Origin of the sequence: Pseudidiomarina aestuarii (assembly GCF_048263735.1) — a bacterium.
GTDB lineage: Bacteria > Pseudomonadota > Gammaproteobacteria > Enterobacterales > Alteromonadaceae > Pseudidiomarina > Pseudidiomarina aestuarii_B.
Map to the genome: position 1 here is coordinate 461,009 of NZ_JBLXDX010000001.1, position 115,343 is coordinate 576,351.

Sequence of the window (115,343 nt, forward strand, 5' to 3'; positions counted from 1 at the left end):
GATGGTGTTGTCGCGGCCGAGGAAATCTTTATAAGGTTCGGCATAAGCCGTCATCACTTCATCAGCGAGTATCCCTGCTTCCCATGCGTCGTGGGCTTTGGTATGCGAACGGTGTGCTAAGGCATCTTGATCAGCGCGGCTAATGCCATGAGATTTCGCCATTTGCTCCGCGGTTTGTCCCATGGTCAGCCCAGTGCTGTATTCAGCAATAGCGGGTGGAACCGGCATTAAGTCCTTAAACCGCAGGCGTTTCAAAATCGCTAAGCGTTGCCCTAAAGAACGCGCTTTGTTCAAGTCAACCAGCGCATGCGCTAGGGTTCGTGACACACCAATCGGCAACACCGACGACGAATCGGCTCCGCCAGCAATACCGACCTCAATAGTGCCCGAGACCATACTTTCGATAATATTGGCGGTAGCTTGGAAACTGGTTGCACAAGCTCGGGACACGCTGTAAGCATCAGTGCTCACAGGTAAACTAGTGCCGAGAACAATTTCTCGAGCAATATTCGGTGCTGAGGGCATTTGTACCACTTGTCCGAACACCAATTGCTCCACTTCTCGCGGATCCAAGCTAAATCGATTCAATAGCTCTTGCACAACAAGCTTGCCAAGGTCGAGTGCTGGAACGCCATGAAAATAAGTTGCCTGTTTTGCAAACGGAGTTCGCAATCCGGCGACAATAGCGATACGCTCACCCGCTGGTGTGGTTAATTGCTGACGTGCTGACATTCAATTGTCCTCATCCAAAAAAGAAGTGGGCCATCAATCTGGTCTGACCTCATAGCTAGTTACAAATTTTAACGGGTTACTGGCGAGAATTAAACCGTTGTTTTAGGTAAAGTGCCTAAGTAGAGTATACACCGCTTTTTTGAGTTCATCCGATGTACATAGAGGACCACCATGGCCGCTGAACAGTTTCAAGCGCTTCGTACTTACTTGAATAGTCAGGTACTGGGCCAAGCCGAATTTACCGAAAGTCTGCTAATTGCTGTGCTTGCCGACGGACACCTATTGGTTGAGGGTCCTCCCGGACTCGCCAAAACTCGTGCCGTCAACGCATTGGCACAAGGTATTGAAGGCAGCTTTCATCGGGTCCAGTTCACGCCCGACCTACTCCCTGCCGATTTAACCGGTACGGATATTTTCCGGCCAGAGCAAGGTACCTTTGAATTTCAGCAGGGCCCACTGTTTCATCATGTTATTTTGGCAGATGAAATTAACCGCGCCCCTGCAAAAGTGCAGTCGGCGTTGTTAGAGGCTATGGCGGAACGGCAAATTACCGTCGGCCAGAAGTCCTATCCATTACCAGAACTTTTTATGGTACTCGCTACTCAAAACCCATTAGAGCAAGAAGGTACGTATCCGCTCCCGGAAGCGCAGCTCGACCGTTTCTTGATGCACATTAATATCGATTATCCCAATGCGGCAACTGAGCTGGATATTCTGCGTCTGACACGTGGTGAAGAATTGCATGGTTCCGAAGCAATGCTACAACCGCTCAAGCAAGCTGACCTGTTTGCTGCGCGCAAAGCAGTGCTCGAAATCTACATGGATGAAGCGGTCGAAAACTATTTGGTACAACTGGTCATCGCGACGCGAACTGCAGCAGCTTATAGCGACGACTTGGGCCGTTGGTTGAGTTATGGCGCTAGTCCACGCGCAACGATTGCCTTGGACCGATGTGCGCGAGCTCGAGCCTGGTTGGATGGTCGCGATTTTGTGACCCCAGAAGATATTCAAGCGGTATTCCCGAATGTACTGCGCCACCGAATTATTTTGAGTTATCAAGCCGAGGCTGATGGTATTACCGCAGACGCAGTACTCCAGAACATTTTGAGTCTCGTTCCCGCACCTTAGCGTTATCATGGCAGTGACTATGCAGACAAGCAGTACGCATTGGTTAGACGTAATGCACTCGAATGGCATCCGTGTCACGAGTGCTGAGCTTATGTATTACCGCAATAAGGTAGCGGCCTTTCAGCGCCATCAGCGTCTGCAACCACCCAAATCACAAACTGGCGCCATCCTCAGCAAGCACAAAGGTCGAGGCATGGAGTTTGATGAAGTACGGCATTACCAAGCCGGCGACGATGTGCGTTCAATCGACTGGCGAGTAACAGCACGAACTGGCACGCCCCATACCAAACTGTATCGAGAAGAACGTGAGCGCCCAGTCATGGTGATTGTCGACTTAGGCCCTACTTTACAATTTGGCACGCAATTACTCGTTAAATCGGTACAGGCATGCCACTTAGCTGCAGCCTTAGGTTGGCTCGCTATCAGTCGCAATGACCGCATTGGTGGCTTGATTAGTTCCGGCCAAGACCACCGTGAGGTGCGGCCGCAAGGGCGGCAGCATGGCATGATGCGACTGGTGCAAGCATTAGTCGAACAGCAACATCGCAGTAATGACTCGCCTACGCAGGCAACGCAAACGTTGGACGATCTCATTCAGCGCACGCAGCAAGTGGCGCGCCCCGGAACTATTGTGCATTGCATCAGCGACTGGCTCACTGCCAGTAATGATACTTTCGATCGTTTATTAGCGATTCGTCGTCACTGCCAATTGCATGCCTATCAATTAACCGACCCTTTTGAGTTGGACATGCCACTTCCTGCGGCGTCCAATCCATTGGCGATTACCGATGGGCAGCAGTCACCATTGGTGATGGATACCCAACAGCGCAACGCTTACTTAGAAGCCATGCAGACGAAACAAGCGGAACTGCAGCAACATTTTCAGCAGTTGGGAGTCAGACCACAACGCGTCGATGCCGGTCAAGCGCTGGAGCAACAATGGGCTGAGGTGATGCGATGATGTTACTGGATACTCCTGCGGCCAACGAAGCGCTCGCTGATATGAATGATATTGTCAGTGCGCCGGCGGCATCCTGGTGGCCTTTAGCACCCGGTTGGTATGTGGTGGGTGCACTCACGCTTATTCTGCTCATCATTTCCGTTTGGCTACTGATTCGCCGTTGGCGCCAACGACGTATGCAGCAGCTTGCGCTCAAAGAGCTCGCGCAACAAACCGCAACCGACCCGGCTACAGTCACTGCACTTTTGAAGCAAGCCCTATTGGCTTATTACCCGCGCGAGCGAGTAGCCAGTTTGCAAGGAGCAGTTTGGTGGCAGTTCCTGCAGCAACAATTACCTGCGCGCGCAGCGCAACGTTGGCAGGCAGTCATTGATGAGCTCGAACGCACTCAATACTCTGGTGATACCGCAACCGATCTAGTCGTTGAATACCAACGTTACGCGCAATTTTGGTTGCAGCGCGCCTTGCCTCCAACAGGAGGAAAGTCATGATTGAATTTGCATGGCCTTGGCTTGGCCTCATCTGGCCCCTGCCAGCTCTGTTGTGGTGGTTACTACCAAAATTTCGGCAGCCCACGTCGGTCTTACGCGTGTCCTATGTTCCTGCCGCAGATGGAACTATGCAGCGCACTCAAACTTCACGCTGGGCTTTATTCATAGCCGCGCTGATCTGGACCGCTCTTGTTGCGGCTGCCGCGCAACCACGCTGGCTCGGTGAGCCCGTTGCCGCGCGTAACGAAGCTCGTGAAATGATGCTGGCAGTCGATCTCTCCGGCAGTATGGAAATTGCCGACATGGAAATCGAAGGCCAACAGGTTGATCGTTTAACCATGGTGAAGAGCGTTTTAACGGACTTCATTAGCCGCCGTGTCGGGGATCGTCTCGGTCTCATCTTATTCGCTGATACTGCTTATGTGCAGGCTCCGATGACCTACGATCGTCGCACGGTTGAGCAGTTGCTCGATGAAGCTGTGCTGCGACTCATTGGTGAGCGCACTGCCATTGGTGACGCGGTTGCTCTTGCGGTGAAGCGTTTTGCCGATGACGAAGAGTCGAACAAAATTCTCATTCTTTTAACGGACGGTCAAAATACAGCCGGCAATGTTTCACCTGAACAAGCCCTACAACTTGCCCAATTTCATGATGTCAAAATTTATGCCATTGGTGTAGGTGCGGAAGAAGTCATCGTCGAAGGATTTTTCGGACAACGACGCGTCAATCCAAGTCGAGACTTAGATGAAGACATGCTGCGCAGTTTTGCGGATGCCACTGGTGGTGAGTACTTCCGCGCCCGCAGTACCGCTGAACTCGAGGAAATTTATACGTTGCTGGATCAATATGAACCCGTTGCCGGTGATGAGCAGCTCAGACGGCCTCAACGTGCCCTCTTTCATTGGCCATTGGCGCTCGCTTGGTTGCTCACGTTTGCATGGATGATTTTGCGCCTCCCACAGTGGCAACGCCGCACAGAATCGGAGGAGCAACATGGCTGAGTTTCATTTCCTTCGCCCCTGGTGGCTGCTCGCGATACTGCCGGTGTTAGTCGTCGGTTGGCAGTTACTTCGCCAACAACGGCAACAAAGCGGTTGGCAACATGTTGTAGCACCCCATTTGCTGGCATGGTTAAGTCCACCGCAGCACGAACGTCAGCGGCATTGGCCGCTCCGGTTGCTGGTTCTGAGCACACTGATTGGCTCGTTGGCCCTTGCTGGTCCTACGTGGCAGCGGCTCCCACAACCGGTCTATCAACTCGAAGCCGGTCAAGTGGTCATCATGGATATGTCGATGTCGATGCGCAGCACCGATATTGCGCCCAACCGACTCACACAACAGCGCTTTAAGGCCATCGACTTAGTCAAGTCACACTTAGACGGTGAAGTGGGTCTCATTGCTTACGCGGGTGATGCATTTGTGGTCAGCCCACTGACTGCTGATGCCAATAACCTGACGAATTTAATTCGCGCGTTGAGTCCTGAAATCATGCCAGAGCAAGGCAGTAATCCATTGGCAGCACTCCAACTCGCCGATCGTTTATTAACGGAAGCTGGCTACGCCAACGGTGATATTTATTGGCTGACCGATGGCATCCAGTCACGCGACCAGCAAAGTATCATTCAGTTTTTACGAAATCGTAGCCATCGCGTATCCATTCTCGGGGTGGGAACAGAAGAAGGTGCCCCTATTCAACGTTCCGATGGCAGCCTAATGCGTGATCGCAATGGCCAAGTAGTTGTGCCAACACTTATTCCTGCTCAACTCGAACGATTCAGTTCGCTTACACAAGGTCGGTTTGCGGTGATTCGAAATGATCAAGCTGACCTCACCTATCTCACCGATTTAGCGCCCATCGAACGGTCTGGAAGCGAAACCGAAGATCAAGCCGGTGATCAATGGCGTGATCAAGGACCTTGGTTAGTGTTGATTCTTATAGGTGCAGCCTTATTCGCCGCTCGCCGAGGCATGTTGCCCAAAGTGCTGCCGGTACTTATTTGCCTGTGCTTGATCAACCCGGTCTATGCTCAAGAGGCTGAGGCGACGTCAACGCCAGAAAGCACGGGATTGGCTTGGCATGAGCAACTCTTTGCAACCCCCTATCAACAAGCGGATAAAGCACTACAACAAGGTGAATTTGAGCGTGCGCAGGCCATCAGTGAAGACAGTTGGCAACGCGGTGAAGCGAGTTATCGAGCAGGAAACTACGCGACTGCGTTAACCGATTTCTCGCAACGGACAGATGCGACAGGTTTCTACAATCAAGGCAATGCATTAATGCAATTGCAACGTTATGGCGAAGCCGCGGGCGCCTACCAAGCAGCTCTGCAACAACAACCTGATTGGGACGCTGCACAAGAGAATTACGAGTTAGCCAAAAAGCTTGCAGAACAGCAAGAGGAACAGCAGTCACAACAAAGCGACCAACAGCAGCAATCTGAGCAAGCTGAAGGTGAGCAACAAGACAGTGACCAGCAGCAACAGCAGCAATCGGAACAAAATTCTGACGAGTCTGAAAGTGACGAGTCGCAACAAGAGCAGCCTGAACCTCAAGAACAAGAGGCACAGGCTGATGATATGGAAGCTGAGGCCGAACCTCGTGAAGCATTGCCGCAAGGTGACTTAACTGAAGAACAGCGGCAACAGATGGAACAATGGTTGAATCGAATTCAAGACGACCCCGCAGTATTACTGCGAAATAAAATGCGGCTCGAAGCTCAGCGCCGCGAACAGAATCGATTACCCAGAGGAGTAGAACAAGAGTGGTAACGCACATGACCGCGCAACAAATAGATGTAGAGGCAGCTTTGCCAAGCAAGCTTGCAGCGATGCTCTTCTGCCTAACCGTGTTAGTGCTGGGTACCCTGCTGCCCGCGCATGCTGAACCGACTACGGTTATTGCGAGTGTTGATAAAAACCCGGTCGTTGCCGGCGACAGCTTTATCCTCACCGTCACCGTTGACGATGATGTACCTACCTCAAGTTTCGATGCGGCAACGCAGCTACCCGACAGTTTCACTGTCTTGAATACGCGCACCGCTCGACGCACGTCCATGATTAACAATAGTTTTAGTCGCCAAACCACTTTTACGGTAAGCGTCCGCGCTCCAACTACCGCAGGTGAAGTGACGATTCCTGCGCTGACTATCGAGTCTGTCCAGTCAGAACCGATTGCATTGCGTGTGCTGGAAGCTGGCAGCGATGCCGGAGCTGAAGAACGTCTCGCCTTTATTCGCACCAGTGTGAGTGCCGAGGAAATTTATGTTCAACAGCAAGTGACGATTATTGCGCGCTTGTACTTAGCTGCTAATCTGCAGAGCGGTAATATCATTCCACCACGGTTGACCGATGCGGATGTGGTTCAAATTGGCAAAGATGAAGAAACCTATGAAGTGATTGATGGTATTCGTTATCAGGTCTTTCAACGCACCTATGTCGTCACACCGCAGCGTTCAGGCGAACAAACCATTCGTGGTCCGGTCTTTGAAGGACAAATCAGTACCGAAAGTGGTAATTCTATCTTTTCGGCATTCTCCTCAACCCAACCCGTCACGACCGCAGCCCAAGATATTCCATTGCGTGTTCGGCCTGCGCCGAATGATTGGCAGGGAGAATGGTTCCCCGCGGAATTGGCTACCCTGAGTCTCGAATACATCAGCGACGGTGAAGATCTTCCAAGCGAGTTAACCATAGGTCAGCCTATTACCCTGCAATATCGCCTCACGGCTATTGGTGTCAAGCCAGAGCAGTTGCCAGCTCTTGTGCTACCGCAGCTGTCGGGAGCTAATTCCTATCCAGAGCAACCTGAATTGGGAAGCGCTGTGCGCAATGGCAATGTCATTGCGCAGAAGACCGTATCGGTAACGTTAATTCCACGTGAAGTCGGTGAGCTAACTATTCCAGCAATCGTGGTTCCTTGGTTTAACACATCCACAGGGCAGCGTCAGGAAGCGCGAACCGACTCGCTAAGCTTCACCATTGTCGCTGGCTCAGGCTTGCAACCGGATATTCCGCAGCAACAACCGGTCACACCGGAAACCACAGCGTCTACCCCCGAGAATAAGTCAGCTCCTACAACGAGCACCGGTAGTACAGATCTGGCGCAGGAGACTTCAAACGAGTCACAGCCTTGGCTCTGGATAGCACTGACTAGTGGCTTTGCTGCGTTATGGTTACTGACCCTGTTTGGCTTTTGGTACCGCGGTCGTCAGCGTAATACTGTCGACACGAGCTCACCATCGACACCGAGCAATCAGTATTGGAAGCAAATTCAGCATGCTTGTACTCAAAATGATGGCGCCGCAGCTATCCAAGCGCTCCAGCAGTGGGCGCGACATGACTTAAAACTTGCTGATGCATCGTTGTTGGGACTGAAGAAGCACCTCAATAGCTCCCCAGTAACGGCGCAAATCGACTTTCTCCTGGCTTCTCGCTTCGGCTCATCTCCTAGCCCTTGGCAGGAAGGGAAAGGTCTGTGGCGTGCGTTACAGGGCGCCGTCCGTGACCAACATAAGAAGAGCAAACCAACGGTTACACTACCCCCCTTATTTCCAACGAAGTAAACGAACACAAAAAAGCCCGCTCATGATAAAGCGGGCTTTTTATTGGATTCGATGGAATACGACTTAGTTACTCCGCACCATCTCAATTTCAGCCTCAGCCCGCAATCCTTCTATAAAGGCCATATAGAGCTGTTGACTATTACTCGTTTCCAGTTGCTCTTGCAGACTAGTCGCCAGTTCAGCATCAGGTTCCCCTGCCATCACTTGGCTTAATTGCACCACAGCAACGTTACCGTTGTTTAATGTCGCTGTCGTCACCGCAGTTGTACCTTCAGCCGGTGCTGCCATGTTAAACAAAGCCTGCACGATAGCGCGAGGATGCTCATCGGTGCGACGATCAACAGCGTCAAGAACGGTCAGCTCGACACTCGCTTCACCCGCTCGAAGTTGCTCTGCGATGGCTTCTGCTTGTTCCGTAGCGGCTGCTTGAGCGCGCTCACGGCGCAATTGTGTGGTAACCGTGTCACGTACTTCATCAAGTGCACGAGTAGATGCTGGACGGTGTTCAAGTACACGAACAACAACCGACTCCGTATCACTGGTCTCGATCAAATCGCTATTCAAACCTTCCGCAATAAAGTCGTTATCAAATACTTGCTGCAATACAGCAGGATGATTGAGCGCTGACGGTGCGGTATCGCGATTAAACCAATCCGAGGTACGCACAGTCAGTTGCGTGCCCTCTACCGCCGGTTGCAATGTATCTGGCATTTCGAACGAAGCTTCGGCAACGCCTTGCTGCAACTCATAGTAACGTTGTTTGACCCGCTCTTCGCGTAGATCATTAACGATTTCATCACGAACTTCTTCAAATGGTGTTACAGAGCCTTCCTCACGGTCGGTCAGCTTAATAATATGAAAACCAAAAGATGTTTCCACAACATCGCTCACATCGCCAACATTTTCTAGGGCAAACGCAGCAGCTTCAAAATCTGGGTCCATGGTACCTGCTTCAATAAAGTCGAGGTCACCACCTTGCTCTCCAGAAAAGACATCGTCCGAGTTTGCTTTCGCCACTTCGGCAAAATCAGCACCATTGTTAATTTCAGCGAGCAAAGCTTCGGCTTCAGCACGGGCATCAGCATTGCCATCCTCAGCTTCAATCAGGATGTGTGAAAAACGTGCGCGTGAAGCAGTTTCGTACTGTGAGCGATTACTTTCGTACCATTCGCGTACAAGGTTCTCATCGATTTCAATCGCTTCAGCAATAGCGCCCGCTTCCAGCGCCACAAACTCCACGCGAACTTGCTCAGGAACCGCAAAACGATCACGATTTTGCTGATACCAAGTCTCAATAGCAGCATCGGTGATTTCGACTGTTTCCAGGTAATCAGCCAACGCGATTTCGCGATAACCACCGCTGCGTGATTGATTGACCAGAGCTTGTACTTGCTGCACTTCATCGGCCAGTACGAAATCCGTTTCTAAAATGGACTCCAGTAACTGAGTCCGCGCCATATCGCTACGCATCAACTCTGCGAAGCCATCGACGGAAAAACCATTTTGTGCCAGTACCATGCGATAGGTTTGGTTATCAAATTGCCCGGCCACTTGGAAAGCTGGAAACTCACGAATCGCGGTTTTAACTTGCTCATTCGACACTCGTAAGCCGCGGTCTTGAGCATACTGCTCAACCAATTTCTGGTCGATTAGACGGTCCAGAACCTGTTGACGAAGACGCTGATTAAACGCAGGGTCGGCGGATAGTGTTGCATAAAAATCGCCTAATTGTTGTTGCTGGCGATTCCGTTCATTTTCCACTTCACGGTCGAATTGTGCTTGCGCGATTTCCTCACCGTTGACAATGGCAACAGCAGGGTCAGGTTGATTGGTGACATAGCTACCAATTCCAAACAACGCAAAGGTCAAAGCCAAGAAAACCAAGATGGCTTTCACGATGAAACTTTGAGACCTCTCTCGAATACTGTCCAACATGTTCTGTTATACCTCGATTTAACTCTACAATTGCGCGGTATTATACCTGCTTGTGCGCTAAAAAAATAACCCGAAGCGAGGCTTCGGGTTATTTTCAACATTCGCTGGCGGAGCGGACGGGACTCGAACCCGCGACCCCCGGCGTGACAGGCCGGTATTCTAACCAGCTGAACTACCGCTCCGCAGGTATTAGTTTACTGAGTCTTTCAGTGCTTTACCGGCTTTGAAAGAAGGTACTTTTGCAGCTGCGATTTGAATAGTCTGACCGGTTTGTGGGTTACGACCAGTGCGAGCAGCACGCTCACGAACGCTGAAAGTACCGAAACCAACTAGAGCTACTTGCTCACCCTTTTTCAAAGCGTCTGTTACTGCTTCGATGAAAGAGTCTAAAGCACGTCCAGCAGCAGCTTTAGAAATCTCTGCTCCCTCTGCAATTTTGTCAACTAACTGAGACTTGTTCACAGTATCATCCCCTTAGATTGTTATTATCAGATTTTGCATGGTTCCATTTGCATATGAATGGCCCAGCGAAGGTTATAACAAGCTTGAACAAACCGTTCAAGCGTTGGCAACAGGTAAGTAGACTACTTAACTCAAACCAGTCACACAAGTGTGGTGGCAGACGAATTCCAATGTTGTTCTGACCAATCACTCTTGCCTTAGGCTACCACAAGAATTTCTATTGAGAACCCTTTTTCACAATTTTTTTGACGAAAGAATGCGGTCTGTAGGCTGATTACGGCCTCGCAGCCCGCATTTTATCGTTTTAAGGTGCTTTTACGACCGCTTCTGGGGTCCGTTCGAGTGCAACTTTCAGCACTTCGTCTATCCATTGTACTGGCTGAATCTTCAAATCACCCTTCACATTGTCACTAATTTCCTTGAGATCACGCTCGTTATCTTTCGGAATTAGCACATGCTTAATACCACCGCGGTGGGCCGCCAGCAGCTTCTCTTTCAGTCCGCCGATAGCCAGCACTTCACCACGCAAGGTGATTTCACCGGTCATGGCGACATCTGCACGAACCGGTATCTGCGTCAACGAGGACACCAAAGAGGTCACCATAGCGATACCTGCACTCGGACCATCCTTCGGTGTAGCTCCCTCAGGAACATGCACGTGGATGTCACGTTTCTCATGGAAATCGTCCGGAATACCCAGCTTATCGGCGCGACTCCGCACGACCGTTAACGCCGTTTGAATCGACTCTTGCATGACATCGCCCAACGAGCCCGTTGAGGTGATTTTGCCTTTACCCGCAACGTTGGTTGCCTCAATGGTGAGTAAGTCACCCCCCACTTCAGTCCAGGCCAATCCGGTCACTTGTCCAACTTGGTTGTTGTCCTCAGCCTTACCGAAATCAAAGCGTTGCACGCCAAGGAAATCACTCAGATTGTCACCGTTGATTTCCACATGCTTCACACGCTTATCAAGAACGATCTTCTTCACTGCCTTGCGACAGAGACGAGAAATTTCACGTTCAAGGTTACGTACCCCAGCTTCGCGCGTGTAATACCGAATAATTCCAGTAATCGCGTCATCCTTTACATTGATTTCTTTGGCCTTCAAACCATTGCGTTCGATCTGCTTGGGCAGCAAGTGGCGCTTCGCGATATTTAACTTCTCGTCCTCGGTATAACCTGACAACCGAATCACTTCCATCCTATCCAGCAACGGTGCCGGAATATTCATACTGTTGGAGGTCGCGACAAACATGACATCTGACAAGTCGTAATCCACTTCCAGATAATGGTCGTTAAAGTTGATGTTCTGCTCTGGGTCTAATACTTCGAGCAGTGCTGACGCTGGATCGCCACGCATATCGGACGCCATCTTATCGATTTCATCGAGTAAGAAGAGCGGATTACGAACCCCAACCTTCGCCATTTTCTGAATCAATTTACCTGGCATCGAACCTATATAAGTACGACGGTGACCACGAATCTCAGCTTCATCACGAACGCCACCGAGTGCCATCCGGATATACTTGCGGCCCGTCGCCTTCGCTATCGATTGACCCAATGAGGTTTTACCGACACCGGGAGGCCCCACTAGGCACAGAATAGCGCCACGAACTTTGCTAGTCCGCTGCTGCACAGCAAGATACTCGAGGATGCGTTCTTTGACTTTCTCGAGACCGTAATGATCCGCATCGAGGATTTTTTCTGCGCCGGCCAAATCTTTCTTAATACGCGAGCGCTTTTTCCACGGCACCGACACCATCCAGTCGATATAACCGCGAACCACTGTTGCCTCAGCCGACATCGGCGACATCATTTTTAACTTCTGCAGTTCCGCACGAGTTTTCATCTCGGCTTCTTCTGGCATTTTGGCGTCTTCAATCTTCTGTTGCAGCGCTTCAAATTCGTCAGGACCGTCTTCCATTTCGCCCAGTTCTTTTTGAATGGCTTTCATTTGCTCATTCAAATAGTACTCGCGCTGACTTTTCTCCATCTGCTTCTTGACGCGTGTACGAATGCGCTTCTCAACTTGCAACAGATCAATCTCGCCTTCCATCAACGCCATCAAGAACTCAAGACGCTCACGTACATCGGTAATTTCCAGCACTCGTTGCTTGTCATTCAGCTTCAATGGCATGTGTGCTGCCATGGTATCGGCGAGGCGATCTGCAGCTTCAATCCCAGATAGTGAGGTGAGCACTTCTGGTGGAATTTTTTTGTTCAGTTTGACATAGCCTTCAAACTGGTTGATTGCCGAGCGAATCATCACCTCTTCTTCTTTCTCGTCCATGCGCTCGGAATCGAGATAATGGACCAGTGCTTGGAAGTAATCGGGAGACGGCTCGAAGTTATCAATGGCTGCGCGCTGCACACCCTCCACCAACACTTTCACCGTGCCATCAGGCAATTTCAACAGCTGTAAAATAGTCGCAATGGTGCCGATGGTGTGGATGTCGTCCGCTTCTGGTTCATCCACAGTGGCGTCTTTCTGGGCAGCTAAAAATATTTGCTTGTCCGCATCCATGGCTGCCTCTAAGCAGCGAATCGATTTCTCACGACCAACAAATAACGGAATAACCATATGCGGATAGACGACAACGTCTCGCAATGGCAATACGGGAATACTCAGGCGTTCAACCCGCTCTTCGCTCATAAACTTCTCCAGGTGGTAACTCTGTGTATGCTTTCTTATCTTACTCTTTAATATGTGGTCCTCCAGTTAAAGTTCAATGTTTTGCACAAAAAAAGGGCCTTATTGGCCCTTTTTGCATGATTTTTGTGCTAACTGAAGGTGTTATTCACCTGCGGCTTGCTTATCTTTACCTTGATTTTGATAAATCAGGATTGGATCAGACTCACCCTTAATGACGGATTCATCGATCACTACCTTGCTAATATTTTTCAGCGAAGGTAATTCGTACATAGTATCCAACAATACCGCTTCCACGATAGAGCGAAGTCCACGTGCACCGGTTTTCCGTTGCATGGCTTTGCGAGCAATAGCGCGCAAGGCATCTTCTCGGAACTCCAATTCCACGTCTTCCATTTCAAACAACGCATTGTACTGCTTGGTTAATGCGTTTTTGGGCTCTCGTAGAATTTGCACTAACGCGTCTTCATCCAGCTCGGTCAGTGTCGCAAGTACCGGCAAACGACCGATAAATTCTGGAATCAAACCGTACTTCACCAAATCTTCAGGTTCGACTTTCGCTAAGGTTGCGCCTTCTCCATCGGATTTCTTGCTTTTCACTTGTGCACCGAAGCCAATGCCAGTGCCAACGCTGATACGCTGTTCGATAACTTTATCGAGCCCAGCGAAAGCACCACCGCAAATAAACAAGATTTTCGAGGTGTCGACCTGCACAAACTCTTGCTGCGGATGCTTACGACCACCTTGTGGTGGTACTGCAGCTACCGTGCCTTCAATCAGTTTCAGTAGTGCCTGTTGCACCCCTTCACCCGATACGTCACGAGTAATTGAAGGGTTGTCTGACTTACGTGAAATCTTGTCAATTTCATCAATGTAGACAATGCCGCGTTGTGCCTTTTCGACGTCATAGTCACACTTCTGCAGCAGCTTTTGGATGATATTTTCAACGTCTTCACCCACATAGCCTGCTTCAGTCAATGTGGTCGCATCTGCCATGGTGAACGGCACATCGAGAAAACGCGCAAGCGTTTCTGCTAGGTATGTTTTACCAGAGCCGGTTGGACCAATCAGCAAAATGTTACTCTTGCCTAACTCGACATTCTCTTTACCTTTACTACTGTTATTGTGGAGCCGCTTGTAATGGTTGTACACGGCGACCGCCAGTACCTTTTTCGCCAAATCTTGACCGATCACATATTCGTCTAAGTGTTCCCGAATTTCCTTAGGCACCGGTAATTGGTCACTTGGGGCTTGTGGCGCAATATTCTGAATTTCTTCATGCAAAATATCGTTACACAGCTCGACACACTCATCACAAATAAATACGGACGGCCCAGCAATCAGTTTACGAACTTCATGCTGACTCTTGCCACAAAAGGTACAGAATAATGGCTTATCGCCATCGCCTTTGGTTGTGTCCGTCATTCGATTTAGTTTCCTTCTCGCTTAGTCAGAATGCCATCAACTACGCCGTAATCGACCGCCTCTTGTGCACCCATGAAATAATCACGGTCAGTATCCTTCGCTACTTGCTCATAATCTTTGCCGGTATTTTCGGCAAGCATACGGTTCAGCTTTTCTTTGATATCTAAAATTTGTCGCGCATGAATTTCAAAGTCAGATGCTTGACCTTGGAAGCCGCCGAGCGGTTGATGAATCATCACCCGCGAATTCGGCAAACAATAGCGTTTACCTTTCTGGCCACCCGCCAACAGGAACGCGCCCATACTAGCCGCTTGCCCCATACAGACCGTGCTTACATCTGGCTTAATGAACTTCATCGTATCATAAATCGCCATACCTGCGGTGACTACGCCACCAGGCGAGTTGATATACAAATAGATATCTTTATCGGGATTGTCAGACTCAAGGAATAATAACTGAGCCACAATCAAATTGGCCATATGCTCTTCCACTTGGCCACAACAAAAAATGACACGCTCTTTGAGCAAGCGCGAGTAGATGTCGTACGAACGCTCTCCCTTTGAAGTTTGTTCGACCACCATAGGGACCAAAGCGGCCATTGGTGCAGACGTCAACTCTGACATAATTACAACTCCTGAAATAAAAAATGGCTCGTATAAGATATACGAGCCATTAAACCAAGTTGATCTAGAGCCCGTCAATGTTCTTCGACGGTTCTCGTAAACTTACTTTTGCTTAGGATTCATCAATTCGTCAAATGTTGCTTTCTTCGCCTTCACTTTCGCTTGGCTCAAAACAAATTCAATCGCCTGGTCTTCCAAGGCAACATTGCGAACTTGTTGCATCAATTCTTCGTTGCCTTTGTAGTAAGCAACCACTTCCGCTGGGTCTTCGTAGGCAGAAGCGTTGGTTTCGATAATCTCATCGACCTTCGCAGAATCAACTTTCATCTCGTTACTACGAATCACTTCGCCAAGTAACAAACCAACCTTCACGCGCTCTTTAGCTTGTTCTTCAAACAAGTTTGCAGGCAATTCAGGTAAGTTCGCTTGTTGACCGCCAAAACGCTGCATAGCTTGACGACGCAAGTTGTCAATTTCTTGGTCTACCATTGCTTTCGGAGTATCTACTTCATTCGCTTCAACTAAGCCCTTGAGCACTTGCTCTTTGACTTTGCTACGAACAGTCGTTTTCAACTCACGTTCCATATTCTTGCGAACTTCAGCTTTCAAAGCCTCAATACCGCCTTCTTTCACGCCAAATAGCGCGACGAATTCGTCATTGATTTCTGGTAGCTCACGCTCTTCAACTTTCTTCGCTGTGATTACAAACGACGCAGCTTTCCCTTTCAGGTTTTCAGCGTGGTAATCTTCAGGGAACGTGACTTCGATAGTTTTCTCTTCACCAGTTTTCATGCCCACGATTTGGTCTTCAAAACCTGGGATCATGCGATTTTCACCGAGTTCGAGTGCGAAGTCAGAGGCTTTGCCGCCGTCGAATTCTTCACCATCAATAGAGCCGACGAAATCAATCGTGATACGGTCTTTCTTCTTCGATTTCTTCTTTACTTCTTTCCAGCCAGCGTGTTGCTGACGCAAAGTTTCAAGCATGTTGTCGACGTCTTTCTCAGTCACTTCAACAGTCGGCTTCTCGATGGTGATTTTTTCTAACGCACCAACTTTCACCTCTGGGTATACTTCGAAAGTCGCAACGAACTCCAGGTCTTTACCTGCTTCATTTACTTTTGGTTCGATCGCAGGGTTACCGACTGGGTTCAATTTTTCTTGCATGACCGCTTCGTAGTACTTGGTGTACATCATGTTCGATGCGGCACGTGCATGCGCTTCTTTGCCAAACAGCTTCTGTAACACGTTTGGTGGCACTTTGCCTTTGCGGAAGCCATTGATACGACGGTTGCGATACTCTTCTTTGAGCAAACGCGTGACTTCTTTCTCAATTGCTTCGGCCGGCACTACGATAGTCGCACGGCGCTCTAATCCTTGGGTTGTCTCTACAGAAACCTGCATTGCTTTGTTACCTCGGCTTCACTTGTGGCCTGAGCCCACTACCATTCGGGGGCCCTTCAAAATGACGCAGCATTATAACGAAGCGACTGGGGGGAGTCGAGTATAAATTACACCGTGATGAGCGCGGAACAATCGCGTCCATGATGTTTGGCTTGATAGACAGCTTGGTCAACAATTCGTAATAAGCTATCGACATCGTCTTCCGTGCTAGGAATTAAACTGGCAATACCGATACTTACCGTCACCGGACGTTCAATTTCGCCGGCATCTTTGAGGGTACGAACACATTCTAAGATTTTCTTCGCGCGCTCCTGAGCTTCGCTCGGCACACACTGCGGCGACACCACAAAAAACTCGTCACCACCGTAGCGCGCAACCACTTCGCCGCTACGCTTAAAAACTTGACGAAACACCTTCGCGACAGCCTTCAACGCTTGATCGCCGGCAACATGGCCACTGACATCGTTAAACGACTTAAAGTGATCGACATCAATCATAAAAACCGTCAAGCGCTGCGCATTGCGCCGTGCCCGCTGCAATTCGTGCTGGAGAGATTCATCCAACCCGCGCCGATTCACTAAGCCAGTCAAACCATCCTCGCGCGCTAGCTGCGCCAAGCGTTGATTAGCGAGCCGTAACTCGGCTTCGGTTTTACGCAGTTTGGTCTCAGAGCGTTGGCGAGCAATGGTATTGGCAATTAAGTCCGCCACTAACCGCATTTGCCGCACATCAATGTCAGTCCAATGCACTTGTCGATTGACCAGGTCACAGCCAACGAAACCAAGCAATTGCCCTTCCAAAAACATTCCGACAGCCATCATCGAACGAATGTGTTCACGCGCTAGTTCTTCTTGAAAGCCAACAGCAGCAGGCGGCAGATCCGATAGCGTGCTCACGACCACTTGGCCTTGCTGCAACATCTGGTCAAAAAACCACGGCATGGCATCACGCGGGACATCTTGCAATTCGTCGATGTGTGCACTGATGTCGGAATTCACCCATTCGTGCGTATTCGACATCGTGCTGTAATCGTCATTGAAGAGGAACACATAACAACGATCTTTGCGGTCACCATGCCCCAAAGCCGCCAAAGCTTGCGAAATATGTTGTTCAGTTTTCTCGAACGGACAGTTGATCAGTTGGGCACTGATTTCAGAAATCAAAAGACCGAACGATTCATTCGAATCGCTCGGTCTGATTTGATTTTTCGGCGTGGTTTGACTACCCACGGAGTCCTGTTTACACGGCATCGACACTGATATTTACACGCTTTATAGTTATAGGGATACGCTCATAAATTAGCCGAAGTATACCGACCCCTGAATTACATTGTAAATATTTTATTGCTAATTGATGCGTCGTTTATCAATCTCAAAAGCCCGCTGCACCGGTTAGCGCACCGAGTGCTGTGGCAGCTGGACTATTACTATTCGCTGAATAAACCACGCTGCATTGCGCTGTGCCTTGACCACACACTTGTCCGCGAATATTAGACCCAGTCGAAACCCCATCGTAAACGCGCATATCGTCCAGTGTTGAAGCTAACTCACTAATATAACTCTCCATCGTTATACGAGTTCCAGACACACTAATGCGCTCAACGTTCTCGTATGGACTGGATTCAGATTGCAGCGCAGTTAATGTCTGTTCTTGAATTGCTTCCGATTCAACTAACGCAGCCAAGCGTTCACGGCTCTCTTTATAGTTGAATCGACTTAATCTATTAAACAAGATCACTGCACGATCCACATCAGCAGGAACACCAACTCCTGATGCAAGGAGTTGTGCTAACAGATACTGCGAAGGTTGGTGATTTTGCTTTGCTGCTCGTTCTAGCCAATCAACAACCTCTTGGTTTTCGCCGCCCTCAAGGTTGAGTTTGCGTACTGCTTGTTCGTACAGCGCAGACGGATGATCTTGACGCAATGCTCGTTGAAAGGCGTATTCTGCTTCTACTAAGTCGACCTCAACACTAATGCCCTTTTTCAACCAATTGGAATAGATATACCAAGCCCGCGGGTCATTATTACGCAATGCTCGCTTGAGATGCTGCCGCGCAAGGTCAAGGTTTTGTTCAATACCCTCACCATTGGCATATGCCAAAGCAACAATCACTTGCGCATCCGGACTGCCATTGAGAGAAAACTTAACGAGACGTTTCATATCCTCGCTACATTGCGCCGAACTACATTCAGTCTCAGCCCATTCATTTGTGTTCAGCACTTCTTGAGCAAATACGTTGGTGCTGAAGCTAATAACCAGTGCTAGCAACAGAGAAGTGCCGCAAGTTAGAAAGGTTTGAGTTTTCATCATCAATCGCTCTTTTTGTTGGATTCATAAAAACTATTGACAATTTTATAAACTAAATCAAGTTTTAAATCATTTTATAACAAAAAGTCGACTTCTCAGCCGACTTTTTCATTAACACTTGATTAAAAGGAATTATTACAGCGAAGGAGATGCTTTTCCTAACAGGGCTCCTAGCGCTGTCGTGCCAGCATTCCCACGGTCACCAGCGGTATAGATCACGTTACATTTTGAGACGCCTTGACCACAGACTTGCCCACGAATGTTTGTGCCTGTCGAGCTACCGTCGTAAAGATTCACACCACTTAACACATCAACCAATTCGCTCACGTATTCCTCTGTGGTGATTCGGGCTCCAGAAACCTCAATGACCTCAACATCATTTTCGTAACCAGATTTCGCATACAGATCGACTTCGATCATGGCTTCGGTATTTTGATTGGTCTCAAGGTCAGCCATGACTGCGTCATAGCGCAGACTGCTCTCGCGATAGTTCCAACGTTTGAGTTCAGCAAATAGCTTCGCAGCGCCAACCAAATCTTCTGCGGTACCTACCCCACCAGCTTTTAATTGCGCCAGCAAATATTTGGCCGGTAAATCATGACGCTGTGCGGCTCGCTCTAGCATCTCAACCGCTTTGCTATTATCGCCACCATCAAAATTGAGCTCACGAACGGCAAGTTCGTACAATGCTTGCGGCGAACCTCGACGCGCTGCGCGCTGCAATGCGTACTCGGCTTCAACTCGATCTTCTTCAAAGCCGCCAGCGCCTTGGCGCAACCACTGAGAGTAAATATACCAAGCTCGTGAGTCTTTCTGTTGTAGAGCGCGCTTCAAGAATTGTCGAGCTCGGTCCGGGTTGGTTGGTAGACCATCACCCGTTGCATAGGCAACGGCAGCGATGACTTGTGCGTCGCTACTGCCATTGAGGGCAAATTCCACCAACTCTTGCATATCTTCACTACAGGTTGCTGACGTGCAGTCGGACTCGACCACTTCAAAGGTTGGGATCTCGTCCTCTTCAAGGAGTTCAGGCGATGTCTTAATTTTTAAATATTGAGAGCCCCAATTGCTTGGCTGGAACTGCCCTGTTGGTGCTGTTATTTGACCTGGATTCACAGTTTCTTGAGCCAACGCCACAGGACTCGCAGCCAGACTAAAGAAACTAGCAAGCAATATAGGTTTGAGGGTCAACGTACGCATAACAAACTCCGGCGATTTACAGATGTGTAAATAACTATCGGTTAGTTTGTTAAAAAGATCAACAACTGCTGAAGAAATGGTCGGCGAGACTGGATTCGAACCAGCGACCCCTTGTACCCAAAACAAGTGCGCTACCAAGCTGCGCTACTCGCCGACAATCAATATGTGGGAAATTACTCGAGAAAAATGGGGTGGCTGATGGGGCTCGAACCCACGACCACCGGAATCACAATCCGGGGCTCTACCAACTGAGCTACAGCCACCACAACTTCGTGGTGAAGTTATTGCTATCAGACACTGCTCAACAGAACCTGATAATGCCAGGGCAAACATGGCGCACCCGGCAGGATTCGAACCTGCGACCCACGGCTTAGAAGGCCGTTGCTCTATCCAACTGAGCTACGGGCGCATAGCTACGCTCGAAAATGGTCGGCGAGACTGGATTCGAACCAGCGACCCCTTGTACCCAAAACAAGTGCGCTACCAAGCTGCGCTACTCGCCGACAATTCCGATAAACCCGTGCAGGACGCGGCCTGACAACGGGGGCGAATATTACCTGTCTCGCCCCACAGCGTCAAACATTTTTTTGTCGATAACGGCCAACTGCTGCTTTTTAAATCAATAAGGTGAACATGTCGAAAATCGCGACGCGAAGGTAGCATGGATTACGACTACACCAACTCGCAAAAACGTGCGAAAATATGCAGCCATCGAGAACGGTTCACTAGCCCGTTAGCCTATTTATTTGCACCTTAAAAGGAAAGTACGTTTATGACCGCTCAACGCATCGATGGCAAAGCTGTAGCCGCACAAGTTCGCACTCAAGTCAGAGAACGTGTTGCAGCTCGTCGACAAGCGGGACTGCGCGCGCCAGGTCTGGCGGTGGTTCTGGTCGGGTCTGATCCGGCTTCCCAAGTCTACGTGGGCAGTAAGCGTCGAGCTTGTGACGAAGTTGGTTTCGTGTCCAAAGCATTTGATTTGCCTGCCACAAGTACGCAAGCCGAACTTGAACAGCTGATCGACCAACTGAATGCGGATCCGGAAGTTGATGGTATCTTGGTGCAATTACCGCTCCCCCAAGGACTCGATGCACAGGCACTACTCGAGCGCATTCACCCTTTCAAAGATGTCGATGGCTTTCATCCATTCAATATGGGCCGTCTTGCCCAACGCAATCCAGCTCTGCGTCCGTGCACACCACGTGGGGTGATCACGCTGCTCGATTCTATTCAGCTTGATTTACATGGCAAAAACGCTGTGGTGGTCGGTGCGTCCAATATTGTCGGCCGGCCCATGGCATTGGAGTTACTGCTTGCTGGTGCAACGACTACTATTTGTCATCGATTCACAACGGACTTGCAAGCACACATTGAGCGCGCTGACGTACTCGTGGTAGCCGTCGGTAAGCCAAACTTTATCCCCGGCACGTGGGTTAAACCCGGTGCAGTCGTCATTGATGTCGGTATTAATCGGCTTGCTGATGGTACGCTCGTCGGTGACATTGAATTTGAACCCGCAGCCAGCCGCGCCTCATACATCACGCCCGTTCCTGGCGGCGTTGGGCCTATGACTGTGGCAACCTTGTTGCAAAACACGCTGCAAGCCTGTGATACTTGGCATGCACCTGCGCCGACCTCAGAATAAATCGCCCACCGGCGGTCCAACCAAGTCGCTCAGCATCGGTCCTCGGATACGATGGGTCAGTACCCAATAAGGCGTATCCGTAATCGCGGTTCGAGTACGACAAAATTGCTGAGCCGCACTGAACTGCCATTCTGACCAAACCGCGAGAACTTGCGCCGCCAGCGGCACTTGTAACGGAAAACACCACCACACTTCAATTTCAAGTTGTTGAGCGGCAAGCCAGTCTTGCTGTTCAGCTTGCTCGATGATCTGCGCGCGAGCGTTCAAATGATCGTTCGGAATGACCCAGCGCCATTCACCATGAATTTGACGTTGCTCACCAAATTGTTTGAACTGTGCCGGCGTTGCGTGTCGAATCTCAATTCGTCCAGCCACTTTCGCATGCAACTGCTGTTGAGCCGCAGCGACTAAATGTGCCTTCTGAAAATCTGCAGGTTTCAGTGATTTGTTCTCATCAAATTCCACATTAGCCAATGCTGTTGGATCAATGGTTGCCATCGCAGCAGCGAGAGTGCGCTCAATCGCCTGGCGCTCACCTTGATGCAAAATGCCAGCCCTTAACGCATAACTCGAACCCACAGCTAACGTTTGCCCAGCCCAAAATAGCCAAACTATTTGCACCCATAAACAGGCAAATAGGACTATCAGGGGCAACGCTAACAAGCTCTCTACCATCACCATGCCAGTCTGTCGGCCCAGTTGCATGGAGTTGATGAGCATCAACGACAACCGCCGCTCGCCACACACTGATCCCACAGTTGCTGTAATTGTTGTAATTGATTTCGCAGGGTGTAATAGCTGCCATCTAGGGTATTAAATGTCTGCGTACTAATGTGATCAGCGGTGAGCCAAGTACCAGTGAGGTTACGCACTACCAAACTGTCGGCTTGCAACTGGTCGACAGTGACATCAGTCGCCTCTATGATGCCAACGTGACGGATATCGTGTGCTGCAAAATCGAGATCCGTTTCAAGTTGATTGAGTACCGGAGCATCCACTCTCGGAACACGGTGTAAATAGCGCGCTGCATGAATGTCTGAAATCGGCTGCCAAATCATCAGGCTAACCGTGTGATGTTGCACCACAGACGGCGCCAGTTGAGTCTTTAACCATTGCGCTTCACTAACTGATGGTGCCTGAATTTGTAAAGTAAGCAGACGGCCACTGACGTTATTGGTTGAGTTGAAGGACCATGTACGTCCCCAAGGCGATTGAATCGTAGCGAGGTAGCCGTTGTCCTGTAACTGTTCGACTGAAGCAGGAGCTGCGCCTGTGTGATGCCAGTATTGGCGAGTCGCTTCCATCAATACTTCGGTATCCGCTATCCATTTGGCTTGCCCGCCTTGATCGGTTGGCGCTCGAGATAGCAATTGGCCGAACAGCAACAATGCTGAGCCAATCAACGCCAACGCAATAATCAATTCAAATAGAATATAGCCACCTCTAATTTTCATCATCGGCACCCTGCAAGATTTCCATCGCCCGGCTTTGCCGCACTAATCGTTGTTGCCACGCAACAACAACTGGACTGCCTTGCGCTTGGTTCATTGGCCGCTGCTCGACAAAATGATAATGCCACTGCAACGCTAATAGCATTGTGGTTGCAAACAAGCTCAGCACCGCAACAGCAATGAGCAACTCTGCGATAAGAAAGCCAAATTGCCGCGCTGAGCTTTTCATGATTTAACCTTGAAAGCGCAATGTGAGGGTTCCCGAGTCATACACAGCACTCAGTGCATGTTCATCAAAATCCCTTGCGACACGGGCTCCTTCGGCCTCTTGTCCGATGCCAGTCATTGCAATCACATAGCGAGATGGATCGGAACTGTCCGCCGTCACCGTAATATTTCCGCCCCACGGATTGAGGCCGACGCCATCGAGCCAATTTTCTGGGACGGCGGCGATACCTGACATGGACTCCAAAGTAATCCCTGTATACAAACCACTACTAGGTCGCCAGATCTGAGTGCCAAGTTGAATGGTCACAATCTGACTTTTTGCTTCATTAATTCGCGAATTACCTACGGCCCAATCCCGCGCAACCAATGAACCTATGGTTGCTAACGCAATAATGGATAGCACCGTTAAAACCTCTATAAACGTAAATCCCTTTTGCTTGTTCATCAAACACTCCTTGTTGTTTATCTGTCTGACTTTTCGATACTTTCATGACAGCGATTGTTGGGTAGTCACCATTAACATGGCTCCCATGCCACCCACCACGAGAACCAACAACACAAAAATCAATCCGTAACAGCAACTCAGCATCAACATCCGCAATCGCGTCAACGCCTGGATGGCATCATGAGTCGCGTAATCCGCCACCCGCTGCAATGTCGACAGTTCGTTATGACGACCACCATTACTGAGTCGAAATAACATCCGTGGTGACAACAGCTGCACATCGAACAAGTTGCCTAACCGTCGCTCTCCAGCCGCAAGCCGTTGCCGCATCAATGTCACTGCCTCGCATAGCGGGTGCTTCGGTACAGACTGCATCGCCCGCAAAGCTCGGTCCAAATTACCTCCAGCGCGCATTAACACACTCACGGTTTGCAATAGCAGCACCGCCTGAAAGTAGCGTTGAATCGCAAACGCGCCGACGCGTACCAGAGGCTGAGTCATAGTGTTCCGAAGTGAAATCCGTGATGGCAACCCCCAAGCAAACACCATCAATGCAATGAGTATCACCGTCAGCAGAATTAACCAGCCACCTTCGCTCAATTCAACCAACCACAGACTTAACAGTGGCCATTGCACATCCGGCACCGAACTCGCCAACTTAATGACCACATGCTGGCCGATGAACTTCACCGCGATCATCGCGACAACAACCATCACAGCCGGATAAGCCAGCGGTTTCCAAAAAGCTTGCTGTGCCGTTCTTCGCTGCAGCTCAAATCGTTTCAACTGTGTGATCAAGTTTTCAAGCACCCCGCTGCGCTCACCGACTGCAACCAACATGCACAGATCGGAATCGAAGTGAGACTGCATAGCAATAACCAAGGGTTGCCCTTGATTCAGCGCAGCGAGAAATTCACTCGCTACTTGTCGTTCCTGCCGAAGACGCTGCTGTGCCGCATTTTCAGCGATTTCCCTAACAATCTGGAGCGGACTCAAGCCATCGCTCAGTCCAACCGCAAAATCTTCTAGAAACGCAAGTTGCCGCTCGCGAGTTAAACGCATGATGTCTCCTCAGCGGACCGTTGATGCGATGCTAAGAGCGGTTTGGTTGAGGCGAGCGATGGCCATCCTCGAGTCACTAGAATCCGTTGGCATTCTGCTAAATTTTCATTACGAATAGCGGCGCGAAGAAAGTCATCCAGACTCAATAACTCCCCGCGCCAACGCCTGCCCGTTACTCCTGAACCAAGGCAACGTGTGCAAGTGATGTCCGATTTTTCTGCAGCTTCAGTCACTCTGCAGGAATTGCACGGAATGGGCTCCAAACGCTGAGCTAAAATCCCTTGCAAGACACCCGGTTGCGCGAGCATCGCACCGGACAATCCCAAATCCAGAAGTCGTTGTATGACCCCAAGACAATCGTGTGCATGCACCGTCGCTGACACTAAGTGACCGGTCAAAGCCGCGGTATAAGCAGCTTTAGCTGTTGCACTATCACGGATTTCACTAATCGAGATAACATCTGGGTCCTCTCGGAGTGCTACCTTAACCATGTTGGCAAAATTTAAATCTGGATGATCAGCGAGCACCGGCTTTTGTTCGATCCGCGGTTGAATAATCTCAATCGGGTCCTCTAATGAAATGACTTTATGAGCTGCAGGAATCACTAAATTCATTGCCGCCAAAGTCGTCGACTTCCCTTGCCCAGTTGGCCCAGCAATGAGTATCAAACCGTGCCCACTTCGAATCATCGCAGTCAGGCTGTCGACCATATCAACAGGCATGCCAAGTTCAGTCAGACTCAACATCGTTTGCTGTTCGTATTGCAAGCGCATCGTGACCGCAAACCCAGAGCGTGTGGGGGACTTCTGCACACGCAGTCGCAGCTGCTTGGGTTGGTCATCGTGTACCACGGTTAAACTGATGCTGGCACTTGATAGACGCTGCTCGTCAAAGAGTTCATGAAAATCATCTGAACGTGTGTTCAACGCCGCAGCAATTGCGGCCGCTAGCACTTCTCGACCACGCTCCACTCGGCTGACCAATCGCCCGTGTACACGAAACGCTAGAGTGGCCACGCTAGGCTGAAAAACTAAATGGATATCGGAAGCCCGTAACTGGATGGCCTGGACCACGAGGTCTTCAAGTGCTTGCTGCGCACGTGTCTGATCTAAGATGACCGCAGATTCTGATTGCTGCTTAAGCTTTCTGAGGTCATCCGCATCATGTAGCAAGTTTCGGATCACATGCTCCGTTTCGACCGAACGGTGTCGAAATCCGGCTTCTTGAAGCTCCATCAAGCACATCAAATTAACTAAGGTTTGTGGCTGGCTACCCCAAGCCGAGTTAGTGCTGATTAACCACCCCTCCTGAGTACACAATGCAAAGGCTGGTCGTTCTTGCTCTGCTAACGCCAAACAATAATCAAGCAGTTTCACATTCACTTGATGCGCCGCAAAGCCACCCTTGTCAGTTGCTTTCATGAGGCAACTCCAACTGATAGGTCGCTGTGCCGATAGAGACATTGACACGATTGTCATCGCGCTTGGCGAGCAGCCCCGAACTATTAGCAATACCATCCCAAACACGGACCACGCGTTCATTGACGCGCAAGAGATAGCGTAACTTCCCATGACGTTCGGTCCAGCCAATCAATGCGACCTGAGTCGTTTCTGGTTCTACAGCAGTTGTTTGCTCTGCTGACGAGGAGGGTTGTTGTAACTGACGTATCGCAGACTCTGCCTGTGCGACTTGTAGTTCATAGTGGAGTTGTTTCGCCCGAGAAGCGGCAGAACGCTCTTGTAACTCCTGCGTTCGCAGTTGCTTCAGAAGATCGGTTCCCGTTTCAACTTGCTGTGCATGCGCTGTTGTATGGCAGAGACATCCAGTGCCAACTAGAATTAGATATACGTAAACTCGCCAGGTGATGCTCATCATTCCGCCTCCTGCAGATGTCTCGGTAGCCAATAAAAACGCAATCTCATCGTCAGCTCCTGTCGCGCTTCGAACCAACGATACTCGAGTAATCGGCCTGGCAATGTCTGCAACGCTTGTCCAAACGTCCGATCTAAACCTGCCGCACTGGGTAACCATTCCAGTTTATATTCATGCCATTGCAGGGTATCCGCTGCTGGCGCACTCACTCGGTGCCATTGAATGTGTTCAGCCCACTCATTCAGGAGGGCTTCAAGGGCTTGACTGGCTTGCTGTTGATCACTAACGAGTTGTTGTGGCGTCATCATCGCTAAGTGCTCGAACCGTGTTCCTAAGCGAGTATTGGTACCATCGCCGCTAACCACCAGTTGTGTTTGCTGTTCCAGCTCGGACAGCGATCCATAGGTTTGCCGCATCACTATCGTCCAAGTTCCAGCGGCTAGGGTCGCCTCTTGAAATTGCCAACCTGCGATCAGATTCGCTTGATCCTGATAATTCAGCAGTTGCGAAAGGTCAGCGAGCGGAATCCCCTCAACCTCAAACAGCTGGGACTGAATGCGCGGTGCACTGATTTGAGGTTCCGGCCAGAACCACCACGACGTCCCAGCGGCAAGACCGATAACAACCACTAAACTCAACCCGAGTCTTCTTCGCCGTTGCCAAGGCAATGGCTCACTGAACGGACGCATCAATGCGCTGGTTACTGCCAATTTTCCTGAAGGTTTATTCAACCACTGAGCAGAACACGCAAAGTCTCTGACAAAATCACTGAGCGACGGAGCTGAGGGCACATCCAGTAACACATGTGCGTCACTGAACTCCCACTCGTCGGTCCATTCACGCAACCGTTCGCGAATCCAACCTAACTCCGTTTGCTGCTGACTTAGGGAAATACTCACGACGAGTTGATGCTGATACCAAATGACCACATGAATCTGGTGGGAATGTTCAGTAATGGCAATGACATGAGCACATTGGGGGTAGTGTAAGCGCAATTCATGGGCGTAATCATAGAGTCGTTGATGTGCACCCACTCGACTGCAACTAAGCCAATAGTAAGCGCCACTGCGAACCACCGAATAGTGTGTAAATTCCCATTGTTGAGCGCTTCGTAACATGGTTACGACTTCACGTCGCGAGGCACAACATTGACGCCAACAATTGGCTCTGGATTCTCTCGCAGCTGGAGTCATGGGTTCGCTCGCTCAACAATGCGTGGCGTCAGCAACACCAAAGTTTCTGAATGTCGTTGCTGCTGCGCGTGACCGCCACCGAGTAATGCACTCAGCCAACTCTTTTGTTCAAGCCACTGCTCTCGTTCATTTCGCAGCCCACTCAGCAATAACGTCTGGCCATTACGAATCAGCGCTTTCATAAAGAACTTTTTGCGCTTGGTATGGGGTGTTTGAATCAACTGCTGCCCGGAACGAACCTCATCAATGCGCTCCAAATCGGACAATTCAGTCGACAATTGCAGAATCACTTCATCGTCACCGATACTCGGCAATACATAGAGCTCAAAGCCAGTGGTCACCACGCCGGGTTCAAGTAACTCGGTAGTCCCCACATTTGCGGTTGCGGTGGAGCCTGCTGCAGCTAGATAAGTGGCATTGTCTTCAAGTAAGATTTTGGCGATCTGATTGTTCAATGACACCACCCGTGGGTGGTTATTCATACGCACCAAACCCTGCTGTTCCAGGGCCTCCAGAAACACCTTCGAGCCTGCTGCGCGCCCCTGTTGTTGTTGCCACGACAATTGCGCACCGTCTGCACCACCAATACCGCTGATTGCCGCAGAAGTAAGTCCCAACACGCCCTCCCCACCCGCGGTTTGCAATAGCGCTTGCCAGTCCACCGAGAATTGCTCTTCATCCGTGAAGGTCACATCCAAAATTTGGACCTCAATAGCGACTTGTCGGGTGAGTCGCTCATTTTGCTGCTCCAAGTAACGTTCGATCGAAGCGACATGATGTGGATAATCTCGGACCAGCACCGATGTCGAGCTTTGATTGATCGATAACTGCCCAGCTTCGGACAGCAGCAGTCGCAATGCACGGTCTAAGTCGGTCCAGACCGACAGTGCAGAGCTACTGAAATTGAGAAATTGTTCATTGGTCGAATTCAACGATTGCGCTTGTGAGTTGAGGGTACGTTGTGATGCGCCGCCTTGCTGTCCCTTATTGCCAAGGAAGAAATTGGTATCCCCCGTGAGAAAGGCAACATCAAATTCAGCAACCCGAAACTCACTGATCGCAATACCATCATCATCGATCTCTATGTGCCAACCGGTCGCGCGTTCGAGCGCTTGAATAAATGCACCGACAGTCCGCGTCGTTGGCGTCGACACCAAGGCATCCGCCAAACGTGGTGTAAGGAATTGATAGGAAAGCGCAACAGGTGTCATGACTTCGGCTAGGGCGACTTGCGCTGGCACATCATGAAAATTGCTGGACTGCGGCTGGCTAAACCAGCTCGGTTGGTCATCACGAACTGCCGCTAGGGGTGGCACATAAAACTGCTCAGACTCGGTGATTCGACTCGTCTCTACCGATGTCGAATCCCCACTTTGTTGTAACTGTTCCAGTTGCGCGAGCATGGCCTGATGCCGACGCTCATTGACGCGTTCGTTGCTATCACCGACCTGCGGAACAGCGCACCCAACCAGCAGACCACTGAATAAAGCGAGTGTATATCTCATAGCGCAGCACGCTGTGACTGCTGATAATCGATCACAGCGGTATGGTTTGCGTGCAGAGTAACCCGCAGTTGATAGGGTTCGAGCATTTGCTGCAATAGTTGTCGCCAGGATGTGCCACGCAGCAGATAGACAGTTGGCCACAAGTGATGCGTCGACGCTCGCCACTCAATCGCTTGCACGCCAAATTGCTCGCGCAAAAGTAAATCCAATTGCGGTTTTAACAGGCCATCGTGAAGCTGTAATGAGACATCGGTGTCTGCTGACGATGGGAGTGTCAGGGTTTGCTCAGTCACCGGCGACAAGTGAAGGTCAGCACTAATATCGAAATCAGCGCATTCTGTCGCTTGAGTGGACAATGGCATCCCTAAAACGAGGGCGCCACTACAGAAAAAAACACGAATGAAAGCCATCTCACACCTCCTTGTTGTTTTTAAACGTCACCGTCCTTGGCAACGAGTATTCACTGTAGTTGACCTAACAGTGAGCAACAAGCAGGCGTTCGCGCATCGTGTTGTAGTTTATTTCGTACCTTTCTTCTTGGTCCATTTAGCCGCTGACTTCTTGGTCTTTTTAGCGGCCGTTTTGGCGGCTTTTTTCACAGACCATTCGCCGTCCTTGTAAAAAGCTTGCCAGCCCGTTTGCTTGCCATCTTCCTCGGTCACTACATACTGCTCTTTGGTTTTACGACTGTAGCGAACGATAGCATCATGACCTTGATCATCTTGCGCTGGCGCAGCTGCCAAATAATGAAACTTCTCAGGAATTCGGTCTTTAAATTGCTGCAACTCTTTGACCTTTACAGCTCGCGTTTCGCGTGACCGCGGGAAAGTGTTGGCACTCATAAAGATACCGGACGCACCATCGCGCAGCACAAAATAGGCATCGCCACTTTCACAAGGTAGCTCTGGGAATGGCACTGGATCTTCTTTCGGTGGCGCCGGCTGACCGTTTCGCAACAACTTCCGCGTGTTTTTACACTCGCTGTTAGTACAGTCAAAGTACTTGCCAAAGCGACCCGTTTTCAACTGCATGTCGCTGCCACAACGGTCACACTCGAGCACCGGTCCATCATAACCTTTGATGCGGAATTCACCCTGCTCCACTAACTGTCCAGAACACTGCGGGTTATTACCACACACATGCAGTTTGCGACCTTGGTCAATCAGGTAACTGTCCATGGCGGTACCGCATTCTGGGCAACGCTTTTTCGCACGCAGCGCGTTCGTTTCAGCTTCGTCGTCATCGGTAACGCGAATGGCTTCTTCACCGGGTAATAAATTTAACGTTTGCGTACACCGCTCTTTGGGCGGCAACTCATAGCCGGAACAGCCTAGAAAAACTCCCGTTGATGCCGTCCGAATACCCATTTTACGACCACATTGTGGACAGTCGATATCGGTGAGCACCATTTGATTAGCGCGCATACCACCCTCTTCCGGAGGTAACTCTGCATCGGCTAACTTTTTACTAAATTCTGCGTAAAAGGCGTCCAGCGTCTCTTTCCAATTCCGTTTGCCCTCGGCAATATCATCCAACGCCTGTTCCATTTCGGCGGTGAAGTTGTAATTCAGTAGTCGCGAGAAATTTTCGACGAGGCGATCATTCACAATTTCGCCCATCTTCTCAGCATAAAAGCGGCGATTCTCTACCCGCACGTAACCACGGTCTTGAATGGTTGAAATAATCGAGGCGTAAGTCGATGGGCGACCAATACCGCGCTTCTCCAATTCTTTAACCAGTGACGCTTCGCTAAAACGTGCAGGCGGTTTGGTGAAGTGCTGCTGCGGATCCAAGGCCTGCAATGCCAAGGTTTCCCCTTTTTTAATGTCGGGCAAGCTCTTGTCTTCGTCGTTCTTAGAACCTGCTGGCGGTTGGACTTTGGTCCAGCCGGCGAAGCGCAAGACGCGACCGCGTGCTTTCAATTCGTATTCGCCTGCTGTGACAGTCAGTGTCGTCGCATCGTAGCGGGCTGGCGTCATCTGGCAGGCCACAAATTGGCGCCAAATCAGTTCATACAGGCGCTGTGCGTCACGCTCCATATCTTTCAAATGCTCAGATTTGACGGACACGGATGACGGCCGAATCGCCTCGTGCGCCTCTTGCGCATTCTGTTTCGAACCATAAAAATTCGGCTTTTCTGGCAAATAATCTTTGCCAAACTGTTTTTCAATAAAGCCACGAACGCTCTGCACAGCCTCTTGGCTCAGGTTGGTCGAGTCGGTACGCATATAGGTAATGTGACCAGCTTCATACAACCGTTGCGCCAACATCATGGTCTTCTTCACACCATAACCCAATCGGGTACTCGCTGCTTGTTGCAGGGTCGAAGTAATAAACGGAGCCGATGGACGGCTGCTGGTTGGTTTATCTTCACGATCGGTAACAATGTAGCGGGCATCCTTTAATGCGGCCACTGCGGCGTCGGCAGCGGCCTTGTCGCCTGCTTTAAATGCCTTATCTCGGAACTTCTGTACCTGCATGCGCAAATCGTGCTCACGCTGGCTTTGTAAATCTGCGTAAATATCCCAAAATTCCTCGGGAACGAACGCTTTGATTTCGCGTTCACGCTCCACCACTAAGCGCACCGCAACCGACTGCACGCGACCGGCTGATAATCCACGCGCGATTTTTTTCCACAACAAAGGCGAGACCATAAAGCCCACTACACGATCGAGGAACCGACGAGTTTGTTGCGCGTTCACGCGATGCGTATTCAATGCCGATGGGTGCGAGAAGGCCTCTTGAATGGCTTTCTTAGTAATTTCGTTAAAGACCACGCGCTGAAAACGTTGGTCATCACCACCGATGAGTTCGCGTAGATGCCAAGCAATGGCTTCTCCTTCGCGATCCAAATCCGTTGCTAGGTAGATGGTGTCGGCTTTACTGGCCAATTTCTGTAATTCTGCAACGACTTTTTCTTTACCCGGTAAAACCTCATACTGAGCTTGCCAACCATTATTCGGGTCGACGCCCATGCGGGCTACCAGCTTTTCAAAATCACGGCGCTTTTTATAGGCTTCTTTCTTTTCCGGCGACATCGCTCGCACTTCAGCCGCGGATTTTGCTTTGACTGAATCAGTGGTTCGGGTCGGCAAATCACGGACATGCCCAACACTCGACTTCACTACGAAATCGTTTCCTAAATATTTATTAATTGTCTTCGCCTTTGCCGGCGACTCGACAATAACCAGCGCTTTAGCCATGCGACTCTCTATGTATCAAATGATGTGGTTTACTTGCGGGTTCTTTTTTTAGATATATCTGTTCTCTAGTCACTTCACAACCATGCAGATCAAATTTCATAAAAATTCTGCATCCAGTCATATCCATGCACATGGTGCGGAAAGCCAAGTCTTTCAAGACCTCCCGCCCCTTACACCCAGCCAAAAGTGTGCGTATAATAGCCTTAAATTGAAACAGCACAATGCCTAATTGGCAACGGAGACATTGATGAGTTCACGTCACGTAGAAGTAAATTTTGACGGTTTAGTGGGTCCTACCCATAACTATGCTGGGCTTTCTTATGGCAACGTCGCCTCTCTTAGTAACGCCAAAGCGACATCAAGTCCTCGTTCCGCTGCCAAGCAAGGTCTTGCGAAAATGAAAGCGTTGCATGACTTAGGAATGGTGCAAGGTGTGCTTGCCCCACAAGAGCGTCCTGATACCCATGCACTGCGTCGACTTGGTTTCACCGGCAATGATGGTGAAGTGCTGGCTAAAGCAGCGCAGCAGGCTCCAGAAATTTTTCAGGCGGTGTGCTCCGCATCGAGCATGTGGACCGCGAATGCCGCAACCGTCTCGCCGGGTGCAGATACTGCCAACGGCAAAGTACACTTTACCCCGGCCAATTTAACCAATAAATTTCACCGTTCGCTCGAGCCACAAACCAGCGGGCGTATTTTACAATCCATGTTCGCGAACCCGCGTTATTTTGAGCATCATACGCATTTACCTGATAACGAACATTTCGGTGACGAAGGTGCGGCTAACCATACCCGTTTGTGCAGTAGCTACGACAAAGCCGGTGTAGAGATTTTTACTTTCGGTCGGTACGCATTCGATTCGAGCAAACCAGCGCCAACGCGCTATCCAGCTCGACAAACCTATGAAGCGTCGCAAGCGATTGCGCGCTTACACGGACTCAGTGATGAGACCACCGTCTACATTCAGCAAAATCCAGCGGTGATCGATCAAGGTGTATTCCACAATGACGTGATTGCGGTCGGCAACCAGAATGTGCTGTTTTATCATGAGCAAGCATTCCTCGATACCGAGAACAAGCTTCATGAAATTCAGCAAAAATTCGGTTCCGATCCAGTCTATTTCATCGAAGTGAAGACGTCTGAAGTGTCAGTGGAAGACGCCGTTCAAACCTATCTATTTAACACGCAGCTGATTACTTTACCGTCCGGTAAGATGGCGATTATTGCACCGACTGAATGTCAAGAAAACGACCGCGTCGCCGGTTATCTTGCCCAGTTAGTGACCCGTGACACGCCCATCCAGCAAGTGCATTACATGGACGTCAAACAAAGTATGCGCAATGGTGGTGGCCCTGCCTGCTTGCGCTTGCGTGTGGCTCTGAATGACACTGAGTTGGCAGCAGTAAATCCAGCAGTCATCCTGACGGATACGCTGTTCAATCGGCTCAATCAATGGGTTGATAAACACTATCGGGATGACTTGGCGGTGGCAGATCTAGCGGATCCAAATCTACTGGAAGAATCACGCACTGCGCTGGACGAGTTGACTCAAATCCTCAAACTAGGCTCGGTGTATCCTTTCCAACTGTAAATCGGTAAATAGTGAACAGTGAAAAGGTAATAGACAATTCACTGTTCACTATCTCGCTAACTATTCACCATTCACTATCTTATTAACTATTCACTTTTCACTGTTCACTAGCTCTTAGCACTAGTCGTCGTCTTCGTTGTGCAGCTCTAGGTTGGCATCTTCGCCCTGATCTGAGCCATTCCGAGCGATGTCGTTACGAGCAGCATCCAGTCGGTCGAGATACGACTGATTGATATCACCGGTAATATATTCGCCACTAAAGACGGATGTTTCGAATCTTGTGACCGTAGGATTTTCTTGTTGAACGGCGCTAATCAAGTCATCGAGATCTTGGTAAATTAATCCATCGGCTTTGATCAAATCATTAATTTCTGACGCTTCACGGCCATGACCAATCAATTCATTCGCGCTCGGCATGTCAATGCCATAGACGTTCGGGAAGCGGATTTCAGGTGCAGCTGAGGCGAAATAGACTTTCTTGGCACCGGCTTCGCGTGCCATTTCAATAATTTGTTCTGAGGTGGTGCCGCGTACAATCGAGTCATCGACTAGGAGTACATTTTTACCTTTAAATTCGGCACCGATGGCATTCAGTTTACGTCGCACCGATTTACGCCGCTGGGTTTGTCCCGGCATGATGAATGTCCGGCCAATATAGCGGTTTTTCACAAACCCCTGACGATACGGCAAGCCCAGTACATTCGCCATTTCCAATGCGATATCACAGCTCGTCTCTGGAATTGGAATCACCACATCAATATCTAAGTGACTGTAGTCTCGCTTGATCTTCTCACCGAGCTTCTGTCCCATATTCACGCGCGAGGCATAGACCGAAATCTTGTCGATCGTCGAATCTGGGCGGGCGAAGTAAACATACTCAAAAATACACGGAACGTGTTGCGGATTGTCAGCACACTGACGCGAAAATAATTCACCGTTGTCAGAAATATAAATGGCCTCACCAGGTTCCACATCACGCACGAAGGTAAAGCCAGTGCCATCAATCGCAACACTCTCTGACGCGACTATCCACTCATTCCCCTGCGCGGTTTCGCGCTTACCCAATGCCAACGGACGAATCCCCCACGGGTCTCGAAAAGCAACGACGCCATGACCAATAATCATGGCAACGACGGCATAGGCGCCGCGGATCTGTCGGTGGACACGTGACACGGTTGCAAAGACGTCATCAGCGGTCAATTGCAAACTGTGCTGCTGATACAGCTCATGAGCAAAAATATTGAGTAGAACTTCTGAATCCGAAGTGGTGTTGATATGCCGACGAGCTTTGGCAAACAACTGATCTTGCAGCTCTTGTGCATTGGTGAGATTACCGTTGTGCGCCATGGCAATACCAAATGGCGAATTCACATAGAACGGTTGTGCCTCAGCAGAGCTGGAACTACCAGCCGTTGGGTAGCGAACATGCCCGATACCCACTCGACCTTGCAAACGGTGCATGTGGCGTGTGTGGAAAACGTCACGAACCAAACCATTCGCTTTGCGCAAACGCAACGTGTCTTGGTCTACGGTCATGATTCCCGCCGCGTCTTGGCCGCGATGCTGGAGCATGGTTAAAGCGTCGTATAACGCTTGATTGACTGGGTCTTTACCAACTATGCCTACAATGCCACACATGCCAACACAACCTCATTACACTTGTTTGGGAAGAAAACTGGACGATTGTTCAAGGTATTCAAAAAACCATTGAATAAAGATCCCAAAATGCGGGATCAACACCGAATTCTGCCACCAGGTACTGCTGGCAAAACCAGTAAAGGAATCAAGGAAAAATAACAGCGCACTGACTATCAACACACCGCGCAGCGCACCAAACACCGCACCAAGCACGCGATCAGTTCCAGTCAGACCGGTCGACTCGACGAGTTTACTCACCAAGAAGTTGACAATAGAACCGACAATGAGGGTTGCGACAAATAACGCGAGTATAGCTGCACCATTGCGCACGAGTTCATCTTCAATGCCGGTGAAGTAAACGGCTAAATCGAGATAATACCAACTGGCAATGAAAAAGGCTGCTATCCAGATAGCGAGAGACAGAGCTTCACGAACAAACCCGCGAAACAGGCTGATCAACGTTGACAGTGCGATGACTGCAATGATGGCAAAATCTATCCAGACCATAGGGAAGCATTCCTGAGGCTGTTATGAAAACGCGCGCAGTGTACCAGAAAATTGGTCGCATTACGCTCCCTTTTTAAGCGCTTTACATCAATCCTACTCAGCGCCCAAATATGTCTCCAACTAAGGCTGATAACGAATAACCTTACCAGAGAGATTTGTGAGTTCACGCAGTTCATCCAGCTGGTCAGTGAGTTCATTTTTGGCAAGACCAGGTCCGACTAGAAGCTTGTGCATGGCTCTGCCATTACTTTGATAGGGCTCAATGTACGCGGGATAACCGCGTTCTTGCAGCAATTGGACTGTGCGCTGGGCTGACTCTTGATTGCCGAGTACAGCGAGTTGAATAATCCAACCACCGTCCTGTAGATCGGCATCGGTCGGCGGCGTTGGTTTGGCTTGCGCCGTTGAATCCGGATTCAATGAGGGTTCTTGCTCACCCAGCTCAACCGTTTCAACTGTTGGAATTTCAGTAAATGTTTCGTCTTCAACAGGCTCTGCTTGGCTTGGGATCTCAGCAACGGGCTGTTGCTCAACATCCACCTCAGGTTGCAGGGGCATGGCTACAAAAGCCTCGCGATCCTCTACCGGTTTGCCATCGAGCAGCTCCGGCAGAATAATCACTGCGAGGGCCAGTAAAATAATACTGCCAACAATCCGATTTTGCAGGGGTGAAGACATGCTTACTCCGAAGTCGAAATACTAGCGACAGTGTAAAACGACCCGCACACCAATACCAGAGGTTGCTGCGATGAATGCTCGAGAGCCGCTGCGCAGGCCGCTTGGTGTGCCGCCTCAACCGAGGAAAATAGGTCAAACTCGTGAGCAGTTGGTGGTAAAGCGGCGGCTATTTCACGCGCACTGGCACCACGCGGTGGCCCCAAGTCAGCGCAAAACCAACGCGATACCACCGGTGCAAGTGCTGCTAAAGTGCCGGCAATGTCTTTGTCCTTGAGCATCCCGATGACTGCATAGACAGGGCGTTGCTGGGCTTGATAGAAGCGTTGCACATGGGCACACAAAAATGCTGCCGCATGCGGATTGTGCGCAACATCCAATAACTGCTCAGGTGGTCCTGCGAGTACCTGCAAACGCCCGGGTTCACGCGCCAAAGCTAAACCCTCACGAATAGCTTCTGCGGTCACCGGCAACGAGAGCGCCTCAATTGCAGCTAACGCGGTCGCTCCGTTGGGTAATGGCAACTGAGGTACTGCAAGGTGAGATAATTGCGTGTGAACGCCCTGAAAGCTCCAGGATTGCGCATCATCCGCTACTTTATAAAAAAACTGATGGTTGACTTGACGAAGTTGCACCTGATTTTGCTGACAATAGTCGAGCGCTACTTCTGGGAAGTCAGGTTCACCGCAAATCGCGACACGATGTGGCCGGAAAATACCCGATTTTTCAACCGCGATGCCGCCGCGGTCTGAACCCAGAAAGCCAATGTGATCGATGCCGACAGAGGTCAACACTGGCACATCCGCATCAATGATATTGACCGCGTCAAGGCGTCCACCTAGCCCTACCTCGAGGATCCAGACATCCACTTGAGCCCGCTGTAACAACCACAGCGCGGCTAAGGTGCCAAACTCAAAGTAGGTCAAAGATGTCGTGCCACGTACCGCCTCAATGGCTTGAAATGCAGCGACATGATCAGCATTGGTTAGCCACTCACCATTGACCCGAACGCGCTCGCGATACTCGTGAATATGCGGCGAAATATAAACGCCGGTGCGGTAGCCTTGGCAGCGCAGAATCGTCTCGATATAACGCACCGTGGAACCTTTCCCATTGGTACCAGCCACCGTAACGACCGGCGGTTGATTCTTATCGAAATCGAGTTTAGCGGCGACTTGCCGAACCCGCTCTAGCCCCATATCAATAGCTGTCGGGTGTAAAGCCTCTAAATAAGACAGCCAGGCATCAAGCCCGGCTGTAGAGGAAGGTGGAGTCACTGATGAAGACAACACAAGTCTCCTTAAATTTCGTCAGCGACTGCCGGAAGTTTCTGGAATTTAGCCAACAACGCGCAGATTTTATTTCGCATCTGACGCCGATCGACAATCATGTCGACTGCGCCATGCTCCACTAAGAACTCCGCACGTTGGAAACCTTCAGGCAGTGTTTCTCGGACGGTTTGCTCAATGACGCGTGGTCCAGCAAAACCGATCAAAGCCTTGGGCTCTGCAATATTCAAATCACCGAGCATCGCTAAACTCGCGGATACACCGCCCATAGTAGGATCAGTCAGTACAGAGATAAACGGTAAGCCTTCTTCGCTCATGCGCGCTAACGCCGCTGACGTTTTCGCCATTTGCATCAAAGACAATAAAGCTTCTTGCATCCGTGCACCACCTGACGCAGAAAAGCACACCAATGGCAGCTTTTCACGCAAACAGACTTCGGCGGCTTTCACGAATCGAGCGCCCACAACCGAAGCCATGGACCCACCCATAAATTCAAACTCAAACGCAACGGCGACGATAGGCATGCCTTTCAGCTTACCTTTGCCCGCGATCAGTGCATCTTTCTCACCGGTCGCCTTTTGCGCCGCAGAGATGCGATCTTTGTACTTTTTCGAGTCACGAAACTTAAGAATGTCCTGCGGCTCGAGCTCGGCGCCAATTTCCGTCATAGTATCGGTATCGAAAAAGGCTTCCAGCCGACGCCGGCCACCAATGCGCATGTGATGATCACATTTGGGGCAGACATTCAAACTGCGCTCTAAGTCAGCGCCATATAAAATGGCGTCACAACTGGTGCATTTCGACCACACACCCTCAGGAATGTTACGACGCTTACCGCTCTTCGGTTTCGCGAGAATACGCTCAATCCAGCTCATATGATTCCGTTGTTATCGTTAAATAGGACGACGATTTGTTTGTTTTAGTGCCCTTATTAAAGCACATCCGCTCCAATGAGTGCAGCAAAAAGTGGTCTAAGCACTCGACAGCTCGGCCGTTATTCGTGACTAGGATGATAGTCAGGCAACCATAACGGACCCGGGGGTAGTTGCGGCAAACCAAACTCAGCGGGATAGTCGACTTGCACTAAATACAGCCCATTTGGCTTCGCCGTCGCAGCCGCAATATTACGGTCCCGAGCAGCTAATACTTCACCGACCCATGACTCGGGCTGGGCACCAACACCCACCTCAATCAGGCTACCCACAATATTTCGTACCATGTGATGGAGAAACGCGTTCGCGGCAATATCGACCACCACAAAGTCGCCATGACGGCGCACATCGACGTGAGTGACACAGCGGAACGGTGTATTGCTTTGACACTGAGCGGCACGGAAGGAGGTAAAGTCATTCTCACCCAGCAGTGCTCGTGCAGCTCGATGCATAGCCGCAGCGTTCAGGGGTTTATGGTAGTGGCTGAGGCCATACTGCAAGAATCCGGGACGTAATCGCATGTTGGCAATGATATAGCGATAGCGACGCCCAGTAGCGCTAAAACGCGCATTAAAATCCGCCGGAACCACCTGTGCCCAGCGCACGGCGACGCTGGCTGGCAGATTACTATTCACCCCCATAGTCCAGGCGGCCATGGTTCTCGGTTCTGGGGTATCAAAGTGAACGACTTGGCCGGTAGCATGCACTCCTGCATCGGTGCGTCCAGCACAAGTCACTTCTATGGGACTATTGGCAACTTTACTCAACGCTCGCTCGAGCACTTCTTGCACACAAACGACTTCGCGCTGACGTTGCCAGCCATAAAACTGGCTGCCATCGTATTCCACCCCCAACGCAATTCTCGTCGGGGTGCTTATTCTTAAATCTTGCTCGACATCCGTCATGAGTACTGCACTTATCTCAATTTAACGATGGGATTGGCCATCAAGCTGTTGCAGCAATTGGGCTACTTCACGCTCAATATCGTCGTCGCCACAGTGCTTAATCTTATTCAGCAATAGCTGTGCATCGTCAATCTCACCCATCTCAATGTAGGCCTGCGCCAAATCGAGCAAGGTGGCCGGACTTTTACCTAATTCGAAATCATCTTCGTTGTCTGTAGCGGCTGACTCTGCAGCGCCATCGGACGCACCCAACACTTCTTTGACATCATCGGTCGAATAGCGATCTTCGACATCATCATTGGCTTCTGCATCAGCCTCTTCTAACAAGGTTTCGATATCAATCAAATCCATATCGTGTTCGGGCTCAGCATCGCTGTCTGCAGACTCTATGGAGTCCTCTTCCGACTGTGGCTCGAGTTCAAGACTTGAATCGAGTTCTGGCTCAGGCTCTACTTCTGGCTCAGGCTCTACTTCTGGCTCAGCAGCAGGTTCGAACTCCAAGTCTGGCATGGAATCCAGCGATAACTCTGACTCAGACTCATCTGCCGCATCTTGCTCTGCATCCGCTGATGTCTCAGAGTCAGATTCGGAGTCGGAGACATCACCGTCTGCTTTTGCCGTATCATCCATTGACCAATTGAGGTCTGCTAAAGCGGCCTCAATATCGGCATCACTCGCTTCATCGTCTGCTGATTCGGCTGAACTCTCTGCATCCACGACCTCAATGTCAAAGTCGTTCAGATCGTCATCCATTTCAGACCACAGTGGATCGGTTGACGACACTTCATTTGTTTCAACGGAGGGCTCTTCAACGGACACCTCACCAACGGAGAGCTCGTCGGCGGCATTCTCATCAGCAGAAAGCTCCTCGTCAGCAACGGAATTGTCATCCACTTCGGATTGCTCTGGCTCAGAGCTGCTTACATCTTGTTTCTCACGCTCTGCAGCCTGACGTGCGCCATTATAGGTTCCGGCGATTTCTCGATTCACGCGGCGAACATAAATCACATACCAGATGATTGCAGCAAGCAATAGAGGTACAAGAATAGCGAGCGCTAACTGATACGGTTGCATGAGCCAATCCATGAAGCTCGGAGATTGGCGTTTGCTTGAACTGCGGCTCGGTCCGGGCGCTACGGCGCCAGCATCTTGTTGCGCCACTGGCTCAGCAGCTGTGTCAGTGGTCTCTTTGGTGATTTCTTCAGCAGCGTCGAGTACGGGCTCAATAGCTGCCGTTTCAACGTTCGTTTCTTCATGCACTGCGGGAACTTCAGCGTCGGCAACCGTCTCGTCAACTTCAGGTTCACTCACAGCTTCTGCAACGACCTCTTCAGAAGTCTCTGGTGGCACTTCGTCAGGCACAGGCTCGCTCACATCTTCAACTGGTACTTCAGCGGCTTGTGTCTCGCTTACCTCTGACGCGTCGACTTCATCTTGCGCTGCGGCAGCAATCGCTGTTACTTCATCGGTCAATTGCCGTAACTCTGCATCGGCGGCATCTTCAACATCAACGCGTTGCTTCAAATCAGCTAGCTCAGCGTTCACCGCGCGTAACCGTTCCTGCAGATCCACATTTTCCCGTTGCAGATTTTCAATCAACTCGATGGATTCAGCTAAGTTCGTTCGCAACGAATCCATTTCTTCAGCAGATAATGTCGCTTCCGCCGCATCGACTGCCGTTTCAACCGGATCAGGCGTCGCTATAGCCGTGTCATCAACCACACGATCACCCGCGACCACAGTGCTCGGCTCAGCATCATCAGTATCACTCGCACGTCGGTCGAGATTCGGGATTGTTAAAAAATAGCCATCCATCATCCGATCAGGATTACCATTGATGAAGACCCGCGGGTTGGCCGCGACAATCAGATCCATCATGGCATAGATGCTAATGCCCTGCTTTTGTCCGTAGTAGGTCGAAATCGTCCATAAAGTATCGGTGGATACAATAGGCCCGAACCGCTCATCCTGCCAGCGCGATACGCTCTGACCTTGCAGCGCAATCGTGCTAAAAGGAGCCAACGCGTGACTATGTACCTTGGCTGCCGTGCCTGCTAGGCCCAGCAACAAACTTCCGGTAATCAGAGCTAAAATCGACCGCTGCATTGCGAGTAATCCTTGTTCAAATGACGACTATTTGAATCATAATAGTGAGTTATAGATATTCTTTTATCAAATGTTCGGCTATTTGAATACTATTGGTTGCTGCACCTTTACGAATGTTGTCGCTCACTACCCACAAATTGAGCCCTTGTGGATGAGAAATATCATTCCGCACACGCCCGACAAAAACCTCGTCATGACCCGCAGCATTCCCAACTTGGGTCGGGAAATCTTCACGTGCATCCATCAACACCACACCTGGAGCACGTCTGAGTAACTCTTTGGCTTGTTCAGCATCAATCGGCTGGAGGGTTTCAATATGAATCGCCTCAGCGTGACCGAAGAATACCGGCACGCGCACAGCTGTTGCATTCACTCGAACCGAGCTGTCACCCAGAATCTTCTGCGTTTCCCACACCATTTTCATTTCTTCTTTGGTGTAGTCGTTATCCATGAATACATCAATTTGGGGAATACAATTAAATGCGATCTGACGGCTAAAAGTTTCTTGCTCAACCGGACGACCATTCAGAAGCGCGGCAGTCTGTTTCGCTAGTTCATCCATCGCCTCTTTGCCGGCGCCAGAAACAGATTGATAAGTCGCAACATTGATTCGTTCAATACCGACCGCATCATGAATCGGCTTCAACGCCACCAACATTTGAATCGTGGAGCAGTTTGGGTTTGCAATGATATTGCGATTGCGGAAATCAGCTAACGCATGACCGTTCACTTCGGGTACGACCAAAGGAATGTCGGGTTCGTAACGAAATTCCGAGGTGTTATCAATCACGATACAACCGGCGTCTGCTGCACGCGGTGCATACATCCGCGAAATCGAACCGCCCGCGGAGAAAAAGCCAATTTCGACTTGGCTCCAATCAAAGGTGTCAGCGTCTAAAACGGTGATGTCTTCACCTCGGAATGACACAGTCGCGCCAGCAGATCGACTGCTGGCTAACGGGAACAATTGTCCAACGGGGAAATCCCGTGCTTCGAGAATTTCAATCATCTGCTGGCCCACAAGTCCAGTGGCACCAAGAACCGCTACAGAATAAGCACGTGACATTTTTAGCTTCCTTTTAACAGACGCAACCGCTGGGGCCAATTGCCCTCGAGCTGCCATGCAGCTGGCTGCAGTTGCAGAGTTGAGAGTTCTGCGCGCGCGGGATAATGACGGCGCAATGCATCAAATTCGCTGGCAGTTGCCGGCGCTTGTCGCAGCCGCTCGTCATCAGCGCGTATATCATAAATGGACAGCACCCAGGATGCCAGTTCTACTGCGTTCGGCGCTTGCTCGGCATGGATGACCGCAGGCTTTGGCACGTCAGCAGCTTCGTTGAGTAAAGGCGCCAACTTTGGTAAAGCTACTGACCAACCAGCCCATTGTGTGAACAACTGAAAGAGTCGTAACGTGCCACCGACCTTGCCTGCCACGCTATGCCCCGCAATGTGGGGCGTTGCAAAAGTGAGGTAAGGTAGCAAATCAGCGGCAATATTCGGCTCATACTCCCATACATCTAAAATGACGCGCAACTGCTGTTCACGCGCTTTAGCAGCGCGCAGGCCAGTTTCACTGACTACCGGACCGCGGCTGGCATTAATCAGAATGGTGTCATCGGCAAGACTTGCCAGTGTCGTCTCATCAAACAGGCCAACTGTAGGAAAAGGTCCGTCGGCAATCAACGGTACATGGATACTGATGACATCAGCATCCACAACGCGTTGCCAGTCGGCATGAACCGGAACCGGATGCTCGGTGAAGGCAGCAGCGATGGGCGGATCGTAATAACTCACATGGTAACCAAAGGCACGTAAGCGTGAACCTGCAGCTCGACCGGTATGTCCCGCACCCACGATAGCTGCCATTTTGCGCCCGCTGCGACTGGGCAAATGCCCCAGATGATCGGTTAATGCGGCGATAGCACTCGCAACATAGTCGCCAACGGCTTGTGCATTCACACCGGGTGTTGAATGAAAACAGATACCACGGGCTGTTACAGCTTCAGTATCCACATGCTCCATGCCAATCGTAGCGGTACCCAACCAACGTAACTGCGGTGCTTGATTCAAAAAGGATTCGTCCACTCGCGTAATCGAGCGAATCAATAAAACTTCAGCCACGGCCAACTGCGCGGCACTCGGTTGGCGACCTTGAAAAGTATCGAATTCGACCGCGTATCCGGCTGCCTGGCACAAACTCGCTAATTTCTCCACCAAAGGCATGGATGCATCTGCAAGAATCCGCATAGAAACTCCTTTCTAGCACTCGACTATGGGTCGTTTTACTGCCGCTACCATAACAAAAAAGGTGCGCCGTAGCGCACCTTTTTGTCAATAGATTCAGTCGTTGTCGTTACGTTACGTTCTCGATTAAGACTCGTAACGACGCATGACTAAGGTTGCATTCGTACCACCGAAGCCAAAACTATTCGACATGACTGTGGTTAGCTTCGCTGCAGTTGGTTCACGAACAATGTTCATACCCTCTGCGGCTGGATCGAGGTTCTCGATATTGATAGAGGGTGCAATAAAGTCGTGATTCAACATCAATAACGAATAAATGGCCTCATGCACACCCGCAGCACCCAATGAATGCCCAGTCATGGCTTTGGTCGCACTCATATGTGGCGTGTTATCACCAAACACAGCGCGAATGGCTTCAAGTTCTTTCACATCACCAACCGGCGTACTAGTACCGTGTGTGTTCAGATAGTCAATAGGCGTATCGACTGTGCTCATTGCCATTTCCATACAACGGATAGCGCCCTCACCAGATGGAGCAACCATGTCGTAACCATCCGAAGTTGCACCGTAGCCAACAATCTCACCATAAATGGTCGCACCACGCGCCAGAGCAGCTTCTAATTCTTCGATCACCAAAATACCGCCGCCACCGGCTGGAATAAATCCATCACGGTCCGCATCGTATGTACGTGACGCTTTGGTTGGCGTGTCATTATATTTGGTACTTAAAGCACCCATGGCATCGAATTCCATGCCGAGGGTCCAATGTAACTCTTCACCACCACCTGCGAACACGCGGTCTTGCTTGCCAAATTGAATCAATTCAAGGGCGTGACCGATACAATGGGCAGAGGTTGCACAGGCTGAACTAATCGAATAGTTCACACCCTTAATTTTGAATGGCGTGGCCAAACAGGCCGACGTCGTAGACGCCATGCAGCGCGGAACCATATACGGACCGACGCGCTTCACACCTTTCTCACGCAGCGTATCTGCAGCAGCAACTTGCTGCTCGCCAGAAGCACCACCAGATCCAACCACAAGTCCTGTGCGTGGATTCGATACTTGCTCTTCGCTCAGACCAGCATCTTCGATCGCTTGCGCCATCGCCATGTAGGCATAAGCGGCTGAGTTACCCATAAAGCGCAGTGCTTTACGGTCAATATGATCAGCTGGGTTCGCACGCACCGGTGCCCACACCTGACAGCGGAGACCCATGTCTGCAAATTCTTGAGAGAACTCGAGTCCTGACTTGCCGTGTTTTAGCGAGTCCAGAACTTCCTCTTTATTTAAGCCGATACTCGACACGATGCCGATTCCGGTGATCACTGCTCTTCTCATTCTGATTTCCTGTCTTGCTGAGCGCCTGTGTATGGTAGCTCAGTTCTGTATTAAAGTGGTCTGCTTTCCGCTTTTTACACTATCTTTGTGACAATTATTGATACACTAGCGCGTATTCTTATCGTTCTTCTAGCATGAGCTTATCATCAACATGAGTCGGCCCAAATCTGCCCAAGTAGTGTTCAATGAATTCGGTCTGCCCGTGGCAACCGAATTTGACGATATCTATTTTAGCAATGATAACGGGCTTGCTGAAAGCCGTTACGTGTTTTTAGCGCAAAACGATCTACCTGCGCGCTGGCATCCGCATCCTCGGTCACGCTTTGTCGTCGCAGAGACGGGCTTTGGAACGGGGCTGAATGTACTTGCATTAATGCAGAGCTTTCTGACCCACGCACCGCCTCATCTGCACCTGCATATAGTCTCATTTGAGAAGTACCCTCTGCAAGTAGCAGATATGCAACGCGCCCATGCTCAATTTCCGGAGCTTTCGGAGTGGGCGACCGAGCTACAAGATCACTATCCAGCACCGGAGCCAGGTTGCCATCGTCGCCTTCTCGCAGGTGGCCGTGTCACCCTTGATCTCTGGTTTGGCGACCTACTTGATACTCTGCCACAGTGGTTGCCAGCCGCACAACACAGTGTGGATGCCTGGTTCCTGGATGGTTTTGCACCCGACAAAAACCCGCAAATGTGGCAACCCGAGCTTTATCAAGTGATGGCAGAAGCCGCAGCACCGGACTCAACTTTCGCGACTTTTACTGCCGCTGGAGCCGTCCGACGTGGATTACAAGCGGTTGGTTACACAGTGAGCAAAGCCGCTGGCTATGGCCGCAAACGAGAAATGTTACATGGCGTGTTTGAAGGACACACCTCTGCTGAGGCAACAGACACTGGCAGCTTGCAGCGCATCGCGATTATTGGGGGTGGTATCGCCGCTGCGGCGGCTGCGCAATCGTGCCGAGCGCGCGGTTGGGATGTGCACATCGTCAGCACAGGAATTGCCGACGGCGCATCGGGAAACCCACAGGCCGCCGTCTATCCTCTACTTCATGCGCAACGTAGTCCGCTCGCCGAATATTTTGTCGCTGCATTTGGGTACGCCCAAAATTTTTATCGGCAACATGCGCCAGCGTATTGGCACTCGTGCGGTGTGCTGCAGTTAAACTTCACTGCTGAGAGAGCTTTGCGAGCCAAGAAAATAGCCCAAGAGTACAGTCCAGAACAAGTACAACTATGGTCGCCGCAACAGGTTCAAAGCCATTGGTCTGAGCTGCCTGCTCAATCGGCATTATGGTATTCCGCAGGCGGTTGGCTCGAAGCTGCCAACGCAGTGCGAGCATTACTGGCCGACAGCAACCATATTCAAGCGACCGTCGCGCGTATTGAACCGAGCGCAACCGGTTGGCATCTGTACGACGATCAATCACAGCTCATTCTGGCAACTGACGCTGTCATCATTGCTGCAGGCGCTGGCTTACCGGCACTCACCGAAGACTGGCAATTACAATTTCAAAATGTTCGTGGTCAAGTCACTATGGTGAACAGCACCGCAACGACAGCGCCATGTCCATCGGTGATTTGTTATAAGGGTTATTTCACTCCGGCACTGCAATCACAACATTGTGTCGGAGCAACTTACGCGCGGCAATTCAGCGCCGACGAGGCGACGCAGTCATTGGAGCTGGATACTCGCCAGAACTTAGCGACGTTGAGCGACAACTTAGCACCGCAAGTTTGGCCCGCAGCGTTAGAAGCGGTTAGCGATCGAACGTCGCTACGCAACACCAGCCGCGATCATTTACCCGTGGTCGGTGAACTTGCACCCAAATTAGCCGTGATTGGCGCGTTAGGCTCGCGCGGATTTACCGCAGCACCTCTGGCTGCAGAAATGATCGCTGCACAGTGGGCGGGAGAACCGCAACCTATGCACGCGATGCTGCGTCAGCGCTTGTTGCCGCAACGGCTTCGAGTTGATCAAGAAGCCCCTGAATCAGGGCCTGATCCGCAGGCTTAAGTTCGTGCTTGTTCGCTTCCACCGAGGCCCGTACCGCAGGCATGATAGCCGATGCTTGCGCATGGTCGTTCAATTCTAATTGCGCTACGGCAAGATCAAAATGGCCACGCAAATAACCACTGGCAAAGAGTTCATCCGCATCGCCGGTAACGACCGCAGCATCAAAAACTGGCTCTAATTGTGCCACTAAGGCATGAAATTCTGCGCTTGCACCCATGATGAATAATTCCTTTGATCGGCTTCTTTTAAAGGCGCGTAGGTTACCAGAAAGTACTGGATTCTGATACACTGCGTGGAAGCTCAAATCACCCCAATGAAGCGGAGAAAAGTCAACTGATGACATTGAAAATTGGATTATTTTACGGTTCAACCACCTGCTACACCGAAATCGCTGCTGAAAAAATTCAAGCGCAGTTTCCAGCGGGCGTTATCGACCTTTTCAATATCAAAGACACTCCCTTAAGCGAATGTGAAGCCTACGACATCATCATTTTTGGCCTCTCGACCTGGGATTTTGGTGAAATTCAAGAAGATTGGGAAAGTCATTGGGATGAAATTGGTCAGCTGCAGTTGAACAATAAAATTGTTGCGTTATTCGGCATGGGAGACCAAGTGGGCTACACCGACTGGTTTCAAGACGCACTTGGCATGCTGCATGATGAGTTAGCAGCCAGTCCAACCACTCAAGGCGCTATCCGCATTGGCTTGTGGCCGAACGACGGCTACGACTTCGCGGCATCGAAAGCATTGGTTCATGATCAAGAATTTTTCGTCGGGTTGGCACTTGATGAAGACAGCCAGTATGAACTCAGTGATGAACGCATCGCGACCTGGTGCCAACAACTCCAGACCGAGATCGCCGAATTACTCTAGTGTCAGCCATTGGCGCCAGCGTTGTTGTTCTTTCTCGGCGTCAGTTGCAGTAAAACGCTGCGCTGGGGAGTGTCCCCACACCGGACCCGGCCACGCAGGGTCATCTGGACCGCGTAATAACACATGAATATGCAACTGAGCCACCACGTTCCCGAGCGCTCCAACGTTTAACTTCTGTCGAGTGCTATGTTGTGGGTCTTGTTGGCGACAATGTTCAAGTAATAACGTTGAGGCCCAACGCACATCCAACGCCAGCTGTTGTTGGTCTGTCTCGGTCAAATCGAGAAACTCAACACAATCGGCACGTTGCGGAACCAGCACCAACCAATCGTAGCGTTGATCGTCGAATCGAAGAACGCGACAAATGCCCCGCTCTCCGAGGTCAATCGTATCGCGTTCAAGTCGCGCATCCAGCGCAAATTTGTTATAACCGACGTTTGTCATGTGAACTCCGGACCTGATTTATGCCCCATACTAAATTGAATTTATTGAGCACGCTAGCAACCTCGTTTTGGTTCTTGATTGTTGCACTCAGTGTCAGCATGGTCGCGCCAACGGCGATAGCACAGAGCGAAACGACAGAATCTCAAGATGCCATCAGCACCTACACTGCAGCAATGACAACTCATGCTGGCTTCTTTACGTTTTATCATGATGCGACTACTGGGAAGTATTACCTTCAAGTTCCTGTTGATGCCCCAGAATTCATTTTTCAGACCAGTTTACCTTGGGGACTAGGTTCGAACGATATCGGCCTAGACCGCGGCCAACTTGGCGCTACCCGCCTAGCCAACTTCCATATTGAAGGCGATAAAGTCTTATTGGTTGAGCAAAATACCAAATTTCGGGCCAGTAGCCCCAATGCTGCGGAGCGCGCCAGTATTCAAGAAGCGTTCGCCGACTCGGTGATCGCAGGGTTTGCAGTCGCTGCAAAAAACGACACTTCGGTACTCATTGATTACACCCCATTCTTACTCAGTGATGTGCATGGTGTCAGTGCCAGTTTAGAACGAACCAAACAAGGTTCGTTTAAGGTCGCGGCCGACCGCTCAGTCGTGTACCCAGAACGCAGTCGGAGTTTCCCAGAAAATACTGAACTGGAAGCCAAAGTAACCTTTGCCGGCAAAGGCACTGGAGCTTATTTACGCAGCGTTGCACCTGATCCAGATGCGATTACACTGCACCTCCATCATTCATTTATTGCCTTACCCGATGACGGCTACCAACCCCGAGCATTCCACCCGCAAAGTGGTTTTTGGAGTCACGCGTTCGAGGATTACTCGGCCCCACTCGGCCAATCGACAACGGTTCAATATATCCCGCGCCACCGCTTTAGTGCCGACGAGCCAATCATCTATTATCTCGACCCAGGCGTGCCTGAGCCGGTGCGTACCGCATTACTCGACGGTGGTCGTTGGTGGGCAGACGCGTTCGCTGCAGCAGGTTTCCCTGATGGTTTTCGAGTCGAAATCCTACCTGCGGATGCGGACCCCATGGATGTTCGGTATAACGTCATTCAATGGGTACATCGCTCTACCCGCGGTTGGAGCTATGGTGCCTCGGTTATCGACCCACGCACGGGTGAGATCCTCAAAGGTCATGTGACTTTAGGTTCACTGCGTGTCCGACAAGATATGAAAATTGCGCAAGGACTGCTGGCTCCGTATGCGGAAGACCTGACCGAAGCTGAACAGCAACAGCGTTTGGCTGCCGTCGAAGCAATGGCATTAGCACGCATTCGTCAACTTTCTGCCCACGAAATTGGCCATACGTTAGGTATCGCTCATAACTTCGCCGCCAGCGGTGATGACCGTGCCTCGGTCATGGATTACCCTCACCCTTTAGTGAGTATCGACACCGACACCAACGGCTTAACACTGGCCGCGGCCTACAAAGAAGGCATAGGTTTGTGGGATAAGCGCGTGGTCGCGTACGGTTATGGTACCGAACCCCTCGCCGCCGTAATTGAACAGAATCGGGCACTGGGCTTAAGTTATATTTCGGATCGCGATGCTCGACCGGCTGGCGGTGCCCACCCCGATGCTCACCTGTGGGATAACGGAAGCGACGCGGTCACCGAGTTGGAGCGTATTTTAGCGGTTCGACAAACGGCTTTAGAAAACTTTGGTCTGGCTAACTTAGCCCCAAATGAGCCCATCAGTCGGTTGCAAGATATCTTTGTACCTATGTATCTACTGCATCGCTATCAAACCGAAGCTGCCGTGAAAATGCTCGGTGGGGTACATTATGACTACGCCATTCACGATGGCACCGCAGAGCCACTGCGCGCCGTCAATGGCAGCCAACAGCAACGAGCCTTACGGCAACTGTTGCGTACCATCGATGCCGATACTTTAGCGGTGAATTCTACAATTCAGGGTTGGTTACAACCGCTCGCTTACGGCGAACCTTCCAATCGAGAGCATTTCCGTGGCGCTACCGGGCTGATCCCGGATGCACACGCCATGGCAACCAGCAGCGCGGCGTTCTCATTGGACTTACTGTTACATCCTGAGCGACTGGGCCGGTTACAACAACAGCACGCGCACGATGATACGATTCCTGCTGTTGCCGCTGTCCTGAATGGCATTGCCGAGACCACGCTAGTGCCTGCTCAACAAGCACAGGCGACTGCGCTAGAGCAGCAACTGGCGCTGACCTCATTGACCGCTATTGTGCATAGCTATCAAGCGGCAACGAGTAACGCGCTATTGCAGGCCCAATTACAAGCATTTTTGTTAGCACAGCGTGATGCTTGGCAAGACGCTGCGCCGTCTGCGACGCAAGCGTTTGTGATGAATGCTTTCGAGAGTTGGTTTACCCGAGGACAATGGCCGTTAACGAAAGCACAGCCATTGCCACCCGGTTCACCCATTTAGACCGCGCTTAATCTAAGCGGGCAAAGAAAGATTCAGGGAGCCAACGCGGCCGTTCAGGCGTGTTGGCGACCTGCTGACCAATGGCATAGTTGATATTGGTAAAGACGACACCGGCCTCATAATTAATCGGCAAGCTCGGTTGGTCACTCGGCTGATGATAATGCTCAGCAAAGAACTCCCCCCAAATTTGACCACCATCTTGATCTTCGTCTTTGGCTGTAAACCCAGTCATTAAAAAGACCGCTGGAACGCCCTTTTTCACGAATGGATAGTGATCCGAGCGAGTAAAAATCGCCTGCTCAGGCATTGGATCTTCACTGAGCTCAATGCCAAACTCACCGGCTGCTTGCGCCACCGAATCACCTAATGTGGAATGCGTAGAACCAAACGCAATCACATCCGCAAAATCATACAACAACACCGGCATATCCAAATTCACGTTGGCGACAATTTGGCTCAGCGGCACAGTTGGATTGTGAGCATAGTAATCTGCACCCAACAAACCACGCTCTTCCGCAGTGACCGACACAAACAAAATAGAGCGCTTCGGTGCCGTTTCAGCTTCAGCAAACATCCGCGCAGTTTCAAGCATGACCGATACACCAGACGCATTATCCATCGCACCATTATTGATGTGGTCGTCTTGGCTTAAGTCTTTGGTGATACCGATATGATCCGAGTGGGCGGTATAGAGCACATACTCATCTTTCAATGTCGGATCGCTACCCGGCAAAATTGCGGCCACATTCGGACTGCTGATTTCTTCGTGACGCGATTCACGGGTTAGTGATGCCGTTACACCCAGATCAAAGCCTTTTGGCGACTCGCCAGCTTCCATCTGCGCAAAAATATCTTCTAAAGTTTGCGGTGCATTGCGGAATAATTGTGCGCCTGCTTCGTGATGGACATAGGCTGACGCGGCAATATTCTTGTATGCCACATTAGGCTCACCATTCGGTTGCAGCCAACGCACAGTCGGCGCACGCTGATACATAATGCTGACTTCAAACGGACGCACTTCTTCGCGCGCTGGCGTGTGCAGGGTAATAATGCCTACCGCGCCACGCTCAGCAGCAAACTTCGCTTTGCTGCTATTTAAGTGAGCACCCTCTTCACTGGGTAACTCTTCTGGACGACCGGTCAGCATGACGACTATTTTGCCATCGACATCTAAACCAGCGTAATCATCAATACCAAATACATCGGAGACCAAACCGTAGCCAACAAAAACCAAAGGCGCGGTAATCTCGTCTTTTTCACTGTACACACTTGGGCCAGTCAAAAATTGTTTCGGATAGTCCAAACTGACCACTTCAGAACCGTCATCAATAGAGAATGTCGCGCTATTCTCTTTCAAAAAACTGCGACGAAATTGAATGCGCTGATAGTAAGTACCGTCATCACCAGCAGGCTGCAAGCCGAGTTGTTTAAACTGCGCAGCAATATACTGTGCTGCTATTTCATGGCCTGCGCTACCGGTGTCACGCCCTTCAAGCGCATCACTGGCTAAAAACTCCAAATGCGCTTGTAACGATGCTGCATTCGCACTCAGTTCTGGACTGTCGCTGGGAGTTGTCGTTTGCTCGCCGCAAGCAGTCAGACTGGTTGCGAGCAAAGCAGCACCAAACCAAGCCACTAATCGCGTTCGATTCGAGCGATTCAATAATGGTTTCATATCGATATCCGTAACGGTTGAGTAAAAAGTCGAGGCTCAGTCTATCCAAGCCAAAGCAAACTGACTAGTTTTATCCCGCCCCAATTCGATGCCTGAGCGAGAGAACACGACCAAAAGCTGAATCGTGACGATAAAACTACTTGAGATTCGGGTTGAGTCGAGATATTGTTATATTATAACATTACATAAGCGTTGGTGAGTTAGACAACTTGCCGAGTAACACTACCTTCTGGAGAGGTTAGATATGTTTCGTCGACATCCACTCGCAATCGTTATTGCAGCCGCAGTAGCAGGAAGCTGGACACCGCTGGCAATCGCTCAGCAAGAATCAGCAGAAAATGCTATTCATAAAGAAAGCGACAAACCAGAAGTTATCGTGATCACCGCCAGTCCTTTGGCGCGCACCCAAATTAGTTCAGCACAGCCGGTCAGTGTGATCGCTGGTGATGAATTGCGCGAGCAGCATGCTCACACCCTCGGCGAAACGTTAGAAAATGAACCGGGCATTAGTTCAACGCACTTCGCTGGCGTCGCCAGCAGCCCAATTATCCGCGGTTTAGATGGCCCACGCGTGAAAGTCACACAAAATGGACTCGACAGCGGCGATGTGTCGCGCAGTAGTCCGGATCATGCAGTCACAACCGAAACATCCGTCGCGGAGCAGATTGAAATTTTACGCGGTCCAGCGACGCTGTTGTACGGTAGCGGCGCTATTGGTGGGGTCGTCAATGTTGTCGACAATCGCATTGCGCAGGAAGCAGTTGGTGGCTCCCGTGGATTTTATGGAACGCGCTTTGATACTGCGAGTAGTTTGCGTGAAGCGACATTAGGTTTTACTGCCGACCACAAGGATACGGTCTGGCATTTCGATGGCTTTAAACGGCGTTCCGATGACTACCAAGTTCCAGAATTTACGAATGACGAAGGCGAAATCGAAGACACGGTCGAGAATAGTTTTATTGATGCGCAGGGCGCGAACTTTGGCGTGAGCTATTTATTCGACGGTGGTTATGCTGGCGTTGCTTATGGCCGCTTGGAACAGGATTACGGTATTCCTGGCCATCATGCCCATGAAGAAGAGCATGAAGGTGAACACGAGGACGGACATGAAGGCGAAGAGCACGCCGAGGAAGCAATGGAAGAAGCAGGTCCATTCGCAACGCTGTGGCAGAATCGTGTTCAATTTCACGCTGGCCTATTTCAGCCGTGGACTGGCATCGAAAAAGCCGAAATCCGTTATGGATTTACCGATTATCAGCATCAAGAAATTGAAGATGGCTCGCCAGCAAGCACCTTCCAAAACGAGCAGAATGAACTACGGGTCACACTGACTCATGAGCCACTGTCCGGTTGGCGTGGTGCTTTTGGTTATCATTACTTCGACCAAGACCTGAATGCATTCGGCGAAGAAGCCTACACGCCGCCCTCGCAGACCACTCGCCATGGTTTATTTTGGCTGGTTGAGCAACAGTTCGGCGATTTGAATTGGCAAGGTGGCTTACGCTACGAACAGGTAGATGTTGAGGCGCCGACACTCGCTGGTAATGCAAGTTCAAGCTTGTCATTCAAGCCCTTGTCCGCATCGCTCGGTTTTACCTACCAAGCAACGCAACAGCTGCAATTTGCTGTGAATTTGAGTCATGCACAACGGGCACCATCTGGTAGTGAACTATTTTCCGACGGAACGCATTTAGCGACGCAAACCTATGAGTTGGGGTTAGTCTACGAACTGCATCAAGAAGGCGAACACGAGTACCATGTAGAACCCAGTGATCGTGCTCCGGTTGAAGAAAAGTCGAACAATATAGACTTAGGTATGCATTTTGAAACCGAACACCTTCACTTGCAAGCCAACATATTTTACAACCAAGTCGATGATTATGTGTTTGGTGCCTTTACTGGGGTAAATAGCGAAGATTTAATGCATGAAGACGAACATGGTGACGAACATACCGATGAACATGACCATGGCGATGGCTTGCCCGTGATTGCGTTCACGCAACGCGATGTTGAACTCTACGGTTATGAACTGAGTGCTAAATACCACCTGAACGAGCGTTGGGAAGTCGAAGCGTTTAGCGATTACATTCGTGCGCGCACTCGCGATGGTGCAGAGAACTTACCGCGCATTCCGACACAACGGTTTGGCTCTGACGTCCATTATCTTGGTGACAACTGGCGCGCCAGCTTAGGGTACACTCATTACGCCCAACAAGATCGTGTCGCCGTCAACGAAGAACCCACCGCAAGTTACGGGTTGGTTGATGCTAAAATCAGTTGGTTCCCTGCAGCATTGGCTAAGCACAACATTAGCTTATACGCCAAAGCAGAAAACTTGACCGATGAGCTAGGCTTCGTGCACACATCATTCTTAAAAGAAGATGCACCCGTACGCGGTCGTAACTTTAGCATTGGTATACGCGGAGAATTCTAGCGCAGTTGCGGCACACTTTGTCGCAGTCGAAAGCGAAACGCAGCCTGCTTTGATACACTTATTCTCAGTTTGAGAATGAAGGAATCAGCAGGCATGCGTTTTTTACAAGCGTTGGTCGCAATGGTTGCAACACTCACATGGAGTGGCTTTGCACATGCCGACCAACTTTCTATCGAGCGTATTTTCTCTGCGCCCGATCTCACCACCGTTGCACCGCAGAATATTCAGTTCTCACCTGACGGCAACTTGGTGAGTTATCTCAAAGGCTCGTTGGAGTCACCGGAAATCTACGATTTGTGGGTCTACGACGTGCGTGCCGATAAGCATCAACTCCTGCTCGATGCAGAGACACTAGCCCCCGACCCTACTGCGATGTCTGCGACCGAGCGCGCCCGGCGTGAGCGCCTGCGCATCCGCGCAGCTGGTATTGTCGATTATCAATGGTCACCAAAGGGCTCTCACATTCTGATACCGCTCGCTGGGCAGCTCTATCTGTATGAGCTGGCGGACAATGCGGAGCAACCGATCACCACGTTGACTGCTGCCGATATCAGCGTCACTGATGCCCGCTTTTCACCACAAGGCAGTTTTGTCAGCTATGTGTATGAGCACAATCTGTGGCTGATCGATTTAGCCACAAATACCCCCAAGCAACTAACCACAGGGTCGTCGCGGACCATTCAATACGCCGTTGCCGAGTTTGTTGCGCAAGAAGAAATGAAGCGCATGACGGGATATTGGTGGAGTGCCGATGAACAGAACATTGCGCTGACCCGCGTCGACTTGCGTCCAGTTTCGATCAAAACCCGTGTGGATGTGCATGCCGATAAAACCGAGTTAGTGAAACAACGATATCCAGCTGCTGGCGAAGCCAATGCGGTTGTTGACCTGGGCGTGCTCCAGCTCGACACTCAAAATATCACTTGGTTGGGACTCCCAGAGCGCTATGGCGATGGCTATTTAGCCCGAGTGAGTTGGGTTGGCAATACCTCGCGATTGAGCTATCAGTGGCAGAATCGCAGCCAAAGCGAGCTCACCTTGTGGTCCTATTCTCTCGCTGACCAAAACCATCAACTTATCCTGCAAGAAGTCAGTACGCACTGGATTAACCTACATGACGATCTCGTCTTCCTTGCTGATGGCAAACATTTTATCTGGGCATCTGAGCGCAGTGGCCATAAGCATCTCTACCTCTATCGTCTCGACGGTCGGTTGATTCGCCAACTCACCTCAGGTGACTGGCAAGTGGATCAGATTGCCAGCGTTGATGAAACCGCTGGATTGATTTATTTCACCGCACGCCGGGATACGCCGTTAGAGCGGCATCTCTACCGTGCCAGCATGACAACTGCCACACCTAGTCAGCCGACTCGGTTATCCGAAGCTGCCGGTATTCATTCTATTCAATTTGCGGGCAATGCACGCAGTTATGTGGATAGCTTTTCAAGCACGTCGCAACCGCCACAAGTAGCGTTGCACGGCCCTACCGGTGAACGTATTGCGTGGCTACATGAAAATACCTTAAATGAAGCGCATCCACTGACCCCCTATTTAGATAACTGGAGCAAGCCTGAGTTTGGCACCCTCAATGCCGCAGATGGCCAAGTCTTGCATTATAAGCTCACCAAACCGACGCAATTTGCCGATAATCAACGCTATCCGGCTATTGTCATGGTCTATGGTGGGCCGCGAGCCCAGCGTGTCACCAATAGTTGGGGCGATTATTTTACGCAATATCTGGCCCAACAAGGCTATGTTGTTTTTCAACTCGATAATCGCGGCAGTGGTAATCGTGGTAGCCAATTTGAGGCCGGTATTCATCGGCAATTAGCACAACTGGAAGTGGCCGATCAAATTGTTGGCGCGGAGTTCTTGCGCAGTCGTCCTTACATCAATCCAGACCGAATTGGAGTCTTTGGGCACAGCTACGGCGGTTACATGGCGCTGCATCTCATCCTTCGAGCTGATGAGCAATTCGCAGCCGCCGTTGCAGGTGCGCCAGTGACCGATTGGGCCTTATATGACACGCATTACACAGAACGTTACCTGGGCACACCGAAAGACAATCCGGAAGGCTATCAACAAGCATCGGTCTTGACCTATGCCGAGCAATTACGTAAGCCGCTGCTGATCTACCACGGTATGGCCGATGATAATGTGCTTTATACCCACACAGCCAAACTCACTTATGCATTGCAGCAAGCGATGTTGCCGTTTGAACTAATGGCTTATCCGGGCAAAGCGCATGGACTTTACGGAAAGGAAACCAGTATTCACCGTTATCAGCTGATTGCAGACTTTTTCGAACGCTCGCTGAAACGTTGATGCATGCTATAATACGCGCATTGTTTCTTGCCTGATGAAAGGGAGTTAAACGGATGCGCTTTCTATCGCGTCGTTTGGTCATGCCAAACGATTTAAACTTTGCGGGTTCACTCTTCGGCGGTCGAATTCTGGAATGGATTGACGAAGAGGCATACATATTTGCTGCCTGCCAACTCGATGCCAAGAGTCTCGTGACCAAGCACATTGGTGCCATCACATTCGAAACCTCTGCCTATCAGGGCGATGTGGTCGAATTTGGTTTATTCGTGAAAGCTGTCGGTCGCACTTCGGTGACCGTCACTTGTGTCGTACGTAACAAGCAAACGAAACAAAACATCTGCGTCGCTGACGATATCGTCTTTGTGCACATTGATCCTGAAAGTCGCGCGCCACAGCCGCACGGCAAAACCAAAGCACAACTGGATACTCTAAAAATAGAAACGCCGACTTAAGTCGGCGTTTTTTTGCGTTGCTTCATTCGGGTTTTACAGCTCTTGCAGTAACGTCCGAATCCAGCGTTCTTCGGTGATAAAGCCCCAAGTCCAGCTATCCCACTGATCAGACAAACCACGCTCAACAATTTCGTCTGCACTCAAACCCTCGGTTTGCATCATACGAACTTCTTCACGTGTAATAATGACCATGGACACCAAACGCTGCCAATCTTGTTTGGTCGACAATGGACCATGCCCTGGAATAATCTTCGTCTCATCGTCCAGCTCTGCGATGACCGCAGACACGTTATCGATGAAGCCTTGAACGTTACCGCCAGAATTCAAGTCAATAAACGGGAAGCGATCCACAAAGAACATATCACCGGCGTGAATCACGTTCTCATCACCAAACCAAATCACCGCATCGCCATCAGTGTGACCGGTGGCATAATGACGCATGAATAATTGGCTATCACCACCAATTTTCAAAACCAACTCATTATCAAAGGTAATAGTGGGTAGACCTGTCGTGTTGAACTCAGCATCAGCTTGCAGACGCGATAGTACATTTTCGTGCGCGACTACTTTCGCCCCGCGCTCAACAAAGCCAGCGTTACCATCGACATGATCACGGTGATAATGCGTATTCACCAGCAATTGCAAAGGCTTGTCGCTGATTTCCGAGATAGCGGTAGCAATTTTGTCGGTCAAAGCTGCATACTGCGCATCGACCATAGCGACACCGTTGTCACCCACATAAACGCCGATGTTGCCACCCGCACCAGTCAGCATAAACACCCGCTCACTCACTTGTGTTGCCTTGATTTCAACGTCGTCCATAGTCGGTTGCGCTGAAACCGTGAGTGTGACGAGCGCCGCTGCTGTCACTAAAGTACTACGTAGCCATTTTTGTATGTTCTGCATTCGAGTTGCCATCCTAATAATCAGTTGTTAGCGATGTAAATAGCATCCTGAGAAGCAAGCCACTGGCGTTGCGGTTGGTTTCCCGTGCTGCCAATCACCACCTTCAACACCACTACCTGCGATGTCAACGTGGACATAAGGCAGTGGATGTTCGCTATCGTTACCGTGACCATCGAGACCCGCGGCTATTGCTAAGAACGCCATGGGGAACTGATGCCCACGTTTTGTGGTTGCAGAGGGGCCATTGTTGCTCGATAACACATCATCGGACTTCGTGCGCGGACGCACAAAATCATAATCCTCACGACGCGACCAACTGATTTCACCCGGGTCACCATACACTTCGCCCGCTTCCAAAAGCCGGCTTGCTGTACCTTGTGACACCGCAGGACCATTGGGAACAAATGCGGTATACGGACCTTTTGCTAATGCGGCATGACCGGTTAAGGTTGCGACACTGAACAACTGCGGCCGTGGGTATTTACCCGCTTCCACTCGTAAATGAGACAGTAAGTCTGCCAATACCAAACGCCCCTCAGCGTCGGTATTACCAATCCGCACACGTACACCACTGTGGCCCGTGATAATTTCATCGGACACAAAAGCTTCTGCACCGATGCTATTACGGACAACACCGAGTTCTGCGATCACATTGACGGTTTCAGGACGCATTTCGGCCACAGTTTTCAAGAAACCAGCGACACCTGCAGCGCCACCTTTGTCACGACTCATGCCAGCCATATGGCCGCCAACCTTCAAATCAGCACCACCGGTATCGTAAACAATACCTTTACCGGCAAACATCAAGGTTTGCTCAGCTGCCGGCGCTTTATACTCGAGGCGAATGACACAAGGCCAATGACGTTCGACACCCAATGATGCGCGACCTACTGCCATCAGCAATGGGTACTCATGTTGCAACTGTTGAATGTCATCAATGATGGTAACCTTGACCGGCGAATGTGCGAAGGCTTGTTGGCAATATTCAGCAAAGCGCGGCGGCGCCATGCGCTCTGGCTCGGTACCCGCTAAATCGCGCGCAACTCGTTTACCCGCCTCAACAGCCTGCAGCCATTGCTCGTCTAAAGCACCAATCACGCCCACTTTAGCTAGTGGTTCGATCGTTTCTTCACCATGAAACTCGCGTGCTTCTAAAGGCTCATAAAGTGCTTGGCATAGCCCCCAATAAGCAACGGCTTCAGCTTGTCCATAACGCCCTTCACTGGGAATTCCAAACGTCACCAACAAAGGCTTTTTCACGCCTGCTTGGACTGCTATTTTCGCTGCCGCGGCTGCCGCATCTGCAATGGTGCGTACATCTGCATAATCACGCGTCAGTGGGCCCGTTGGTGCCGTAATTAGGCGACCACCGGCAACATCACATGTCACCAGCAAGGCTTGTTTTCCTACTCGCTGGTCAAATTGTTGTGCTTGCTCGATAAAATCAGCGAAATCTGCCGGTAACTCGGCATCAAAGTCACCTAACACGATGACTGCATCAAAATCTGCGCCAGCTGCGGCGCGATAGTCTTCAAAGACCTCAACTTGAGGAAAAGCCATAATTACCTCTTCGTTCTGTAGACGTACTTGATATGGTTATAGGCGACGCCAGCGCGTTCCCTGTGCAGTATCTTCTAATTCAATACCACGTTCGGTGAGCGCCGTTCGTGCGGCATCAGCGCGAGCCCAATCTTTCGCGGCCCGAGCATCGTTACGCTCAGCAATTAGCGCTTCAATAGCTGCCACATCGTCGCCACTACCTTGTAGAAACTGTTCTGGAGTTGACGTCAACAAGCCTAACACACTGGCGAGTTCACGTAACTCCGCTGCGTAAGCCGCCGCCCGCTGTGGATTCTCTGCTACTGTACGGTTTGCTTCACGCGCTAGTTCAAAGAGTACCGGTAGTGCTTCCGGCACATTAAAATCGTCATCCATTGCGGCGTTGAAACGGTCCACATAGGATTGCGTCAACTCGGGGTCAATAGCTCCCGCAGGCGCGTCACGTAACGCGGTGTACAAGCGCTCTAAACTGGCACGTGCTTGGGTCAAATTATCCGTGCTGTAATTCAGCTGCGACCGATAATGGCTGGACATGAGGAAGAAACGAACCGTTTCGGCATCATACTGTTTCAACACTTCGCGAATGGTGAAAAAATTCCCAAGTGATTTCGACATTTTCACTTCATCGACCTGCACCATGCCACTGTGCATCCACACATTGACATAATCCGTTTGATTCGCGCAGCAGCTTTGCGCCACCTCATTTTCGTGGTGTGGGAAGATCAGGTCAGAACCGCCGCCATGAATGTCAAAATGAGCGCCGAGATGCTTTTTATTCATCGCCGAACATTCAATGTGCCAACCCGGTCGACCCTCGCCCCATGGCGATGACCAGCTCGGCTCACCCGGCTTCGCTCGTTTCCACAACACAAAGTCCAATGGATCGGTTTTATTACTCGCTACATCAACCCGTGAACCAGCCTGTAGCTGCTCCAAATTTTGTCGACTCAGTTGACCGTACTCATTATAGCTACTGACATCGAACAACACGTCGCCATCATCCGCAACATAGGCATGGCCGTTCGTCAGCAACGCTTCGATCATGGCAATGATATCGCCCATATGACCAGTCACTGTAGGTTCGATATCGGGACGTAAGAGATTTAACGCATCGAAGTCTTCGTGCATAGCTTGGGTGAAGGTCTCGGTAACCTTATCGATCGCAATATTTTGCTCATTAGCACGGCGGATGATCTTGTCATCCACATCGGTAATATTGCGCACATAATTGACGGTGTAACCGCGCGCTCGCAAGTACCGGACCACCGTGTCGAAGGCGACGTAAGTGCGTGCGTGACCAATATGACAGTAGTCGTAAATGGTTACCCCGCAAACATAAAGCTTCACTTCACCCGGTGTGATTGGCTTAAATTCTTCTTTTTGACGGGACAACGTATTATAAATGGTCAACATGCGCTTACAGGCTCCTTTGCTTGAGTCAAACATAATACCGCAAGCTGTAGCCATGTCACAAACAGTGGTACACTGCGCGGGTTAATTTGACCGCTATTTTATGGAGTTATTCAGATGCAAGTGACCTTACACACCAATCACGGCGATATTAGCCTCAAACTCTTCGCCGAAGAGGCCCCTGCAACCGTAGAAAACTTTCTCACCTATGCGCGAGAAGGCTTTTACAACGGCACTATTTTTCATCGCGTCATCAAGGGCTTTATGGTGCAAGGTGGAGGTATGGACGAAGAGCTCATGCAGAAAACCACAAAATCGCCAGTAAAGAATGAGGCAAATAACGGCCTGAAGAATACCAAAGGTACTGTTGCGATGGCGCGTACTCAAGATCCACACTCAGCAACTGCACAGTTCTTTATTAACGTTGCCGATAATGACTTCTTGAACTTCAAGAATGAAAGTATTGGTGGTTGGGGTTACTGCGTATTCGGCGAAGTGGTTGAAGGCATGGACGTGGTCACTGCTATTGAAGCCGTTCGTACTGGCAGCCACAGCTTCCATCAAGACGTGCCGTTAGAAAACGTGGTCATCGAATCGGTCACAGTCGCCGAGTAAGCACGCCCCCGATGACAACCTGGTTTCTGTCTGATCTACACCTTAGTCCAGCGCGCCCAGATATCAGCGCGCTGGCCTTTGCATTTTTCCGCACCACAGCACGCCAAGCCGATGCCGTTTATATACTCGGCGACCTAGTGGATGCGTGGATAGGTGATGACGATACCAGCGAATTTGCGCAGTCGCTTCAACACGAACTTCATGAACTCACCCGCTCAGGCGTACCGACTTTTTTAATTGCTGGCAATCGTGATTTTCTGATGGGCTCAGCCTTTGCCAAACAAACCGGCGTCACGCTGCTTCCTGAAGAGACCGTGGTCGATCTCTATGGAACTCGAACGCTGTTACTACACGGCGATAGCTTGTGCACGGATGATGTTCGCTATCAGCGCTTCCGTCGCTTTATCCGACACCCTTGGGTTAGCGGGACTTTATTAGCCTTACCGCTAGCAGTACGGCTCTGGATAGCGCGTAAACTTCGCGCCAAGAGCAGCTCGCAACAACCACTCACACCAGCACAACTGAGTATTATGGATGTGAATGCCGACACCGTCATCGCCACCTTTGAGCGAACCAATGTTCAGCGCATGATTCATGGCCACACCCATCGTCCAGCCATTCATCAGCATGTTCTAAAATCAGGTGCTACGGCCGAACGAATTGTACTGGGTGATTGGTATGAGCAAGGCAGCTTATTGCGCGTCGATGCCAACGGTTATGAACTGATCAATCAACCACTAACAAGAGACTCAGTTTAAGCCGCAGCGGGAACACCGCTGTGAAACCGCAATTCATCATCAGAAGTACGAATCAAGTCCGCCTCGATCTGACCGAAATAATCCACCCGTTGTTGAATTGACTCTCCCGCTAAACTCTCAGCTAAGGTCAAATAATCCTGGTAATGGCGCGCTTCAGAACGCAATAAAGACTCGTAGAATTGCCCCAACCGAGTTGGTACTAGCGGCGCCAGCGCCGCAAATCGCTCACAGGAACGCGCTTCAATATAAGCGCCACAAATTAACTTATCGACTAACGTGGCCGGTTCGTGCGTACGCACATGACTGAGCAGCCCGCGCGCATAGCGACTGGATGACACATTCCGATAGGGAATATTTAACTCAGCCATGATCTCGAGCACTTGATAGAAGTGGTGGAGTTCTTCTTTGATCAGCAAAACCATTTTGTCGATCAGGTCATGGCTGTATGGCGCATCATTGCGTGGCAGCATATGTTTGCTTAACTTCTGATGCCGCGCCAAATCACGCCACTCGCCCACTTGCCGATAGGTGAAATCTTCGAATGGCTTCAACCAAGCCAGTAATGCTTGTCCGGACGCTTCATCCACTGCATACCGACGAATCAGCAACATAGCCGATTGCGCAGCTTTCAATTCGCACACTAAATGATCGATCAACAGTACTTCGAGGTTTTCTGGTTTGCTGGCTTCAGTAAGCCAACCAGCAGGCGTCTCGACCTGCAGAAAGTTGCGGATTGGTTGAAGCAAAGATTGCACGTTGAAGAACCCTTAAAACTGCTTGACTCTGACTGAAATCCGACCAATAGTGAGTACTAGTCGGAGCAATAATTCGACACTCATAATAACAATAAATTGAATGAACAACGACAGAAGTAGAGGTTTGTCATGATTTTGAATCATATTTGGGGCCTATACGCACATCCACTGGAAGAGTGGAAGACCATTGATCAACGTCATGAGAGTATGACGTTTGCGCTGAGCCATATCCTTTTAGTTGCACTAATTCCGTGTCTTGCTGCGTACTATGCATCCGCTCATTTGGGTTGGAGTATTGGTGCTCGGGAAGCATCCTTCTTGACGCAAAGTAGTGCCATCACGCTCAGTGTTGCTATGTATTTAGGTATTATTGTGGCTGCTTTTGCCTTGGCTTATCTCATCCACTGGATGGCGAAAACATTTGGCGCTGCACCTACCTTCACCCAATCCATGGAACTAGCTGCTTACACCGCCACCCCAGCCATTATGTCCGGTGTCGCTGCGCTGTACCCTGAGTTGTGGTTCGTGACCATGGCATTTTTAGCTGGGGTAGCCTACTCGGTCTACTTGCTTTATACCGGTGTGCCAATTCTTATGCATATCCCGGAAGAGCGTGGCTTTATTTACGCCAGTTCAGTGGTCACCGCAGGACTCATCATGCTGGTAGTGCTCATGGTCACTTCAGCAATTTTGTGGACCAACGGTTTCGGACCTCAATACGTCAGTTAATGACCGATGGTGAGCGTCTCCCTCCGAGACGCTCACTTAATTCAACGCTTCAGAGTTCAACGCTTCAGATAACGTTTCGCTTTTTGCGACTTTAATCGCGCTAGGTCGACCATCACTAAACCGTCAATAGCATTCGCAAAATCTTCATCGACGTTAAACCCCAAAAAACGCACCCCACTCGGCTCGCACAGATCTGCATACTACTTGTACAACGTCGGCACTGCTGCGCCTTGATGCGCTAACGTGTGTTTGAGAACTGCAAAATCAGCAGCATAATCGGTTGTTGGCGGCGGCAAAAAAGGTCGTCCGGTTGGATGATACGGCGTGCGGCACTCGGCCAGTTGTTCAGAATCAGGGAAGTGCTCACCAAAAAACTGAACCAACGCATCCTTTGCCAAAGTCGGCAATGTTGCACTCATGGTGACAGCACCAAACAGGTAACGATACTGAGGATTTGCCTGTAACAAAGCGCCGATACCTTGCCATAAATAATCTAAGCTTCGCATGCCCCAATACTTCGGTTGAACAAAACTACGGCCTAGTTCCAGTCCTTCTGCGAAATACGGCTGCATTGCATCGGAATAATCGAATAAGCTATGCGTATAGAGCCCTTCTTTGCCGCGCTGTTGAATCACCTCATTCGTGTCAACTAAGCGGTAAGCACCGGCTATTTCTAACGCATCGACATCCCACAAAATCAGTTGATCATACCAAGTATCAAAATTATCCAGATCACGACGTTGCCCAGTCCCTTCACCGACCGCGCGAAAAGCAATTTCTCGGAGTCGTCCAATTTCTCGCAAGATGGCTGAATTACCTTGATACCGATAGCGATAAATAGACTTACCATCTGCGTTTTCCCCGAGTCGTTCGCAGGCTTCAATTTCGCGCTTCAGTAACTGTCGCTGTTCCGCTCGAGCAATGGGGCGTTGTGTTGGCAATAATCCCGGTTTATCGGCACCGATGCGATACAAGTGCTTACGAATACGGCGCACACGCTCCGGCAATGGCGCCGGGTCATGACGCAATGTCGACCAGGGAATCATTTCGCCAATGCGAAAGTGCAGATGTCCCGCTTGCTGACGAAACATCTCCTGAACCAACAACGCAGTCGCGAGTGGCTTATAGAGCATTGAGGCACCATAGAACCAAGCTGAGTTATGGGCTTTCACATAAACCGGTAGCAACGGTGACTGAGTCCGTTCCGCAATTCGTAAAAACCCCGTTTGCCAATGCCCATCACGCACGCCTGAGGGGCGCAGTCGAGACACTTCCCCCGCAGGAAACACAATGAGTGCGCCCTCGTTCTCAAGATGTTGGTAGAGTCGCTTTAACGGCTCTCGTTCGGTACGTTTGTGAAAAATTGGAACCGGAACGAGCAAGTCGTTGAGTGGCTCTACCGCTTGCAATAAATCGTTTGCTAAGACTTTCACATCACTGCGTACGTCGCTGATTAGTTTCAACAGAGCTAAGCCGTCCAGCGAGCCAATGGGATGATTAGCAATAATGACGACGCGACCTTCGCGTGGAATATTATCCAATTCACTGTCACGCGCGGTGTAAGTGAATTGAAAATAGTCCAATACTTGCTCGACAAACTCCAAGCCTCTGACATGCGGATAGTGTTCGCCAAATGATTGAATATCGCGTTCATGCAAGAGGCCGCGTAGAAGCCACAATGCAGGTTTCTGTAGCCATGGATTGTCATGTACTTTGGGCAGGTTTTGGCGCAGTACTTGGTCAACGTGAATCATCGCTCAGCTCCTTGGTAAAATGAAAGCGTACGAGAGCTCGATTGCATTTCGGTGGCATGCTGATGACAAACAGATGACGAACTCATCACGAGCCCCATTTGCCGACTAGTGCTTTGGCTCGGAGCCATTATCTGCTAGGCTGTTGCGATTCCTTTTGTGTGACTCTACAGGTTCCGTTATGACCGAAAATAAGAAGAAGATGGGATTAACAACGCGCATTGTTATCGGCATGTTTGCCGGTATTGCCCTTGGCGTTTTATTGAAGCTCGTTGCGCCGGATAGCGCCTTTGTTGATGCCTATCTGACGAATGGTCTATTCAACGTGGTTGGGAAGATCTTTATCGCATCACTACAAATGCTGGTTGTTCCTTTGGTATTTGTATCTTTAGTTCTTGGAACCTGCTCGCTCAGTGATCCTAGTAAACTAGGCCGTTTAGGTGGAAAAGCAGTTGGCTTGTATTTGATTACCACTGCCATTGCCATTTCATTGGCTATTGCTGCCGCAGTGATTATTCAACCTGGTACCGGTCTTGAGCTCTCAACTGATGCGGTATTCGAACCGAAAGAAGCACCTAGTCTAGCGCAAGTTATTATCGACCTATTCCCGACCAACCCAATCGAAGCTATGGCCTCGGGTAACATGCTGCAAATCATTGTCTTTGCGCTGTTGTTCGGTATTGCTATGGCATTAGTCGGTAAGCCCGGCGAGCGACTCAAAAGTTTCTTCGAAGACCTGAACGAAGTAATCATGAAGTTAGTACTGATTCTCATGAATTTAGCGCCGTATGGCGTCTTTGCTTTGATGGCCAAGCTCTTTACTGAAACCGAATTCGGCGCCATTCTCAATCTCGGCAAATATTTCTTGTTAGTGCTCGGCGTACTATTGCTCCACGGCCTGGTTACATATCCAGTGATTCTAAAAACCGTGAGTAAAATGAATCCACTGATTTTCCTCAAAAAGCTACGTGAAGTGCAAATCTTCGGTTTTAGTACCGCAAGTAGTAACGCAACCATGCCAATTACCCTTGAAGCGGTCACTAAACGTCTTGGTGTGAGTAATTCGGTGGGTTCGTTTACCGTGCCGCTAGGCGCTACCATCAATATGGACGGCACCGCAATCATGCAAGGTGTTGCCACTGTGTTTATTGCTCAGGTGTATATGGTCGATTTGAGTATCGCCGACTATCTGATGGTGGTATTGACCGCAACATTGGCATCGGTAGGTACGGCTGGCGTGCCTGGTGTAGGCTTAATCATGTTGGCCATGGTACTCGGCCAAGTAGGCTTACCTGTTGAAGGTATCGGTTTGATTATTGGTGTTGATCGTTTACTCGATATGACGCGCACTGCAGTCAATGTAACGGGTGACGCCATGGTATCCGTCATTATCGCCAAGAGCGAAGATGAGCTAGATGAGACGGTCTACAATGACGCCAACGCCGATCAGCAAGAGCGTGATCTGTCCTAACGTTTAAAACTCGATGATTGCCTCGCGCCAAAGTAAACGAAACAGGCGCGGGGTATCGACGACTGCTTCGACATCCCCAGCGCGAATTTGCTGTTGTATTTGGTCTAAAATGGGTGGTAGTAGTTTAGCGATGTAGTCATTCGCGCTCTCGTCCGAGCGCACAGCGGGCAACTCGAGCGTAGCAATTTTCGCGCTGACAATAGGTAATCCTTGATCGAATAAATTCACCACGACATCCGTCAACACCACCTCATCGACCTGCCAGATAAATTGCTCTGCGGTTTTATAGCGACCACGTGACTGCTGCAGCGCATCAATTAAATAATGCACATTAGAGCGTCCTTCGCCGAAGTACGCCAGCGTCAGCTGCGCACCTTTTGCATGCAGCTTGTCGACCACTAGATTCTGTTGCTGAGGCCCTAACCAATCACCTTCCAACCGCAATGTGTCCGCACGCAATACTTGATTTAAACCGGCATCCAATGCATCCACACGAGTGGCCAACGCAAAATCATCTATCAACAGCTCACCGGTCAATGTAATCAGTTCAAACCGGCTAAATGATAGGTCACTTTGCAATTGCTGAGCGGTTTGCTCTTGCAAAAGTCCACCCACGCGCTCAGATAGAGTCTCATCGGCAAAGGTTGGTGCTGCAATACTCAGAGCGGTGACGGTCATCAGTCCATAGAGAATTTTCATCATTCATCCTAGCGCTTTTGATGGCGCTCTCGGTTCAGCAGTTTCTGCTCGGCATTCTTGCGCAGCATCAAATATACTGCCCCACTTCCACCATGGTGTCGTTGCGCACTATGAAACGCCATCACCGGTTCCAATTCACGCAGCCATTTATTTACATAGCTTTTAATCAGGGCTGGATGCGGCTTGCTGTGCTTACCCATACCATGAATCACCAGTGCAGAGCGTACGCCCGTGCGATGACAATCTTGAATAAACTCAAATAATGCTACCCGTGCCTGACGCAAGCTGTGCTCGTGCAAATTGAGGCTAGCCTCAATGGTGTATTGCCCAAGCCGTAAACGCTTGTAGACGCCATGCTGGACACCATCTCGACGAAACTGGAGCAGGTCGGTAGGGTCCACTAACTCAACATACTCCGTCGAGAGAAAATTAACATCGTCAGCCAATTGCTGTTCCGCAGCCTTGCGTCGTTCAACCTGCGCTAAAGTTGGTGTAAATGCGGTACGAATATCGGCCACATCATCACTCGTGAGCGGTGTTACATCGGTCATCTCACGACGAAACAACTCAAATTCATCGTTTTTAGACATTGCCAACCTCTCTTAAACTAAACCTTGAATTACGACCAGCGATGAGCTCCCACAAAGTTACGTAGTTGTGCCAATCCACTACTCACATTTCGACCAATGCGTTCACCAATTGGTTTCTTCTGCTGATAGCGAATTTGCACAATTTCATGACTTTCAATTCGTTCCAACAACCACGCATCACTGGTTGTCAGGCTGTCTACTAGACCTAATTCATGCGCTTGTTGGGCGGTCCAATACTCACCGGTTGCAACCTTGTCGATATCCAGCTCTGGTCGGTACTTGGCAATATGCGCCTTGAATTGTTCGTGGATATTCTCAATGTCGGCTTTGAATTTCTCACGCCCTTCGTCGGTATTCTTACCAAACAACGTCAATGTTCGTTTGTATTCGCCAGCGGTTACTTGTTCATAGTCAATATCATGTTTTTGCAACCAACGATGGAAGTTTGGAAGCTGTGCAAGCACACCGATGGAGCCAATAATGGCAAACGGAGCCGCCTGAATATGATTGGCAACCGCAGCCATCATGTAACCACCACTCGCGGCAATCTTGTCGACACTGACAATAACGTCTAAGTCAGCGTCACGCAGCCGCTGTAATTGCGCCGCACCCAAACCGTAGCCATGCACAACACCACCACCACTTTCTAAGCGCACTAAAACTTGATCACCGGACTCAGCAACACTGACTACGGCATTGACCTCACGGCGCAACGAATCCACTTCTTTCGCATCCATGCTGCCGTGAAAATCGATGATATAGATACGTTTACGTTCGTCTGATTTGCTCGACTTCGCCGCTTGCTTCAGTGATTTCGCTAGTTTTTTCCGCTCTTTCTTATCGAGCATTTCTAGTTTCAGAGAGTGTGCGCTTTCGCGCAGATCATCGGACAGCATGTCAAGGTGCAACTCACCTTTCGACTTCTTTTGCCGCTGTGCAGCATTGGCCATCACGCCAACAATCAAGACTACTGCAAATACGATAATTGCGGCTTTCACAACAAAGCTACCAATATCAATCAGAAACTCCATGCAATCTCTCCTTGTTGAACTGCCGTCATCAACAGCTCAAAAATAGCGATAAAAAAGGGCCGACAAGCGGCCCTTTTAGTATACGTAACTTCAACGATTTTAGTTGGTCAGAATCACACTCGTGTTCGTCACTGGAATCGCTGTCGCATTGGTTGAGAACCAACCCGCTGCTTGCATTTGCATTTCAAACGTTGCTGCAAATGATGCCGCTGGGCTCACGATAGAACCGTGGTCACCTTCAATGAAGCGAACAGCGCCTGATACCGGCTCACCATCAACACTGGCAACAGTCTGCGTGACTGCAGGTAATTGCAGTGCAGCAATCAGTGGCTCAGTACCCGCTAATGGTTTACCCGGAACAGTATTCGGTACCACTTGGTCAGGCAACACATCACCACCACCAACAACCTCAATCAGGTGAATTGGACTTTCAGTCTCAACTACATTGCGAGCGTAGTTAATTGGATCCGCTGAATCGATAACGGTTTGCGCTGCGAAAGCGAACTGTTCAAATACACCATTGATTTGTGCACGTTGCGCATCACTGATGCTAGCCCAGAACTGCTCGTAGACTTGAATCAACAAACCTTGGAACGCTGGATTTGTTGGACCGACTCCTGCGGCTTGCGCTGCAGCATTCACAGCAGCTGCAAAGTCTGCATTCGCTGCATACAGCAACTGACTCTTAATCACAGGTCCAAATGACGGCGAACCTAACAATAGGTTCGCAACACTGCCACCTGGAGCCATCAGTGAACTCGCATTCACTTTAAACAAACCAGATGCCGGAGCTAAAGCGCCAGTCATTGGTGTGTTGGCCATTGCGGTAAAGCCAGTACCCGTGATTGCGCCCAGCGAGTGTCCAACAAAGAACACGCGAGAACCATCAATCGGTGCGCCTTGTTGCGCATTCAAACTCAAGCGTAAGCCAAGCATATCAGAGATAGACTGACGTAAGTTGTCACGCGCTGTTAGCAAGCTACCCAAGTTCATGTATGCCGTTGGGCTACCGGTGCTCGCATTAATCGCACCAAAGCCGCGGTCACCGTGTAATGGATGATCCATCGCTACCGTGGCAAAACCGGCAACCGATAGAGTTCCCATAATGCCAAAGGCGTTGGTTTTATTACCCGTAATGCCGTGTTGAAAAATCACCACTGGCCAGCCAGTTGCTGGTTGCGAGATTGGTGCCAAACCTTGTGCAGCACGAACTTGATTGACTGCAGCTTCGTTCGGTACTGACATCACTACAGGTACGTTTGCGTTTGTCACTGCCGCTGGAATCGGGTTGAACTTGGTTAGGTGACGCTCGTTGTCCACACCTGGGAAGTCATAACACGCATTCGGTGGCAGCAAGAGTGCTGGATTCTGTAACGCAGCTGGGTCGATACCGACTTGGGCTGGGTCAATAGCACCGGCACTAATTGCACCTAGGATAGATGCTGGGCTGTCACACGCTGCACGCCAGCGACCTTCCAGCGGAGCTGTTGGATTTTCTGCAGTCGGCACTGGCAAGAAGTATGGCAGTGATACCTGACCTTGATACAGGGCAGCAGTACTCGCCGCAGCGAATGCTGGATTGGTTGGATCTGGTTGTAACGCACCTGCACCCACTAACGCGTCTGCAACAGTAATACCAGTATTCTGTGACATCAGTGCTGGCGTACCTGTGGTGCTGAACTGCTGTACCATCAGGCCTTTAATTGCACCGAATACATCGCTGGTCGATTGCGTGGTGTAGCTCGACACATAAATAATGTCGTCTTTGTCTAGGCCAAACGCTTCAAGCGCTGACTCATGACTGTTAATCAATTGCTGTAAACCTAATGCTGCAGGGTCACCAGATACTGGGAACTCGCTCGCATTACGCTTCATCAAACCATAGGTCTGTGAAGGCTGAACATCACGACCCAATGAGTCTTGAATGTTTGAGGTGAGCACGACTGCGTAACCCGTTTTCGGCTTCAACGGCTTCAATGGCACAATCGCGACACCATTCGGGCCGGTTGCAGAAACGATGAAGTCAACGCCGTGAGTGAGTTCTGCTGCAATAGCACAGGTTGCCGCTGGACTTGCCGCAGCACAGGTTGCATTGACCGCAGTACCGCCCATCACCGCTTCAAATATACGGATAGAGCCTGGTGCTTCGAGTGATGCGCTATCCACAGTCACTTGATTACCGTTCTGATCAAACGGTAATGAGAAACTAAACGTCATTGTTGAGTGAGTACCCCAACCATCTAAGCCATTGATGGCTACTTGCGGGTTTGCAAAATCAGTTGGGTCGGCAACTGGGATATTCAACGTGCCATCTACAGTGCCGCTAAGCAGAATATTCGATGGAACGGGAACCGCACCATTACTTGGATCAAATACGACGCGAGTCGCATTCACTTGTGTTTCTATTTCGGTTGTTGGTGCATCGTCACCACTACCGCCGCAGCCGGCAAGTAGCAATGCACTGCTGATAGCTGATGCAAGCATGAGTTTTTTCATGAGGCTTCCCCGATCCTTGTTTGTATTGTTATATTCTGAGCATCTATTCAATGCTTCTTTTCGTCTTGCCTATCATCGCCTTTTTCAACTGGTACGACAAGACGTGTCAATTAACAAATTTTTATACACCGCTAGCGCCTAACTTAAAAGCAATTTTTCACTATTTTCTTTTGTCAAAGCTGAGAAAAATAGTAAAAACCAGTACACTAGCGACACATGAATTTAGCCATAGTGTAAGCCGAAAATGACGAAGATGCATAACGAGTCTGTGACAAAAGATTGCCTAACTAACAAAATAATCCTAGTAACTGGTGCTGGTGACGGTATTGGTCGCCAAGCGGCACTTGCCTATGCGAGTTATGGGGCGACGGTTATTCTCCTCGGCCGAACAGTAGCAAAGCTCGAAGCAGTCTACGACGAAATTATTGCTGCGGGTGGTCCGGAACCCGCCATTGTCCCGCTCGATTTAAAAGGCGCAACAAAAAGCCACTACGAAGGGCTCAACGCGACCATTATTGAGAAGTTTGGCCACCTTGATGGGTTGCTCAACAATGCCAGTCTACTGGGTGTCTTGTCGCCCTTCGAACATATTGACCACCCAACTTGGAACGATTTGATGCAAGTCAACGTGACTGCCCAATTCATGCTGACGCAGGCATTGATGCCTGCCTTGAAGCGAGCAGACCATGCCAGTATTGTCTTCACCTCGTCAGGAGTGGGTCGTAAAGGACGTGCCTATTGGGGACCATACGCAGTCACTAAGTTCGCTACAGAAGGCTTAGCACAGGTCATGGCAGACGAATATGATGGTTCATCAATTCGTGTTAATGTCATAAATCCTGGCGCCACGAGAACCACAATGCGCGCTCGTGCGTATCCGGGAGAAGACCCAAAACAATTGAAGACACCGGCTGACTTGATGCCGTTATATGTGTATCTGATGGCTGATGTCAGTGTTGAGGTCAATGGTGAGAGTCTCGACGCGCAGTAAAATGCTGCGTTAAGACCGTCTTTCAACCGTCAAAGAGTGAGTCTATATGCTGGCATTGAATGCTTTTCTATCTGCAACAGTCCTGCTGAGTTCCAGTGTCACTGTGGAAACCTTGCCTGCAGCAGCTGCAGTCAATTGGATTGGTGTCAGCGCTCCAAGTCCTGACGTGGTCTGGGTCAGTGGCTCCGATGCTACGATTGGCCGCAGTCTCGACGGTGGTCAAACTTGGAATATCAGCAAACCATCTACCACTGCTCTTGAGTTTCGAGACATCGAAGCATTAGATAGCAACCAAGCCTATGCGCTGAGTATCGGCGAAAATGGTAACTCCCGCGTTTATTACACCAGCAATGGTGGCGAAAGCTGGCTACTGCGTTATCGTGCTAGTGGTGAGCAGTTCCTCAACTGTATGGCTACAGCTCCGAGCGGTGAAGCGTGGATAACTGGCGATACGATTGATGGCCGCTGGGATATGGTTCGTAGTGCTGATGGGCGTAACTGGCTGACCGCTCGTAATGCCATTGGCCAAGCTCCTCAAGCCGGCGAAGGTGGTTTGGCTGCCAGTGGCGGCTGTATTCGCTTCAACAATGACGTCTGGGCCATTGGTACGGCTAACGCCACCGTCGCACGAGTTCTATACAAAGGCGTCACGCGTATCCGCTTTCAGGTCCTAGATACACCCATAGCCGCAGGACCTGCAGCAGGTATTGCCAGTGTTTGGCCCTACTCTGATAAACACATGATAATGGTCGGTGGTGACCTCAATCATCCAGAAGCGCGTCCGCGTATTGCGGAATATAAAGATGGCGATTTTATCGATTGGCCAGAGCCACCTCTTGATGGCGCTCTTTATAGCCTGACGATTACGCCGAGCAGCGATGTGCTGGTCACAAATCCTAGCGGAGCTGCACTGCACAACGCCAGCACCAATGAATGGACACAGATCAGCGATGCCAACATCTGGAATAGTGCCTGTGTAGCCGATCACTGCTATCTGGTCGGCAAGGAGGGGTACATCGGAAAATTCACAGTGAATGGTGAATAGGTAACAGGTAATAGAAAACCTAAAGACTAAACACCAAAGACCAAAAAATTGACGTCATATCTCTAGTTTTGGTCAGTTGTGTTCACCTTTCACTATTTACTGTTTACTGTTCACTGTTCACTAAGCAGCGCTGTTCCACCAGTGAGATGGCTCACTTGGCAGAACCCGTGTCGACTCAGTACTTGCGCTGCGACCGCGCTCCGATGCCCGGAGCGACACAGACAGACTATCGGACGCTGTTCATAGTCGTGACGATGATCATAGATAAATTGAGTGAGACGGGTCAGTGGCACGTTCACAATCGCTGCAGGTAAATTCAGCGGGTTGACTTGATGCTCTTGTTGCTCACGCACGTCAACCACCAAAGTTTCAGGGCGTTGTAACCAGCTTTGCTGCTCTTCCAACGCAATATCCACTAACTCGCAGCATGGCTGCTGTTGCGTTAGTTCACCAATTCGAAATGCCACAGCAAAATCCTCGTCAGCATACGGACATAACAACGTTTGCTCGTGAACTAGTTTGCTTAACAACTCGGCGTTCGCTTGCTCACCAATAAACGCAAAATCGACATGGGCTTTTGCCCCAGGTGCAATGGGTGAACTGAGTAAATAAGTCGGTTGGCGTGAGCCTACTCGGTATAGTCGGCGATTCCCAACCAGTAAACAGCCTTCCACCGGCAACTCACATTCGACCGGCGGACTACAGGTCATCAACGTGGCATGAAACGGCCAGCCAACAGCATCTCGGGCAGCATCACAACCGCTGGCACACAGTAATTGCGCCAACATAGCGGCGGGACTTGACGCTGCATGAGGCGCAGTCGTTAACACGGCCTTCACGCGGTAATGCTGACACGCGACGAGCTTTTCTATGCGCTCGGCTAACTCGGGCAACGGGTCAATCACCGCCATTTCACGCGCGCTGCGATCAATGACTAAGTAACAACACTGATTATCAAAACGGAGTTGCACTAAGCCGTCGAGCTCAGAATCGATGTCTTCATTGGTATCTGCCACCAATAGACAAGACTGCCGCAGCGCTCGCGCGGCGTCCTTAATTCGTTCGCAAGCCGACGTTATTGTTTCGGCGGAGGTGGCTGGGCCAAAAGATAACCGAATCGCGGATTGTGAACGCCAATCTTCGAGCCCCATAGCATCTAGAACAAAGCTGCGTGGAACTTTCGAACTACAGGCGGACCCAGAGCTCACACGAATATTGGCTGCATCAAACACATCCATAATGTCCCGTGACGGTACGCCTCGTACGGAAAAGTTTAGCGTGGTCGGGACTGAGTGTTCGAGGGCATGGTTTAATTCAAGAGTCGGGAAGGCCTCACGTAGTGCGGCTAATAATTGATCCCGATAATTGACCAACACAGCATGCTGGTGGAATGTTTTCTCATCGGTTTCTAGCAGTACTTCAAACAATGCATGCAAAGCTGCAATACCCGGCAAGTTTTCAGTCCCCGATCTTAGTCCTTGTTCTTGGCCACCGCCAATAATCAGCGGCGTAAACGCGGCACCAGAGCGCACGTATAAAAAGCCAATCCCCTTTGGGCCGTATAACTTATGGCCGCTAAATGGCGCGTAATCGATACTCGTAGATGACAAGCGCAACGCTTGCTTGCCCAGCGCCTGCACGCAGTCGACCATCCATGGAATAGTCGGATTGTTACCGCGAATCACACGCTCCAACGTTTCCAGATTTTGCTGAACTCCGGTCTCATTATTCACAGCCATAGTGCAGATCATGGCTGCGTCAGCAACGTGTTCGGCAATAAAGTCGTAATCGAGTAGACCATTAGCGTCGACCGGAATAGCTTTGAGCTCCGCGGGCACATCTAGTATGGTGCGCCAATGCTCAAGTGCTTGCGGCACCGCTTTGTGTTCGGTGGCTCCGTACAGTAACCAGCGTTTTGGTTGTGATTCTTGCTGACTTGCCTGCAGTGCAGAGAGCACCGCTGTTTGAATACCTTCGGTAGCACCACTGGTGAAGATCAGATGGCCCTGTCCAGCACCCACGACTTCACGGCCGAGGCGTCTCGTATCGTCCAAAATATAACGTGCTTGCAGGCCGGTGATATGGCTACTACTGGGGTTACCGAATACATGCGCCATAACGTGCTCAACAGCATTAGCAATGCGCGGCAGCACCGGAGTAGTAGCGTTACAGTCGAGGTATATCTCGGCCGTCTTGGGACGAATCTGAACGGGGGTAACCATCGAGCTCCTCTACTGGGAAATCTTAGTGAACAGTGAAAAGTGAATAGATAACAGAAAACCTAAAACAGAAAAACTAAGATAATACCAACTGATACCTTTTAGGGTGTTCTATTCCCTATTCCCTGTCCTTGTTCACGGTTCCCTATTTACTGTTCACTTTATTTGATGCGGTTTTGCTGCCACTGCTCTTCTTTTGCCATCCGCGCTTTGCGTTCATCGCATGGCTCATCGCAATCACAGGCCTTTTCCATGCCCAAAGCGCCAATGCCGCCGCAGCTTCCAGAAATTGTTTTGCGTTGCACTATAAAGCCAACCGACATGGCTAACACCACCACCAAAAAGATGGCGAAAACGGCTAAAAATAATCCCATGCGGACCTCCTGACTATAAATTGTCGAGCAGTTTCTTATTGGACCAAGTAAGGTTCAAAGGCGGAGCTTGTTACTTCCTTAAAGTTACCTTCTTCTCGAGTAACCAATAACACAGCTAATCCTTTGCTCTCAGCAAAAGCGAGAGCCTCTTCGGTACCCATAACAGATAACGCAGTCGCATATGCATCCGCGTCCATAGCGGTAGTTGCAAGTACGGTAACTGACACTAAATTGTGTTGAATAGGATACCCTGTACGCGGATCAATCAAATGCGATAACCGCCGACCATCTTCTTCGTAATAGTTGCGGTAATCACCTGACGTCGCGATACCTGCATCACCTGGTTCGACAATACGTTGTACAGCTCGTTCCGTCGAAATCGGCTTTTCAATCGCAATACGCCACGGTTCGTCACCGGGCTTTTGACCCTTGGTGCGCATTTCGCCACCAATTTCGACCAGGTAATTATGAATTTCCATTTGTTCTAAAAGCACAGCAACCCGATCAACACCATAACCTTTCGCGATGGTCGACAAGTCGACATAGAGATCTGGAACATCTTTCCGTAACTGGTGATTATCGACGTGTAAAAGTTGATAACCGACCTGATCTTGCACATCTTTAATGGCAGCGGGTGTCGGAATATCTACCGGTCGACCATCTGGGCCAAAACCCCATAAGTTGACCAAAGGCCCGACAGTGACGTCCAGTACACCGCCCGTTTCTTCGGCAATTTCAATCGAGCGTCGCACAACGACTTCTAATGCACGTGAAATGACCACAGGCTCGGTCGTCTGCTTCGCGTTAAATAACGACAACTCAGACTCAGGGTCATACGTCGACATTTGGCTGTTTACTTGCTCCAACACACCATCTACTCGCTCTTTGATCCATTCAGGATCATATTTGGGATTCGCCGTCACATAGCGAATTGAGTAGGTGGTTCCCATCGTTTCGCCCGTAACTGACAGTTGTTGCGGAGCATGAGTACATGAAACGAAAAAGGCCAGCCCTACAAGGGCTAGCCAGATTCGAGCATTCGACATTAGTGTCTTTTGCATCAGCGTTTAACCACCAAAGTCATCCAACATGATGTTTTCGTCTTCAACGCCAAGGTCTTTCAACAACTTGATGACTGCTGCGTTCATCATCGGCGGTCCACACATGTAGAACTCACAATCTTCCGGAGCTTCGTGGTCCTTCAGATAATTTTCGTACAACACGTTATGGATGAAGCCTGTATCGCCTTCCCAATTATCTTCCGGTTGCGGATCGGATAATGCCACATGCCAATCAAAGTTGTCATTTTCGCGGGCCAACATATCGAAGTCTTCAACGTAGAACATTTCTTTCTTCGAGCGCGCACCGTACCAGAATGACATTTTGCGATTGGTGTTGATTCGACGCAGTTGGTCGAAAATGTGCGAACGCATTGGTGCCATGCCAGCACCACCACCGACAAAGACCATCTCTGCTTCGGTTTCTTTGGCATAGAATTCACCAAATGGACCTGAAATGGTAACTTTGTCACCTGGCTTCAAGCTAAAGATGTACGAAGACATTTTACCTGCAGGTAGGCTCAAGTTGTTTGGTGGCGGCGTTGCAATCCGCACATTCAACATGATGATGCCTTTCTCTTCTGGGTAGTTCGCCATTGAGTACGCACGAATCACTTCTTCATCGACTTTTGATTCGACATCGAAGAAGCCAAAGCGCTCCCAATCACCGCGGAAACGGTCTGCGATATCAAAGTCTTTATATTTCACGTGATGGGGTGGCGCTTCAATTTGAATATAACCACCAGCACGGAATGGAACATCTTCGCCTTCTGGAAGTTGCACCACAAACTCTTTAATAAAGGTTGCGACGTTGTCATTTGACTTGACCGTACAATCCCACTTACGAATACCGAACACCTCTTCAGGTAATTCAATTTTCATATTCTGTTTCACGTTTACCTGACACGATAAACGACAGCCTTCGCGAGCTTCTTTACGGTTAATATGGTCGCGCTCAGTTGGCAGAATTTCACCACCACCCTCTTTGATGACCACACGACACTGGCCGCAAGAACCACCACCGCCACATGCTGACGATACAAAGATCCCCGCATTCGCAAGTGCACCCAGAAGCTTTGTGCCTGGTTGCGTGGTGATTTTCTTATCTGCGTCGTCATTAATCAAAATCTCGACATCACCCTGAGGTACCAATTTCGACTTCGCCGCCATAATGACTGCTACCAAAATTAATACGATCAAGGTAAACATGCCTACGCCGAGTCCAATGAGTACTAACTCTTGCCCTTGCATCGACTATTACCTCTCGTTAATCCGTTTCAACCGTTACCGGTGCTTATAGGGATACGCCAGAAAACGACATAAAGCCCAAGCCAATAAGACCCACTGAAATAAACGTGATACCAAGTCCACGTAAACCATCCGGTACGTCTGAATATTTTAGTTTTTCACGCACAGCTGCAAGGGCTACAATCGCTAGCGCCCAGCCGATACCGCTGCCGATACCGTAGACCACACTTTCACCAAAGGTGTAATCACGTTCAACCATGAACGCAACTCCACCAAAGATAGCGCAGTTCACTGTAATCAACGGCAGGAAGATACCTAACGCGTTGTAAAGAGCAGGTACATATTTATCGAGGGCCATCTCAAGAATTTGCACCAACGCTGCAATAACACCGATGAACGTTAAGAAACGTAAAAAACTCAGGTCGGCATCTGGGAAACCAGCCCACGTCAACGCACCTGGCGCCAAAATATTGTGGTACACCAAGTTGTTCACTGGCACTGAGATACCCAGTACTACGATAACCGCAACACCGAGACCAAAGGCTGTCGTCACTTTCTTCGATACTGCCAGAAACGTACACATACCGAGGAAGAACGATAGAGCCAAGTTTTCAACGAAAATCGCTTTAATAAATAAACTTACATAAGCTTCCATGATCGGCTCCTTATTCCTTAGGCTCTACTTGCTCGGTGCGGAAGGTACGCAGTACCCAAATAAAGCCACCGATAATAAAGAACGCGCTTGGTGGTAATACCAAGAGTCCGATTGGCTGGTACCAACCACCCTCTGACGCGAGCGCCAAGATCTGGTAACCGAACAAACTGCCTGAGCCGAAGAGTTCACGGATAAAACCAACGGTCAGAAGTACCACTGAGTACCCTAAACCGTTACCAATACCATCTAAGAAAGACAGCCCTGGTGTGCTCTTCATTGCGTAAGCTTCAGCACGACCCATAACGATACAGTTCGTGATAATCAAGCCGACAAACACCGACAGCTCTTTCGCAATACTGTATGCATAAGCTCGCAGAATTTCGTCTACAACGATAACCAAACTCGCGATGATGGTCATTTGTACGATAATCCGCACACTCGAAGGAATGTGATTACGGATAATCGAAATAAACAAGTTCGAAAACGCGGTTACAAAGGTCAGTGCAAGACACATAACCACTGTATTTTCCATTTTCGACGTGACCGCCAACGCTGAACAAATACCGAGGATTTGTAGCGCAATTGGGTTATTGGCAAAAATCGGTCCAAATAGGACTTCTTTCACTTCTTTTGCACTAGCCATTATTCAGCTCCCCTTTGCGAATTTTTTCCAGTAACGGACCATAGGCCGCATCGCTAAACCAATATTGGAAAGTGTTTTCAACACCATTACTGGTCAACGTCGCGCCAGACAAAGCGTCCACATCGTGCGCTTTGTCGGTCACATTTTTAGTCACATCAATTTGCACAGTTTCCATTTCGTCGCCGTACACTTCTTTACCTTGCCAGCTAGCAACCCACTGTGGATTTTGGATTTCACCACCCAGTCCAGGGGTTTCGTTATGCTGGTAGAAGTTGATACCACGAATGGTGTTCATGTCTGGCTCGAGCGCCAGCAATCCATACATGGTGCCCCACAGGCCATAACCACGAATGAATAAAACGACCGTTTCGAGTTGATCTTGAGCATTGTTGATGAAGTAGACTTTGGTCACGTTTTCACGCGAACCAATACCAGCCACGTCATTAGACTTCTCAAGCTTGGTACCGAGACCTGCTTTTTTCGCAGACGCGATCGGATCATAGTCCGTTGGATTTTTACCGTCGACTTGCTCAACAAACTCAAGCGTATTGAGATTCACTAAACGCGTGTCAACGCGGTCATTAAAGACAGCAACAACATCCGTCGTTGGTTCTAATAAACCGGCTGCGTCGAGCACGTTACGTTGCATGTCTAAAGCAGCATTTTTCACCTGCAAAGGTTTCAAACCAACCGCTGCACCAGCAACGATGATTGAACACACCAGACAGAGCGCAACAACGACAAATAACGTTTTGCCGAGCGATTCGTTCTTCTTAGACATTTCGTGCTAGCCTCCGCTTGATGTTCGCTTGAACTACAAAGTGGTCGAACAGTGGCGCAAATACGTTCGCAAATAGAATCGCGAGCATAATACCTTCTGGGTATGCCGGGTTCACGACACGAATCAATACCGTCATCGCACCAATCAAAAATCCGTAGGCAAACTTACCTTTGTTGGTGAACGAGGCTGATACTGGATCGGTCGCCATAAACATCATACCGAAAGCGAAACCACCAACGACCAGGTGCCAGTACCACGGCATCATGAACATGGTGTTGGTATCACTGCCGATGGCATTGAATAGCAACGACAACGCAACCATACCGCCAAACACACCACTGACGATGCGCCATGAAGCGATGCGGAAATAGATCAAGGCGAGTCCACCAATCAAGATCATCAGGGTTGATACTTCACCCATAGAGCCTTGAATGTTACCTAAGAATGCGTCCCACCAGAGAGCCGTGTCAGCAAAGTAGTTGGTACCAGTTGCAGCTTGACCTAACAGCGTTGCACCCGAGAACCCGTCGACCGCAGTCCACACTTGGTCGCCAGAAATAGTGGCTGGGAATGCAAAGTACAGGAATGCACGACCGGTCAAGGCTGGGTTTAAGAAGTTACGGCCAGTACCGCCGAATACTTCTTTACCAATGACCACACCAAACGAGATACCTAAGGCGACTTGCCATAAAGGAATGGTCGCTGGCAGGGTCAATGCGAACAGTACAGAAGTAACGAAGAAACCTTCATTGATTTCGTGTTTGCGGATGGAAGCAAACAAGACTTCCCAGAAACCGCCAACCAGAAAGGTTGTGGCATAAACAGGAACGAAGAAACAGGCACCGTAGAGTAGTTTTCCAGCCCAACCAGCAGCGCTTAAATCACCGCCCAGCATTTGGAATAAACCTACTTGCCAAATGTCTGCTAGCTCATAGCCATTGACTAATGCCATCGACGCTTGGTTACCGACGTTGTACATACCCCAGAACATGGCTGGGAATGTCATCATCCACACCAAAATCATAATCCGCTTCAAATCAACGTTGTCGCGAACGTGCGTCATGCTTTTCGTTACTTTGCCCGGCGTATAGAGAATAGTGGCGACAGCCTCATAAAGGGCGTACCACTTTTCATACTTCCCGCCTTTTTCAAAGTTCGGTTCAATGCGCTCAATATAGTTTTTTAAGCTCATGATTAACCCTCTTTCTCTATTTCGGTCAACATGTTACGCAGAACCGGACCGTACTCGTACTTGCCAGGGCAAACATAAGTACAGAGGGCCAAATCTTCTTCGTCCAACTCCAAGCAACCGAGTTTTTGCGCTTGCTCAGAATCACCGGAGAGAATATCTCGCAGTAAAATAGTTGGTAAGATATCTAACGGCATAACACGCTCGTAGTTACCAATTGGCACCATGGCGCGATCAGAACCATTCGTTGATGTTGTCATGGCGAATTTTTTGCTCGGGCTCAAATGGCCTGCAAATGCACGCGTAACGGAGTGTTGATTCACACCTGGCTTGATCCAGCCGAGGAATTCTTTGTTGTCACCTTCCGGCAGTACACTAACCTGCACATGGAAGCGACCTAACCATTGGTGGGCATCGTCAGCTTTGTGACCATTCAGAACCGATCCTGATACGATACGTTGTTTGCCTTCGGCAAGTTCACCTTGGGTTAGTTCACGCAAGTTTGCGCCCAATTGGGTGCGCAACAAACGCGGATTTTTGACACCGGGTCCGCCAACAGCAACAACACGGTCAGTGAAGATTTCACCGGTCGTGAATAACTTACCGTAGGCGATCACGTCTTGATAACCGATATGCCAAGCACGCTTGGCCATCGATACTGGCGACAGGAAGTGCATATGCGTGCCGACCAGACCTGCTGGATGCACACCTGCAAAACTTTCCAGTTGAACCTTTGCATCACCCGTATCTACTTCTGCATCTGCCGCTTTCACAACAAACACTTTGCCTTCAGTAAGATTGGTAAGCACGTTCAAGCCGTCAATAAATGCCTGCTTATGCTCTGCAATGATGACCGCTGGGTCAGCCGCTAATGGATTGGTATCCATGGCGTTGACAAAAATCGCAGCTGGTTTTGCATCCAATGCTGGCGAGCGGCTGAACGGGCGCGTACGAAGTGCGACCCACTGACCAGCGTCGTTGAGTTGCTCAACCACTTGGTCTCGGCCTAACGAGGCTAACTTGCTGCTCTCGTGCTGCGCAAACGTCTCTTGCTCAGTGCCGTCTACTTCAATGACGACAGCTTGCAATACTCGTTTTGCACCACGCATGACGTCTTTGACGACACCACTTGCAGGTGCAGTGAATTTAACCCCTGGGTTCTTTTTATCTTCGAACAGTACTTGGCCTTTCTTCACCCGATCATCGGCTTTCACCTGCATGGTCGGACGCATGCCAACATACTCTTCACCCAGTACGGCAACGGTCTTGACGGCATGGCCGTCTTCGATAGTCTGCTGGGGCGATCCCTGCAGCGGGATATCCAGCCCTTTCTTGATCGTAATCATACGCGTTTGCACTACTCGTTAGGGAAGATTAATCTCAATCAGTGAAGTCACTGAAAACCTGATAAATCAAATAGAAAACTTGCTCGCATTCACCTAGGGCGGGGATTTTAACACTTTTATTGACCTCCTTGCCACCTACGAAGGACAAAAATTCCAGCAAATCACTAGGGTTATTCTCTGTTCATAATCTCAACGCAGACCGCATAAAAAAAGCCGATGCTTGGTTGAGCGTCGGCTTTGTTCAGTTTGCTTTACGATAGTGACGAATTTATGACCAGCTCACAACTGGGTCGACGTCGGCATCGTAGTCAACGCCAGCAATACCAAAGCCAAATAATTTCAAGAAATCACTGTGGTAGCCTTCGTAATCCGCTAACTGATGGAAATTGTCTTGGTTGACTTGATCCCACAATGCTTTGATTTTCGCTTGCGTTGCATCGTTAGTTTCTTTGCCATCCATACGCAACCGTCCGGCCTCATCCAGCTTCGGATTGGCAGCATATAAACCTTCGGTCAACAACCGATAAATTTGCTCAATACAGCCTTCGTGTGTGCCTTCTTCTTTCATCACGCCATAAATCAGCGAAATATAGAGTGGCATGACCGGAATAGCTGAACTCGCCTGCGTCACTAGTGCTTTCAGAGACGATACATAGGCTTCTAAATTCAGATTGGTATAACGAGCACGCATGGCTGCTGCAGCGCGATCCAAGTCTTCCTTCGCTTTACCAATAGTGGCATGACCATAAATCGGCCAGGTTAACTCTTTACCAATATAGGTATACGCCGTGGTTTTGCAGTTTGGTGCCAATACGCCAGCTTGATTTAAAGCATCGAGCCAGAGCTCCCAGTCTTCGCCACCCATCACTTTAATGGTTTGCGCAATTTCGTCGTCATTAGCTGGTTCGAGTGAAATCTCTTTGACTTCATCGCGATCAGTATCATAAGTCTTGGTTGTGTATGCCTGTCCAACAGGTTTTAATGTTGAGCTAAACACCTGATCTGAGTTTGGATCTTTGCGCTTGGGCGATGCTAGTGAGTAAACCACCAAGTCCACTTGGCCAAAATCCTCTTTAATTTGCTCGATCACCTCAGCCTTCATTTCATTCGAGAAAGCATCGCCGTTAAACGACTTCGCATACAAACCAGCCGCCTGTGCTGCTTCATGAAACGCTGCGGTGTTATACCAACCAGCGGTTCCGGTACGCTTTTCAGTCGGCTCTTTTTCAAAACAGACGCCGATGGTTTTCGCGCCAGCACCGAAAGCGGTCGCGATGCGTGTAGCTAATCCATAACCAGTCGAACAACCGATCACCAGCACGCGTTGCGGAACGGCTTCGATTTTGGGTTGTTGCTGAATGAAGTCAATTTGTTGCTGAACGTGAGCCGCGCAGCCTACGGGGTGCGCGTTTGTACAAATAAATCCACGAATCTTTGGGTGAATAACCATAGTTGTCTCAACCTACCTATTCTTACTTTTATTGAATGCATCGCAGTGTACCCGACCTCTCTGTAGAAAGACATCTGAGTAGTTGGCTGACTATGGCTGTTGACTACCACCGCGGCACGCTGGTGAATCAGGTACTTGTTGCAGTTGCTGCCACTCCGTTGGGCTATACAAATGTAATGCCAATGCATGCAATTCGCCTGCTAATTCGGCAGCGAGCAACTTATTTACACGCCGGTGGCGTTGCAATAAACGTTGTCCATCGAACTCTGCACTGACAATCACTAATTTATAATGGGAGTCCGAACTCGCGGTTCCATGCATGTGACTCTCATTGATAACCTCTAACACCGAAGGCGCCAAGGCTTCTCGTAATTTGGTTTCGATCTGGGTTGCTAATGTCATGAGCTACTCCGGACCCATACTTTGATCAAGACTGCTAAAACAAATCGCGCGATCACGGCCAATCCGCGCCAGCGCATTAAACACATTGGGAGCTGTTTCATTGGTGCGATAGGCAATGCGATACAATTGTGAACTGACCGTACCCCATTCTTGATACAAATAAATGTTGTAGTCACGAGCGAAAATCGCCAGCGCTTCAATCCCTTCTTGACGTTGTCGCGGGAATGCAGAGGCTTCAGCCACCAACCGCCAACGATTCAGTTCTTCAGATGATGCCAACAAAGCTTCATTGGTTCGACTACGACAAAAACTCAATTGCAGTGTATCCGCAGTTAACTGCCATTGCGCAGTCGGCAGCTGTTGCTGATCGAGCTCAGTCAATTGCGCCTGCGCACTCGTATCCTCGGGCTCTGCCGCAGGCTGACAACCTGCCAATAAAAGAATCAATACGAATACCGAACAACGCATGTGGGCAACCCATAAACAATATGAACGAAGTGGGACTAGTATAAACAAAAAGACTGGTGAACGGTGAATAGTGAACAGAAAAGAGAACAAAAAAGAGACTGGTGAACGGTGAATAGTGAATAGAAAAGAGAACAGAAAAGAGACTGGTGAACGGTGAACAGTGAATAGAAAAGAGAAAGACTGGGATAGTGAGCCAGTATTCGAACAGCGTTTTTCGTTTCACTGTTCACTATTTACTGGTCACTGGAGGTTGGGTACGAACATCCCTGTTCGTTTGAAGTACCGCAATCCGTATGAGTACTTCCAATTCCTTGTTTAGAGTCTATCGCACAGATTTTAATAGTTCAATTACAATTTATAAACATAAGCCTAAGCTACTAAAGAATAAGTTAATTTATTGTCTTTTTTTGTTCGGAAAAGCTAGGCATTTATTTCTTGAGACATTGCAGTATACTCATACGCACTCTTGATAATTGTGGGTTTTGCATGACTACTTTCGGCCGTTTCGTCCTCCCCTCCTGCTGTGCATTAGCGTTTACCGTCGCATCTGTAGCGATATCCGCGAATGTATGGGTGGAGCGGTCTGACAGTCCGTTGTTGGATCGGATCGAGTTGCTGGCTAATGCTGGGAAGTTGCGAACATCGACCACCAGCTATCCGTTATCGTGGCGAGCACTTGCTCGTGACCTAGAGTTACTGGATGTTGACCGCCTTAATGCTGCCGAACGTGACGCTGTGTTCTTGATTCAAGCTCGTTTACAGACTGCTGCTCGCGATGCCGCGAACACGCAATTAAAGCTGGTGGCCAATAGTCAGGACGATGAGCAGTATCCACGGCATCAATGCAGTACCCATCAGCGGGCCGAATTGCAGCTTGCACATGCCTACACCGATGGTGATTTTGCAGCACGAATCAGCGTTCAGGCCCGGTTAGATGCCATCGATGATGAAGATTATGGTCTCGATGAGTCGTATCTCGCGTGGCGATTTGACGGTCTCACTGTTGGTATTGATACGCTATCAACACAGTGGGGCGTCGCCAGTGACCATAGCCTGCTGTTGTCCGACGCGGCTCGCCCGCTGCCGAAATTTCGAATTAGTTATCAGTCCGATCGGATTATCGGTGCGCTCAGTCAGTTTCATTTTCAGTCTTTTATTGGCGCCCGCAGCAGTTTTGGCGATGACTACAACGAGCCTGTTTGGGCCAATCGAATTTCATTTCAGTCGGATGGTTCCCTGCAGTTCGGTCTGACCCATGTCATGAGTTCGTTGGATAGCGCGGCCAACCCTTACCTCGCAGCCGATGAACGTTGGCATGCATTGAGCGCCGATGGTCGATTAGGTATCGTACTCGGCTCACAAACGAGTGCCGCTCTCTATGCAGAGCTTGGCGCTGATTTAGAAAATAGTTCAAGCATGTGGCTAGCGGGAGTTAGTGCTCACCAAATGTGGGGTGGATATCAATTTCGGGCCTATGCTGAGATCAGTGCTGGCGACGAGTTAGACCGTGCGGGCTTCTTCCAGTTGAACCATCACCTAGGCCGGCCGCTAGGACGATTAGCCGCTAACGACGCCACTGCAATCAGTGCAGGACTGCGTGCAACTAACCTGCAAGGTGAACATTGGGAGCTGACTGTGCGTGATTTCGATGCCAGTGATACGCCTTTTACTATCGCTCAGCAAACAGACCGTTTTGCACCGTTAACTGCAGCCACGAGTCAACTCGCGCTGACGCATAAGCGTCCACTCGGAAATGGCTTAGTGGGTTTGACCCTGGAGCGCTGGGAAACGGACTGGAACGGTGGTGATTCTGGATTTAACGCGCAGCTCAGTTACGAGCTGCGCTTTTAAACTACTCAGCTAGCCGCGTTATCCTCGTCCTCAGCGGCACTGACGGTATCCGGGCCAGCCTCAGAAACGAGCGCAACTACTTCCCAACCTGCTTTAGGTGTAAATGTCTGATCACTTGTGAAGACATGACAAATATCGCGCTCATCAAAAGCAAACAATGGAATAGCTCGATTGCCGTACCGCTCTTGGTAATCGGTATAGTCAAAGGTATCGGTAAGCGCGGTCGTTTTTACTTGAGCGCCTTGGAACGTCAAGCTCGCTAGCTTCGAAAAAGTGACTCCTTTACCGAATAATTTTAACCGCTCACGATAGCTTTCCGACAACTGGTTGCGCGCCGATGCATCATGCTCGGTGCTGTTCAAACCGAGAATCTTGGCACTCTCAAACCAATCCATAAAGTGCAATGCCACCACCGGATTGAGTTGTTTATAGGGCGATAAGATCAACACGCGTCCTATCCCCGTCATATCCATGTGTGTTTCGGCATGCTCAGAGGTTGGATTACCAAAGTACACCGGTAGTCCTTCCATGCGCGCCTGTTTAATGTGTTCCCAGTTGGTGTCTGCAAGCAGCACTGGAATGTCATGCTCTTTCAGTGCCTTAGCAATCAGCCGTGACGTTGGGTTGGCTCCGAAAATTAGGAAACCCTTCGCCGGTGGCTCACGCAACGTAAGCGCGTGCGCTAAAGGTTTCGCTGTCAAACTTTGTAATACAACGGTACTAAGTATCACCACGAATACCAGTGGCACCAACAAGTCAGCTCCTTCCCATCCCTGCTGCTGCATTTTAAGTGCAAATAATGCCGAGACGGCAGCCGCAACAATACCGCGTGGAGCTATCCAGCTGAGTAAGATTTTTTCTTTGACGTTCAACTGTGTGCCGATGCTGGAAACCCAGACCGCAATGGGACGTACCACAAAGATGATCACGGCCAACAACAAAACCGCAGGGAGTCCCAATTGGTCAAACGCTGCAGCGTCGATTCGAGCCGCTAAAATAATAAACAGACCGGAAATCAGCAGTACGCTAAGGGTCTCTTTAAACTCAAGAATGTCATCGAGATTGAGCCCCCGCGTATTCGCCATCACCATACCCATAACGGTTACAGTGAGCAGCCCAGATTCATGCTGCAGAGCGTTCGATAGGGCAAATACACCCAAGACCACTGCTAAGGTAGCAACATTACTCAAATAATGCGGGAACCAGCCCTTCATCAAGGCACGCGCAAGGATCTTGGCGGCTGCATAGCCAACCGCAAAGCCCACACCAATGGTAATTCCGAATGCCTGCAGTGCTTGCATCCAACCTGCGCCTTGGCTGGCGATAATAAACTCGTAAACCAAGACCGCCAGCAACGCTCCAATGGGGTCAATAATGATACCTTCCCACTTCAGGATATTGGCGAGTCGAGACAACGGCCTCACGGACCGCAACATCGGCTGAATCACGGTGGGTCCAGTTACTACTACCAAAGCCCCAAATAGCGCTGATAACTCCCAATTAAAACCCATCAAAAAGTGAGCTGACACGGCAATCAGCACCCAGGTGATAAACATCCCGATACTGACTAGGTTCGTCACCATACGCCCATGGCCCCGAATTTCCTCGAAACGCAAGGTTAAGCTGCCTTCAAACAGGATAATCGCAACAGATAGGGAAACTAACGGAAACAAGATGTCCCCGAATACGGCATCAGGCTGGAGAAAGCCTAACCAAGGACCGATCACTAAACCAGTAATCAGCAGCGGTAAAATTGCGGGAATTTTGAGTCGCCAAGCCCCCCACTGACACACAATCGACAACACACCAATGAGCGCCAGCGCTGACAAGTTCGACATAGAATTTCCACCCTGGATAAGCTAAAAGTTCTTACTACGGTAGCTTACCCAGAGTGGCTTCGTCTAGTTTTCTAGAAGCGATAATTATATTGAACAAAGGCGGTACGCGGCTTTCCGACTTGGATGCCGCCGTTGGTACGCGTCACCATGTAGGTTTCATCGAAGGCATTATCAATTCCCGCACGCACTTGCTGTTGCTGGTCAATCGCGTAGGTTAGCGTCAAGTCGACAACCGTGCGTGCATCAATGCGTTGCGCTGCATCAGGATCGCCTTGACCCGCTTGCGTCCGCATGTCGCCAACATAACGAGCTTGCGCATTCAATTCCCAAGCACCAACCAAGTAACGTGCACTGAGTTGGTACTGAGTATCCGCTTGATACGGCAGTTCATCACCGGCTGCAACACTGCCCCAAGTACCTAAGTTTGAATTAAAGCTATTCTTAAATTCGCTATCGGTAAAGGTAGCAGAAGCGCCCAAAACTAACTCACTTTGTGCCAGTGAAATAGCGTATTCGCCCAACAATTCGAGGCCTTGAACACGCACTTCGCCAGCGTTGAATTGTGTATCGATTGCATTCAAATCACAGCCTTGTGCTGCGGTACAATTGCCGTGCATGTTGTCGTAATCACTGAGGAATCCAATGACTTCGCCGCTTACAGCACCTGACCGATAACGCGCACCCACTTCCCAATTCACTGATTCTTCGTTTTCTTGCTCGGTGTTACCTGGCGCTGCTGGTGCGAAGCCCTTCTGCACACCACCGAGAAGAACTAGACCGTCAGTGAGACGATACGTCAGGCCAATGGCCGGGAGTACTTCACTAGTGCTATTAGCACGTTGGGTGGGCGTGGTATCTCGGCCTGGATTGGTTTTCCCCCAATCACGGCGCAAGGTATCGATGTCTTCGTAACGCAAACCGGCATCAATGTTGAGGTCACCAAAATTGAGAAACACTTGTCCGAATACAGCAGTTGCCTCAGCACTATCAATTCGGTTGGAATCAGTACCTGGCACTCCGGCGTTCAGCAGTTGTGTGCTGTAGTTCGCATTGAGCTGCCACAAGTCATTCCACTGGAAGCGGTCCATCGCGTCTTCATGCACGCGAGCTCCGACCACCAGTCGGTGGGCGCCAAGCGCTTGCTCGAACTGTGCTTGAACCCCCTCGCTGACGTAGGTTCGATTATTCGCTTTGACATTCAGCTCAAGATTACCCTGTGGATTAGCATCAAACGCACTCGCAATGGCTTCTGCACCACCACCTAGGCTCTCACCATTGACACTGCTGACCTTATACCAATTACGACCAAATTCATTCCGATAAGCCGTTGCTCGCAACGTCGAGCCAGAGCGCAGTGTCCAATCGTAACCCAGTTGATATTGACGATGTTCGGTCGTCATTTGGTCCAATTGCGACGCGCCATAGCGACGATACGGTGTCGCCTCGTAGTCGGCGGCAGTCAGGCCCAAATACGTTTCATCAGACTCTTCATCTGAATATTTTAATTTGATGTGCAGACGATGATTTCCAGCAGCATCCAACAAGGCCGCTGCTTTCATTAAGAAATCATTCTTATAAAAGCCTGTGTCTGCGCCGTTTGGCAATTCTTTGAAGCCATCAGCTTGCTGACGATAGCCTTCAATCACCGCACCAAAGCGATCGCTGCTGCCACCGACCCAGCCGTGCATTTTGCCATAGCCATCGCTACCCGCAGCCGCTTGTAATTGACCGGCAATATCGGTCGTAGGAATTGCGCGAGAGACCAAATTGAGGACACCACCCGTGGTCCGCGGTCCATAAGCAACACTGGCACCACCTTTAATGACTTCCAATGCCTGAATACGGCCAAACGTCGGGAAGTAGTATGCTGCTGGCGACGCGTAAGGCGCAGGAGCTGCCAACACACCATCTTCCATCACTGTGATTTTGTCAGAACGCGACGTGCCTGTGCCGCGCATACCAATATTAGCTCGCAGTCCGTACCCGTCTTCCTCGAGCACGTAAACTCCAGGTACTTGCGCTAACGCACGGTGAATATCAGTGAAATCAAATCGAGCTAACTCTTCAGCATTCATGTAATAACCTGAACCTGGCAGTTCATCAACTGCGGCAACAGAGCCAAGAATCGTGATTCTCTCCAATCCGCTTAAGTCTGCTTCCGCCGTTTCTGCTGATGCAGTCTGAGCAATCATCGGTAAAATTCCTGCAAGCGTAAGAGCACTTGCTACTGCTGATAACCGAAAAGTCATAGTGTAACCCTTTCCTGAATTGATTGAGTTGTTATTGATAATGATTCGCATTTACGGCATAGTATACTCATGATCGAATGCGAATCAATATCATTTGGTTTTATTCTTCGTTATAATTTTCACTATTCAGCTCAAAGAGGTATCGAGAATGCGTTTTTCTGTACTTACCCAAGCCATGATTGCCGTAGTCGGCGCAGCAACTCTTGCTAGCGCAGCAGCCAGTGCTGCCGAAGTAAATGTGTATTCCGCGCGTAAAGAAGCACTGATCAAACCTTTGTTAGATCAGTTCAGTGCCGAGACTGGTATTGAAGTCCGCTTACTGACTGGCGGCGGCGACGCACTATTAGCGCGCCTGCAAAACGAAGGCGAGAACACTCCTGCAGATCTATTTCTGACTGTGGACGCAGGTAACTTGCACCGTGCCGCTGAAGCTGGTGTGTTCCAACCTATTACGTCAACAGAATTGTTAAGCCAAGTGCCGGACTATTTGCACGGTGCCGACGCCAGTTGGATCGGTTTAAGCTTGCGTGCACGTCCTATTTACTATGCGATCGACCGCGTGGACCCGAGTGAACTGTCAGGTTACGCGGACCTCGCTGACCCCAAGTGGGACAATAAAATATGTATCCGCTCGTCAGATAATATTTACAACCAGTCTCTGACTGCAGCCTTGATTGAACATTGGGGTGAAGAACAAACAGAGACATGGGCGACTGGTCTCGTCTCTAACTTAGCGAAACCGCCTGTCGGTGGTGACCGTGATCAAATCGCAGCGGTTGCCGCAGGCGTGTGTGATCTCGCTGTCGCAAATACCTATTACTTTGGCCTGATGCAAACATCGGATGATGATGCGCAGCGTGAAGCCGCTGAGAAGGTAAAAATCTTTTGGCCCGATCAAGATGGCAACGGTACCCATGTCAATGTCAGCGGTATCGGTATTACTAAACACGCCAAGAATCGTGATGCAGCGCAGCAACTCATCGCTTTCTTGCTCTCACCCGCAGCGCAAGAGTGGTATGCAGCAACCAATAATGAATACCCAGCTGTCGAAGGTGTCGAGTGGAGCGAACGACTGCAATCATGGGGCACCTTTAAAATGGATAATATCTCCATGGAGTATCTCGGTAAAAATAATGCCGAAGCTGTGCGCCTGATGAACCGTGCAGGCTGGAGATAACATGCAGATGAGTTCGACTGAACACTCGCGGTTCAGACAACTCAGTCTGTTTATCACGGCAGTCCTGATTGGACTGCCGTTGTTTATTATTGCGTTCAACACCCTCAGCTTACCGTGGAGTGGCGACTGGTCTACGCTTAGTCACCTCTGGCAAACCGTGATTCCCGAGTATATCAATCACTCGGTTTGGCTGTTAATCGGTGTGGCCATTGGTGTGATGTCCATTGGAGTGACGACCGCATGGCTGACCACCTGTTGTGAGTTTCCGGGCCGCTCGATACTCACTTGGGCACTTTTATTGCCGCTGGCGATGCCCGCCTACATCACCGCCTATACCTACACGGGTCTGTTTGATTTCGCAGGTCCTGTGCAAACTGCGTTACGAGACCTAACCGGCTGGGGTTATGGCGATTACTGGTTCCCAGAAGTGCGCAGTCTCGGTGGCGCGATCACCGTCTTGTCGCTAGTACTCTTTCCTTACGTTTATCTGATTACCAGAGCGACTTTCTTGCAGCAGTCTGCGACGACCATCGAAGCCGGCCGAAGTCTGGGCCTCACCCCATGGCAATGCTTTCGTCGTCTGGCGTTACCGTTGGCGCGTCCCGCTATTGTGACCGGAACCACCCTCGCGCTGATGGAGACCCTCGCCGATTACGGTACGGTGCAATATTTCGGCGTCACCACGTTCACCACAGGTATTTTTCGGACTTGGTACGGGCTTGGTGACCTCCCCGGTGCTATTCAATTGGCTGGTTTACTCTTATTAGCCGTCGTGTTGTTGATGTTCCTTGAGCGTTGGTCGCGCAAACAGGCACGCTATGATCAGAAGCATCAGCGCAAAGCTCTGCCTTTTCAGTTACGCGGTTGGCGTGCCTTTGCTGCCGCAACAGCCTGCTGGTTACCACTGTTACTCGGCTTCGCCCTACCCGCTCTGCAGCTCATTGGCTGGTCGATTGAACGCGCTGAAGTATGGTTGCAACCCGAGTTTTGGCAACTGGCATTCAATAGTTTTATGCTCGCAGTGATTGCTGCCGTTATCGTGGTCCTGCTGGCTTTATGGTTGGCTTATGGTCGCCGTCAATTGCCCACACCCATGGTGCGCTTCAGCGTGCAGTTTGCCGGCTTGGGGTACGCCATTCCGGGACTCGTGATTGCCGTGGGTTTGATGGTGCCACTGATTGTAGTGGATCGCTGGATTATCGGCCTCAGCCAAGCCTGGTTTGATTACAATCCAGGGTTACTGCTGAGTGGTACGCTGTTTGCTTTATTATTCGCTTACACCGTGCGTTTTCTCAGTGTATCGCTGCAAACTATCCAAGCGGGCTTGACCGAAATTCGCCCGAGCATGGATGAGGCAGCACGTATTCAAGGTTACAGTGGTTGGCAAGTACTACGTCGAATTCACCTTCCGCTGCTGCGCCCCAGTGTGCTCACCGCCACCATTTTAGTGGGTGTCGATGTGCTGAAAGAGTTACCTGCCACGCTGGTTTTGCGCCCGTTTGATTTTAACACTCTAGCAGTACGAGCCTATGAAATGGCCGGTGACGAACGTCTCGCCGATGCGGGTCCCCCGGCATTGATGATGGTTGCAGTCGGGCTGATCCCCGTTATCCTGTTGTCGCGCGCCATGTTAAAATCACAGCGACCTGCACTCAAGGAGCCTGAGTTTGTCCCAGTTACAGCTTAATAACATTACCGTGAATATTGGTGAGACCGCGATTGTTCGGTCCGTCTCGTTGTTGCTGGAAGCCGGTGAAATTGGCTGTTTGTTGGGGCCTAGTGGTTGTGGCAAAACAACCTTGCTACGCAGCATTGCTGGCTTTCAACCGCTGCGCCAAGGCACCATTACCATCGCGAGCAAAGTGATGTCTGCTGCGCAAACACTTGTCGCTCCGGAATCACGCGGTATTGGCATGGTATTTCAAGATGTCGCACTGTTCCCGCACCTTACCGTTGCTGAAAATATCGCGTTCGGTATGCGTAAAGCGACCACTGCCGAGAAAAATCAGCGGGTCGATGAGCTGCTCGTTCGCATTGGTCTGCCCGGTTATCAAGCGCGTTATCCACACGAATTGTCCGGTGGCCAACAGCAGCGTATTGCTTTAGCACGTGCATTGGCACCAAGGCCAAGTTTATTACTGCTGGATGAACCTTTTTCAAGTCTAGATGCTGAGCTACGCGAAAAGCTCGCCGTTGAAGTGCGTCAACTATTGAAACAAGAAGGGATTACTGCGTTACTGGTCACGCATGACCAGCAGGAAGCGTTTGCTATGGCTGACAAAGCTGGTGTCATGTATCAGGGCGAACTCTTGCAGTGGGAAACGCCATACCAACTCTATCACCAACCACGACATCAGTTAGTTGCCGACTTCATTGGGCATGGAGTGTTATTACAAGGCGTAGTGAATACTAGCGGTTCGCTCGCATCCCCATTGGGTATGCTCGAACACTCGGCGTTAAAAGACATTGTGGGTGGCACGCCGGTCAGCTTTTTAGTACGTCCGGATGACATCGTTCCTGATGACAACAGCCGTTTACGCGGTGTCATCAAGGCAAGAGGCTTCCGCGGTGCGCACAACCTCTATAGCGTTGAGCTGAGTCCCGGTATCGAGATCCTCACCCTGAGCCCATCACATGAGCAATTACAGGTGGGTATGGAAATTGGTTTACGACCTGAATTTGATCACCTGGTGGTGTTCGCCGCCGATCATTGTGAGTTGCCCGGTTTTGAAACCGAGCCACCCGTGGTGAGCCCACTACCAGAATCGCAGTCGGCGTAATAACAGAAACTCGATAATCCCAATTCCTAACAGCACGTAGACAAAAATCCAGAAGGCATTGCCGTCTTCAACGCCGGGCATGCCCCCAATGTTGATACCGAATAACCCGGTTAAGAAACTTATGGGGAGGAAAATTCCTGCGATCATCGAGAGCCAATAGGTATTTCGATTCATTTTTTCCGCGACCTGCTGCTGTAAATGCTCACGTAGCATCCACACTTGTTCCAACAGCATATCGAGCGACTCTAAGATACGGTGTGTCGAATCACGTTCGTTCTGTAACCACTGAATCAATTCTGCATCAAACCATTTTGAGCCATCGGCGGCCATGCGCTCCAGCGCTGTTAATTGTGGGCGGAGAAAGCGTGTTAGTCGCAGCATTCGCCGATGTAGTTTGGTCAGTTGTGCCTGACGACTGGACGTGGTTCCTTCATCGTCATCTTCGAGTGCTTCCATTTCTACTTCAATCACATCAATGAACTCTTCAATACGATTGTTCATCTCCTCAATCAACATCACCAGAAAATCATGGAGTGATTCAGGACCTTGGCGTTCTTCCAAACGCTTTTGCACAATTCCCACCGACTTAATCGGACGTTTGCGAAAGCTGAAAATATTGCCGCCGTAAAACAACACACGCAAACTCAGCATATCTTCAGGTTCCGCACCCTCGGCTAAGTTGACGGTCCGTAAAATCAGCAAATACCCCTCCCCCACTCGCTCATAACGGGGCCGGGTATCTTCTGCTATCACAGCGTCGATTAATGGCTCAGGAATGCCAGATGCAATCAACCATTGCTCCAAATCGGCAATATCCCGTTGAAAGTGGAACCAACTGTTTTGCCGACCATGAAAATCTTGATGAACAGGTTCGGCTGGGTGCTGGGAAAAGTCCCATGCATCAATCATAAAACTCGGACGTTGGCTGGGGTTTTGTTCTGTCGTTGTTGTCATATCACTTAAAACCTATACGTTTTTCGATGAATTGAGTGTAGTCATATTCAATCTCATTTCACAAGCGCGAACAGTCACCGTACAATAGACCCAAGTTTTTCATTCATGGACTATTTTATGTTGTTAGCTATTGGCGCCGTTGTTGTTGGATTGATTATTTTGGTCTGGAGTGCAGATAAATTCGTCGATGGTGCAGCAGCAACCGCAGGCCACTTGGGCATGCCCCCCTTGCTTATTGGTATGGTGATTATTGGGTTTGGTACCTCCGCGCCTGAGCTTGTGGTATCTGCGCTAGCGTCATCACAAGGCAACCCAGGCCTTGCACTCGGCAACGCCTTTGGCTCCAACATCACTAATATCGCGCTTATTCTGGGTATTACCGCAGTGCTCGCACCTATCGCAGTCAGTAGCCAAGTCCTCAAACGCGAAATGCCAATATTATTGCTATTCACTTTAGGTGTTTTGATTCCAATCTGGGATGGCAATATCACCGCACTGGAAAGCTGGATGATGCTCGCTTTCTTCGCCAGCTATTTAGGCTGGAGCATCTATCAAGGTATGCGTGGCAAAGACGATACCTTAAGCGGTGAGTTTGAAGCCGAACTCAAGGAACATGCGTTACCACTCAATAAAGCCATTTTTTGGCTGGTTTTAGGTTTAGTGCTCTTAATTATCAGTTCTCGCTTGTTGGTATGGGGTGCTGTTGACATTGCCACAACGCTCGGTGTCAGCGATTTGGTCATCGGTTTGACTGTAGTTGCTATCGGTACCTCATTGCCGGAATTAGCGTCCGCAATTGCTGCGGTGCGCAAGAATGAGCATGACCTTGCAATAGGCAACGTCATTGGTTCCAATCTATTCAATACGCTGGCGGTCGTTGGTTTAGCCGGTGCTATACATCCGATCAGTCTTGAACCACTGGTTGTCAGTCGTGACTGGGTCGCTATGTTCATTCTGACCTTCCTACTGGCAGCATTTGCCTTCCGCGTGGGTCGTCCTAATCGTCTGAATCGGGTGCATGGTGTGATCTTTATTCTGTGTTATGTGAGTTATACCATTTACCTACTGAAAACAGGATTTGCCGTATGAATGAACAGCAGCAGCAATTTGCCCAACGCTTAGGCTTCGCCGGCCTCGTCCCATTTTTGCTGCTGGCGCTCGCCGGCTTGCTCGATGTTTATGGCGCCACAGCCATTCAATGGTTCATTTATTACAGCGTCGCCATTATCAGTTTCCTCGCCGGCGTCCACTGGGGCCTGCAGATGGTCCAACCCAGTTCAGCAACCAACCGGCGACTTGGCTGGTGCATGGTGCCACCGATACTAGCCTTTGCGGCATTAGCAGCATCGGCTTGGTTATCCTCGCTCGCCATACTCGCGTGGCTTGCCGTATTGCATCTGTTCTGGCTCAACTACGAGCGTCGCCACCTCGCCGAGCACGAGTGGTATGTAGCCATGCGCGGACAACTGACCTTCACGGTAGTAGCACTCCACATCATCCTACTGATTATCTCTTTCTAACTACCAGTGAACAGTAAATAGTGAACAGAGAATAGACCCCATAGTTTTTCTGTTCACTATTCACCATTCACTGTTCACTATCTTTGTTATTGCGAATCATTCCTGTTTGCGTTATCATTTACTCCAGATTTGATTGGAGCATCCCATGTACGTATGTTTATGCAAAGGCGTCACCGACAAAACCATCCGCGCAGCAGTCGCAGATGGCGTGAGCTCTATGCGTGAATTACGCCAGCAATATGGCGTAGCGACGCAATGCGGATGCTGTACCAGCTGTGCCAAAGACGTGCTCAAAGAAGCGGTGAGTGAACGCAATGCACGCTTCAAGCAACAACCCCTCTTGCCAATGACGGTGTGCTACACTTAAGCTAGACGAATATCTAGTGACAGGAGTAGTACCCGATGAAAGGCGAACCACGCGTCCTGCAAGGGCTGAATAAGGTCCTTACCCATAAACTCACCGCAATTAATCAATATTTTCTGCATGCCCGTATGTATAAAAACTGGGGCTTTGCTGCGCTAAATAAGTCAGCCTATAAAGCATCCATTGAAGAAATGAAACATGCCGATGATATTATCGAACGGTTGTTGTTTTTAGGTGGCCTGCCCAACCTGCAAGACCTAGGTAAACTTTATATCGGTGAAGATCCACAAGAGATGCTGCAACTCGACTGCAAAGTCCAGCTTGCTGATATTCAGGTTATCCGGAGTGTGATGGCACAGTGCGAAGAAGCACAAGACTACGTCAGCCGTGATATGTTAAATGAGATTCTCGAGCAGCAAGAAGAGTATTACGATTGGTTAGACACGCAACTCGGCCTGATGGAAAACCTCGGCGTTGCCACCTACCTGCAAACCAAATTAGATTCGGAGTAGACGAATGAATTTAGATAAACCAGCCATTGTCGAACAACTCAATCGCCTGCTTGCTTTCGAGCTCACTTCTATTGACCAATACACCTCGCACTCACGTCAATACGAAGACATGGGCTTAAACAAACTCTATGAGCGCATCAATCATGAAGTTGACGACGAGCGCGGACATGCCGATCTGTTGATTCGGCGGATGCTGTTTTTGGGTGGAAAGCCTGATATGGATGGCCGCGAACCACACAAAATTGGGCATCAGGTGCCTGAAATGCTCAAGAATGACCTCGAGCTCGAATATGGTAATGCGCGTACCCTTCGTGAAGTCATTGGCTTTTGCGAGAAGGCGGGGGATTACGTGACTCGCGATATGCTCATCGGTATTTTACGAGACACCGAAGAAGACCATGCTTACTGGTTGCGTCAGCAACTTGAACTGATTGACCGCTTGGGTCTGGAGTTGTATTTGCAAGCACAAATGGGTTAAGCGCGCATGGATGCCTTTTTGCAAAGTGTGCGCGCGACGTTTTCGTGGCTCGATACCGAGCTGTTTAGCGTTGGCGAGACGGCGGTCACCTATTCGTCTGTCTTGACCTTTGTTGTCATTATTATTGTGGCTTATGTGGTTTCTCGACTGGTACAGAAAGCACTCAGCCGCATTGGTCATTTCCGCAATTCTGTCTCTGAATCCTCACTGTATGCACTCAATCGCATTACCCATTACGTGATAATGTTGATTGGTTTTCTGTTCGCAGTGGCATCCATCGGCATTGATTTAACGAAGTTCGCCATATTTGCCAGTGCGCTCGGTGTCGGTATTGGTTTCGGTCTACAAACGTTAGTCAGTAATTTCAGCTCTGGTCTGATTTTGCTCTTTGACAAGACCTTGAAGGTTGGCGATTTTGTCGAGCTCGAGTCAGGTGTGACTGGCGAAGTGCGTGAAATTAATATTCGTAGCACAGTGATCACTACCAACGACAATATCGATATCATTGTTCCGAATTCTGAGTTTGTTGCCGGCCGCGTGACCAATTGGACTATGCGTGACACCTTGCGACGCATCAAGATCGAATTTGGAGTTGCTTACGGAACAGACAAGGAATTGGTGCGTAAGGCAGTGCTCGAAGCTGCCGAAAGAGTTCCTCACACGTTATCTGATGATAATCGGAACGGTCCGCAGGTGTGGCTGACGGAGTTCGGTGACAGTTCGATAAATTTTGAATTAGTCGTGTGGCTGAAACCAGAAGCGGTCAAACGCCCTGGTGCAGTAAAAGCAGCCTTCATGTGGGAAATTCATACTTCATTAGAAGAGTATGATATTGAAATTCCCTTCCCACAGCGCGACCTACACGTAAAGTCTTGGACTGCAGAAATGCCAACGCAGTTCGCAACGAAAGCAACCGAGGCCAAGAAAAAAGGCGACACCAAGTCTAAGACCAACAAGCGTCCAGACAATGATGCCGCCGATGAGCTATAAACCCCGACTACCTAGCTTAGTGACCAGCAAGGTTGCTCAAGCGTTCACGTAACTCGTCAATACAACTCGGGTCGTCAATGGTTGATGGCACCACCACCTCGGTGCCATCAGCAAGTTGACGTAGCACTCGGCGCAAAATTTTGCCTGAGCGCGTTTTCGGTAAGCGCGGCACGATCAACACTTGCTTCAAACAAGCCACTGCGCCTATTTCGGAGCGTACACGTTGCACCAGTCGTTCCTGTAATGTTTCGGCAGATACTTGCTCACCATCTTTCACAATCACCAAGCCCAGCGGCACCTGCCCTTTCAGCTCATCCTGAATGCCAATCACAGCACACTCTGCAACCGCGGAGTCCATGGCTAATACGGCCTCCATTTCACCGGTAGACAGCCGATGACCAGCAACATTGATCACATCATCCGTGCGTCCCATGATAAACACATAACCGTCATCATCTTTATAGCCGCCATCACCCGTACTGTAATAACCAGGAAATTCGGTCAGATAGCCAGCAACAAAACGCTCTTCATTACCCCAAATGGTGGTGAGACAGCCCGGCGGCAACGGTAACTTGATCGCAACAGCGCCTTGCTCGTCATCAGCCACTTCAGAGCCATCTGGCGCCAGAATACGAATGTCATAACCTGGAACGGGTAGTGTCGCTGAACCCGGTTTGATGGGATAAGTAGCGACACCGACTGGATTCGCACAAATGGGCCAACCACTCTCGGTTTGCCACCAATGATCATAAACGAGCTTCCCCGTGATGGCTTGAGTCCACTCCAATGTTGGCGGATCGAGTCGCTCACCCGCCATATAAATCCGCTTCAAGCTGCTCAAATCATACTGAGCTAACTGATGCCCTTGTGGGTCTTCTTTTTTGATTGCGCGAAACGCCGTGGGCGCTGAAAACAATACGTTGACTTGATAATCCGCACAGACGCGCCAAAAAGCGCCAGCATCCGGAGTTCTGACAGGTTTTCCTTCATACAATACCGACGTTGCACCGCTCAACAATGGTCCATAAACAATGTACGAATGCCCCACGACCCAGCCGACATCGGATGCAGTAAAGAGAACCTCGCCAGCTTTGAGGCCATACACCAACTCCATGGAGTAGTTGAGCGCAACGGCATAACCACCGGTATCCCGCACCACGCCCTTAGGTTTGCCGGTAGTCCCCGATGTGTACAAAATATAGAGTGGATCCGTCGCTTGCACGACTGCACATTCGGCTGGCGTTACATCACAGACCGCCTCAGCCCAATCAATATCACGCGGCTGTTGAAGTTCTGCATTGCATTGCTCTCGCTGCCAGACAATCACTTGCTGTGGTTGGTGCGTCGCCTTGTCAATTGCTGCATCAACAAGGGGCTTGTATGGCAATATCTTATCCACCTCAATGCCGCAGCTCGCAGTAATCAGCACTTTGGGCTGCGCATCATCAATGCGCACCGCCAGCTCATGCGGAGCAAAGCCACCAAATACCACGGAATGAACAGCGCCCAAGCGTGCACATGCCAACATTGCAATAGCTGCCTGCGGTATCATCGGCATGTAGATGACCACCCGATCACCCTTCTTCACATGCTGCTTTTTCAAGAGTCCTGCAAACTGCGCGACCTGATCCCTTAACTCACGGTAGGTAAACACCTGCTTCGATTGCGTTACAGGCGAATCGTAAATTAAGGCAGCCTGCTCACCACGGCCATTATCGACATGATAATCAAGCGCCATAAAGGCTAAATTGAGCTGTCCATCCGGATACCATGCAGCCGTACCATTTGCCTTCAACTCATAACCAAGTTGCGGCTCACGAAACCAATGCAAACCGCGCGCTTGCTTCAACCAAAACGCATCAGCCTTCTGCAATGACGATTCGTACTCCCGCGGATAACTCATGCCTACCTCATCTGTCCATGAATACTCAGCTCTAAGAATAACCTCAATCGCCGCATTTCCCATTCGACTTAGGTCGAAACCCCACAACTTTTACCTTCCTTTCCTTAGTCGTTGACTCATCACCTCCTATCCCTTAGTATACGCGCCCTACAGGAGAGGTGTCCGAGTGGCTGAAGGAGCACGCCTGGAAAGTGTGTATACGTTAATAGCGTATCGAGGGTTCGAATCCCTCTCTCTCCGCCAAATACTAAAAAACCGCCCCAGTGGCGGTTTTTTAGTATTTGATGTTGTAACGAGTCATCAGTATGAGACAGGGACGCCACCCAAAATGTGACAGGGAAAATCTGGGATCTAACGGAATCAAATGGGACGAAATGCCCGAGCTGGCTGGCTTTGCAACGATCGTGTAGGTCTACCTGGTTGGGGTCGAATGAGAAAAAGATACCAATACCTTTTTCCCAGGATTTTTCAGCTGATGTGTCTGGCTATGACCTATATAAGTTGCATTAAACAGGGCTTAAACGTCATTTTTACTTTTATTTATCGCTGATATAGAAGGTCATAGAAACGCTTTTGCTAACAGTGTGGGAATTGCTCTACATGCATCGTCTTTAAAGGATTATATTGCCAGTGAATATACATGCTTTTTCCCATACTTTAAATTTATTCATGATTCGTTTCTATTCGGACCACCTTGCCGATTTTCTTGATCCTCGCCGCTTGCTCTTCGCTTAACTGTTCGTTCGGATATTTAGCGTTATCCGTTGAAATAGTTATCCCACTAAAGCCAGAATCAAATCTTCTAATAACAACTCTGTCGTTGAGTTCGAAAAGGAATAATCCGGTTAGATCACCAGATATTCTTTCATCAACTATCACGATATCACCACGGTTTACAGTTGGAGCCATTGAGTCGTCGCTGGGGAATGCCGCTTTTAGGTATTTTGGATCTAATTTTTTGTCTCTTACCCAGGTTATTCTTACCGGATGGAAATGATAGAGGTCTGTATCTGAGCCGAATTCATGAAACATAGATTCGTTAGTAGGATTTATAACCGGTATTAAAAAAAATGATCCAAAAGGCTCGCTAAGTTCTTCAATAAAACTAAAGAAAGCAGCTGTATTCTGCACTCTCATTTCGTCATATAAAGTATGTAATTTACGCACTTTATTTTCTGAGCAATTTGATTCAACCAATCTGTTAAAAATAACGTCTAGTGATTTCACCAGGTATCCAGTATTTTCCTCCATAATTTCGCCGTTTCGATAGATATCCTGAGACTTTTGATCTAAGTGCATTTTGCCCGTCCCATTCAACAGCCATAAGGGACTTATACCCAAGTCAGCGAACTTCCGTAAAACGGCAGCAGATGGACTGCTAATATCTCTCTCATTCGATTGATATCCTCGCATTGACATATCAACCAACTCAGCAAACTCAGTTTGGTTCAAACCTAGTGATGAGCGAGCCTGCTTCAGGCGCTTACCAATACTCCCCAACTCATTATCATTTTCTTTGTTCATTATTTTTCCTGAAATTTCAACGAACTAAGGAAATGAACAATATAATTCTCATTTGCGCTATTGACGCATACATGAATAATGTTCATTGTTATCTATATGATGAACAATAAAAGCTGCAAAAAAGCCAGGTTGGCACCTGGCCCCGCTCACGATATGCATCCTGCTGATATAAAGTGTGCATTAGAGAAAGCGGGCTGGACTCTGCGCCAGTTAGGTATACATCACAACCTTTCGCCATCTGCGCTGCCTCGAACCTTGGCTGTTCGCTGGCCTAGAGTTCAACAAATAATAGCCGACACGCTTGGGTTAAACCCTTGGGACATTTGGCCATCTCGTTATGACAATAACGGAAATCCCATCTTGCTTCGCCGTGGGCGTAAGCGACTAGAAAAAAATGATAGTACAGATTCGCGCGCTAAGCGACAAGGAGAAGCGCGATGAGTTTGAATGCGCCAAAAACAATAGCAATTCCGACGTTGGTTGAAATCACTGGAAAATCAAAGACGTCCCTCTATCGTATTAAAGCTAATGGGAATTGGATTGAAGCTGGGCAAGTTAAAAGAACCGACGAGTTCTGCCGTCCAGTAACCTTGTATTTGGTGGACTCATTACCGGAAGATATAAAAGCTATGGTTGAGGAGTTTTTCACCAAAGAGACCGTAGCTGCGTCGCTTCAATCCAAACATGAGCGTGGTGAAATTTCCCTTAAAGAGTTAAAACGCGGAAAAGCACGTCATGAAATTGTTGTCGCCGCTGATTTATATCAGAGAGAACACGGGTCTGGTCGAAAAACTCTAGAAGCTTTTTGCCAGGCGTATAACAGTAAAAAAATCCCCCTTCCAAATAGCCTTCAGGATGTGGTGCATCAGGTATCTGTTGCGCAGCTTTATCGCTGGAGGAATACGTTAAATGAGAGCGGCTTCGAGGCTTTGTGCGGGCGTTACAACGCAGTAAAGCGTGACAACATCATCGACAGCCAAAAAGGGCTGCCTGAATGGCTAGAGAGCTACGTTTATCGATTCCCTCACCTAAGTAAAGAGTTCAAGGCACGGATAGTACTTGATGATCTGAAAACGGAAAACCGTTCAGCCAAGCGTGGATGGCGTCTGCCATCTGAATCGACACTGCGCAGGTGGCTGCAAAACTTCATTAAAGAAAATGAAATGCAGATCGCTTTTTCAACCGATATCGATCGCTACAACAGCGCCGAACGTCCTAATTTTGCCATGCATTGGGCGGGCAATCAGCCCAATGACTTATGGGAACTGGATGGTACGCCAGCTGACATCATGTGTATTGATGGGCGGTTTAAAATAACCGGCGGTATTGACGCATTTACCCGCCGGGCGCGTTGTCGCTTGGTTGAGCGTCAGACCTCACAAGAGAATCTTATCTTGGTCCGCCAGATGATTAATGACTTTGGCATGCCCAACGAAGAATCAACGATTAAAACAGATAACGGTAGCGATTACGTTTCCCATCGAATGACCACTGCTTTCCATCGACTAGGACTAACTCAGGTGCGCTCAGCGCCATATTCTGGATGGGAAAAGCCATTCATAGAGCGTTTCTTTAAGACTATATCTCGAGACCTGTTTGAGCGCTTACCAGGTTACATCGGTCACAATGTTGCCGATCGTAAGAAAATCGAGAATCAGGTTGCGTTCGATAAGCGCTTGGCCGCAAAGAACAACGGAGAGGCTGAAGCTGATATCTTCCGCGTGAAGCTTACCCGCGAAGAAGTGCAAAAGCGCATTGATGAATGGATTATTAACGTCTATGAGCACCAAAATCATGACGGGTTAAAGGGTAAAACACCAGCCCAAGTTTATGCCGAATCGCATTATCAGCCAAGAAAGCCAAACGCGCTCGCGCTGGCACTGTTAATGAATGACACCGGTACGGCCACAGTTAAGGCCGGTCGTGTCCGTCGCAATAACATGATTTACACCGCTCCAGAGTTTATGAATATGCGTGGCGCGGTGGTAGAAATATTCATCGACCCCGAAAACCCAAGAAACGCTTACGCCCTTGATATCCGCAACGGCTATCAGAACGGCGAACTCATTCAGATCACCTCAATTGATGAGGTGCATCAGAAAGGTCTGGTACCAGCGCTGTCGCAAGCCCGCAAGAACCTACATAAACAACTACGCGCAAAAGACCGGGAGCTGAAGAGTAACGCCAAAGCTCTCGGCTTGGACACCCTTTATCAGCGACGCATTGACATTGCCAAGTCTATCCGCGTGGGCGTTGTCGAGTTCGAGCGTAAGGCTGTGAAACATGAAAACAACCTTTTTAATAACGCTGAAAAAGCACTTCAGTTCGGCTCGTCAACGACTATAGCGCCAACCCCGCAGGCGCGGGATATGGCTGACGTAATTAGCGAGCTGGACCGTGAGAAAGCGCGAATTGAAGCAGTTGAGGCGCCGATTAAAGAGGCTCGCCGCAAAGTGATTCGCAGTGAGCAAGACATTATTCAGGCGCTGGTTGCCAAGGAGATTGATGAGCCATTAACGGAATCAGAAAAACGCCGCATCACTATGTACGAACTCGATGACTGGGGCCGTTTACAGGTGAAGAGTTGGCGGGAAGAAGCAATCTACGAGCGCACTAAGCGAGCCGAAAACGAGTAGCGCGCTCGTAAATCACAACCCTCTTAAGGAGAGTAAATTATGAAACACAAAGTAGTTCAAGTCAAAAACGTAAACCGCTCGTTGAGCTTGCTTCGCAATCTCAATAGTCGTAGCTCGATCATCCCCGGATTAGGCCTTATACACGGGCCAAGTGGGTTTGGAAAAACCACAACCGTGGTTTGGATGTTCAACCAAGCCCGCAGCGTGTATGTGCGTTGTTATGCCACTGACACTCCAAGCTCATTTCTTAGCCGTGTATTAGAGGAAATGAACGAGGTGCCCAGACCACCACTTTCCAACATGGTTCGTCAGGTGATCGACCGTATGGTTGTTGACCATTGTTCACTCTTCATTGATGAAGCCGACCACATTGTTCAGAACACTCGAATAATGGAGACCATACGAGATATTTACGACAGCGCGGAACAACCCGTTGTGCTGATCGGTATGGAGCAAATTGCTCGGCGTATAAGTCACCGTAAACAGATGTTTAACCGCATTTCAGAGTGGGTTGAATTTCAGCCATGTGATCTGGACGACATGCAAAAACTGGTTTCCGAGCTGTTCGAGGAAAAGGTAACCGTTGAAGAAGATCTATTGAGCTACATCCGCAATGAATCTGGTGGGGAGATGCGGCAAATCCTAGTCGCACTTGAGAAAATCGAGCGCTTCTCGCTTGCTAATCAAATTAACTCCGTATCACGCGCTGAGTGGGGTCGAGAGCCTCTGTTCTTGCTACAGCGACGCTAACCGTGAGACCTCGTGCGCTAAAAATTATAAGGATAAATCCATGAACACTACGAAACTTTCAATCCAAACAGAAACTCAGCTTGCAACGATGCGTAAGTTGGGACGTTTCACTCGAGCTGATGTAATGCGCAAGTTCGATGTAACTCTTGCGCATGCTCAGACGATGGTAAACCGGCTCCGTAAACGTGGACTTGTTAGACCTGTTGATGAACTAGTCAACCGCAGGGGGCGACGCTGCAAAGTCTTTGAAGTGACCAAGAAGCCCTATTCGTTAGCCCTTCCATCTCGCCAGAAGATTTGGAACACAATTCGAATCACCCGTTCGTTCACCAAACCCGAAGTTTGTGCCGCTGCAGAAGTCTCTATGGCTGTGACTAGCCGCTATGTAAATGAGCTTATTCGCTGGGGTTACGTGCGCAGAATAAGTATTGGCCGCCCAGGCGAAATTGCCGGCTATGCCAGATACCGCCTTATCCGTGACACGGGCCCAGAATACCCCCGCTGCTGGACTTCTTCCTGTAGTGACCCTAACAACAATGAAGTGCGTCGGGCTAATACTGAGGAGACTAACTCATGCAATGGCTAGATGTTTTAAGACGAGAAGTTGAAAGTAATGGTTTAGGTTCTGTTGCCGATGTTATGGGCGTGTCACGGGCCGCTGTAAGTCAGCTCGTTAATGATAAATACACCGGTAGCCTAGACAACATGAAAAAACGGGTTGAAGGCGCTTTCTTTAATCGCACCGTGGTATGCCCAGTTGTTGGAGAGATACCTATCCAGCAGTGCTTTACCAATCAGCGTAAAAAGCCCGGGTCAAATCCTATGAATCTCAGATTCTTCAAAGCATGCCGCAGCGGATGTGTGCATAGCCAACAGAAAAAGCAATTCGTTGGCGAATTAATTCAGTCAGAGTTCATTCCAGATGACACTCAGACGGCTTACAACGCTGAACGAACCTTGCACTTACTTCATGTACAGGCCACTTCACAGGCGGGCGATTCGGATATCGATGCAATTTACATTCAACTGCTTGAAAACGAAGTGCGCAATCTTGCTGCGCGTATCAATAATTAAGGTGACTCAGATGAATAAACAACAAATCGAAAAGTGGCAAGTAGTTGTTGCAGCTGTCGAGCAACTTCAATCGTTGAACATCACAGTTTGCAACGTGTTTATGTCGAGTAAAGCTCCCATCATCACTATCGAACCTCCGGCATCCATTCCACTGGTTGCGCCATTCAGCGAGGTGGCTTTTCGTCGTGGTGGTGAGTTGGTCCGGATTCGCACCGGAATTTTTCAGGGTTGCGCTGTTCGCTGGCTGTCTGAGCGCAATCCCAACCCGTCCGTTTTAACCCACTGAAGGCAATTACCTATGACTACTAATGAAAAATACATGGAGGATGCAAAAGGTCGACTGATTCCAATCGACAGCATCTCTCAAATAGACTTAATGAAAAACGAATTCATTGTGGAAATCGTCAAAAAGGCATCGAGTAAAAGCGCGGATTTAAAGGCTTTTAAATCCGAGCTATTTGATGATTTTAACAGCTTTATTGAGCTTATTCATGAGCGCTATGGTCAGGCTCTTGGAGGAAAGAAAGGCAACGTCACAGTTTACAGTTTTGATGGTCGCTTCAAAGTAACCATCGCCGTTCAAGACCGGATCACTCTGGGGCCTGAACTGCAAGTTGCTGAACAGTTGATTAAAGAATGCGTTCGAGACTGGTCTCAAGGAGCCCGTTCAGAGCTAAAAACACTCGTAGAACGGGTATTTGAAACTGATAAAGAAGGCAATATCAATATTCGCGAAGTTCTCTCTCTACGTCGCTATGAAATCCAGGATGAGCGCTGGCAACGAGCAATGACTGCGATTGGGGACGCTATTAACATAGTTGGGAGCCGTTCCTATATGCGGTTTTATGAACGCGACAAACATGGCAGCTACCACTCTATTTCATTGGACTTCACTAAAGTTTAGAGCGAAACGCCCTTCTGGGCGTCTGTCAGGCGTGGTAGCCAGACACTGATGAGCAGCCGAGGTAATGTATGAATAATAAGGCTAAATTAATCCAATTAATCCACGTCGCCAAACGCGAAATGGCTTTAGACGACGAAACATATAGAGCCGCTCTTTCAGGTGTGTGCGGTAAAAATTCCTGTAAGAATCTGAGTTTAAGCGAGCTTCATCAAGTACTTGAACACTTTAAAAGAACCGGTTTTAAAATGCGCTCTAAAAAAGTAAATAATCGTATATCACCACTATCAAGCGAACCAGTCAAAGCTGCAGAAATTCGCGTTATTAGGGCATTATGGATCGATATGGCGCAAAGCGGTTTGCTGTCTGACTCATCTGAAGCAGCGCTCGATAGATGGGTTTATCGCATGAGCAAAGTCCGACATGTCGGCTGGCTCAATGGAAAGCAAGCGGTGAAGGTGCTGGAAGCCTTAAAAAAATGGGATGCTCGGCTCATGGCCAAGTGGCTGGATGAACATCTTGGAACCAATTATCAAGCAAAGTTAAAGCATGGAACCCTTTCGTATTCGTTGATGCTCAAGCGATTTGCAAAAGGGAAGCAGGTTTACAAGGAGCGTCAAAATGCAGAATGAAATGTTCGACGATGATAAAAACCTTGATGAATTATTAAGCAAGGCCGAAGATATAGAGCTTGGTTCTGCTGCTTGGCCGCAAACGCTTGCCGAATTGGTTAGCATTTTTAAAGATGAAATGATGTCTAACTCGGCCGATCTGGATGAAGAGAAAGCACTGACGTTAGCAAAACGATTGGTTGCCAGACAGGCGCATCATATGGGAGGCCGTCAATTCTATTTACCTCGTGATGAACGACTCCGCAAAGCTATTCGAGATGTCGAAATTTGGCATCTTTATAATGGAAGGAATATAAGCGAGCTTCGGCAAAAGTTTAATTTAACCGCACAACAGGTCTATGCGATTCTTCGTGAGCAGCGCCAACTGGAACGTGAGCGCCGTCAGACCAAACTATTTGGATAAGGAGGAAAGAATGTCTTTAACGCGCAAAGAGTCGAACTGGGACATAATCCAATTTCAAGTTTTAGGTCTCTTAGTTGTTATAGTTATGGCTTTAGTATATTTCATAAATACAATGTCAGAAACGAAAGAAGATCGCCTTCTGGGCGCTTTTTACATTGCAGAGTATAACCCTTGTACCAATCTAATTGATGAGAGCGGAGCCCAAGCCCAATTTGAAAATCTAGGCTATATAGAAGAATCGCTTGTAGCGCACGAGTTAGCACCAAACAGATTTGCTGTGGCGGGTGAATTCGTGTTGAGGAAATACCAAGAAGAAGATATTCGGAACTGGTATTTTGTTTGCGACCTCGAGTTTGATGAGGTAGTTGATCGTGCCAACATTAGCAGCTGGTCACTTCTGTACGGTTCAGTTTACGGACCTGCGAGAATAAATCCTATTGGTGAGTATGTTCGCCGACCCTTCAAAAAAAACAGCAAAACGCTTTAATCCCCCTATTTAGCGCATAGCCGCCAACATGGCGGCTATGAACATTTTAAATATTTACATCTTTCATCGTCCCAAAGCTCTGCTTTGCATAGAGCCGTGGCAAATGGGCACGTTCTCCAGTGGCAAAGAGACTGAATGATGCGTAGCTACGACAAGAATTTCCTATTCGCCATGCAGTTCGTTGCCTTCTGGGAGGGTGGCGAAGTCAACGACCCGAATGACCCAGGTGGCCACACGAACTATGGCGTCACCCAAAAGACGCTCGACATCGCACGACCTAAGTTCTCAGCTGCAGGTCTGCCGGCAAGTGTGAGCGACCTGACTGAGTCGCACTGTCATTTCATATACTACAACCTGTACTGGGAGCCACTGCGGTGCAGCTCGTTCCCGTGCGAGCTCGCCTTGCTCATCTTTGATGCTGCGGTGAATCAGGGGCAGAGTGATGCCGCGAAATTCCTCCAGCGTGTCGTTGGGGCACATGTAGACGGCATTCTTGGCAGCAAGACCGTAGCCACCACCGTGCAAGTGATGTCAACGCGAGGGTTGCGGTACATCCTGCAGCAGTACTCTGCTGAGCGTGCCTACGATTACGCACTCAATTCCAACATCATCGAGCGCTTTGGCCGTGGCTGGTACCGCCGGCTATTTGCTTGCTACAGCGCAGCACTGGATACCTGAGGTGAACTATGGGCTTCTTGACTAAAGTAAAAAATTTCCTCACTGGAGGCCTCGGCGAAAAGATTGTCGAGGGTATTCAGGCGTATTTCCCACCGAGTATGAGTGAGAGCGAGAAAGCCAATCTTCAGCTGGCCATCAAGCAAATTACTCACCAGCATGAAGTCGAATTACAGCAGTTGGCCGCAGAGCAAGACCAGGAGTTCAACGACCGCATTCGTGATCTCGAGGGAACTGCCCGTGATTTAACTCAATTCGGCTGGCTCGGTCGCATCGTGGTGTTCTTGCGAGGCTGTCAACGACCCATCTGGGGCGGCTTGGTCATGTACATCGACGTGATGTGGTTCAGTGGCAGCTGGCCAACCATGACGAAACAGCAAGAGTCAGCACTTTGGATCATCAATCTACTGGTCCTTGGCTTCCTGTTTGGTGAACGTGCTGTGAAGAATGTCATGCCTCTCATCATTGAAATGATTGCGAAGCGAGCTGCGAAGTAATGGATAAGATTGATGAAGCTCAGGAAATTGAACAGCGTCGACGAGATGAGGCGATTGATTATGCTAGGCGTAGAACCGTCGAAAATCCTCGTGTAGTAAACGGCGTACATTTGTGCGTTGATTGCGATCGAGGTATCGAGCCTCTCAGGCTCGCCACATTACCCAGCGCAGTAAGGTGCGTTGGTTGCCAAACTGATTATGAACGGAGGATTTAATGGGTTGGCTTCAGGCGAATGCACCTTATGTTATTGCAGCACTTCAGTTGCTGGTTTTTTTGGGGTCTCTATGGTTATCAAAGCACTTTGCTTCTCGATTGAAAGTCGAGGCTAACGAGTCGAACACTAATCGACAATTTATGAATGTTAATTTGCGCCTGCAGAGAGTTGAGGATGCTCTAGCAAGTGCGCCTACTCACAAAGAAATGCGAAGCCTTGAGCGGCAGCTCAGCGCTGTAAGTTCAGATATAAAACGTGTTGAGCCATGGATAAAAGGGCTTAGTAACCACGTTGATATGTTGTTGGAAAAGGAGCTAAGAAACAAATGAGTCTTCGTGAGATACGCTCAGAGAGCTTTCGTCTATCGATTTTAATGGCGTTACTAAACGAGCCCAGCTTCCGGATGAATGACAGCGAAATTCGCACAGTTTGCGCCCATTTTGGTAATTCAATGGGTTCAGATGAGTGTCGCGGACAGCTGCACTGGTTAGATCAACAAGGCCTTATAGCGATAGATAACCATACCGGGTATGTGATCGCTAAACTCACGTCGCGAGGTCAGGATGTTGCTGAAGGTGTAATCACATGGCCAGGAGTCAAACGCCGGAGAGCTTAACGTGATTAGCAAGGCAGCCAAGAAATCAAGATTATCCAAGGCGAATAAGATAGCGATTGATCAGCTAATTGTGGGCTCCGAGATTGCCAAAATGGCAGATCAGGTGTTTGCCCAAAAAGGTTTGAAGGAGAAGTTCCTTAGCCACATGCGCAATTACTGCAAAAAAGAAATGATGACTTTTGAATATTTCATTGAGCGCATTCCAGAAATTCAGGAAGAACTTAAGAATGGATGGGAAGCGCAACAGTCTTTCGGGGAAAATAAGTGAGCAAAAAGACACGGGGTAAGCCGTCAAAAGTTGATCAGTTACCGGGCCAAATTAAAGTTCGCCTGGATAAACTGCTGCGAGATGGCAGGCTAACGCAAACTGACATTCTTGAACAGGTTAACCAAGCAATTAATGCATCCGGATTACCTGAAGAACTGCAGCTGTCGCGCTCCGGCCTTAACCGTTATGCCACATCCATGGAGACCGTTGGCCAGCGCATCCGCGAGGCGCGCGCAGTTTCGGACCAGTGGATAGCAAAGCTTGGTACAGAGCCGACCGGAGAAGTCTCTCAACTGCTGATTGAGATGGTCCGAACGCTGGCGTTTGACCAAGTGCTGAAGATGAGTGACAGCGGCGAAGCCGTTGAACCAAAAATGCTTAAAGACCTTTCTCACGCTATTGAGCGTTTGGAGCGAGCGGCTATCGAATCAACCAAACGCGAAATTGAGATCAGGAAGCGTATTGCTGAAGAAGTAGGAAACGACCTACATGGTGCAGATGGCATGTCTGAAGAACTGGAGAGTCGTATTCGCGGCATCCTGCTTGGTAAGGAATAAACATGATTGGGTACTGTGATGGCTGACATGAGACCTATATCGGCACCCCGCAAAATCAACCTGCGCGATGAGTGTCAAACTGCCGGCGTCGACATGCCGGATAATGCACACCCTATATCACCGGCTAAACAGCCGGTTTTACTTCCCTATCAGGCTCGCTGGATACAAGACACCGCACAGATAAAGATAGCCGAAAAATCACGACGCACTGGTATCACCTGGGCCGAGGCCAGCGACAACGTTATGACCGCTGCCCGACCCAAATCACGGCAGGGGCGCAATGTCTTTTACGTCGGTTCCAAGAAAGAAATGGCGCTTGAGTATATCGCTGCCTGCTCGTTGTTTGCTAAAGCATATAACCAGCTGGCCGAGGCTGATGTTTACGAGCAGTCTTTCTGGGACGACCACAAAAAAGAAGAGATTCTGAGCTATATGATCCGCTTTCCGAATAGTGGATTTAAGATTCAGGCGCTCAGTTCGCG

105 protein-coding genes, 6 tRNA genes, 1 other RNA gene and 1 pseudogene (2 of these 113 running past the window's edge) are annotated in these 115,343 nt (G+C 49.7%); 48 read left to right on the forward strand and 65 right to left on the reverse strand.

The window, feature by feature from the left end; genetic code table 11:
• Nucleotides 1-732: the 5' portion of an acetyl-CoA C-acyltransferase FadI gene (gene fadI, locus ACN0S4_RS02155; protein WP_417656085.1), read on the reverse strand. 579 nt of this gene lie to the left of the window's left edge; the window shows 732 of its 1,311 coding nt (coding positions 1-732); its start codon is at nucleotides 730-732; its stop codon lies beyond the left edge, outside the window.
• Nucleotides 733-903: 171 nt separating this feature from the next.
• Here fadI and ACN0S4_RS02160 point away from each other — a divergent pair, with 171 nt between their 5' ends.
• Genes ACN0S4_RS02160 through ACN0S4_RS02185 form a run of 6 tightly spaced genes read left to right on the forward strand, consistent with a single transcriptional unit; the run spans nucleotide 904 to nucleotide 7,874 of the window.
• Entirely contained in the window at nucleotides 904-1,860 is a 957-nt protein-coding gene (locus ACN0S4_RS02160) for an AAA family ATPase (protein WP_417656086.1), read from the forward strand.
• 19 nt (nucleotides 1,861-1,879) lie between these two features.
• Nucleotides 1,880-2,821 (forward strand): DUF58 domain-containing protein, encoded by a 942-nt coding sequence (locus tag ACN0S4_RS02165; RefSeq protein WP_417656087.1) that lies wholly within the window; start codon nucleotides 1,880-1,882, stop codon nucleotides 2,819-2,821.
• Complete coding sequence (locus ACN0S4_RS02170) at nucleotides 2,818-3,312, forward strand: DUF4381 domain-containing protein (protein WP_417656088.1); 495 nt, start codon at nucleotides 2,818-2,820, stop codon at nucleotides 3,310-3,312. The genes ACN0S4_RS02165 and ACN0S4_RS02170 overlap by 4 nt, the downstream gene beginning before the upstream one ends.
• Nucleotides 3,309-4,313 carry a vWA domain-containing protein gene (locus ACN0S4_RS02175; protein ID WP_417656089.1) on the forward strand — a complete coding sequence of 335 codons (1,005 nt, stop codon included), beginning with the start codon at nucleotides 3,309-3,311 and terminating at the stop codon, nucleotides 4,311-4,313. Before ACN0S4_RS02170 ends, ACN0S4_RS02175 begins: the two co-directional genes overlap by 4 nt.
• Nucleotides 4,306-6,081 carry a VWA domain-containing protein gene (locus ACN0S4_RS02180; protein WP_417656090.1) on the forward strand — a complete coding sequence of 592 codons (1,776 nt, stop codon included), beginning with the start codon at nucleotides 4,306-4,308 and terminating at the stop codon, nucleotides 6,079-6,081. Before ACN0S4_RS02175 ends, ACN0S4_RS02180 begins: the two co-directional genes overlap by 8 nt.
• A gap of 5 nt (nucleotides 6,082-6,086) precedes the next feature.
• Complete coding sequence (locus ACN0S4_RS02185; protein ID WP_417656091.1) at nucleotides 6,087-7,874, forward strand: BatD family protein; 1,788 nt, start codon at nucleotides 6,087-6,089, stop codon at nucleotides 7,872-7,874.
• Nucleotides 7,875-7,937: 63 nt separating this feature from the next.
• Here the strand turns inward: ACN0S4_RS02185 and ppiD are convergent, their stop codons facing one another.
• From ppiD to ACN0S4_RS02255, 14 genes are all read right to left on the reverse strand, one after another.
• Nucleotides 7,938-9,809, reverse strand: coding sequence for a peptidylprolyl isomerase (ppiD, locus tag ACN0S4_RS02190; RefSeq protein ID WP_417656092.1), 1,872 nt, complete (start codon nucleotides 9,807-9,809; stop codon nucleotides 7,938-7,940).
• Nucleotides 9,810-9,914: 105 nt separating this feature from the next.
• A tRNA-Asp gene (locus ACN0S4_RS02195) sits at nucleotides 9,915-9,991 on the reverse strand.
• A gap of 7 nt (nucleotides 9,992-9,998) precedes the next feature.
• The gene (gene hupB, locus ACN0S4_RS02200) at nucleotides 9,999-10,271 is read right to left on the reverse strand and encodes a nucleoid-associated protein HU-beta (RefSeq protein WP_169930182.1); all 273 of its coding nucleotides are present in this window, start codon (nucleotides 10,269-10,271) and stop codon (nucleotides 9,999-10,001) included.
• A 304-nt stretch (nucleotides 10,272-10,575) separates the two neighbouring features.
• Nucleotides 10,576-12,924, reverse strand: a complete 2,349-nt coding sequence (gene lon, locus ACN0S4_RS02205) for an endopeptidase La (protein ID WP_417656093.1) — start codon at nucleotides 12,922-12,924, stop codon at nucleotides 10,576-10,578.
• 141 nt (nucleotides 12,925-13,065) lie between these two features.
• A complete protein-coding gene (gene clpX / locus ACN0S4_RS02210; RefSeq protein WP_417656094.1) occupies nucleotides 13,066-14,346 on the reverse strand; it encodes an ATP-dependent protease ATP-binding subunit ClpX in 1,281 nt (426 codons plus the stop codon).
• A 5-nt stretch (nucleotides 14,347-14,351) separates the two neighbouring features.
• Nucleotides 14,352-14,969: an ATP-dependent Clp endopeptidase proteolytic subunit ClpP gene (gene clpP, locus ACN0S4_RS02215; RefSeq protein ID WP_169930185.1), complete on the reverse strand. Its 618-nt coding sequence runs from the start codon at nucleotides 14,967-14,969 to the stop codon at nucleotides 14,352-14,354.
• Nucleotides 14,970-15,071: 102 nt separating this feature from the next.
• On the reverse strand, nucleotides 15,072-16,373 hold the full coding sequence (tig, locus tag ACN0S4_RS02220) for a trigger factor (protein WP_417656095.1): 1,302 nt from the start codon (nucleotides 16,371-16,373) through the stop codon (nucleotides 15,072-15,074).
• Between the two features lie 107 nt (nucleotides 16,374-16,480).
• Entirely contained in the window at nucleotides 16,481-17,602 is a 1,122-nt protein-coding gene (locus tag ACN0S4_RS02225; protein ID WP_417656096.1) for a diguanylate cyclase domain-containing protein, read from the reverse strand.
• 142 nt (nucleotides 17,603-17,744) lie between these two features.
• On the reverse strand, nucleotides 17,745-18,686 hold the full coding sequence (locus tag ACN0S4_RS02230; RefSeq protein WP_417656097.1) for a tetratricopeptide repeat protein: 942 nt from the start codon (nucleotides 18,684-18,686) through the stop codon (nucleotides 17,745-17,747).
• Between the two features lie 132 nt (nucleotides 18,687-18,818).
• Nucleotides 18,819-19,883, reverse strand: coding sequence for a tetratricopeptide repeat protein (locus ACN0S4_RS02235; protein WP_417656098.1), 1,065 nt, complete (start codon nucleotides 19,881-19,883; stop codon nucleotides 18,819-18,821).
• Between the two features lie 77 nt (nucleotides 19,884-19,960).
• Nucleotides 19,961-20,037: transfer RNA gene (locus ACN0S4_RS02240), tRNA-Pro, on the reverse strand.
• A gap of 33 nt (nucleotides 20,038-20,070) precedes the next feature.
• Nucleotides 20,071-20,146: transfer RNA gene (locus tag ACN0S4_RS02245), tRNA-His, on the reverse strand.
• A 69-nt stretch (nucleotides 20,147-20,215) separates the two neighbouring features.
• Nucleotides 20,216-20,292, reverse strand: a tRNA-Arg gene (locus ACN0S4_RS02250).
• Nucleotides 20,293-20,309: 17 nt separating this feature from the next.
• Nucleotides 20,310-20,386: transfer RNA gene (locus ACN0S4_RS02255), tRNA-Pro, on the reverse strand.
• 269 nt (nucleotides 20,387-20,655) lie between these two features.
• On the opposite strand from ACN0S4_RS02255, the gene folD reads away from it, so the two are divergent.
• Nucleotides 20,656-21,528, forward strand: a complete 873-nt coding sequence (folD, locus tag ACN0S4_RS02260; RefSeq protein ID WP_417656099.1) for a bifunctional methylenetetrahydrofolate dehydrogenase/methenyltetrahydrofolate cyclohydrolase FolD — start codon at nucleotides 20,656-20,658, stop codon at nucleotides 21,526-21,528.
• Here the strand turns inward: folD and ACN0S4_RS02265 are convergent.
• The 11 genes from ACN0S4_RS02265 to topA all read right to left on the reverse strand — a co-directional run bounded on the left by ACN0S4_RS02265 (nucleotide 21,520) and on the right by topA (nucleotide 32,487).
• On the reverse strand, nucleotides 21,520-22,248 hold the full coding sequence (locus ACN0S4_RS02265) for a hypothetical protein (protein ID WP_417656100.1): 729 nt from the start codon (nucleotides 22,246-22,248) through the stop codon (nucleotides 21,520-21,522). The two genes, folD and ACN0S4_RS02265, sit on opposite strands and share 9 nt — an antisense overlap.
• Nucleotides 22,248-22,985: a hypothetical protein gene (locus ACN0S4_RS02270; protein ID WP_417656101.1), complete on the reverse strand. Its 738-nt coding sequence runs from the start codon at nucleotides 22,983-22,985 to the stop codon at nucleotides 22,248-22,250. Before ACN0S4_RS02270 ends, ACN0S4_RS02265 begins: the two co-directional genes overlap by 1 nt.
• Nucleotides 22,972-23,208, reverse strand: a complete 237-nt coding sequence (locus tag ACN0S4_RS02275) for a hypothetical protein (RefSeq protein WP_417656102.1) — start codon at nucleotides 23,206-23,208, stop codon at nucleotides 22,972-22,974. Before ACN0S4_RS02275 ends, ACN0S4_RS02270 begins: the two co-directional genes overlap by 14 nt.
• 3 nt (nucleotides 23,209-23,211) lie before the next feature.
• On the reverse strand, nucleotides 23,212-23,652 hold the full coding sequence (locus ACN0S4_RS02280; protein ID WP_417656103.1) for a type II secretion system protein: 441 nt from the start codon (nucleotides 23,650-23,652) through the stop codon (nucleotides 23,212-23,214).
• Nucleotides 23,653-23,694: 42 nt separating this feature from the next.
• A complete protein-coding gene (locus ACN0S4_RS02285) occupies nucleotides 23,695-24,714 on the reverse strand; it encodes a type II secretion system F family protein (protein WP_417656104.1) in 1,020 nt (339 codons plus the stop codon).
• On the reverse strand, nucleotides 24,705-26,135 hold the full coding sequence (locus ACN0S4_RS02290; protein ID WP_417656105.1) for a GspE/PulE family protein: 1,431 nt from the start codon (nucleotides 26,133-26,135) through the stop codon (nucleotides 24,705-24,707). The genes ACN0S4_RS02285 and ACN0S4_RS02290 overlap by 10 nt, the downstream gene beginning before the upstream one ends.
• Entirely contained in the window at nucleotides 26,122-26,589 is a 468-nt protein-coding gene (locus tag ACN0S4_RS02295; protein ID WP_417656106.1) for a hypothetical protein, read from the reverse strand. The genes ACN0S4_RS02290 and ACN0S4_RS02295 overlap by 14 nt, the downstream gene beginning before the upstream one ends.
• Nucleotides 26,586-27,704, reverse strand: coding sequence for a hypothetical protein (locus ACN0S4_RS02300; RefSeq protein WP_417656107.1), 1,119 nt, complete (start codon nucleotides 27,702-27,704; stop codon nucleotides 26,586-26,588). The genes ACN0S4_RS02295 and ACN0S4_RS02300 overlap by 4 nt, the downstream gene beginning before the upstream one ends.
• Nucleotides 27,705-27,775: 71 nt before the next feature.
• On the reverse strand, nucleotides 27,776-29,284 hold the full coding sequence (locus ACN0S4_RS02305; RefSeq protein WP_417656108.1) for a hypothetical protein: 1,509 nt from the start codon (nucleotides 29,282-29,284) through the stop codon (nucleotides 27,776-27,778).
• Nucleotides 29,281-29,694: a hypothetical protein gene (locus ACN0S4_RS02310; RefSeq protein ID WP_417656109.1), complete on the reverse strand. Its 414-nt coding sequence runs from the start codon at nucleotides 29,692-29,694 to the stop codon at nucleotides 29,281-29,283. The genes ACN0S4_RS02305 and ACN0S4_RS02310 overlap by 4 nt, the downstream gene beginning before the upstream one ends.
• Nucleotides 29,695-29,802: 108 nt before the next feature.
• Nucleotides 29,803-32,487 carry a type I DNA topoisomerase gene (gene topA / locus ACN0S4_RS02315; RefSeq protein ID WP_417656110.1) on the reverse strand — a complete coding sequence of 895 codons (2,685 nt, stop codon included), beginning with the start codon at nucleotides 32,485-32,487 and terminating at the stop codon, nucleotides 29,803-29,805.
• Nucleotides 32,488-32,734: 247 nt separating this feature from the next.
• On the opposite strand from topA, the gene astB reads away from it, so the two are divergent.
• Nucleotides 32,735-34,078, forward strand: a complete 1,344-nt coding sequence (gene astB / locus ACN0S4_RS02320; RefSeq protein ID WP_417656111.1) for an N-succinylarginine dihydrolase — start codon at nucleotides 32,735-32,737, stop codon at nucleotides 34,076-34,078.
• 120 nt (nucleotides 34,079-34,198) lie between these two features.
• On the opposite strand, the gene purF is transcribed toward astB, so the two are convergent.
• From purF to fabB, 10 genes are all read right to left on the reverse strand, one after another.
• Nucleotides 34,199-35,716: an amidophosphoribosyltransferase gene (purF, locus tag ACN0S4_RS02325; protein ID WP_417656112.1), complete on the reverse strand. Its 1,518-nt coding sequence runs from the start codon at nucleotides 35,714-35,716 to the stop codon at nucleotides 34,199-34,201.
• 15 nt (nucleotides 35,717-35,731) lie between these two features.
• The gene (locus ACN0S4_RS02330) at nucleotides 35,732-36,223 is read right to left on the reverse strand and encodes a CvpA family protein (RefSeq protein WP_417656113.1); all 492 of its coding nucleotides are present in this window, start codon (nucleotides 36,221-36,223) and stop codon (nucleotides 35,732-35,734) included.
• Between the two features lie 120 nt (nucleotides 36,224-36,343).
• The gene (locus ACN0S4_RS02335; RefSeq protein ID WP_417656114.1) at nucleotides 36,344-36,901 is read right to left on the reverse strand and encodes an SPOR domain-containing protein; all 558 of its coding nucleotides are present in this window, start codon (nucleotides 36,899-36,901) and stop codon (nucleotides 36,344-36,346) included.
• Nucleotides 36,902-36,903: 2 nt separating this feature from the next.
• Nucleotides 36,904-38,190: a bifunctional tetrahydrofolate synthase/dihydrofolate synthase gene (gene folC, locus ACN0S4_RS02340; protein ID WP_417656115.1), complete on the reverse strand. Its 1,287-nt coding sequence runs from the start codon at nucleotides 38,188-38,190 to the stop codon at nucleotides 36,904-36,906.
• Nucleotides 38,191-38,198: 8 nt separating this feature from the next.
• The gene (gene accD / locus ACN0S4_RS02345) at nucleotides 38,199-39,062 is read right to left on the reverse strand and encodes an acetyl-CoA carboxylase, carboxyltransferase subunit beta (RefSeq protein ID WP_169930206.1); all 864 of its coding nucleotides are present in this window, start codon (nucleotides 39,060-39,062) and stop codon (nucleotides 38,199-38,201) included.
• 119 nt (nucleotides 39,063-39,181) lie between these two features.
• Entirely contained in the window at nucleotides 39,182-40,024 is an 843-nt protein-coding gene (gene truA / locus ACN0S4_RS02350) for a tRNA pseudouridine(38-40) synthase TruA (RefSeq protein WP_417656116.1), read from the reverse strand.
• A gap of 21 nt (nucleotides 40,025-40,045) precedes the next feature.
• The gene (locus ACN0S4_RS02355) at nucleotides 40,046-42,130 is read right to left on the reverse strand and encodes a FimV/HubP family polar landmark protein (RefSeq protein ID WP_417656117.1); all 2,085 of its coding nucleotides are present in this window, start codon (nucleotides 42,128-42,130) and stop codon (nucleotides 40,046-40,048) included.
• Nucleotides 42,131-42,179: 49 nt separating this feature from the next.
• Nucleotides 42,180-43,196 carry an aspartate-semialdehyde dehydrogenase gene (locus ACN0S4_RS02360; RefSeq protein WP_417656118.1) on the reverse strand — a complete coding sequence of 339 codons (1,017 nt, stop codon included), beginning with the start codon at nucleotides 43,194-43,196 and terminating at the stop codon, nucleotides 42,180-42,182.
• A 2-nt stretch (nucleotides 43,197-43,198) separates the two neighbouring features.
• On the reverse strand, nucleotides 43,199-44,377 hold the full coding sequence (locus tag ACN0S4_RS02365) for a 4-phosphoerythronate dehydrogenase (protein WP_417656119.1): 1,179 nt from the start codon (nucleotides 44,375-44,377) through the stop codon (nucleotides 43,199-43,201).
• A gap of 123 nt (nucleotides 44,378-44,500) precedes the next feature.
• On the reverse strand, nucleotides 44,501-45,715 hold the full coding sequence (fabB, locus tag ACN0S4_RS02370; RefSeq protein WP_169930211.1) for a beta-ketoacyl-ACP synthase I: 1,215 nt from the start codon (nucleotides 45,713-45,715) through the stop codon (nucleotides 44,501-44,503).
• Between the two features lie 151 nt (nucleotides 45,716-45,866).
• Between fabB and mnmC the strand changes: the two genes are divergently transcribed.
• The gene (gene mnmC / locus ACN0S4_RS02375) at nucleotides 45,867-47,732 is read left to right on the forward strand and encodes a bifunctional tRNA (5-methylaminomethyl-2-thiouridine)(34)-methyltransferase MnmD/FAD-dependent 5-carboxymethylaminomethyl-2-thiouridine(34) oxidoreductase MnmC (protein WP_417656120.1); all 1,866 of its coding nucleotides are present in this window, start codon (nucleotides 45,867-45,869) and stop codon (nucleotides 47,730-47,732) included.
• On the opposite strand, the gene ACN0S4_RS02380 is transcribed toward mnmC, so the two are convergent.
• Nucleotides 47,641-47,949: a YfcL family protein gene (locus tag ACN0S4_RS02380; protein ID WP_417656121.1), complete on the reverse strand. Its 309-nt coding sequence runs from the start codon at nucleotides 47,947-47,949 to the stop codon at nucleotides 47,641-47,643. The two genes, mnmC and ACN0S4_RS02380, sit on opposite strands and share 92 nt — an antisense overlap.
• A 125-nt stretch (nucleotides 47,950-48,074) precedes the next feature.
• On the opposite strand from ACN0S4_RS02380, the gene fldB reads away from it, so the two are divergent.
• Nucleotides 48,075-48,605, forward strand: a complete 531-nt coding sequence (gene fldB, locus ACN0S4_RS02385) for a flavodoxin FldB (RefSeq protein ID WP_417656551.1) — start codon at nucleotides 48,075-48,077, stop codon at nucleotides 48,603-48,605.
• Here the strand turns inward: fldB and ACN0S4_RS02390 are convergent.
• On the reverse strand, nucleotides 48,597-49,049 hold the full coding sequence (locus ACN0S4_RS02390) for an HIT domain-containing protein (protein WP_417656122.1): 453 nt from the start codon (nucleotides 49,047-49,049) through the stop codon (nucleotides 48,597-48,599). The genes fldB and ACN0S4_RS02390 overlap by 9 nt on opposite strands.
• Nucleotides 49,050-49,069: 20 nt before the next feature.
• Here ACN0S4_RS02390 and ACN0S4_RS02395 point away from each other — a divergent pair, with 20 nt between their 5' ends.
• The gene (locus tag ACN0S4_RS02395) at nucleotides 49,070-51,484 is read left to right on the forward strand and encodes a zinc-dependent metalloprotease (protein WP_417656123.1); all 2,415 of its coding nucleotides are present in this window, start codon (nucleotides 49,070-49,072) and stop codon (nucleotides 51,482-51,484) included.
• 7 nt (nucleotides 51,485-51,491) lie between these two features.
• On the opposite strand, the gene ACN0S4_RS02400 is transcribed toward ACN0S4_RS02395, so the two are convergent.
• Nucleotides 51,492-53,159: a M28 family metallopeptidase gene (locus ACN0S4_RS02400; protein ID WP_417656124.1), complete on the reverse strand. Its 1,668-nt coding sequence runs from the start codon at nucleotides 53,157-53,159 to the stop codon at nucleotides 51,492-51,494.
• Nucleotides 53,160-53,403: 244 nt separating this feature from the next.
• Between ACN0S4_RS02400 and ACN0S4_RS02405 the strand changes: the two genes are divergently transcribed.
• The 3 genes from ACN0S4_RS02405 to ACN0S4_RS02415 all read left to right on the forward strand — a co-directional run bounded on the left by ACN0S4_RS02405 (nucleotide 53,404) and on the right by ACN0S4_RS02415 (nucleotide 58,370).
• Complete coding sequence (locus tag ACN0S4_RS02405; protein ID WP_417656125.1) at nucleotides 53,404-55,593, forward strand: TonB-dependent receptor; 2,190 nt, start codon at nucleotides 53,404-53,406, stop codon at nucleotides 55,591-55,593.
• A gap of 93 nt (nucleotides 55,594-55,686) precedes the next feature.
• Nucleotides 55,687-57,918: an alpha/beta fold hydrolase gene (locus ACN0S4_RS02410; RefSeq protein ID WP_417656126.1), complete on the forward strand. Its 2,232-nt coding sequence runs from the start codon at nucleotides 55,687-55,689 to the stop codon at nucleotides 57,916-57,918.
• Between the two features lie 53 nt (nucleotides 57,919-57,971).
• Entirely contained in the window at nucleotides 57,972-58,370 is a 399-nt protein-coding gene (locus ACN0S4_RS02415) for an acyl-CoA thioesterase (RefSeq protein ID WP_169930219.1), read from the forward strand.
• A 33-nt stretch (nucleotides 58,371-58,403) separates the two neighbouring features.
• Here ACN0S4_RS02415 and ACN0S4_RS02420 read toward each other — a convergent pair whose 3' ends face one another.
• Genes ACN0S4_RS02420 through cysS form a run of 3 tightly spaced genes read right to left on the reverse strand, consistent with a single transcriptional unit; the run spans nucleotide 58,404 to nucleotide 62,249 of the window.
• Entirely contained in the window at nucleotides 58,404-59,276 is an 873-nt protein-coding gene (locus ACN0S4_RS02420) for an MBL fold metallo-hydrolase (RefSeq protein ID WP_417656127.1), read from the reverse strand.
• 27 nt (nucleotides 59,277-59,303) lie between these two features.
• On the reverse strand, nucleotides 59,304-60,836 hold the full coding sequence (locus tag ACN0S4_RS02425; protein ID WP_417656128.1) for a M17 family metallopeptidase: 1,533 nt from the start codon (nucleotides 60,834-60,836) through the stop codon (nucleotides 59,304-59,306).
• A gap of 36 nt (nucleotides 60,837-60,872) precedes the next feature.
• The gene (gene cysS / locus ACN0S4_RS02430) at nucleotides 60,873-62,249 is read right to left on the reverse strand and encodes a cysteine--tRNA ligase (RefSeq protein ID WP_417656129.1); all 1,377 of its coding nucleotides are present in this window, start codon (nucleotides 62,247-62,249) and stop codon (nucleotides 60,873-60,875) included.
• Nucleotides 62,250-62,363: 114 nt separating this feature from the next.
• Between cysS and ACN0S4_RS02435 the strand changes: the two genes are divergently transcribed.
• Together ACN0S4_RS02435 and lpxH are read left to right on the forward strand one after the other, a co-directional pair.
• Nucleotides 62,364-62,861 (forward strand): peptidylprolyl isomerase, encoded by a 498-nt coding sequence (locus tag ACN0S4_RS02435; RefSeq protein ID WP_417656130.1) that lies wholly within the window; start codon nucleotides 62,364-62,366, stop codon nucleotides 62,859-62,861.
• Between the two features lie 11 nt (nucleotides 62,862-62,872).
• Nucleotides 62,873-63,619, forward strand: coding sequence for a UDP-2,3-diacylglucosamine diphosphatase (gene lpxH / locus ACN0S4_RS02440; RefSeq protein WP_417656131.1), 747 nt, complete (start codon nucleotides 62,873-62,875; stop codon nucleotides 63,617-63,619).
• Here the strand turns inward: lpxH and miaE are convergent.
• Entirely contained in the window at nucleotides 63,616-64,374 is a 759-nt protein-coding gene (miaE, locus tag ACN0S4_RS02445) for a tRNA isopentenyl-2-thiomethyl-A-37 hydroxylase MiaE (RefSeq protein ID WP_417656132.1), read from the reverse strand. The two genes, lpxH and miaE, sit on opposite strands and share 4 nt — an antisense overlap.
• Nucleotides 64,375-64,503: 129 nt before the next feature.
• Between miaE and ACN0S4_RS02450 the strand changes: the two genes are divergently transcribed.
• Nucleotides 64,504-65,103 (forward strand): Yip1 family protein, encoded by a 600-nt coding sequence (locus tag ACN0S4_RS02450; protein WP_169930226.1) that lies wholly within the window; start codon nucleotides 64,504-64,506, stop codon nucleotides 65,101-65,103.
• Nucleotides 65,104-65,159: 56 nt separating this feature from the next.
• Here ACN0S4_RS02450 and ACN0S4_RS02455 read toward each other — a convergent pair.
• A pseudogene (locus ACN0S4_RS02455) lies at nucleotides 65,160-66,857 on the reverse strand (GNAT family N-acyltransferase).
• Between the two features lie 178 nt (nucleotides 66,858-67,035).
• Here ACN0S4_RS02455 and ACN0S4_RS02460 point away from each other — a divergent pair.
• Nucleotides 67,036-68,325, forward strand: a complete 1,290-nt coding sequence (locus ACN0S4_RS02460) for a dicarboxylate/amino acid:cation symporter (protein ID WP_417656133.1) — start codon at nucleotides 67,036-67,038, stop codon at nucleotides 68,323-68,325.
• Nucleotides 68,326-68,328: 3 nt separating this feature from the next.
• On the opposite strand, the gene ACN0S4_RS02465 is transcribed toward ACN0S4_RS02460, so the two are convergent.
• The 4 genes from ACN0S4_RS02465 to ACN0S4_RS02480 all read right to left on the reverse strand — a co-directional run bounded on the left by ACN0S4_RS02465 (nucleotide 68,329) and on the right by ACN0S4_RS02480 (nucleotide 73,141).
• The gene (locus ACN0S4_RS02465) at nucleotides 68,329-69,027 is read right to left on the reverse strand and encodes a hypothetical protein (RefSeq protein ID WP_417656134.1); all 699 of its coding nucleotides are present in this window, start codon (nucleotides 69,025-69,027) and stop codon (nucleotides 68,329-68,331) included.
• Between the two features lie 5 nt (nucleotides 69,028-69,032).
• On the reverse strand, nucleotides 69,033-69,614 hold the full coding sequence (gene smrA / locus ACN0S4_RS02470; RefSeq protein WP_417656135.1) for a DNA endonuclease SmrA: 582 nt from the start codon (nucleotides 69,612-69,614) through the stop codon (nucleotides 69,033-69,035).
• A 29-nt stretch (nucleotides 69,615-69,643) separates the two neighbouring features.
• Nucleotides 69,644-70,645, reverse strand: a complete 1,002-nt coding sequence (sohB, locus tag ACN0S4_RS02475) for a protease SohB (protein ID WP_417656136.1) — start codon at nucleotides 70,643-70,645, stop codon at nucleotides 69,644-69,646.
• Nucleotides 70,646-70,744: 99 nt separating this feature from the next.
• Nucleotides 70,745-73,141, reverse strand: coding sequence for a VolA/Pla-1 family phospholipase (locus tag ACN0S4_RS02480; RefSeq protein ID WP_417656137.1), 2,397 nt, complete (start codon nucleotides 73,139-73,141; stop codon nucleotides 70,745-70,747).
• Nucleotides 73,142-73,394: 253 nt separating this feature from the next.
• Between ACN0S4_RS02480 and ACN0S4_RS02485 the strand changes: the two genes are divergently transcribed.
• Together ACN0S4_RS02485 and ACN0S4_RS02490 are read left to right on the forward strand one after the other, a co-directional pair.
• A complete protein-coding gene (locus ACN0S4_RS02485) occupies nucleotides 73,395-74,132 on the forward strand; it encodes a YciK family oxidoreductase (protein WP_417656552.1) in 738 nt (245 codons plus the stop codon).
• Nucleotides 74,133-74,178: 46 nt separating this feature from the next.
• Nucleotides 74,179-75,177, forward strand: a complete 999-nt coding sequence (locus ACN0S4_RS02490) for a WD40/YVTN/BNR-like repeat-containing protein (RefSeq protein ID WP_417656138.1) — start codon at nucleotides 74,179-74,181, stop codon at nucleotides 75,175-75,177.
• A gap of 110 nt (nucleotides 75,178-75,287) precedes the next feature.
• On the opposite strand, the gene ACN0S4_RS02495 is transcribed toward ACN0S4_RS02490, so the two are convergent.
• The 12 genes from ACN0S4_RS02495 to ACN0S4_RS02550 all read right to left on the reverse strand — a co-directional run bounded on the left by ACN0S4_RS02495 (nucleotide 75,288) and on the right by ACN0S4_RS02550 (nucleotide 87,010).
• The gene (locus ACN0S4_RS02495; protein WP_417656139.1) at nucleotides 75,288-77,399 is read right to left on the reverse strand and encodes an aminotransferase class V-fold PLP-dependent enzyme; all 2,112 of its coding nucleotides are present in this window, start codon (nucleotides 77,397-77,399) and stop codon (nucleotides 75,288-75,290) included.
• A gap of 158 nt (nucleotides 77,400-77,557) precedes the next feature.
• Nucleotides 77,558-77,770: a (Na+)-NQR maturation NqrM gene (nqrM, locus tag ACN0S4_RS02500; protein WP_417656140.1), complete on the reverse strand. Its 213-nt coding sequence runs from the start codon at nucleotides 77,768-77,770 to the stop codon at nucleotides 77,558-77,560.
• A gap of 35 nt (nucleotides 77,771-77,805) precedes the next feature.
• Nucleotides 77,806-78,831 (reverse strand): FAD:protein FMN transferase, encoded by a 1,026-nt coding sequence (locus tag ACN0S4_RS02505; RefSeq protein ID WP_417656141.1) that lies wholly within the window; start codon nucleotides 78,829-78,831, stop codon nucleotides 77,806-77,808.
• A gap of 6 nt (nucleotides 78,832-78,837) precedes the next feature.
• On the reverse strand, nucleotides 78,838-80,079 hold the full coding sequence (nqrF, locus tag ACN0S4_RS02510) for an NADH:ubiquinone reductase (Na(+)-transporting) subunit F (RefSeq protein WP_417656142.1): 1,242 nt from the start codon (nucleotides 80,077-80,079) through the stop codon (nucleotides 78,838-78,840).
• Between the two features lie 43 nt (nucleotides 80,080-80,122).
• Nucleotides 80,123-80,731 carry an NADH:ubiquinone reductase (Na(+)-transporting) subunit E gene (gene nqrE / locus ACN0S4_RS02515; RefSeq protein ID WP_417656143.1) on the reverse strand — a complete coding sequence of 203 codons (609 nt, stop codon included), beginning with the start codon at nucleotides 80,729-80,731 and terminating at the stop codon, nucleotides 80,123-80,125.
• Between the two features lie 10 nt (nucleotides 80,732-80,741).
• The gene (locus ACN0S4_RS02520) at nucleotides 80,742-81,374 is read right to left on the reverse strand and encodes an NADH:ubiquinone reductase (Na(+)-transporting) subunit D (RefSeq protein WP_417656144.1); all 633 of its coding nucleotides are present in this window, start codon (nucleotides 81,372-81,374) and stop codon (nucleotides 80,742-80,744) included.
• Nucleotides 81,367-82,155, reverse strand: a complete 789-nt coding sequence (locus ACN0S4_RS02525; protein ID WP_417656145.1) for a Na(+)-translocating NADH-quinone reductase subunit C — start codon at nucleotides 82,153-82,155, stop codon at nucleotides 81,367-81,369. Before ACN0S4_RS02525 ends, ACN0S4_RS02520 begins: the two co-directional genes overlap by 8 nt.
• On the reverse strand, nucleotides 82,148-83,347 hold the full coding sequence (locus tag ACN0S4_RS02530; protein WP_417656146.1) for an NADH:ubiquinone reductase (Na(+)-transporting) subunit B: 1,200 nt from the start codon (nucleotides 83,345-83,347) through the stop codon (nucleotides 82,148-82,150). The genes ACN0S4_RS02525 and ACN0S4_RS02530 overlap by 8 nt, the downstream gene beginning before the upstream one ends.
• Nucleotides 83,348-83,349: 2 nt before the next feature.
• Nucleotides 83,350-84,690 carry a Na(+)-translocating NADH-quinone reductase subunit A gene (locus tag ACN0S4_RS02535; RefSeq protein ID WP_417656147.1) on the reverse strand — a complete coding sequence of 447 codons (1,341 nt, stop codon included), beginning with the start codon at nucleotides 84,688-84,690 and terminating at the stop codon, nucleotides 83,350-83,352.
• Between the two features lie 268 nt (nucleotides 84,691-84,958).
• On the reverse strand, nucleotides 84,959-86,140 hold the full coding sequence (gene fabV / locus ACN0S4_RS02540; RefSeq protein WP_417656148.1) for an enoyl-ACP reductase FabV: 1,182 nt from the start codon (nucleotides 86,138-86,140) through the stop codon (nucleotides 84,959-84,961).
• A 90-nt stretch (nucleotides 86,141-86,230) separates the two neighbouring features.
• On the reverse strand, nucleotides 86,231-86,542 hold the full coding sequence (locus ACN0S4_RS02545; protein ID WP_417656149.1) for a BolA family protein: 312 nt from the start codon (nucleotides 86,540-86,542) through the stop codon (nucleotides 86,231-86,233).
• 3 nt (nucleotides 86,543-86,545) lie between these two features.
• Nucleotides 86,546-87,010, reverse strand: a complete 465-nt coding sequence (locus tag ACN0S4_RS02550; protein ID WP_417656150.1) for a hypothetical protein — start codon at nucleotides 87,008-87,010, stop codon at nucleotides 86,546-86,548.
• 486 nt (nucleotides 87,011-87,496) lie between these two features.
• On the opposite strand from ACN0S4_RS02550, the gene ACN0S4_RS02555 reads away from it, so the two are divergent.
• Entirely contained in the window at nucleotides 87,497-88,861 is a 1,365-nt protein-coding gene (locus tag ACN0S4_RS02555) for a capsule assembly Wzi family protein (RefSeq protein ID WP_417656151.1), read from the forward strand.
• Between the two features lie 5 nt (nucleotides 88,862-88,866).
• On the opposite strand, the gene ACN0S4_RS02560 is transcribed toward ACN0S4_RS02555, so the two are convergent.
• Both ACN0S4_RS02560 and ACN0S4_RS02565 read right to left on the reverse strand, forming a co-directional pair.
• Complete coding sequence (locus ACN0S4_RS02560) at nucleotides 88,867-90,699, reverse strand: cation:proton antiporter (protein ID WP_417656152.1); 1,833 nt, start codon at nucleotides 90,697-90,699, stop codon at nucleotides 88,867-88,869.
• A gap of 71 nt (nucleotides 90,700-90,770) precedes the next feature.
• Nucleotides 90,771-92,948, reverse strand: coding sequence for a TonB-dependent receptor family protein (locus tag ACN0S4_RS02565; RefSeq protein WP_417656153.1), 2,178 nt, complete (start codon nucleotides 92,946-92,948; stop codon nucleotides 90,771-90,773).
• Between the two features lie 148 nt (nucleotides 92,949-93,096).
• Between ACN0S4_RS02565 and ACN0S4_RS02570 the strand changes: the two genes are divergently transcribed.
• The 3 genes from ACN0S4_RS02570 to ACN0S4_RS02580 are packed head-to-tail and all read left to right on the forward strand — an operon-like array spanning nucleotide 93,097 to nucleotide 96,905.
• On the forward strand, nucleotides 93,097-94,125 hold the full coding sequence (locus tag ACN0S4_RS02570) for a Fe(3+) ABC transporter substrate-binding protein (RefSeq protein ID WP_417656154.1): 1,029 nt from the start codon (nucleotides 93,097-93,099) through the stop codon (nucleotides 94,123-94,125).
• A gap of 7 nt (nucleotides 94,126-94,132) precedes the next feature.
• Entirely contained in the window at nucleotides 94,133-95,812 is a 1,680-nt protein-coding gene (locus ACN0S4_RS02575; RefSeq protein WP_417656553.1) for an ABC transporter permease, read from the forward strand.
• Nucleotides 95,793-96,905 (forward strand): ABC transporter ATP-binding protein, encoded by a 1,113-nt coding sequence (locus ACN0S4_RS02580; RefSeq protein WP_417656155.1) that lies wholly within the window; start codon nucleotides 95,793-95,795, stop codon nucleotides 96,903-96,905. The genes ACN0S4_RS02575 and ACN0S4_RS02580 overlap by 20 nt, the downstream gene beginning before the upstream one ends.
• Here ACN0S4_RS02580 and ACN0S4_RS02585 read toward each other — a convergent pair.
• Entirely contained in the window at nucleotides 96,882-97,859 is a 978-nt protein-coding gene (locus ACN0S4_RS02585; protein ID WP_417656156.1) for a zinc transporter ZntB, read from the reverse strand. The two genes, ACN0S4_RS02580 and ACN0S4_RS02585, sit on opposite strands and share 24 nt — an antisense overlap.
• 117 nt (nucleotides 97,860-97,976) lie before the next feature.
• On the opposite strand from ACN0S4_RS02585, the gene ACN0S4_RS02590 reads away from it, so the two are divergent.
• The 6 genes from ACN0S4_RS02590 to ACN0S4_RS02615 all read left to right on the forward strand — a co-directional run bounded on the left by ACN0S4_RS02590 (nucleotide 97,977) and on the right by ACN0S4_RS02615 (nucleotide 101,723).
• A complete protein-coding gene (locus ACN0S4_RS02590) occupies nucleotides 97,977-98,948 on the forward strand; it encodes a calcium/sodium antiporter (protein WP_417656157.1) in 972 nt (323 codons plus the stop codon).
• Nucleotides 98,945-99,379, forward strand: coding sequence for a DUF3429 domain-containing protein (locus tag ACN0S4_RS02595; RefSeq protein ID WP_417656158.1), 435 nt, complete (start codon nucleotides 98,945-98,947; stop codon nucleotides 99,377-99,379). Before ACN0S4_RS02590 ends, ACN0S4_RS02595 begins: the two co-directional genes overlap by 4 nt.
• A 145-nt stretch (nucleotides 99,380-99,524) precedes the next feature.
• Nucleotides 99,525-99,746 carry a bacterioferritin-associated ferredoxin gene (locus ACN0S4_RS02600; RefSeq protein WP_169930253.1) on the forward strand — a complete coding sequence of 74 codons (222 nt, stop codon included), beginning with the start codon at nucleotides 99,525-99,527 and terminating at the stop codon, nucleotides 99,744-99,746.
• Nucleotides 99,747-99,781: 35 nt separating this feature from the next.
• Nucleotides 99,782-100,255: a bacterioferritin gene (gene bfr, locus ACN0S4_RS02605; RefSeq protein WP_417656159.1), complete on the forward strand. Its 474-nt coding sequence runs from the start codon at nucleotides 99,782-99,784 to the stop codon at nucleotides 100,253-100,255.
• 4 nt (nucleotides 100,256-100,259) lie between these two features.
• A complete protein-coding gene (gene bfr, locus ACN0S4_RS02610) occupies nucleotides 100,260-100,733 on the forward strand; it encodes a bacterioferritin (protein ID WP_417656160.1) in 474 nt (157 codons plus the stop codon).
• 6 nt (nucleotides 100,734-100,739) lie between these two features.
• Nucleotides 100,740-101,723, forward strand: coding sequence for a mechanosensitive ion channel family protein (locus ACN0S4_RS02615; RefSeq protein ID WP_417656161.1), 984 nt, complete (start codon nucleotides 100,740-100,742; stop codon nucleotides 101,721-101,723).
• Nucleotides 101,724-101,739: 16 nt separating this feature from the next.
• On the opposite strand, the gene ACN0S4_RS02620 is transcribed toward ACN0S4_RS02615, so the two are convergent.
• Nucleotides 101,740-103,626: an acetate--CoA ligase gene (locus tag ACN0S4_RS02620; RefSeq protein ID WP_417656162.1), complete on the reverse strand. Its 1,887-nt coding sequence runs from the start codon at nucleotides 103,624-103,626 to the stop codon at nucleotides 101,740-101,742.
• 152 nt (nucleotides 103,627-103,778) lie between these two features.
• On the opposite strand from ACN0S4_RS02620, the gene ACN0S4_RS02625 reads away from it, so the two are divergent.
• Nucleotides 103,779-103,869, forward strand: a tRNA-Ser gene (locus tag ACN0S4_RS02625).
• A 420-nt stretch (nucleotides 103,870-104,289) separates the two neighbouring features.
• Here ACN0S4_RS02625 and ACN0S4_RS02630 read toward each other — a convergent pair.
• On the reverse strand, nucleotides 104,290-105,150 hold the full coding sequence (locus ACN0S4_RS02630) for an XRE family transcriptional regulator (RefSeq protein ID WP_417656163.1): 861 nt from the start codon (nucleotides 105,148-105,150) through the stop codon (nucleotides 104,290-104,292).
• Nucleotides 105,151-105,303: 153 nt separating this feature from the next.
• On the opposite strand from ACN0S4_RS02630, the gene ACN0S4_RS02635 reads away from it, so the two are divergent.
• From ACN0S4_RS02635 to ACN0S4_RS02715, 17 genes are all read left to right on the forward strand, one after another.
• A complete protein-coding gene (locus tag ACN0S4_RS02635) occupies nucleotides 105,304-105,591 on the forward strand; it encodes a helix-turn-helix domain-containing protein (protein WP_417656554.1) in 288 nt (95 codons plus the stop codon).
• Nucleotides 105,588-107,786, forward strand: coding sequence for a DDE-type integrase/transposase/recombinase (locus ACN0S4_RS02640; protein WP_417656164.1), 2,199 nt, complete (start codon nucleotides 105,588-105,590; stop codon nucleotides 107,784-107,786). The genes ACN0S4_RS02635 and ACN0S4_RS02640 overlap by 4 nt, the downstream gene beginning before the upstream one ends.
• A gap of 39 nt (nucleotides 107,787-107,825) precedes the next feature.
• Nucleotides 107,826-108,536, forward strand: a complete 711-nt coding sequence (locus ACN0S4_RS02645; protein ID WP_417656165.1) for an AAA family ATPase — start codon at nucleotides 107,826-107,828, stop codon at nucleotides 108,534-108,536.
• A 573-nt stretch (nucleotides 108,537-109,109) separates the two neighbouring features.
• The gene (locus ACN0S4_RS02650) at nucleotides 109,110-109,610 is read left to right on the forward strand and encodes a helix-turn-helix domain-containing protein (protein ID WP_417656166.1); all 501 of its coding nucleotides are present in this window, start codon (nucleotides 109,110-109,112) and stop codon (nucleotides 109,608-109,610) included.
• Nucleotides 109,611-109,620: 10 nt separating this feature from the next.
• Nucleotides 109,621-109,896, forward strand: a complete 276-nt coding sequence (locus ACN0S4_RS02655; RefSeq protein ID WP_417656167.1) for a hypothetical protein — start codon at nucleotides 109,621-109,623, stop codon at nucleotides 109,894-109,896.
• Between the two features lie 12 nt (nucleotides 109,897-109,908).
• The gene (locus tag ACN0S4_RS02660) at nucleotides 109,909-110,514 is read left to right on the forward strand and encodes a DUF3164 family protein (RefSeq protein WP_417656168.1); all 606 of its coding nucleotides are present in this window, start codon (nucleotides 109,909-109,911) and stop codon (nucleotides 110,512-110,514) included.
• An RNA gene (locus ACN0S4_RS02665) (hammerhead ribozyme type II) lies at nucleotides 110,514-110,576 on the forward strand. Before ACN0S4_RS02660 ends, ACN0S4_RS02665 begins: the two co-directional genes overlap by 1 nt.
• Before the next feature lie 6 nt (nucleotides 110,577-110,582).
• On the forward strand, nucleotides 110,583-111,143 hold the full coding sequence (locus tag ACN0S4_RS02670) for a gp16 family protein (protein ID WP_417656169.1): 561 nt from the start codon (nucleotides 110,583-110,585) through the stop codon (nucleotides 111,141-111,143).
• A complete protein-coding gene (locus ACN0S4_RS02675) occupies nucleotides 111,133-111,546 on the forward strand; it encodes a Mor transcription activator family protein (RefSeq protein ID WP_417656170.1) in 414 nt (137 codons plus the stop codon). Before ACN0S4_RS02670 ends, ACN0S4_RS02675 begins: the two co-directional genes overlap by 11 nt.
• A gap of 10 nt (nucleotides 111,547-111,556) precedes the next feature.
• Complete coding sequence (locus tag ACN0S4_RS02680) at nucleotides 111,557-112,033, forward strand: hypothetical protein (protein WP_417656171.1); 477 nt, start codon at nucleotides 111,557-111,559, stop codon at nucleotides 112,031-112,033.
• A gap of 135 nt (nucleotides 112,034-112,168) precedes the next feature.
• A complete protein-coding gene (locus tag ACN0S4_RS02685; protein ID WP_417656172.1) occupies nucleotides 112,169-112,711 on the forward strand; it encodes a glycoside hydrolase family 108 protein in 543 nt (180 codons plus the stop codon).
• Nucleotides 112,712-112,719: 8 nt separating this feature from the next.
• Entirely contained in the window at nucleotides 112,720-113,205 is a 486-nt protein-coding gene (locus tag ACN0S4_RS02690) for a hypothetical protein (RefSeq protein WP_417656173.1), read from the forward strand.
• Complete coding sequence (locus ACN0S4_RS02695; RefSeq protein ID WP_417656174.1) at nucleotides 113,205-113,420, forward strand: TraR/DksA C4-type zinc finger protein; 216 nt, start codon at nucleotides 113,205-113,207, stop codon at nucleotides 113,418-113,420. Before ACN0S4_RS02690 ends, ACN0S4_RS02695 begins: the two co-directional genes overlap by 1 nt.
• Nucleotides 113,420-113,749, forward strand: coding sequence for a DUF2730 family protein (locus tag ACN0S4_RS02700; RefSeq protein WP_417656175.1), 330 nt, complete (start codon nucleotides 113,420-113,422; stop codon nucleotides 113,747-113,749). Before ACN0S4_RS02695 ends, ACN0S4_RS02700 begins: the two co-directional genes overlap by 1 nt.
• 288 nt (nucleotides 113,750-114,037) lie before the next feature.
• Nucleotides 114,038-114,304 carry a hypothetical protein gene (locus ACN0S4_RS02705; RefSeq protein WP_417656176.1) on the forward strand — a complete coding sequence of 89 codons (267 nt, stop codon included), beginning with the start codon at nucleotides 114,038-114,040 and terminating at the stop codon, nucleotides 114,302-114,304.
• On the forward strand, nucleotides 114,301-114,861 hold the full coding sequence (locus ACN0S4_RS02710) for a DUF3486 family protein (protein ID WP_417656177.1): 561 nt from the start codon (nucleotides 114,301-114,303) through the stop codon (nucleotides 114,859-114,861). The genes ACN0S4_RS02705 and ACN0S4_RS02710 overlap by 4 nt, the downstream gene beginning before the upstream one ends.
• 18 nt (nucleotides 114,862-114,879) lie before the next feature.
• Nucleotides 114,880-115,343, forward strand: the 5' end (the start) of a protein-coding gene (locus ACN0S4_RS02715) for a hypothetical protein (RefSeq protein WP_417656178.1). The gene runs 1,156 nt beyond the window's last position; the window shows 464 of its 1,620 coding nt (coding positions 1-464); it begins with the start codon at nucleotides 114,880-114,882; its stop codon lies beyond the right edge, outside the window.

Coding starts and splice junctions, on each gene's coding strand:
- ACN0S4_RS02290 (WP_417656105.1), bottom strand. CDS start 26,135: ATGAAAGCAACTGACAAGGGTGGCTTTGCGGCGCATCAAGTGAATGTG.
- ACN0S4_RS02645 (WP_417656165.1), top strand. CDS start 107,826: ATGAAACACAAAGTAGTTCAAGTCAAAAACGTAAACCGCTCGTTGAGC.
- ACN0S4_RS02235 (WP_417656098.1), bottom strand. CDS start 19,883: ATGCGTACGTTGACCCTCAAACCTATATTGCTTGCTAGTTTCTTTAGT.
- ACN0S4_RS02535 (WP_417656147.1), bottom strand. CDS start 84,690: ATGATTACGATCAAGAAAGGGCTGGATATCCCGCTGCAGGGATCGCCC.
- ACN0S4_RS02410 (WP_417656126.1), top strand. CDS start 55,687: ATGCGTTTTTTACAAGCGTTGGTCGCAATGGTTGCAACACTCACATGG.
- ACN0S4_RS02310 (WP_417656109.1), bottom strand. CDS start 29,694: ATGGCTTTCATTCGTGTTTTTTTCTGTAGTGGCGCCCTCGTTTTAGGG.
- smrA (WP_417656135.1), bottom strand. CDS start 69,614: ATGTCTAAAAACGATGAATTTGAGTTGTTTCGTCGTGAGATGACCGAT.
- ACN0S4_RS02395 (WP_417656123.1), top strand. CDS start 49,070: ATGCCCCATACTAAATTGAATTTATTGAGCACGCTAGCAACCTCGTTT.
- fabB (WP_169930211.1), bottom strand. CDS start 45,715: ATGAGAAGAGCAGTGATCACCGGAATCGGCATCGTGTCGAGTATCGGC.
- fabV (WP_417656148.1), bottom strand. CDS start 86,140: ATGGTTATTCACCCAAAGATTCGTGGATTTATTTGTACAAACGCGCAC.
- ACN0S4_RS02655 (WP_417656167.1), top strand. CDS start 109,621: ATGAATAAACAACAAATCGAAAAGTGGCAAGTAGTTGTTGCAGCTGTC.
- ACN0S4_RS02265 (WP_417656100.1), bottom strand. CDS start 22,248: ATGCTCATCAACTCCATGCAACTGGGCCGACAGACTGGCATGGTGATG.
- ACN0S4_RS02685 (WP_417656172.1), top strand. CDS start 112,169: ATGATGCGTAGCTACGACAAGAATTTCCTATTCGCCATGCAGTTCGTT.
- topA (WP_417656110.1), bottom strand. CDS start 32,487: ATGGCTAAAGCGCTGGTTATTGTCGAGTCGCCGGCAAAGGCGAAGACA.
- ACN0S4_RS02675 (WP_417656170.1), top strand. CDS start 111,133: ATGCAGAATGAAATGTTCGACGATGATAAAAACCTTGATGAATTATTA.
- purF (WP_417656112.1), bottom strand. CDS start 35,716: ATGTGTGGCATTGTAGGCATAGTTGGTAAAGACCCAGTCAATCAAGCG.
- sohB (WP_417656136.1), bottom strand. CDS start 70,645: ATGGAGTTTCTGATTGATATTGGTAGCTTTGTTGTGAAAGCCGCAATT.
- ACN0S4_RS02380 (WP_417656121.1), bottom strand. CDS start 47,949: ATGGGTGCAAGCGCAGAATTTCATGCCTTAGTGGCACAATTAGAGCCA.
- clpP (WP_169930185.1), bottom strand. CDS start 14,969: ATGTCAGAGTTGACGTCTGCACCAATGGCCGCTTTGGTCCCTATGGTG.
- accD (WP_169930206.1), bottom strand. CDS start 39,062: ATGAGCTGGATTGAGCGTATTCTCGCGAAACCGAAGAGCGGTAAGCGT.
- ACN0S4_RS02460 (WP_417656133.1), top strand. CDS start 67,036: ATGACCGAAAATAAGAAGAAGATGGGATTAACAACGCGCATTGTTATC.
- ACN0S4_RS02635 (WP_417656554.1), top strand. CDS start 105,304: ATGCATCCTGCTGATATAAAGTGTGCATTAGAGAAAGCGGGCTGGACT.
- ACN0S4_RS02530 (WP_417656146.1), bottom strand. CDS start 83,347: ATGAGCTTAAAAAACTATATTGAGCGCATTGAACCGAACTTTGAAAAA.
- astB (WP_417656111.1), top strand. CDS start 32,735: ATGAGTTCACGTCACGTAGAAGTAAATTTTGACGGTTTAGTGGGTCCT.
- ACN0S4_RS02400 (WP_417656124.1), bottom strand. CDS start 53,159: ATGAAACCATTATTGAATCGCTCGAATCGAACGCGATTAGTGGCTTGG.
- ACN0S4_RS02330 (WP_417656113.1), bottom strand. CDS start 36,223: ATGGTCTGGATAGATTTTGCCATCATTGCAGTCATCGCACTGTCAACG.
- ACN0S4_RS02520 (WP_417656144.1), bottom strand. CDS start 81,374: ATGGCTAGTGCAAAAGAAGTGAAAGAAGTCCTATTTGGACCGATTTTT.
- ACN0S4_RS02275 (WP_417656102.1), bottom strand. CDS start 23,208: ATGAAAAGCTCAGCGCGGCAATTTGGCTTTCTTATCGCAGAGTTGCTC.
- ACN0S4_RS02295 (WP_417656106.1), bottom strand. CDS start 26,589: ATGATGAGCATCACCTGGCGAGTTTACGTATATCTAATTCTAGTTGGC.
- ACN0S4_RS02365 (WP_417656119.1), bottom strand. CDS start 44,377: ATGCGGATTCTTGCAGATGCATCCATGCCTTTGGTGGAGAAATTAGCG.
- ACN0S4_RS02175 (WP_417656089.1), top strand. CDS start 3,309: ATGATTGAATTTGCATGGCCTTGGCTTGGCCTCATCTGGCCCCTGCCA.
- lpxH (WP_417656131.1), top strand. CDS start 62,873: ATGACAACCTGGTTTCTGTCTGATCTACACCTTAGTCCAGCGCGCCCA.
- ACN0S4_RS02555 (WP_417656151.1), top strand. CDS start 87,497: ATGACTACTTTCGGCCGTTTCGTCCTCCCCTCCTGCTGTGCATTAGCG.
- ACN0S4_RS02700 (WP_417656175.1), top strand. CDS start 113,420: ATGGGTTGGCTTCAGGCGAATGCACCTTATGTTATTGCAGCACTTCAG.
- truA (WP_417656116.1), bottom strand. CDS start 40,024: ATGACGGATGTCGAGCAAGATTTAAGAATAAGCACCCCGACGAGAATT.
- ACN0S4_RS02480 (WP_417656137.1), bottom strand. CDS start 73,141: ATGAAAAAACTCATGCTTGCATCAGCTATCAGCAGTGCATTGCTACTT.
- ACN0S4_RS02280 (WP_417656103.1), bottom strand. CDS start 23,652: ATGAACAAGCAAAAGGGATTTACGTTTATAGAGGTTTTAACGGTGCTA.
- ACN0S4_RS02615 (WP_417656161.1), top strand. CDS start 100,740: ATGGATGCCTTTTTGCAAAGTGTGCGCGCGACGTTTTCGTGGCTCGAT.
- ACN0S4_RS02300 (WP_417656107.1), bottom strand. CDS start 27,704: ATGTTACGAAGCGCTCAACAATGGGAATTTACACACTATTCGGTGGTT.
- ACN0S4_RS02550 (WP_417656150.1), bottom strand. CDS start 87,010: ATGCGTTGTTCGGTATTCGTATTGATTCTTTTATTGGCAGGTTGTCAG.
- ACN0S4_RS02570 (WP_417656154.1), top strand. CDS start 93,097: ATGCGTTTTTCTGTACTTACCCAAGCCATGATTGCCGTAGTCGGCGCA.
- nqrM (WP_417656140.1), bottom strand. CDS start 77,770: ATGGGATTATTTTTAGCCGTTTTCGCCATCTTTTTGGTGGTGGTGTTA.
- ACN0S4_RS02170 (WP_417656088.1), top strand. CDS start 2,818: ATGATGTTACTGGATACTCCTGCGGCCAACGAAGCGCTCGCTGATATG.
- ACN0S4_RS02505 (WP_417656141.1), bottom strand. CDS start 78,831: ATGCAAAAGACACTAATGTCGAATGCTCGAATCTGGCTAGCCCTTGTA.
- ACN0S4_RS02165 (WP_417656087.1), top strand. CDS start 1,880: ATGCAGACAAGCAGTACGCATTGGTTAGACGTAATGCACTCGAATGGC.
- ACN0S4_RS02185 (WP_417656091.1), top strand. CDS start 6,087: ATGACCGCGCAACAAATAGATGTAGAGGCAGCTTTGCCAAGCAAGCTT.
- ACN0S4_RS02335 (WP_417656114.1), bottom strand. CDS start 36,901: ATGTCTTCACCCCTGCAAAATCGGATTGTTGGCAGTATTATTTTACTG.
- ACN0S4_RS02680 (WP_417656171.1), top strand. CDS start 111,557: ATGTCTTTAACGCGCAAAGAGTCGAACTGGGACATAATCCAATTTCAA.
- clpX (WP_417656094.1), bottom strand. CDS start 14,346: ATGACGGACACAACCAAAGGCGATGGCGATAAGCCATTATTCTGTACC.
- ACN0S4_RS02590 (WP_417656157.1), top strand. CDS start 97,977: ATGTTGTTAGCTATTGGCGCCGTTGTTGTTGGATTGATTATTTTGGTC.
- ACN0S4_RS02595 (WP_417656158.1), top strand. CDS start 98,945: ATGAATGAACAGCAGCAGCAATTTGCCCAACGCTTAGGCTTCGCCGGC.
- ACN0S4_RS02640 (WP_417656164.1), top strand. CDS start 105,588: ATGAGTTTGAATGCGCCAAAAACAATAGCAATTCCGACGTTGGTTGAA.
- ACN0S4_RS02650 (WP_417656166.1), top strand. CDS start 109,110: ATGCAATGGCTAGATGTTTTAAGACGAGAAGTTGAAAGTAATGGTTTA.
- ACN0S4_RS02545 (WP_417656149.1), bottom strand. CDS start 86,542: ATGACATTAGCAACCCAGATCGAAACCAAATTACGAGAAGCCTTGGCG.
- folD (WP_417656099.1), top strand. CDS start 20,656: ATGACCGCTCAACGCATCGATGGCAAAGCTGTAGCCGCACAAGTTCGC.
- ACN0S4_RS02485 (WP_417656552.1), top strand. CDS start 73,395: ATGCATAACGAGTCTGTGACAAAAGATTGCCTAACTAACAAAATAATC.
- ACN0S4_RS02180 (WP_417656090.1), top strand. CDS start 4,306: ATGGCTGAGTTTCATTTCCTTCGCCCCTGGTGGCTGCTCGCGATACTG.
- ACN0S4_RS02490 (WP_417656138.1), top strand. CDS start 74,179: ATGCTGGCATTGAATGCTTTTCTATCTGCAACAGTCCTGCTGAGTTCC.
- ACN0S4_RS02390 (WP_417656122.1), bottom strand. CDS start 49,049: ATGACAAACGTCGGTTATAACAAATTTGCGCTGGATGCGCGACTTGAA.
- ACN0S4_RS02405 (WP_417656125.1), top strand. CDS start 53,404: ATGTTTCGTCGACATCCACTCGCAATCGTTATTGCAGCCGCAGTAGCA.
- bfr (WP_417656159.1), top strand. CDS start 99,782: ATGAAAGGCGAACCACGCGTCCTGCAAGGGCTGAATAAGGTCCTTACC.
- ACN0S4_RS02630 (WP_417656163.1), bottom strand. CDS start 105,150: ATGAACAAAGAAAATGATAATGAGTTGGGGAGTATTGGTAAGCGCCTG.
- tig (WP_417656095.1), bottom strand. CDS start 16,373: ATGCAGGTTTCTGTAGAGACAACCCAAGGATTAGAGCGCCGTGCGACT.
- ppiD (WP_417656092.1), bottom strand. CDS start 9,809: ATGTTGGACAGTATTCGAGAGAGGTCTCAAAGTTTCATCGTGAAAGCC.
- ACN0S4_RS02420 (WP_417656127.1), bottom strand. CDS start 59,276: ATGCAGAACATACAAAAATGGCTACGTAGTACTTTAGTGACAGCAGCG.
- mnmC (WP_417656120.1), top strand. CDS start 45,867: ATGAGTCGGCCCAAATCTGCCCAAGTAGTGTTCAATGAATTCGGTCTG.
- nqrE (WP_417656143.1), bottom strand. CDS start 80,731: ATGGAAGCTTATGTAAGTTTATTTATTAAAGCGATTTTCGTTGAAAAC.
- ACN0S4_RS02425 (WP_417656128.1), bottom strand. CDS start 60,836: ATGGCTTTTCCTCAAGTTGAGGTCTTTGAAGACTATCGCGCCGCAGCT.
- ACN0S4_RS02695 (WP_417656174.1), top strand. CDS start 113,205: ATGGATAAGATTGATGAAGCTCAGGAAATTGAACAGCGTCGACGAGAT.
- ACN0S4_RS02450 (WP_169930226.1), top strand. CDS start 64,504: ATGATTTTGAATCATATTTGGGGCCTATACGCACATCCACTGGAAGAG.
- bfr (WP_417656160.1), top strand. CDS start 100,260: ATGAATTTAGATAAACCAGCCATTGTCGAACAACTCAATCGCCTGCTT.
- ACN0S4_RS02560 (WP_417656152.1), bottom strand. CDS start 90,699: ATGTCGAACTTGTCAGCGCTGGCGCTCATTGGTGTGTTGTCGATTGTG.
- ACN0S4_RS02285 (WP_417656104.1), bottom strand. CDS start 24,714: ATGCGTTTAACTCGCGAGCGGCAACTTGCGTTTCTAGAAGATTTTGCG.
- ACN0S4_RS02435 (WP_417656130.1), top strand. CDS start 62,364: ATGCAAGTGACCTTACACACCAATCACGGCGATATTAGCCTCAAACTC.
- ACN0S4_RS02415 (WP_169930219.1), top strand. CDS start 57,972: ATGCGCTTTCTATCGCGTCGTTTGGTCATGCCAAACGATTTAAACTTT.
- ACN0S4_RS02465 (WP_417656134.1), bottom strand. CDS start 69,027: ATGATGAAAATTCTCTATGGACTGATGACCGTCACCGCTCTGAGTATT.
- ACN0S4_RS02575 (WP_417656553.1), top strand. CDS start 94,133: ATGAGTTCGACTGAACACTCGCGGTTCAGACAACTCAGTCTGTTTATC.
- ACN0S4_RS02620 (WP_417656162.1), bottom strand. CDS start 103,626: ATGAGTTATCCGCGGGAGTACGAATCGTCATTGCAGAAGGCTGATGCG.
- ACN0S4_RS02600 (WP_169930253.1), top strand. CDS start 99,525: ATGTACGTATGTTTATGCAAAGGCGTCACCGACAAAACCATCCGCGCA.
- ACN0S4_RS02270 (WP_417656101.1), bottom strand. CDS start 22,985: ATGATGAAAATTAGAGGTGGCTATATTCTATTTGAATTGATTATTGCG.
- ACN0S4_RS02360 (WP_417656118.1), bottom strand. CDS start 43,196: ATGTCACGTGCTTATTCTGTAGCGGTTCTTGGTGCCACTGGACTTGTG.
- ACN0S4_RS02660 (WP_417656168.1), top strand. CDS start 109,909: ATGACTACTAATGAAAAATACATGGAGGATGCAAAAGGTCGACTGATT.
- ACN0S4_RS02525 (WP_417656145.1), bottom strand. CDS start 82,155: ATGTCTAAGAAGAACGAATCGCTCGGCAAAACGTTATTTGTCGTTGTT.
- ACN0S4_RS02355 (WP_417656117.1), bottom strand. CDS start 42,130: ATGCAGCGGTCGATTTTAGCTCTGATTACCGGAAGTTTGTTGCTGGGC.
- ACN0S4_RS02230 (WP_417656097.1), bottom strand. CDS start 18,686: ATGATGAAAACTCAAACCTTTCTAACTTGCGGCACTTCTCTGTTGCTA.
- ACN0S4_RS02690 (WP_417656173.1), top strand. CDS start 112,720: ATGGGCTTCTTGACTAAAGTAAAAAATTTCCTCACTGGAGGCCTCGGC.
- ACN0S4_RS02160 (WP_417656086.1), top strand. CDS start 904: ATGGCCGCTGAACAGTTTCAAGCGCTTCGTACTTACTTGAATAGTCAG.
- ACN0S4_RS02305 (WP_417656108.1), bottom strand. CDS start 29,284: ATGAGATATACACTCGCTTTATTCAGTGGTCTGCTGGTTGGGTGCGCT.
- ACN0S4_RS02495 (WP_417656139.1), bottom strand. CDS start 77,399: ATGGTTACCCCCGTTCAGATTCGTCCCAAGACGGCCGAGATATACCTC.
- cysS (WP_417656129.1), bottom strand. CDS start 62,249: ATGTTGACCATTTATAATACGTTGTCCCGTCAAAAAGAAGAATTTAAG.
- ACN0S4_RS02585 (WP_417656156.1), bottom strand. CDS start 97,859: ATGACAACAACGACAGAACAAAACCCCAGCCAACGTCCGAGTTTTATG.
- ACN0S4_RS02670 (WP_417656169.1), top strand. CDS start 110,583: ATGAATAATAAGGCTAAATTAATCCAATTAATCCACGTCGCCAAACGC.
- lon (WP_417656093.1), bottom strand. CDS start 12,924: ATGAGCGAAGAGCGGGTTGAACGCCTGAGTATTCCCGTATTGCCATTG.
- nqrF (WP_417656142.1), bottom strand. CDS start 80,079: ATGCAAGGGCAAGAGTTAGTACTCATTGGACTCGGCGTAGGCATGTTT.
- ACN0S4_RS02565 (WP_417656153.1), bottom strand. CDS start 92,948: ATGACTTTTCGGTTATCAGCAGTAGCAAGTGCTCTTACGCTTGCAGGA.